General features: G+C 35.2%; 111 protein-coding genes, 1 tRNA gene, 1 pseudogene and 3 other annotated features. Of the genes and pseudogenes, 67 read left to right on the forward strand and 46 right to left on the reverse strand.

Annotated elements, in window-relative coordinates:
• Positions 1-21: 21 nt before the first annotated feature.
• From C794_RS02450 to C794_RS02460, 3 genes are read right to left on the reverse strand one after another with little or no spacing between them, the layout of a single operon-like run.
• Complete coding sequence (locus tag C794_RS02450; RefSeq protein WP_017795560.1) at positions 22-1,134, reverse strand: Ger(x)C family spore germination protein; 1,113 nt, start codon at positions 1,132-1,134, stop codon at positions 22-24.
• Positions 1,121-2,224: a GerAB/ArcD/ProY family transporter gene (locus C794_RS02455; protein WP_017795561.1), complete on the reverse strand. Its 1,104-nt coding sequence runs from the start codon at positions 2,222-2,224 to the stop codon at positions 1,121-1,123. The genes C794_RS02450 and C794_RS02455 overlap by 14 nt, the downstream gene beginning before the upstream one ends.
• On the reverse strand, positions 2,202-3,692 hold the full coding sequence (locus C794_RS02460; protein ID WP_017795562.1) for a spore germination protein: 1,491 nt from the start codon (positions 3,690-3,692) through the stop codon (positions 2,202-2,204). Before C794_RS02460 ends, C794_RS02455 begins: the two co-directional genes overlap by 23 nt.
• 1,084 nt (positions 3,693-4,776) lie before the next feature.
• Here C794_RS02460 and C794_RS02475 point away from each other — a divergent pair.
• The 3 genes and pseudogenes from C794_RS02475 (at position 4,777) to C794_RS02495 (ending at position 9,563) form a co-directional block, all read left to right on the forward strand.
• A complete protein-coding gene (locus tag C794_RS02475; RefSeq protein WP_017795564.1) occupies positions 4,777-6,249 on the forward strand; it encodes an aldehyde dehydrogenase family protein in 1,473 nt (490 codons plus the stop codon).
• 260 nt (positions 6,250-6,509) lie between these two features.
• A pseudogene (locus C794_RS20255) lies at positions 6,510-7,968 on the forward strand (Tn3 family transposase); the annotation flags it as partial.
• A gap of 182 nt (positions 7,969-8,150) precedes the next feature.
• Complete coding sequence (locus C794_RS02495) at positions 8,151-9,563, forward strand: DHA2 family efflux MFS transporter permease subunit (protein ID WP_017795568.1); 1,413 nt, start codon at positions 8,151-8,153, stop codon at positions 9,561-9,563.
• A 190-nt stretch (positions 9,564-9,753) separates the two neighbouring features.
• Here the strand turns inward: C794_RS02495 and C794_RS02500 are convergent, their stop codons facing one another.
• A complete protein-coding gene (locus C794_RS02500; RefSeq protein WP_017795569.1) occupies positions 9,754-11,163 on the reverse strand; it encodes an APC family permease in 1,410 nt (469 codons plus the stop codon).
• A gap of 49 nt (positions 11,164-11,212) precedes the next feature.
• Positions 11,213-12,559, reverse strand: a complete 1,347-nt coding sequence (locus tag C794_RS02505; RefSeq protein WP_017795570.1) for an aminotransferase family protein — start codon at positions 12,557-12,559, stop codon at positions 11,213-11,215.
• Between the two features lie 302 nt (positions 12,560-12,861).
• On the opposite strand from C794_RS02505, the gene C794_RS02510 reads away from it, so the two are divergent.
• On the forward strand, positions 12,862-13,788 hold the full coding sequence (locus tag C794_RS02510) for a phosphotransferase family protein (RefSeq protein ID WP_017795571.1): 927 nt from the start codon (positions 12,862-12,864) through the stop codon (positions 13,786-13,788).
• An 84-nt stretch (positions 13,789-13,872) separates the two neighbouring features.
• Here the strand turns inward: C794_RS02510 and aldA are convergent, their stop codons facing one another.
• Positions 13,873-15,327 carry an aldehyde dehydrogenase gene (gene aldA / locus C794_RS02515; RefSeq protein WP_017795572.1) on the reverse strand — a complete coding sequence of 485 codons (1,455 nt, stop codon included), beginning with the start codon at positions 15,325-15,327 and terminating at the stop codon, positions 13,873-13,875.
• A 333-nt stretch (positions 15,328-15,660) separates the two neighbouring features.
• On the opposite strand from aldA, the gene rhaM reads away from it, so the two are divergent.
• The 6 genes from rhaM (at position 15,661) to C794_RS02545 (ending at position 21,992) form a co-directional block, all read left to right on the forward strand.
• Positions 15,661-15,975: an L-rhamnose mutarotase gene (rhaM, locus tag C794_RS02520; RefSeq protein ID WP_017795573.1), complete on the forward strand. Its 315-nt coding sequence runs from the start codon at positions 15,661-15,663 to the stop codon at positions 15,973-15,975.
• A 15-nt stretch (positions 15,976-15,990) separates the two neighbouring features.
• On the forward strand, positions 15,991-17,292 hold the full coding sequence (locus C794_RS02525) for an MFS transporter (RefSeq protein WP_017795574.1): 1,302 nt from the start codon (positions 15,991-15,993) through the stop codon (positions 17,290-17,292).
• 220 nt (positions 17,293-17,512) lie between these two features.
• Positions 17,513-18,928 carry a rhamnulokinase gene (gene rhaB, locus C794_RS02530; RefSeq protein ID WP_017795575.1) on the forward strand — a complete coding sequence of 472 codons (1,416 nt, stop codon included), beginning with the start codon at positions 17,513-17,515 and terminating at the stop codon, positions 18,926-18,928.
• A gap of 2 nt (positions 18,929-18,930) precedes the next feature.
• Positions 18,931-20,184, forward strand: coding sequence for an L-rhamnose isomerase (gene rhaA, locus C794_RS02535; RefSeq protein ID WP_017795576.1), 1,254 nt, complete (start codon positions 18,931-18,933; stop codon positions 20,182-20,184).
• Positions 20,185-20,219: 35 nt separating this feature from the next.
• Positions 20,220-21,056, forward strand: coding sequence for a rhamnulose-1-phosphate aldolase (rhaD, locus tag C794_RS02540; protein WP_017795577.1), 837 nt, complete (start codon positions 20,220-20,222; stop codon positions 21,054-21,056).
• Between the two features lie 156 nt (positions 21,057-21,212).
• Positions 21,213-21,992, forward strand: coding sequence for a DeoR/GlpR family DNA-binding transcription regulator (locus tag C794_RS02545; RefSeq protein WP_017795578.1), 780 nt, complete (start codon positions 21,213-21,215; stop codon positions 21,990-21,992).
• A gap of 65 nt (positions 21,993-22,057) precedes the next feature.
• Here C794_RS02545 and C794_RS02550 read toward each other — a convergent pair.
• Positions 22,058-22,130 (reverse strand) — tRNA-Ala (locus C794_RS02550).
• A gap of 234 nt (positions 22,131-22,364) precedes the next feature.
• Between C794_RS02550 and C794_RS02555 the strand changes: the two genes are divergently transcribed.
• The 6 genes from C794_RS02555 to C794_RS02580 all read left to right on the forward strand — a co-directional run bounded on the left by C794_RS02555 (position 22,365) and on the right by C794_RS02580 (position 30,435).
• The gene (locus C794_RS02555) at positions 22,365-26,108 is read left to right on the forward strand and encodes a 5'-nucleotidase C-terminal domain-containing protein (protein ID WP_017795579.1); all 3,744 of its coding nucleotides are present in this window, start codon (positions 22,365-22,367) and stop codon (positions 26,106-26,108) included.
• Positions 26,109-26,233: 125 nt separating this feature from the next.
• Positions 26,234-26,518, forward strand: coding sequence for a YhdT family protein (locus C794_RS02560; protein WP_017795580.1), 285 nt, complete (start codon positions 26,234-26,236; stop codon positions 26,516-26,518).
• Between the two features lie 38 nt (positions 26,519-26,556).
• On the forward strand, positions 26,557-27,993 hold the full coding sequence (panF, locus tag C794_RS02565; protein WP_017795581.1) for a sodium/pantothenate symporter: 1,437 nt from the start codon (positions 26,557-26,559) through the stop codon (positions 27,991-27,993).
• 290 nt (positions 27,994-28,283) lie between these two features.
• Positions 28,284-29,135, forward strand: a complete 852-nt coding sequence (locus C794_RS02570) for a DUF4097 family beta strand repeat-containing protein (protein ID WP_017795582.1) — start codon at positions 28,284-28,286, stop codon at positions 29,133-29,135.
• A gap of 18 nt (positions 29,136-29,153) precedes the next feature.
• Positions 29,154-29,891: a DUF4097 family beta strand repeat-containing protein gene (locus C794_RS02575; RefSeq protein WP_017795583.1), complete on the forward strand. Its 738-nt coding sequence runs from the start codon at positions 29,154-29,156 to the stop codon at positions 29,889-29,891.
• A 19-nt stretch (positions 29,892-29,910) separates the two neighbouring features.
• The gene (locus C794_RS02580) at positions 29,911-30,435 is read left to right on the forward strand and encodes a GNAT family N-acetyltransferase (protein ID WP_017795584.1); all 525 of its coding nucleotides are present in this window, start codon (positions 29,911-29,913) and stop codon (positions 30,433-30,435) included.
• Between the two features lie 173 nt (positions 30,436-30,608).
• Here C794_RS02580 and C794_RS02585 read toward each other — a convergent pair whose 3' ends face one another.
• The 5 genes from C794_RS02585 to C794_RS02605 all read right to left on the reverse strand — a co-directional run bounded on the left by C794_RS02585 (position 30,609) and on the right by C794_RS02605 (position 35,726).
• Complete coding sequence (locus C794_RS02585; protein ID WP_017795585.1) at positions 30,609-32,588, reverse strand: acetoacetate--CoA ligase; 1,980 nt, start codon at positions 32,586-32,588, stop codon at positions 30,609-30,611.
• A 253-nt stretch (positions 32,589-32,841) separates the two neighbouring features.
• Positions 32,842-33,975, reverse strand: coding sequence for a conserved virulence factor C family protein (locus C794_RS02590; protein WP_017795586.1), 1,134 nt, complete (start codon positions 33,973-33,975; stop codon positions 32,842-32,844).
• 14 nt (positions 33,976-33,989) lie between these two features.
• Complete coding sequence (locus tag C794_RS02595) at positions 33,990-34,514, reverse strand: type 1 glutamine amidotransferase domain-containing protein (RefSeq protein WP_017795587.1); 525 nt, start codon at positions 34,512-34,514, stop codon at positions 33,990-33,992.
• A gap of 107 nt (positions 34,515-34,621) precedes the next feature.
• The gene (locus tag C794_RS02600; protein WP_011064911.1) at positions 34,622-34,867 is read right to left on the reverse strand and encodes a hypothetical protein; all 246 of its coding nucleotides are present in this window, start codon (positions 34,865-34,867) and stop codon (positions 34,622-34,624) included.
• Between the two features lie 403 nt (positions 34,868-35,270).
• Positions 35,271-35,726 (reverse strand): YueI family protein, encoded by a 456-nt coding sequence (locus C794_RS02605; RefSeq protein ID WP_017795588.1) that lies wholly within the window; start codon positions 35,724-35,726, stop codon positions 35,271-35,273.
• A 152-nt stretch (positions 35,727-35,878) separates the two neighbouring features.
• On the opposite strand from C794_RS02605, the gene C794_RS02610 reads away from it, so the two are divergent.
• Positions 35,879-36,832: an MBL fold metallo-hydrolase gene (locus C794_RS02610; protein ID WP_017795589.1), complete on the forward strand. Its 954-nt coding sequence runs from the start codon at positions 35,879-35,881 to the stop codon at positions 36,830-36,832.
• Positions 36,833-36,915: 83 nt separating this feature from the next.
• Here C794_RS02610 and C794_RS02615 read toward each other — a convergent pair whose 3' ends face one another.
• The 3 genes from C794_RS02615 to C794_RS02625 all read right to left on the reverse strand — a co-directional run bounded on the left by C794_RS02615 (position 36,916) and on the right by C794_RS02625 (position 38,691).
• Positions 36,916-37,326 (reverse strand): VOC family protein, encoded by a 411-nt coding sequence (locus C794_RS02615; protein ID WP_017795590.1) that lies wholly within the window; start codon positions 37,324-37,326, stop codon positions 36,916-36,918.
• Entirely contained in the window at positions 37,301-38,110 is an 810-nt protein-coding gene (locus tag C794_RS02620) for an exodeoxyribonuclease III (RefSeq protein WP_017795591.1), read from the reverse strand. The genes C794_RS02615 and C794_RS02620 overlap by 26 nt, the downstream gene beginning before the upstream one ends.
• 146 nt (positions 38,111-38,256) lie before the next feature.
• A complete protein-coding gene (locus C794_RS02625) occupies positions 38,257-38,691 on the reverse strand; it encodes a hypothetical protein (protein WP_017795592.1) in 435 nt (144 codons plus the stop codon).
• 227 nt (positions 38,692-38,918) lie between these two features.
• Between C794_RS02625 and C794_RS02630 the strand changes: the two genes are divergently transcribed.
• The 9 genes from C794_RS02630 to C794_RS21145 all read left to right on the forward strand — a co-directional run bounded on the left by C794_RS02630 (position 38,919) and on the right by C794_RS21145 (position 45,626).
• The gene (locus tag C794_RS02630; RefSeq protein WP_017795593.1) at positions 38,919-39,296 is read left to right on the forward strand and encodes a GntR family transcriptional regulator; all 378 of its coding nucleotides are present in this window, start codon (positions 38,919-38,921) and stop codon (positions 39,294-39,296) included.
• 1 nt (position 39,297) lies between these two features.
• Complete coding sequence (locus C794_RS02635; protein ID WP_017795594.1) at positions 39,298-39,987, forward strand: ATP-binding cassette domain-containing protein; 690 nt, start codon at positions 39,298-39,300, stop codon at positions 39,985-39,987.
• Positions 39,984-40,808 carry a hypothetical protein gene (locus tag C794_RS02640; RefSeq protein ID WP_017795595.1) on the forward strand — a complete coding sequence of 275 codons (825 nt, stop codon included), beginning with the start codon at positions 39,984-39,986 and terminating at the stop codon, positions 40,806-40,808. Before C794_RS02635 ends, C794_RS02640 begins: the two co-directional genes overlap by 4 nt.
• Before the next feature lie 6 nt (positions 40,809-40,814).
• A complete protein-coding gene (locus C794_RS02645) occupies positions 40,815-42,026 on the forward strand; it encodes a hypothetical protein (protein ID WP_017795596.1) in 1,212 nt (403 codons plus the stop codon).
• Positions 42,027-42,439: 413 nt separating this feature from the next.
• The gene (gene ectA, locus C794_RS02650) at positions 42,440-42,988 is read left to right on the forward strand and encodes a diaminobutyrate acetyltransferase (protein WP_026133697.1); all 549 of its coding nucleotides are present in this window, start codon (positions 42,440-42,442) and stop codon (positions 42,986-42,988) included.
• Positions 42,988-44,268, forward strand: coding sequence for a diaminobutyrate--2-oxoglutarate transaminase (gene ectB, locus C794_RS02655; protein WP_017795598.1), 1,281 nt, complete (start codon positions 42,988-42,990; stop codon positions 44,266-44,268). The genes ectA and ectB overlap by 1 nt, the downstream gene beginning before the upstream one ends.
• A 15-nt stretch (positions 44,269-44,283) precedes the next feature.
• Positions 44,284-44,670 (forward strand): ectoine synthase, encoded by a 387-nt coding sequence (locus C794_RS02660; RefSeq protein WP_017795599.1) that lies wholly within the window; start codon positions 44,284-44,286, stop codon positions 44,668-44,670.
• Between the two features lie 146 nt (positions 44,671-44,816).
• On the forward strand, positions 44,817-45,428 hold the full coding sequence (locus C794_RS02665) for a TetR/AcrR family transcriptional regulator (RefSeq protein ID WP_017795600.1): 612 nt from the start codon (positions 44,817-44,819) through the stop codon (positions 45,426-45,428).
• Between the two features lie 75 nt (positions 45,429-45,503).
• Positions 45,504-45,626, forward strand: coding sequence for a hypothetical protein (locus C794_RS21145; RefSeq protein ID WP_017795601.1), 123 nt, complete (start codon positions 45,504-45,506; stop codon positions 45,624-45,626).
• A gap of 222 nt (positions 45,627-45,848) precedes the next feature.
• Here C794_RS21145 and trpA read toward each other — a convergent pair whose 3' ends face one another.
• The 8 genes from trpA to C794_RS02710 form a co-directional block, all read right to left on the reverse strand.
• The gene (gene trpA, locus C794_RS02675) at positions 45,849-46,640 is read right to left on the reverse strand and encodes a tryptophan synthase subunit alpha (protein ID WP_017795602.1); all 792 of its coding nucleotides are present in this window, start codon (positions 46,638-46,640) and stop codon (positions 45,849-45,851) included.
• Complete coding sequence (trpB, locus tag C794_RS02680; protein WP_017795603.1) at positions 46,640-47,839, reverse strand: tryptophan synthase subunit beta; 1,200 nt, start codon at positions 47,837-47,839, stop codon at positions 46,640-46,642. The genes trpA and trpB overlap by 1 nt, the downstream gene beginning before the upstream one ends.
• Entirely contained in the window at positions 47,836-48,456 is a 621-nt protein-coding gene (locus tag C794_RS02685; protein ID WP_017795604.1) for a phosphoribosylanthranilate isomerase, read from the reverse strand. Before C794_RS02685 ends, trpB begins: the two co-directional genes overlap by 4 nt.
• Positions 48,457-49,239 carry an indole-3-glycerol phosphate synthase TrpC gene (gene trpC / locus C794_RS02690; RefSeq protein WP_017795605.1) on the reverse strand — a complete coding sequence of 261 codons (783 nt, stop codon included), beginning with the start codon at positions 49,237-49,239 and terminating at the stop codon, positions 48,457-48,459. It abuts the gene before it with no gap.
• The gene (gene trpD / locus C794_RS02695; RefSeq protein WP_017795606.1) at positions 49,240-50,262 is read right to left on the reverse strand and encodes an anthranilate phosphoribosyltransferase; all 1,023 of its coding nucleotides are present in this window, start codon (positions 50,260-50,262) and stop codon (positions 49,240-49,242) included. It abuts the gene before it with no gap.
• Positions 50,243-50,854 (reverse strand): anthranilate synthase component II, encoded by a 612-nt coding sequence (locus tag C794_RS02700; RefSeq protein ID WP_017795607.1) that lies wholly within the window; start codon positions 50,852-50,854, stop codon positions 50,243-50,245. Before C794_RS02700 ends, trpD begins: the two co-directional genes overlap by 20 nt.
• Positions 50,835-52,241, reverse strand: coding sequence for an anthranilate synthase component I (gene trpE, locus C794_RS02705; protein WP_017795608.1), 1,407 nt, complete (start codon positions 52,239-52,241; stop codon positions 50,835-50,837). The genes C794_RS02700 and trpE overlap by 20 nt, the downstream gene beginning before the upstream one ends.
• 66 nt (positions 52,242-52,307) lie before the next feature.
• Positions 52,308-52,560 (reverse strand) — a binding site (T-box leader).
• Positions 52,561-52,599: 39 nt separating this feature from the next.
• Positions 52,600-52,843 (reverse strand) — a binding site (T-box leader).
• A gap of 113 nt (positions 52,844-52,956) precedes the next feature.
• The gene (locus C794_RS02710; RefSeq protein WP_017795609.1) at positions 52,957-53,505 is read right to left on the reverse strand and encodes a nitroreductase family protein; all 549 of its coding nucleotides are present in this window, start codon (positions 53,503-53,505) and stop codon (positions 52,957-52,959) included.
• Positions 53,506-53,778: 273 nt separating this feature from the next.
• Between C794_RS02710 and C794_RS02715 the strand changes: the two genes are divergently transcribed.
• A complete protein-coding gene (locus C794_RS02715) occupies positions 53,779-54,318 on the forward strand; it encodes an HD domain-containing protein (RefSeq protein ID WP_017795610.1) in 540 nt (179 codons plus the stop codon).
• 101 nt (positions 54,319-54,419) lie between these two features.
• On the opposite strand, the gene C794_RS02720 is transcribed toward C794_RS02715, so the two are convergent.
• Together C794_RS02720 and pepT are read right to left on the reverse strand one after the other, a co-directional pair.
• Entirely contained in the window at positions 54,420-55,442 is a 1,023-nt protein-coding gene (locus C794_RS02720; protein WP_017795611.1) for a D-alanyl-D-alanine carboxypeptidase family protein, read from the reverse strand.
• A gap of 376 nt (positions 55,443-55,818) precedes the next feature.
• Positions 55,819-57,054 carry a peptidase T gene (pepT, locus tag C794_RS02725; protein ID WP_017795612.1) on the reverse strand — a complete coding sequence of 412 codons (1,236 nt, stop codon included), beginning with the start codon at positions 57,052-57,054 and terminating at the stop codon, positions 55,819-55,821.
• A gap of 115 nt (positions 57,055-57,169) precedes the next feature.
• On the opposite strand from pepT, the gene C794_RS02730 reads away from it, so the two are divergent.
• Positions 57,170-58,015, forward strand: a complete 846-nt coding sequence (locus tag C794_RS02730; protein WP_017795613.1) for a sulfurtransferase — start codon at positions 57,170-57,172, stop codon at positions 58,013-58,015.
• Positions 58,015-58,584: a DNA-3-methyladenine glycosylase I gene (locus C794_RS02735; RefSeq protein ID WP_017795614.1), complete on the forward strand. Its 570-nt coding sequence runs from the start codon at positions 58,015-58,017 to the stop codon at positions 58,582-58,584. The genes C794_RS02730 and C794_RS02735 overlap by 1 nt, the downstream gene beginning before the upstream one ends.
• Positions 58,585-58,726: 142 nt before the next feature.
• Here the strand turns inward: C794_RS02735 and C794_RS02740 are convergent, their stop codons facing one another.
• Entirely contained in the window at positions 58,727-60,556 is a 1,830-nt protein-coding gene (locus C794_RS02740) for a methyl-accepting chemotaxis protein (protein WP_017795615.1), read from the reverse strand.
• A 170-nt stretch (positions 60,557-60,726) separates the two neighbouring features.
• Between C794_RS02740 and C794_RS02745 the strand changes: the two genes are divergently transcribed.
• Positions 60,727-61,551, forward strand: coding sequence for an aldo/keto reductase (locus tag C794_RS02745; RefSeq protein ID WP_017795616.1), 825 nt, complete (start codon positions 60,727-60,729; stop codon positions 61,549-61,551).
• A 100-nt stretch (positions 61,552-61,651) separates the two neighbouring features.
• On the opposite strand, the gene C794_RS02750 is transcribed toward C794_RS02745, so the two are convergent.
• The gene (locus C794_RS02750; RefSeq protein ID WP_017795617.1) at positions 61,652-62,200 is read right to left on the reverse strand and encodes an HD domain-containing protein; all 549 of its coding nucleotides are present in this window, start codon (positions 62,198-62,200) and stop codon (positions 61,652-61,654) included.
• A 374-nt stretch (positions 62,201-62,574) separates the two neighbouring features.
• Between C794_RS02750 and fni the strand changes: the two genes are divergently transcribed.
• The 8 genes from fni (at position 62,575) to C794_RS02790 (ending at position 70,161) form a co-directional block, all read left to right on the forward strand.
• Positions 62,575-63,624 (forward strand): type 2 isopentenyl-diphosphate Delta-isomerase, encoded by a 1,050-nt coding sequence (fni, locus tag C794_RS02755; RefSeq protein ID WP_017795618.1) that lies wholly within the window; start codon positions 62,575-62,577, stop codon positions 63,622-63,624.
• Positions 63,625-63,744: 120 nt separating this feature from the next.
• Positions 63,745-64,203, forward strand: a complete 459-nt coding sequence (locus tag C794_RS02760; protein ID WP_017795619.1) for a DUF2188 domain-containing protein — start codon at positions 63,745-63,747, stop codon at positions 64,201-64,203.
• A gap of 243 nt (positions 64,204-64,446) precedes the next feature.
• The gene (locus tag C794_RS02765; RefSeq protein WP_017795620.1) at positions 64,447-65,403 is read left to right on the forward strand and encodes an ABC transporter permease; all 957 of its coding nucleotides are present in this window, start codon (positions 64,447-64,449) and stop codon (positions 65,401-65,403) included.
• The gene (locus C794_RS02770) at positions 65,390-66,346 is read left to right on the forward strand and encodes an iron chelate uptake ABC transporter family permease subunit (RefSeq protein ID WP_017795621.1); all 957 of its coding nucleotides are present in this window, start codon (positions 65,390-65,392) and stop codon (positions 66,344-66,346) included. Before C794_RS02765 ends, C794_RS02770 begins: the two co-directional genes overlap by 14 nt.
• A complete protein-coding gene (locus C794_RS02775) occupies positions 66,343-67,119 on the forward strand; it encodes an iron ABC transporter ATP-binding protein (RefSeq protein WP_017795622.1) in 777 nt (258 codons plus the stop codon). Before C794_RS02770 ends, C794_RS02775 begins: the two co-directional genes overlap by 4 nt.
• 234 nt (positions 67,120-67,353) lie before the next feature.
• The gene (locus tag C794_RS02780; protein ID WP_017795623.1) at positions 67,354-68,379 is read left to right on the forward strand and encodes a siderophore ABC transporter substrate-binding protein; all 1,026 of its coding nucleotides are present in this window, start codon (positions 67,354-67,356) and stop codon (positions 68,377-68,379) included.
• Positions 68,380-68,548: 169 nt separating this feature from the next.
• The gene (locus tag C794_RS02785; RefSeq protein ID WP_017795624.1) at positions 68,549-69,262 is read left to right on the forward strand and encodes a DsbA family oxidoreductase; all 714 of its coding nucleotides are present in this window, start codon (positions 68,549-68,551) and stop codon (positions 69,260-69,262) included.
• A 179-nt stretch (positions 69,263-69,441) separates the two neighbouring features.
• Positions 69,442-70,161, forward strand: a complete 720-nt coding sequence (locus C794_RS02790) for a SurA N-terminal domain-containing protein (protein ID WP_017795625.1) — start codon at positions 69,442-69,444, stop codon at positions 70,159-70,161.
• Between the two features lie 57 nt (positions 70,162-70,218).
• On the opposite strand, the gene hisC is transcribed toward C794_RS02790, so the two are convergent.
• From hisC to hisZ, 9 genes are read right to left on the reverse strand one after another with little or no spacing between them, the layout of a single operon-like run.
• Entirely contained in the window at positions 70,219-71,283 is a 1,065-nt protein-coding gene (gene hisC / locus C794_RS02795) for a histidinol-phosphate transaminase (protein ID WP_017795626.1), read from the reverse strand.
• On the reverse strand, positions 71,276-71,923 hold the full coding sequence (gene hisIE, locus C794_RS02800; protein WP_017795627.1) for a bifunctional phosphoribosyl-AMP cyclohydrolase/phosphoribosyl-ATP diphosphatase HisIE: 648 nt from the start codon (positions 71,921-71,923) through the stop codon (positions 71,276-71,278). Before hisIE ends, hisC begins: the two co-directional genes overlap by 8 nt.
• Positions 71,920-72,684 carry an imidazole glycerol phosphate synthase subunit HisF gene (hisF, locus tag C794_RS02805; protein ID WP_017795628.1) on the reverse strand — a complete coding sequence of 255 codons (765 nt, stop codon included), beginning with the start codon at positions 72,682-72,684 and terminating at the stop codon, positions 71,920-71,922. Before hisF ends, hisIE begins: the two co-directional genes overlap by 4 nt.
• Positions 72,674-73,396, reverse strand: coding sequence for a 1-(5-phosphoribosyl)-5-[(5-phosphoribosylamino)methylideneamino]imidazole-4-carboxamide isomerase (hisA, locus tag C794_RS02810; protein WP_017795629.1), 723 nt, complete (start codon positions 73,394-73,396; stop codon positions 72,674-72,676). Before hisA ends, hisF begins: the two co-directional genes overlap by 11 nt.
• Positions 73,393-73,998: an imidazole glycerol phosphate synthase subunit HisH gene (gene hisH, locus C794_RS02815; protein ID WP_017795630.1), complete on the reverse strand. Its 606-nt coding sequence runs from the start codon at positions 73,996-73,998 to the stop codon at positions 73,393-73,395. The genes hisA and hisH overlap by 4 nt, the downstream gene beginning before the upstream one ends.
• A 13-nt stretch (positions 73,999-74,011) precedes the next feature.
• On the reverse strand, positions 74,012-74,596 hold the full coding sequence (gene hisB, locus C794_RS02820; protein WP_017795631.1) for an imidazoleglycerol-phosphate dehydratase HisB: 585 nt from the start codon (positions 74,594-74,596) through the stop codon (positions 74,012-74,014).
• Complete coding sequence (gene hisD, locus C794_RS02825) at positions 74,562-75,872, reverse strand: histidinol dehydrogenase (protein ID WP_017795632.1); 1,311 nt, start codon at positions 75,870-75,872, stop codon at positions 74,562-74,564. Before hisD ends, hisB begins: the two co-directional genes overlap by 35 nt.
• A 5-nt stretch (positions 75,873-75,877) precedes the next feature.
• Positions 75,878-76,504 (reverse strand): ATP phosphoribosyltransferase, encoded by a 627-nt coding sequence (gene hisG, locus C794_RS02830; protein WP_017795633.1) that lies wholly within the window; start codon positions 76,502-76,504, stop codon positions 75,878-75,880.
• Between the two features lie 5 nt (positions 76,505-76,509).
• Positions 76,510-77,727 (reverse strand): ATP phosphoribosyltransferase regulatory subunit, encoded by a 1,218-nt coding sequence (hisZ, locus tag C794_RS02835; protein WP_017795634.1) that lies wholly within the window; start codon positions 77,725-77,727, stop codon positions 76,510-76,512.
• A gap of 116 nt (positions 77,728-77,843) precedes the next feature.
• Between hisZ and C794_RS02840 the strand changes: the two genes are divergently transcribed.
• From C794_RS02840 to murB, 3 genes are all read left to right on the forward strand, one after another.
• Positions 77,844-78,650, forward strand: a complete 807-nt coding sequence (locus tag C794_RS02840) for a histidinol-phosphatase HisJ family protein (protein WP_017795635.1) — start codon at positions 77,844-77,846, stop codon at positions 78,648-78,650.
• 111 nt (positions 78,651-78,761) lie between these two features.
• On the forward strand, positions 78,762-79,577 hold the full coding sequence (locus tag C794_RS02845; RefSeq protein WP_017795636.1) for an alpha/beta hydrolase: 816 nt from the start codon (positions 78,762-78,764) through the stop codon (positions 79,575-79,577).
• 70 nt (positions 79,578-79,647) lie between these two features.
• The gene (murB, locus tag C794_RS02850) at positions 79,648-80,571 is read left to right on the forward strand and encodes a UDP-N-acetylmuramate dehydrogenase (RefSeq protein WP_017795637.1); all 924 of its coding nucleotides are present in this window, start codon (positions 79,648-79,650) and stop codon (positions 80,569-80,571) included.
• Between the two features lie 82 nt (positions 80,572-80,653).
• Here the strand turns inward: murB and ehuA are convergent, their stop codons facing one another.
• From ehuA to ehuB, 4 genes are all read right to left on the reverse strand, one after another.
• On the reverse strand, positions 80,654-81,424 hold the full coding sequence (gene ehuA, locus C794_RS02855) for an ectoine/hydroxyectoine ABC transporter ATP-binding protein EhuA (RefSeq protein WP_017795638.1): 771 nt from the start codon (positions 81,422-81,424) through the stop codon (positions 80,654-80,656).
• Positions 81,424-82,125, reverse strand: coding sequence for an ectoine/hydroxyectoine ABC transporter permease subunit EhuD (gene ehuD / locus C794_RS02860; protein WP_017795639.1), 702 nt, complete (start codon positions 82,123-82,125; stop codon positions 81,424-81,426). The genes ehuA and ehuD overlap by 1 nt, the downstream gene beginning before the upstream one ends.
• A complete protein-coding gene (locus tag C794_RS02865; RefSeq protein WP_077596652.1) occupies positions 82,125-82,784 on the reverse strand; it encodes an amino acid ABC transporter permease in 660 nt (219 codons plus the stop codon). The genes ehuD and C794_RS02865 overlap by 1 nt, the downstream gene beginning before the upstream one ends.
• A 99-nt stretch (positions 82,785-82,883) precedes the next feature.
• Positions 82,884-83,753, reverse strand: a complete 870-nt coding sequence (gene ehuB, locus C794_RS02870) for an ectoine/hydroxyectoine ABC transporter substrate-binding protein EhuB (RefSeq protein ID WP_017795641.1) — start codon at positions 83,751-83,753, stop codon at positions 82,884-82,886.
• A 390-nt stretch (positions 83,754-84,143) separates the two neighbouring features.
• Here ehuB and ytzI point away from each other — a divergent pair, with 390 nt between their 5' ends.
• Positions 84,144-84,326 carry a YtzI protein gene (ytzI, locus tag C794_RS02875; RefSeq protein ID WP_017795642.1) on the forward strand — a complete coding sequence of 61 codons (183 nt, stop codon included), beginning with the start codon at positions 84,144-84,146 and terminating at the stop codon, positions 84,324-84,326.
• A gap of 58 nt (positions 84,327-84,384) precedes the next feature.
• Here the strand turns inward: ytzI and C794_RS02880 are convergent, their stop codons facing one another.
• Entirely contained in the window at positions 84,385-84,942 is a 558-nt protein-coding gene (locus tag C794_RS02880; protein ID WP_017795643.1) for a M15 family metallopeptidase, read from the reverse strand.
• 359 nt (positions 84,943-85,301) lie between these two features.
• Between C794_RS02880 and C794_RS02885 the strand changes: the two genes are divergently transcribed.
• From C794_RS02885 to C794_RS02925, 9 genes are all read left to right on the forward strand, one after another.
• The gene (locus C794_RS02885) at positions 85,302-85,925 is read left to right on the forward strand and encodes a glycerol-3-phosphate acyltransferase (protein WP_017795644.1); all 624 of its coding nucleotides are present in this window, start codon (positions 85,302-85,304) and stop codon (positions 85,923-85,925) included.
• A gap of 22 nt (positions 85,926-85,947) precedes the next feature.
• Positions 85,948-86,433 (forward strand): DUF456 domain-containing protein, encoded by a 486-nt coding sequence (locus C794_RS02890; RefSeq protein WP_026133699.1) that lies wholly within the window; start codon positions 85,948-85,950, stop codon positions 86,431-86,433.
• Positions 86,434-86,452: 19 nt separating this feature from the next.
• The gene (locus C794_RS02895) at positions 86,453-87,004 is read left to right on the forward strand and encodes a cysteine hydrolase family protein (protein ID WP_017795646.1); all 552 of its coding nucleotides are present in this window, start codon (positions 86,453-86,455) and stop codon (positions 87,002-87,004) included.
• A gap of 46 nt (positions 87,005-87,050) precedes the next feature.
• Positions 87,051-87,268: a binding site (T-box leader), on the forward strand.
• A gap of 343 nt (positions 87,269-87,611) precedes the next feature.
• Positions 87,612-89,048, forward strand: a complete 1,437-nt coding sequence (proS, locus tag C794_RS02900) for a proline--tRNA ligase (RefSeq protein ID WP_017795647.1) — start codon at positions 87,612-87,614, stop codon at positions 89,046-89,048.
• A 176-nt stretch (positions 89,049-89,224) separates the two neighbouring features.
• Complete coding sequence (locus C794_RS02905; protein WP_017795648.1) at positions 89,225-89,560, forward strand: PadR family transcriptional regulator; 336 nt, start codon at positions 89,225-89,227, stop codon at positions 89,558-89,560.
• On the forward strand, positions 89,557-90,333 hold the full coding sequence (locus C794_RS02910; RefSeq protein ID WP_017795649.1) for a DUF1129 domain-containing protein: 777 nt from the start codon (positions 89,557-89,559) through the stop codon (positions 90,331-90,333). The genes C794_RS02905 and C794_RS02910 overlap by 4 nt, the downstream gene beginning before the upstream one ends.
• Positions 90,334-90,371: 38 nt before the next feature.
• On the forward strand, positions 90,372-90,887 hold the full coding sequence (locus C794_RS02915; RefSeq protein ID WP_017795650.1) for a cysteine hydrolase family protein: 516 nt from the start codon (positions 90,372-90,374) through the stop codon (positions 90,885-90,887).
• 21 nt (positions 90,888-90,908) lie between these two features.
• Complete coding sequence (locus C794_RS02920) at positions 90,909-92,072, forward strand: M20 family metallopeptidase (RefSeq protein WP_017795651.1); 1,164 nt, start codon at positions 90,909-90,911, stop codon at positions 92,070-92,072.
• A 111-nt stretch (positions 92,073-92,183) separates the two neighbouring features.
• Complete coding sequence (locus C794_RS02925) at positions 92,184-92,861, forward strand: GNAT family N-acetyltransferase (protein ID WP_017795652.1); 678 nt, start codon at positions 92,184-92,186, stop codon at positions 92,859-92,861.
• 52 nt (positions 92,862-92,913) lie between these two features.
• Here C794_RS02925 and trhO read toward each other — a convergent pair whose 3' ends face one another.
• Positions 92,914-93,885, reverse strand: a complete 972-nt coding sequence (gene trhO / locus C794_RS02930; protein WP_017795653.1) for an oxygen-dependent tRNA uridine(34) hydroxylase TrhO — start codon at positions 93,883-93,885, stop codon at positions 92,914-92,916.
• Positions 93,886-94,684: 799 nt separating this feature from the next.
• Between trhO and C794_RS02935 the strand changes: the two genes are divergently transcribed.
• From C794_RS02935 to C794_RS02955, 5 genes are all read left to right on the forward strand, one after another.
• Positions 94,685-94,885, forward strand: a complete 201-nt coding sequence (locus tag C794_RS02935; protein ID WP_017795654.1) for a hypothetical protein — start codon at positions 94,685-94,687, stop codon at positions 94,883-94,885.
• Positions 94,886-95,365: 480 nt separating this feature from the next.
• Complete coding sequence (locus tag C794_RS02940) at positions 95,366-95,968, forward strand: spore coat protein (protein WP_017795655.1); 603 nt, start codon at positions 95,366-95,368, stop codon at positions 95,966-95,968.
• 24 nt (positions 95,969-95,992) lie between these two features.
• On the forward strand, positions 95,993-96,421 hold the full coding sequence (locus C794_RS02945) for a spore coat protein (RefSeq protein ID WP_017795656.1): 429 nt from the start codon (positions 95,993-95,995) through the stop codon (positions 96,419-96,421).
• Between the two features lie 102 nt (positions 96,422-96,523).
• Positions 96,524-96,892: a DUF2642 domain-containing protein gene (locus C794_RS02950; RefSeq protein ID WP_017795657.1), complete on the forward strand. Its 369-nt coding sequence runs from the start codon at positions 96,524-96,526 to the stop codon at positions 96,890-96,892.
• A gap of 16 nt (positions 96,893-96,908) precedes the next feature.
• Entirely contained in the window at positions 96,909-97,115 is a 207-nt protein-coding gene (locus C794_RS02955) for a hypothetical protein (RefSeq protein WP_017795658.1), read from the forward strand.
• A gap of 185 nt (positions 97,116-97,300) precedes the next feature.
• Here C794_RS02955 and C794_RS02960 read toward each other — a convergent pair whose 3' ends face one another.
• Positions 97,301-98,566: a glycosyltransferase family 2 protein gene (locus C794_RS02960; RefSeq protein ID WP_017795659.1), complete on the reverse strand. Its 1,266-nt coding sequence runs from the start codon at positions 98,564-98,566 to the stop codon at positions 97,301-97,303.
• Positions 98,567-98,844: 278 nt separating this feature from the next.
• On the opposite strand from C794_RS02960, the gene C794_RS02965 reads away from it, so the two are divergent.
• Positions 98,845-99,042 (forward strand): cold shock domain-containing protein, encoded by a 198-nt coding sequence (locus C794_RS02965; RefSeq protein WP_017795660.1) that lies wholly within the window; start codon positions 98,845-98,847, stop codon positions 99,040-99,042.
• A 79-nt stretch (positions 99,043-99,121) separates the two neighbouring features.
• Entirely contained in the window at positions 99,122-99,415 is a 294-nt protein-coding gene (locus tag C794_RS02970) for a hypothetical protein (protein WP_017795661.1), read from the forward strand.
• Between the two features lie 91 nt (positions 99,416-99,506).
• Here the strand turns inward: C794_RS02970 and C794_RS02975 are convergent, their stop codons facing one another.
• Positions 99,507-100,403: an NAD(P)-dependent oxidoreductase gene (locus C794_RS02975; RefSeq protein ID WP_017795662.1), complete on the reverse strand. Its 897-nt coding sequence runs from the start codon at positions 100,401-100,403 to the stop codon at positions 99,507-99,509.
• Between the two features lie 204 nt (positions 100,404-100,607).
• Between C794_RS02975 and C794_RS02980 the strand changes: the two genes are divergently transcribed.
• Positions 100,608-101,282, forward strand: a complete 675-nt coding sequence (locus C794_RS02980; RefSeq protein WP_017795663.1) for a yteA family sporulation protein — start codon at positions 100,608-100,610, stop codon at positions 101,280-101,282.
• A 291-nt stretch (positions 101,283-101,573) separates the two neighbouring features.
• Here C794_RS02980 and C794_RS02985 read toward each other — a convergent pair whose 3' ends face one another.
• Positions 101,574-102,947, reverse strand: a complete 1,374-nt coding sequence (locus tag C794_RS02985) for a S1C family serine protease (protein ID WP_017795664.1) — start codon at positions 102,945-102,947, stop codon at positions 101,574-101,576.
• Between the two features lie 162 nt (positions 102,948-103,109).
• Between C794_RS02985 and C794_RS02990 the strand changes: the two genes are divergently transcribed.
• The 8 genes from C794_RS02990 to treR all read left to right on the forward strand — a co-directional run bounded on the left by C794_RS02990 (position 103,110) and on the right by treR (position 114,036).
• The gene (locus C794_RS02990; protein WP_017795665.1) at positions 103,110-103,793 is read left to right on the forward strand and encodes a response regulator transcription factor; all 684 of its coding nucleotides are present in this window, start codon (positions 103,110-103,112) and stop codon (positions 103,791-103,793) included.
• Between the two features lie 2 nt (positions 103,794-103,795).
• Positions 103,796-105,166, forward strand: a complete 1,371-nt coding sequence (locus C794_RS02995; RefSeq protein WP_017795666.1) for a sensor histidine kinase — start codon at positions 103,796-103,798, stop codon at positions 105,164-105,166.
• A 248-nt stretch (positions 105,167-105,414) separates the two neighbouring features.
• Positions 105,415-107,238 carry a translational GTPase TypA gene (typA, locus tag C794_RS03000; RefSeq protein WP_017795667.1) on the forward strand — a complete coding sequence of 608 codons (1,824 nt, stop codon included), beginning with the start codon at positions 105,415-105,417 and terminating at the stop codon, positions 107,236-107,238.
• Between the two features lie 267 nt (positions 107,239-107,505).
• Complete coding sequence (locus C794_RS03005; protein ID WP_017795668.1) at positions 107,506-108,570, forward strand: PQQ-dependent sugar dehydrogenase; 1,065 nt, start codon at positions 107,506-107,508, stop codon at positions 108,568-108,570.
• Between the two features lie 76 nt (positions 108,571-108,646).
• Positions 108,647-109,441: a YtvA family blue-light photoreceptor gene (gene ytvA, locus C794_RS03010; RefSeq protein WP_017795669.1), complete on the forward strand. Its 795-nt coding sequence runs from the start codon at positions 108,647-108,649 to the stop codon at positions 109,439-109,441.
• Between the two features lie 184 nt (positions 109,442-109,625).
• Entirely contained in the window at positions 109,626-111,518 is a 1,893-nt protein-coding gene (treP, locus tag C794_RS03015) for a PTS system trehalose-specific EIIBC component (protein ID WP_051042492.1), read from the forward strand.
• Between the two features lie 130 nt (positions 111,519-111,648).
• Complete coding sequence (gene treC / locus C794_RS03020; RefSeq protein WP_017795671.1) at positions 111,649-113,310, forward strand: alpha,alpha-phosphotrehalase; 1,662 nt, start codon at positions 111,649-111,651, stop codon at positions 113,308-113,310.
• A gap of 12 nt (positions 113,311-113,322) precedes the next feature.
• A complete protein-coding gene (gene treR / locus C794_RS03025; protein ID WP_017795672.1) occupies positions 113,323-114,036 on the forward strand; it encodes a trehalose operon repressor in 714 nt (237 codons plus the stop codon).
• A gap of 112 nt (positions 114,037-114,148) precedes the next feature.
• On the opposite strand, the gene C794_RS03030 is transcribed toward treR, so the two are convergent.
• Positions 114,149-115,009, reverse strand: a complete 861-nt coding sequence (locus C794_RS03030) for a dimethylarginine dimethylaminohydrolase family protein (RefSeq protein ID WP_017795673.1) — start codon at positions 115,007-115,009, stop codon at positions 114,149-114,151.
• Positions 115,010-115,343: the final 334 nt, after the last annotated feature.

Consider the following 115,343-nt stretch of genomic DNA (forward strand, 5'->3'; position numbering starts at 1 on the left):
AAAGGTGATCAACTTCAGTGATCACAAAATGATTCCACTACTTCTAACATTGACTTTTACCTTTGGATTAACAAGGATATGCTCATAATAATTTTCTCCCTTTATTTCTTTCCATATAGATGGATGAAAGGCAATGAGTTCTCTGCCTAATCCAAGTACGTCACTTTGATTCGCTGCAAGTTTTTTGAACAGAGCATCCGCTTTTTCAGTGAGAATCTTTGATAATCGTTTTTCCAAAAAATTGATCATTTCCTGCTTATCTAAATGGTCTGGAGGATAGTCAACAATCTCCACGTCCAATTGCAGCATAATATCAGCATGTACCTTTTCTTCTTTTTCCAGCTTAAGTTTTCTTGATACACTTTTTACATTATAGCTGACGGATACATCATCTTTATTATCTAACTGTTCTGTTAAAATTGCTTTTTTGGATTTTGTCTCCATAAAAAATAATAGCAAAGTACTTTCATCAGGGGAAAGAAACTGTCCGGTAAAGCTGTGGTCATGAAAAAGAGCAGCCCCACTTATTTTAACTTCATCATCTTCCACGTCCTTGCTCAAATAAGGGAGCATGAAATCTTTTCCTTCATCAAATAAATAGGTGCGAATCGATCTTAATGTAATATCCTGGATCTCCGAATGTATTTCACTGCTGTGAATCAATTCGTACAGGTATTCCCCTTTTTCAACTTCATTTTCGGATAAATGGGTAATTATTTCATTTGCACTGTTATCTGTCACAGCAATTTTAGCGTTTATATCCACCCTTGGATCCCGGTAAAGAGAATCTAGCACATTGTAAATATCACCTTTGGCGACCTCGTTTCCTAAGATTAAAGTTCTTCCCTTTGCGGGATCGTATTTACCAGCTACGCTTCGATCAATTGCCATACTTGCCTCTTTTATCGAGTCTCCTTTTCCAGTTACCAGCTCATTCGATATGGATATTTCCCCCCTGCTTGCCTGACTTATATTCAAATCTCTGATAATTGAAGTTGTTTGATAATCACCATTCTCATCCAAGTCAAAACCTGATAAATACACGGTACGGGAATCCTTTAGAAGCCTTTCATCCCAGCACCCAGTTAGTAATGGAAGAATAAAGAAGATTAAAAAGAGCTCATTTTTTCTCATCGGTCGATGCCGCCTCTCTTTTAAAAATAATTGTTATCAAAAGCAGTAGGATAGGGATAATAATGCCGAAAATTAAACTTAAATGCTTTAACCATTTTTCAAGTAAGGTAATCTCCATATAATAAAATATCATCGAAATGATAAAGACGAATGCTCCAGATAGTATCACAGCAAATTTATGTTTGACACGGATTAATTTACTTATTCCCATACTTGCTGAAAAGGAGTAGCTGATAATAGTAGTAAAAACTATCAGACCCCAGATAGAAAGAAATAATAAATCTAATCGGCTTAAAATTCTTATTTCAATTGCACTTAGTATATATAGAACCGGTTCCGACGTGATTTTTATTTCTTCAGGACTAAGCATCACGGTACTTAGAATCACAATATACGTTAAAAAAATGGTTACAAATAATACTGCTAAAAAAGCTCCTTTCAGTGCTGAAATATTTTTAGACTGCTTTATAAAAGCAAAATAAATAAGTAATGTTTCAAACCCTATGAAGGATATCATTGAATCACTTGTACTTTTAATAATATTCCATCCACCACTGGAACCAATAGGGAAGAGATAGCGAACATCTATGGATGGATCACCATAAACAAAAAGCGTAATGACGAATAAAAATAGGATGAATATGAATAGGGAAGAAAATAAAGATATCACATTTTTTACCGTACAAATAGTTCCATAAATAAGTAGAACGAATCCTATCAAAAATAATACCCATCCTGGAGTTTCAGGGAGTATCCATCGTTTCAACGTATCCGCATATATAATGAAGATATAACAAATCATCGTCAGCAGGTAAATAATATATAAAAAATTTAATACAGTTCCAGAAGTTCTCCCCAAAATTACTTTAGAAAAATCAAATAAGGTAAGATTGGGGAACTTTCTGCAAAGTAACCAGATAAGCAGTACAATTAGTTGAATAAAAAATCCAGAAATCAAAATGGATATCCATCCGTCACTGCCTGCTGCGTGATGTGCTTGATGAGGTAATGATAACAAGCCTACACCAATCATCGTTTGCACCAGCACAAAAAATAAAACTACAGAACTAATACGGCTCTTCACTTTCATCTTGTTTCCACTTCCTTGATCGTTTTTCTTGCTTAAAATGAGGGGAATTTTTAGAGTGCTTATACATCATCCAAGAAGGAACACGAATGATAGTATCTTTAAAATCCTCCAAGTTCAATGGAACAAAAGGTGAAAAATATGGAAGACCGAATGAAGTAAGGCGTGACAAGTGAATTAACACAAATAACACTCCAATGATAATTCCAAAAAAGCCAAATGTAGCTGCCAATAGCATTAAAGGAAATCCTAAGACACGAATCGAGCTGCTCATTTCTATATTTGGCTGAACAAAAGAAGAGACTGATGTTAATGCAACAATAATAAGCCCACCATAGGAGACAATTCCTGCCTCAACCATTGCTGTTCCTACAACTAGCCCTCCGACGATCCCAAAAGTTGTGGCGATGGAAGGTGGCAGTCGAATGGACGCTTCTCTAAGCAACTCTAAGGAAAGCTGCATAATCATTAACTCTATAATTGGCCGAAATGGAACGTAGCTTAACGAAGATTGCAACGAATAAACAAGCTCCAAAGGAATTACCTCGTAATGAAATGAAACGAAAGCAATATATAATGCCGGTAGAATAAGTGCAATGATATAGCCGAATAAACGTATGAATCTAAAAAATGAACCTAACCACCAACGGGTAATATAGTCATCCGGCGTTTGGAAAAACGTCATAAATGTTGCTGGCACTATAATTACAGTAGGACTTCCATCGATAATTAAAGCAACCCTTCCGTCCTTTAAATTTGCAGAAGCGCGGTCTGGCCGTTCTGTAAGTAAAAGCTGAGGAAATGGTGTAAATGAATAATCTTCAATACAATCCTGAATATCTCCTGCTGATCGGATGGAATCAAGCGTAATACTTTTTATACGCTGTTCAACCTTTTTGATGATTTCTGGATCTACCAAATGATCCAAATAAATTAGTGATACATCCGTTGTTGTTGAGGAACCCAATGTATACTTTTTAACAGTGAAACCTGGTGATTTTGTTGTTTTACGGAGTAAGTAAATGTTTTTGTCTAAGCTTTCAACAAAACCTACTTTCGCTCCAAGGATTGTTTTTTCTGTGGTAGGTTCTGAAACCTCTCTATCGGTTGATGCGGCCGCTTTTAACAGGAATCCTTCACTATTCCTACCTTTTTTTATTAGCAGACAATAACCGTCTAATAATCCGTTGATGGCTATTTTATTACTTTTGGCAGTGCTGATCTCCTGGCTATATAGTTCATTTAAAATATTGTTGTTTTCCATTTTTATAAGCGGTTTAATTATTTTTGATTCAAGCTTTTCCTGATCAACTAATGAATTGATGTATAGGATAATATAGATTTGATTATTGCTATGTATTTCACGGTCTTTTAAATCGCTGGTATGATTTAATTGACTTTTGATATTCTCTATGGAGAGATTTGCCTGATTTATCAAAGACTTTTTGGATTTATTTCTTTTAAGTCTCATCCCTTCACACCCTTTTTACCGCCACTTCTTGTTAGTAGTATGTGGAATTTGAATACAATTATGCAAATAGAGGATGGAAGTTGTTTATGCAAGGACATCAGTGGGACAAATTACTTGAACATCAACGCTCAGCAGCCCCATAAGCCATATTCCACAAATTGGCCCAATAATGGAGTTTTGGAGGCTATACTTTATTCTGTTTTTGTCCCATATAGTTTAAGTGTATTTCACAATCTTCAAACTCACTTTTTATTGCCAATACCAGTATTAACATTAGAATTGTTATAAGACCGAATGTTGAAGTGAATATATCAATTACTCCAAAATTTAACTTAATATACTTATACTTAGTACAACAATCAATTAAATTAACCATAGAAATAAATCTTTAATCGGACTACCTTTTTTGGTAACCACCATGAAAAATAATGAGAATCCTATTACCAATGTTATTACTAACATCATTATTTCCGCATTCATATAATACACCTCCAGTTAATAAAGCCTTTCTTTGTTTACTTTATATCAGTAAAGAAGATTCACATTATAAGATTTTTCATTTCTTCATAATTGACACTTCCCTTAACTAAACTGCCCGTTAGTTTAAGTGAAAATATTCAAAATTTTATATTGCATCAGAATAATTACAATTATTGCGTAAATTAAATTTAAACTAAATGCCTTGATTGTCACTTTTGAATTTTAATTTGCACTTTTTTAAGTGTTATTTGCAATATTTGACATAAAAAAGCTTTCTTCAATTCAAAAGGCAGGTAGATTTTAATATTTACTTGATTCCGATTACTAAATCGTCTCGTGTAGCTTCAACTTCTGTTGTTATGGTTTCAAGATTATTAAGTTTAGGTATTCTTTAAATTTGGGTGAAGGGTCTATGTATTAGCCCAAAGTTCCCTCCAGTAATCTTAATGTAACAACGGTTTTTCGAGTATTGAAACAATCCTACGGAAGCACAGAGACAGGCGTTTTTTTACGAAATAAAGAAATCCTTGGATTGTGGAGGGATTAATAGGGAAGTTTATTTAATAAAGAATAAATCATGTATAAAGGAAAGGAGAAAAATTATATGAAACTTTATGAAAATCTTAACAAAAATTTTATCTCTGGCGAATGGCGTGATGGCCAAGGGGAAACCACTTATGAAGTGAAAAACCCCTATAATGATGAAGTTCTGCAAGAAATAAAAATGGCTAGTAAAGAAGATATAGATGAGGCTTATAAATCTGCTGAACAGGCTAAAAAGGAATGGGCAAAATTTAATCCATTCGAACGCTCTTCCATCATGGAAAAAGCAGTTCAGATTATCGATGCGAGAAGAGAAGAGTTTGTTAACCATTTAATTAGGGAAGGTGGCTCATCCCATCTGAAAGCTAACGTCGAAATTGACTTTGTTATTGCAATTACAAGGGAGGCAGCTTCTTTTCCACTTAGAATGAGTGGGGAAATTGTCCCTTCCCTGATCCCAGGAAAGGAAAATAGGATTTACCGTAGTCCTCTAGGGGTAGTCGGTGTAATAGGACCATTTAACTTTCCAATGTATCTTGCCATGCGTTCGGTTGCACCGGCACTTGCTGTCGGTAACGGGGTCGTACTGAAACCTGATGATCAGACAGCTGTAACTGGAGGAATATTGCTTGCGAAGGTATTTGAAGAAGCTGGATTGCCGAAAGGAGTCTTTAATGTTGTCGTTCCAAACATAGAGGATATCGGCGATGCATTTGTGGAACATCCAATTCCACGGTTAATTTCATTTACAGGGTCTACTCCGGTAGGACGGCATATCGGTGAAATTTGCGGAAGAAATATTAAAAAAGTTGCTCTTGAGTTAGGGGGGAACAACCCACTCGTAGTGCTGGAAGATGCGAAAGTGGAAAATGCGGTAAACTCGGCATTATTCGGTAAGTTTATGCATAATGGACAAATATGTATGGCCATAAATCGAATTATTGTTCATAAGGATATATATGAGGAGTTTGTTGAGAAATTTGTTGAAAAGGCGAAAAAGATTAAAGTGGGCAATCCAAGTGAGAAGGACAATCTAATCGGTCCTTTGATAAATCGGCAGGCAATTGATCGGATACTCGAACAAATCGAATCAGCTAAAGAGCAAGGGGCAGAAGTTGTGTTGGAAGGAAAAGTAGAAGGGAACGTCATGCACCCTTATATACTAACAGGTTCGAATGATGTTGCAACTGCTCAGAACGAAATGTTTGGGCCGGTGGCAACTATTATTTCTGCTGAAAGTGATGAAGAAGCAATTCGCATTGCAAATGACACCCCATTTGGTCTAAGCGGGGCGGTTCACGCAGGTTCCCCGGAAAGAGGTGTGGAGGTGGCCAAACAGATAACCTCTGGTATGGTTCATGTGAATGACCAAAGCGTTAATGATGAGCCATTGATTGCATTCGGAGGGGAGAAAGCATCTGGATTGGGCCGATTTGGAGGGAAATGGTCACTTGAAGAGTTTACAACTGTCCAATGGATTTCTGTCCAAACCGAAGAAAGGGAAAATCCTTTCCATACAGATTATTTGGAGTAAAAATCATTTATGATAAAAAAACGCCTTTTCGCATAAACAAAAGGGCAGACACAAAAAGAGATTATAAAATAATGGAGATAAAGGAACTGATTAAGCCAACCTCTTCTTGTTTTATGTATATATAAGTAGGCGTCAAATAATCCCTATCTGAAAACAGGTGGGGATTATTTGACGCTTATGTACAAAATTTCCTGAATTGTTGGCGGTACCCCTAATGCAAAACAACGATAAAAACAGGTGCAAGATAGCGTCTCAAGTGACACCAAGACAAAGATCATACACGATTATCAGTTAGCTTATCGTTCGAAGCATACATTCAAGAAAGGACCAATAGCCTTAATGAGAGACTAAAATGGTTATCTAACAATTGGAATAAACTAGAGGGAGTTTCGTTCGAGAAAGGAAAGCTTTCAATTGCACGGTTGGAGAAGGAGATTCCAGAGGAAGCCAAAAACTTTAGTGCTAGACTTTATCAGATGCTTCCTAGGATAAAATTAACCGATTTACTCATGGATGTTGCTCATATAACTGGATTTCATGAACAATTTACTCACGCCTCAAATAACCGTAAACCAGATAAAGAAGAAACGGTAATCATCATGGCAGCCCTATTAGGAATGGGATTGAATATTGGGCTAAGTAAGATGGCTGAAGCAACGCCGGATCTTACATATAAACAACTTGCAAATGTATCTCAATGGAGAATGCATGAAGATGCCATGAGCAAAGCGCAAGCTGTATTAGTAAATTTTCACCACAAGTTAGACTTATCTTCCTATTGGGGTGACGGTACAACATCTTCGTCAGATGGAATGAGAATGCAGGTAGCGTTTCATCTTTACATTCAGACGCAAATCCGCATTACGGAACCGGAAAAGGTACAACAATCTACCGATTTACCAGCGACCAGTTCTCATCGTATTATACAAAAATTATTCATACTAATTCAAGATATGCTATTCATGTCCTAGATGGATTATTGCATCACGAGACCGACTTAAATATAGAAGAGCATTTCACAGACACAGCTGGCTATACAGATCAAATTTTTGGATTAACTCACCTTTTAGGCTTTAAGTTTGCGCCAAGAATAAGAGATTTGTCAGATTCAAAGCTGTTTACATTAGAAAAGGCAAGCGAGTATCCAAAATTAGAGTCTATTTTTCGTGGCCAAATAAATACAAAAATTATTAAAGTTAATTATGATGATGTCTTACGATTAGCTAATTCAATAAGAGAAGGAACTGTCACGGCATCACTTCTTATGGGGAAGCTTGGTTCCTACTCTAGACAAAACAGTTTAGCTACAGCTTTGCGTGAAATGGGAAGAATCGAAAAACTATTTTTATTCTTAATTACCTTACTAGTGAATCTTTAAGAAGAAAAATTCAAAAAGGCTTAAACAAAGGAGAGGCCATGAATGGTCTCGCAAGAGTAATTTTCTTTGGGAAACAAGGGGAACTTCGGGAACGAACGATACAGCATCAACTACAAAGGGCCAGTGCTTTAAATATAATTATCAATGCCATTAGTGTTTGGACTACGCTACATCTGTCAAAAGCAGTGGAATACCAAAAGGGCTTAGGGGGTTTTAAAGAGGACTTGTTGCACCATATGTCTCCTTTAGGCTGGGAGCATATTAATTTACTGGGGGAATACCATTTTAGTCATGAGAAAATGGTTTCATTAGATTCTTTAAGACCATTAAAACTTTCTTGACGTTGGTAAAAACGGGGTAATCGTCAGGAAAATTCGCTTAACGTTGTAAATCCGCATTTTCCTGACGCTACCCCTATAATTTTAAAATAAACTTTAAAATATTTTTATAGATTCTTTACGGGTTTTCGTTTAATCTATAAGAAGTGTTTTAATTTTTATGTTTATTAAAGGGGGACATCATCGTGAATCAAATCCATCGACCAACCGTAGTAGCACTATTATTAGCTGGTTCTTTTATTGCAATTTTAAATCAAACGCTAATGATAACAGCCATTCCCCCAATAATTATAGAAATGGGTATTACGGCAAATAGTGCTCAATGGTTAACAACAGTTTTTATGCTTGTAAATGGAATCATGATTCCAGTAAGTGCGTTCTTGATTGAACGATTTACAACCAGACAATTATTTATGTCAGCAATGGGGATCTTTGCTATAGGAACATTAGTGGCAGGTGTAGCCCCTGTTTTTGAGATGTTATTAGTTGGAAGAGTTATTCAATCTATTGGAGCAGGGGTAATGCTGCCACTTATGACGACAGTATTCTTACTGATTTTTCCAATTAATCGCCGTGGCTCTGTAATGGGGTTAATTGGTTTAGTTATTTCTTTTGCTCCAGCTATCGGTCCAGCATTATCCGGATGGGTAACAGGACATTTTTCTTGGAGATATTTGTTCTTTATTATCTTCCCGATTGCAGTCATTGATATGATTATCGCTTACTTTGCTTTAAAAAATGTAACAGAGGTAAAAAAGACAAAGCTCGATATCCCATCGGTTATTCTATCTTCGTTTGGGTTTGGTGGAATTTTATATGGTGTGACCAATGCAGGGAATTATGGCTGGGGAGCATCAATTACACTAATAACACTGGCTATTGGCGTTATCTCATTAACATTATTTATTTTGAGACAGTTAAAACTAACACATCCAATGCTAGAATTTCGTGTGTTCAAATATGCCATTTTCCCGTTCAGTGTTTTTATTGGTTCGATAACATTTATGGGACTTATTGGTACAGAGACGTTAATTCCATTATTTATGCAGAATATGCGTGAATTCAGTGCATTTCAAGCGGGGATGGCAATGTTGCCAGGTGCATTAGTAACTGGATTTCTAGCACCTATAATTGGTAGAATGTTTGATCGATATGGTGGTAAGTGGATTGTCCTTCCAGGTGTAGTCATAATTACCTTGGCCACTGTTCCATTCATTTTTATAGATACAGAAACGACGTTTGCATTTATAACTACTTTGTATGCCGTTCGAATGTTAGGTTTAGCATTGATTATGATGCCGATACAGACTGCTGCACTGAATCAGCTGCCTAATAATTTAATACCTCATGGAGCAGCAATGGATGGTACGATGCGTATGACAGCAGCTTCTGTAGGAACTGCTGTCTTGGTTACTGTAATGACCTCAGTAGAATCCATGGCAGAAAATCAAGTGGCTCGCCCGGATATTTTAGGTGTGAATGTGTCATTTTCTGTAATTGCAGTGTTAGGACTATGTACGATTATTGCCTATTTCTTTATTAAGTTCGACCCATCACCGGCTAAAATAGCAAAGATGGAAGAAGACAAGTCAAATTAAAGTATCGACGTGTGTAAAACTGGTTGTTGTTGATTTATGTTCAAGGTGAACGATACCAGTTTTAAAAAATATACGTGGATTTTTGTAAAGATGACAGCCGGCGATCTCCCGATACACAAGACGGGGGGATCACCGGCTGTCATTTTTTAATAATAAAAAGAAGTTTGCTGAAATTGAGGCAGATACTCGTTTATGCGCTCTTATTCACTTCTTTTTTCATGTAATCATCTGTATTTTTCTTTCCATATTTCCTCATCGAGTAATTGTATAAAACAAATCCTAATATAATCCAAGTACCGATGATAAGCCATTCATAGGGCCAGATTAACGCAGATGGCATACCTGGAAGATAAAGAATCGTTACACCAATAGCCATAATGGTCGCTATCCAACCAATCGTAGTTCCACCAGGAAGGCGAAAGGGTCGTTGCATCTCTGGTGCTTTCTTTCGCAATATTATAAAGGATATAGTAACCATTAACCAAGCAACAACAAGTCCAAGACCACCTGCATTGACTAACCAAACAAGAGCTGGTCTTCCTAAAAGCGGAGCCGCCGTCGATAATACTGCAATTAACAAAATAGCTTTATGGGGAGTATTATATTTAGGATGTAATTGCCCGAGAGATTTAGGGAGCATTCCAGCCTTTGCTAAAGCATATATTGCCCTGCTACCTCCAACATAAAATCCGATCCAACTTGTCAATATCCCACCGATACCACCTAAGACAAGAAAATTACCCATCATTTCACTATTTCCAAAAGCCTTTGCCACCGCATCTGCTGTAACTAAATTGGATGCATTGATTTCTGACGGAGTTAACATTCTAGAAACACCAAAAATTATCGCTATATACCAAATTACAGCTACTACTACAGATAAGATTAGTAATTGCCCGATTTTTTTATTTGGTAGATTAATTTCTTCGGCAGCTTGTGGTATGACATCAAAACCAACAAACATAAAAGAAGTCATCATAAGAACTGTCATGATTCCTGTCATTCCTGTTTCAAAAAGCGGATTCATATTGCTCATATTACCGCTAAATGTACTTCCAGTAATAAGCATGATTCCTGCAATGAGAATTAGTATGGTTAAGATGAAATTTATTATAGATGATAGTTTAATTCCTCTATAATTAATCCATGCAACCAATACCGAACCAATAATCCCCACACCAGCCCAAGTTAATGTGACATCCCAACCGGCAATTGTATAGAGGTATCCTTGACTATAATTGGGGACAAGGTACTCGAAAACAGTTGGTAAGGCTACTGCTTCAAAAGCAATAACTGAAACATAACCAAGAATAATTGCCCAAGTGGCTATGAATGATGTTACTCTTCCCATTGCCTTGTATGTGTACACATGTTCTCCTCCGACAAATGGAAGTGCAGAGGACAGTTCTGCGTATGTTAAACCAACAAATACGACAAGTAGGCCGCCGAGTAAAAATGCGATAATTGCTCCGAGTGCTCCAGCTTCCGTTATCCATAAACCAGAAGTAACTACCCATCCCCAACCAATCATTGCTCCAAATGCAAGGGCAAAAACATCTTTTTTATCCAACGATTTTAATAGCTTTTCCGAGTTGTTCATCCAATTCCCCCTAGAAATAGTTGATTTATTATATCGTCTCGTGTCTTGATTAATCTTGGGCTACACCTAGTTTTTGTTGAACAAATAATATGGCGTCACTTATTCGAGAGATAAGTTCATTAACTTCTTGTTTTGTAATAATTAACGGTGGGGCAAAACATAAGATGTTCGAACCATCGTAAGTGACCCCTCTTGATATTACTCCTCGTTCATGTAGTGCATTAATAACAACATTGGTTATACCAACATCTGGAGAGAATGGTTGACTGGTGGAAGAATCTTGTACAAGTTCAATAGCTCCTATTAATCCGATTGCTCTAACTTCTCCAACAATAGACGATTTTTTTTGGATTTTTTGGAAGCCATTCAGTAATTCCAATCCTCTTTCTTTTGCGTTAGTGACAAGTGATTCTTGTTCAATGATTTCTATATTTTTTAATGCAACTGCAGCAGCTGTAGGATGACCACTATAGGTAAATCCATGGAAAAGAGTTCCTTTTGATTTTTCTTTTAAAACAGTGTGAATATGATCGGATACGACAACACCGCCCATGGGAATATATCCACTAGTAACACCTTTAGCAAAGGTCATTGCATCCGGTATAACATGCCAATTTTCCATACCAAACATGGTTCCTGTTCTCCCGAAACCGGTAATTACCTCATCAGCAATAAAAAGGATATTATAGAAGTCGCAAAGTTCTCTTACTGCCTCCAAATAATCTGTAGGCGGAATCAATACACCTCCAGCTCCTTGAACAGGCTCTACAATAATTGCTGCTATAGTCTCTTTAGTTTCTTGTTCTATCATGGATTGTAACGATGTGATTGCTTTTTCTGTAGTTGAACGATAAGGTGTTTCTACATGTAAAAAGTCATTCATCAAATGACCCGCCATATTCCAAAATTCAGGTATGCCAGTTATACTTGTAGAGGCGGCAGCCACTCCATGGTATCCTCTTTTTAAAGAAATGATTTTTCTTTTGGTGGGTTTGTTTTGTATTTTCCAGTAATGACGTGAAAGTTTTACAGCGGAGTCATTTGACTCTGATCCGCCTGAAGTGAAGAAGACAGCATTTAATCCTTGTGGAGTAAGTTCTGAAATTTTCTTTGCTAATCGTATAGCTGGCTCATGACTAAATGTTGAAAAAGCAGAACTGAAAGCTAGTTTTTTCATTTGTTCTGATGCTACTTCCGCTAATTCAGTTCTTCCATGTCCGATATTTACATTCCAAAGTGAAGAAACTGCATCGATATATTCTTTGTTATTGGTATCTGTAACATAGATACCATCACCCTTAGCCATAATTGACTTAGCTCCATCTGTTTGTTGCTGTATAATGGATGACGTAGGGTGAATAAAATGTTTTTTATCTAATTCAAATAAATCTTCCATTAAAAAACCTCCCTATTAAAATACAAAAACCAGTCATAAAGACAGAGTTGACCCGTCGATATAACTGGTTCTTGATCTAATTTCGTGCTTTACGGGTGAAGTAAAGTCAATTAGATTCAACAATTATTGGTTTATATTTTACAGAAAATTTAAACATCTATCAATAGTTAAATTTAATCATTTTATTAATGGAATTATTACTTGAGTTATCAAGCTCTATTTAAAAGCGAATAATTAGTGATACTTCATTTCAAACGTGTTTTACTAGATAATAACAGTAGAAAGCTGATGGGGGCGAGTGAATGTCAGATTTAACTGAATCGATGAAGGCGTGGGTATTAGATCATTTTCCAGAGGATTCATTTATTACGACAATTAATTGTTTGAAAGGGAGTACTACTGCTACTTTATTTGAACTAACAATAGGACATCCTGATAAGATGGAAAACCAAGTGGTATTAAGACAATATAATAAACTTGATACTGTGGGGAAAAATGAAGCAATTGCGTGGGTGGAAAACGAAGCGAAAAGTTTGGTCGTAGCTAATTCATTGCGGGTCAGTAGTCCAAAATTAATTGGAATAGATAAGTATGGTGAAGTAAGTGGATATTCACTGTTATTAATGAGCAAGTTACCTGGGAAAGTGGAATTAAACCCGTATTCCATGTCGGCATGGCTTGAAAAGCTTGCCATAACGTTAGTTAAGATACACAAAAACGATATAAATAATTTTTCAAGTAAACATTATCGCTATCAACAATCAGATGATCTAAACATTCCAGTTTGGTCTCAAAATCCAGAAATTTGGAAAGCGTTATTTGAAATTGCAAAGCAACCAGAACCAATGTATGATCCAATATTTATTCATCGTGATTTTCATCCTGTAAATGTGCTGTGGCAAGATGGGGAGGTGACTGGTGTAGTTGATTGGGCAAATGGTTGTATCGGACATGCAGGTATTGATCTTGGACATTGTCGTTGGAATTTAGCAATGATTTATGGTGTGTATGAAGCAGATCTTTTCTTAGAGTACTATTTAAACCATGCCGGAAGTAGATTTCGATATGATATGTATTGGGATAATGTTTCTCTGATGGATGTTTTTATGGATAGACCATCTGTTTATCCTGGATGGGCAGAGTTTGGACGGAAGGAAATAACAAAAGAGGTCTTAATTGAGAGAATGGATCAATATGCTCTATCTTTATTCAATAGAATAAAACAGTAAAATAAGGCGCTAGGAAGTTACAAATAACTCATAGGTAGATTCTTTAATTTGTATGACCTAGCGCTTTAATTTAATTTAAATTAATTATTTGTATTGAATGTAGACAACATGTGTTTGTAGAAATTCTTCTAACCCATGCTTACCGTCTGCTCCTCCAATTCCTGATTTTTTCCAACCAGCATGGAATCCTTGTATTGCTTCGAAACTTTCTCTATTAACATATGTTTCTCCGAATTCTAATTCATTACTAGCGCGCATCATGTAATTCACGTTATTTGTAAAGATAGCCGAAGTTAGTCCATATTGACAGTCATTTGCCAATTCAATCGCTTCATCCAATGAAGTAAAAGTAGCAATTGGTAATACAGGTCCAAACACTTCTTCTTTCATAATTTCAAAACTATTATCGACATTTGTAAGTACAGTAGGTTCATAATAGTATCCAGCATCAGTATTTACTCGGTTTCCACCTGTTAATACAGTTGCGCCATTTTCTACTGCACGATTAACCATGTCTTCTACATTTTTAAGACCTGCTTCATTTGATAGTGGTCCCATATCGACTTGTTCATCTCCAAGAGGATTGCCATAACTAACATTGGACATCGCTTTTGTAATTTTTTCAATAAATTCATCAGCCACATCTTCATGTACATAGACTCTTTCTGTACAGTTACAAACCTGTCCCGTATTGATGATTCGAGAGTCAAGAACGGATTTTACAGCCAAGTCAATATCTGCGTCCTCCATAACTATCGAAGGCGCTTTACCCCCCAATTCAAGAGACACTTTTGTGATATTTTTCGATGCTTTCTCCATTACTCTTGAACCAGCTTCTGTACTTCCTGTTAAGCTTATCATTCCGATTTTTTCGTTTTTAGACAATTCTTCACCAACAACGCTTCCTGAGCCAGTAACTATATTAATAACACCTTTTGGTAAACCGACTTTATCTAAAATCTTTGCAAAAGCTAAAGCATTATTAGGAGAAACACTACTTGGTTTAATTACAATCGTATTTCCAGATAATATTGCAGGTGCAGCTTTTCGTGCAATTAAGAAGAATGGGAAATTCCAAGGTAATATACCAGCTACAACACCAATTGGTTGTTTGAATACAAGGATGTTTTCATTCTCTCTATCACTTGGTACGATTTCACCTTCATACTTTCTCGCCCAACCAGCAATATATTCAAAGTACTCAGCAGTAACACTGACCTCTACAACAGCTTGATCAAGAGGTTTCCCCATTTCCTCAGAAATAATCTTTGCATATTCATCAATGTTTGATCTGATCTCCTTACTTATTGCAAATAAATAAGTTGCTCGTTCGCTTGATGGAAGCTTTGCCCACTCTTTTTGCGCTTGTACAGACCCATCGATTGCTCTTCTAGTATCTTCTAAGCTAGCTTTTGGAACTTTCGAAATTACTTCCTCTGTTGCAGGATTTGTAACGTCAAGTGTTTCATTACTACTAGCATGGACAAACTCTCCATTAATGTACATTTGATATGTTGTTATCGCTTTCAATTCTGACATATTTTCTCATCCTTTCTATTATTCAGAAGTTATTATAATACTAGACAGAAAAAAAGAGACTGTCAACAAAAAAACAAACATAAACAGAAATTAATAGCTTTGTTTATATTGATAAACATATGAATATATATATAAAATATGCTTTAAATTAGAGGTTAAAATGGAAGTGTGGTAATTGATTGAGATGAAATAAAAAATTTAAATATATAAACAAAACATTTCAAAAATAAAATTGTTTATTTGTGTTGACTTCGAAATGAAAGCGTATTACTATAAAAGCATCAAGTTAGTGTAATCGTTATCATTTTTACTGTTCAGAAAGAAGGGGATTTAATGAAGCGAAAAGGGTTCATTATGACGGTCTATCCGGATAAGCATGATGAATATGAAAAACGACATAATGAAATTTGGCCGGAAATGGTCGAGGAACTAAAGCAACATGGCGCCCGCAATTACTCGATCTTTTTAGATAAACAAACGAACCAATTATTTGGTTATATAGAAATAGAAAATGAAGAAAAATGGGACAAGATGGCGAAAACTTCAATCAATCAAAAGTGGTGGGAGTTTATGAAGCCAGTTATGAAAACGAATTCAGATAATAGTCCTGTATCAATAGATTTAAAAGAAGTTTTCCATATGGACTAGAGGAGGAAATAAAGAATGGGGAAGCAAAGATTTGCGGCTAAAAACGTGACTGGCTGGAAAGCGACTATTGCAATTGCGATGGCGAATTATATTGAAGCTGGATCAATTATTGCTGCAGCTAGTAGTCTTACATTATGGCAAGCCTACCTTGGGTTTGATAGTTTAGGAGTTGGGTTGCTTAGTGCACTTAGTGCGAACGCTTTAGGTGCAGCAATTGGTGCACTTATTGGAGGGCCCTTAACAGATAAATATGGAAGAAAAATAATTTTTAGTTATGATTTATTAGTTTATATGATTGGTGTTGCTTTGATTGCAGCATCTGTAAACTTCCCAATGTTGTTAATTGGTACGATCATTACTGGTATTGCGGTGGGGGCCGGAGTTCCGGTTTCTTGGACTTATATTGCTGAAGAGTCACCAAAGAAAAAAAGAGCCGCGCATGTTGGGGCCGCTCAGTTAGCCTGGTCGATTGGACCAATGATTACATTTGCTTTAGCAGTACTTGTAGCGCCGTTAGAGTTATTGGGATCTAGATTAATCTTTATTCACTTATTTATCGTTGCTGGTGTAGCTTTGTATATTCGTAGGGGTCTTCCAGAATCTAAGATTTGGGAAGAACAAAAAGCGAAAGACGATGCGGATAAAGCAAAAGGTATTGTTAAAAAAGGTACTTTAAAAGAGTTATTTACACTGAAACCAAATAGAGAAGCTTTATTCTTATTACTTGGTATTTACTTATTTTGGAACTTAACAGCGGGAGCGATGGGATATTTTATGCCATACATTTATGAAAATGTAGGTGGTTTAAGTAATATGCAAGCAAACTTATTACAATCGTTCCTATGGATGTTCACCGTGTTAACCACTTTCTTTATCTTCATGAAATTAGGGGATAAAATGAGTCGTAAAACATTGTTTACGATTGGTGCACTTATGGGTGTGGCTGCCTGGATAATCTTAACGTTTATGCCAATGACTTGGCCGACGCTGATTGCCTTTGTTATTTTGTGGGGATCTGCAGCTGGTATTGGTGCTCAAGCATTTTATGCACTTTGGACGAGCGAATTATTCCCAACAAGATATCGTGCAACCGCACAAGGATTTATGTACTTTATTGTACGAACAGGAATTGCGCTTTGGTCAGTCGCGTTACCAGTAATTATGGACACGTTAGGATTTGTAGTTGCAGGGATTGTAATGATTATATTCCTCGTTATCCATTTAGTTATTGGAGTTGTTTTAGCACCTGATACTAGAGGTAAAACATTAACAGAAATTGAAGAAGAGCGTTATGGCAAAGAGCGAATAGCAAATTAATAGGATACAACAAAAAAAGTAACGGAACTTACGTTGCTTTTTTGTTTTTATTTGGTAAAAAGGATAGGAAACAAAAATAATCTTTGTTTATTTTTGTTTTTGTTGACTAATCAAAAAGATAACGTTATCATAAACGTACAGAAGGTATGATTACTTAACTTGACGATTTTATAGATAGAAAGATGGCAGTATTCTATTGGTTTCAAGGATGGTGAATTAGATGCAACAACAATGCAACTTAGCGGTAGATATAGGAGCTTCCAGTGGGAGAGTTATCGCTGGGTACTTACGAAATGGAAAATTGCAATTAGAGGAAGTTCATCGTTTTGATAATAAATTAATCGAATTGAACAACTATTTTTGTTGGGATATCGATCGGATTTATCATGAAATATTAACGGGTATTAAATCTGCGGTTGATAAAGGGTACCAGCCTATAAGTCTAGGAATTGATACGTGGGCTGTTGATTTTGTTTTGTTAGATGAAAATGATAAACGATTAACAGATGCAGTTTCTTATCGAGACCCACGGACAGATGGAATGATGGAGGAAGTCTTCTCTCAAATAAGTAAAGAACGTCTCTATTTAGAAACAGGAATTCAGTTTCAAAAATTTAACACGATTTATCAATTACAAGCATTAAAGAATAGCAACCCTGAGTTGATAGAGAAATCAACAAGTTTTCTAATGATACCAGATTATTTAAATTTTTTACTTACAGGGAAAAAGGTTAACGAATATACCAATGCAACAACCACTCAATTAGTCAATGCATTCACAAAAAAATGGGATATCGATTTAATTGAAAAGTTAGGTTTTAATTCGAACATGTTTATGGATATCCAACCTCCAGAGTCAGTAATTGGTAATCTTCGCCCAGAACTTCAAGAAGAATTAGGTGTTGATTTTAACATTATCTTACCTGCGACACATGATACTGGTTCAGCTGTTGTAGCTGTCCCTGAACTAGAAGATACGCTTTATATTAGCTCAGGGACTTGGTCTTTGATCGGGGTGGAAAATCATTTTCCCATCTGTATAACAAAAGCACTAGATTATAATTTTACGAATGAAGGCGGAGCAGATTATCGGTTTCGTTTTTTGAAAAACATCATGGGGTTATGGATGATTCAAGAAGTGAAGAGAAATTTTAATGATGAATATGACTTTGCCGACTTTGCTGCTATGGCGAAAGAAGAGTCATTTAGTTCTATTGTTGATGTTGATGATAATCGATTCTTAAAACCTGAAAATATGATTAAAGAAATAAAAGCATATTGTGAGGAATCCAACCAAGCTATACCTCAATCGCCAAGTGAAGTGGCTAAATGTGTATTTAATAGTTTAGCAGTTAGTTATCAACAGGCAATCTCTCAAATTGAAGAAATTTATGAAATTGAATTTCCGACCATTCATATTATTGGTGGAGGTTCAAAGAATGAAATGTTAAATCAATTAATTGCAGATACAACAGGAAAAATAGTAATCGCTGGTTTATCTGAAGCTACAGCTATTGGAAACTTAATTGTTCAAATGATGGCAACTGATCAAATAGATGATATTGAGCAAGCTAGACAATTAATTAGAGCATCATTTGATTTAAATACCTATACGAAAGTAACAATGGAGGGGTAAATATGGACGTGAACCAAAATTATGAACAAGCGAAGAAACAATATGAAAAATGGGGAGTTAATGTTGAGGATGCATTAGAGAAGTTGAAACAAATTTCGATTTCAATTCATTGTTGGCAAGGAGATGACGTGACAGGATTTGAAGTCAATCAACAGGAATTATCCGGGGGTATCGATGTAACTGGAAATTACCCAGGTAAAGCAACTACACCAGAAGAATTAAGGAATGACCTTGATAAAGCTTTATCACTTATTCCCGGTAACCACCGAATCAATCTACATGCGATTTATGCAGAAACAAATGGAGAAGCGGTGGAACGTGATGAGATTGAGCCTAAGCATTTTGAGAACTGGGTTAAATGGGCAAAAGAAAACGGGTTAGGACTAGACTTTAACCCAACATTATTTTCTCATCCAAAAGCAGATGACGGCTTAACGTTAGCGCATCCAAATAAAGAAATTCGAGATTTTTGGATTCGTCATACGATTGCCAGCCGTAAAATCGCAGCTTACATGGGGAAAGAGTTAGGAACTTCTGCATTAACAAACATCTGGGTTCCAGATGGGTATAAAGATATACCAAGTGATCGTCTGACGCCGAGAAAACGTCTAGAAGATTCACTAAACCAAATCTTTGAAGAGGAAATAGATAAGGAATATAACGTTGATGCAGTAGAGAGCAAATTATTTGGAATAGGATCTGAAGCGTATGTAGTAGGATCACATGAGTTTTATATGGGCTATGCATTGAAGAACGATAAATTATGTCTACTAGATACAGGACATTATCATCCTACAGAAATGGTATCTAATAAAATTTCTTCGATGCTATTATATAGTGATGAATTAGCTTTACATGTATCTAGACCAGTTCGTTGGGATAGTGATCATGTTGTTATATTAGATGATGAGTTGCGTGAAATTGGCTTGGAAATTGTCCGAAATGATGCCTTAGATAAAGTAAGAATCGGCCTAGATTTCTTTGATGCAAGTATTAACCGAATTGCCGCTTGGACAATTGGTACTCGTAATATGATTAAATCGTTATTATACGCGTTATTAACCCCGAATGAGCACTTAAAACAATTACAAGAAGAAGGTAATTTCACCGATCGTTTAGCCATAATGGAAGAATTAAAAACTTATCCATTTGGGGCTATTTGGGATTACTACTGTGAATCTATGGATGTGCCAGTTGGAGAGTCATGGTTAAAAGATGTAAAAGAATATGAAAAAGAAGTTTTATCTAAGCGATAAGTTTAGGCAGATATAAAGTGGAAAGGAAGAGAATCATGACACAAGAAATTACACAACAAGATGTATTAGAAGCACCGTTTATGAAAGAAATGATGAATACAACATATGATATGTGGAAACTTGGATGGGATGAACTAAATGGAGGTAACATTAGTTATCTATTAAAGGAAGAAGAAGTAAAAAGTTATCTTGATTTGAACCAAGTAAAACGAACTATTTCATTAGATTTTCCAGTGAAAGAATTGGCAAACCAATATTTTCTTGTGACTGGATCGGGTAAATTCTTCAGAAAAATTATAGAGAATCCAGAAGAATGTTTAGCAGTAATACGCGTAACTAGTGGTGGAGAATCTGTGGAGCTGTTATGGGGATTAAGTGATGGAGGAAGACCGACAAGTGAATTAGCATCTCACTTTATGAGTCATATCATTCGATTAAAACATGATCCGGATCACCGAGTGATTATGCACACACATGCAACAAACTTAATTGCAATGACATTTACTCATGAATTAGATGAAGTTCCATTTACTCGTACATTATGGCAAATGTGTACGGAATGCTTAGTGGTATTTCCTGAAGGAGTAGGGATACTTCCTTGGATGGTTCCTGGAACTTCTGAAATTGGAAAGGCTACTGCTGAAAAAATGAATGAATTTCGTTTAGCAATTTGGCCACATCATGGAATTTTTGGTGCGGGAGAAACAATTGATCAGGTGTTTGGATTAATAGAAACGGTGGAGAAAGCTGCAAAAGTCTATAATCTTGTAAACGCACATCCAGATGGTGCTAAACAAGTAATTACTGATCAGCAACTGATCGATTTAGCAGAAGCTTTCCATGTAAATCCTCCTAAAAAATACTTTCCTTAAAAGGCTGATGCAATTATGAAAAAACGAAGCAGTAGTAATACAAATGTTTAGATCTTTCCATGTAAGTTAAACCTAGTATAAAATGGGTAACATATAATAAAAATATGGTATGCTATTTTAGAGAATATGTTAGAGGTAAGAGAAGGAAGTGGTTAGATGCTTGTAGCAGAAAGACATCACAAAATAGTTGAATTAGTGAATGAGAAGAAGAGCATTCGAGTTTCTGATATGAGTAAATTATTTGCTGTTACAGAAGAAACGATTCGAAGAGATTTAGAAAAGTTAGAGAAAGAAAATAAGTTAGCTCGTAGCCATGGTGGTGCAGTTAGCTTACATCCAAATGATTCTTTAGAAATCCCTTATTCACAAAGAGAAATTATGAATGTACGTGAAAAACAAAAAATTGCGATGGAAGCCATTAAACATGTTTTTGAAGGGGATAAAATCATTTTAGATGCAAGTACAACTGCCTGGTATATGGCAAAAGCATTACCTGACTTACCTTTAACCGTCATGACTAACTCCATTAAAGTTGCAATGGAACTGAGTAACAAACACCAAATTAATGTCATTTCAACTGGTGGAACACTGCTTTCTAAATCACTCTCTTACGCTGGACCTTTAGCAGAAGCTTCGTTTGATAGTTATCATCTTGATAAAGCATTTATTTCTTGTAAAGGTCTGCATCTAGAAAGAGGAATAAGTGAGTCAGATGAGCAACAATCTCGCATTAAAAAGAAAATGATTGATAGTGCTGATTCTATTTATTTAATGATAGATTATAGTAAATTTGGCAAAACTGCTTTTTCAAAAATTGATCAAATTGAAGTCGCACATCATTTGGTTACAGACAGCAAGGCAGATCAAACATTGATTCAGTTGCTAAAAGAAAAAGGAATCCGTGTAACGGTAACGGAAGTACAGCATGATAAATAACACAATAATATAGACCATATATTAACAGCCGTCACTAATGAAGTGCGGCTGTTATTTTTATTAGATGGAGCATAGCGGGCTCGAACCGCTGACCTCTTCACTGCCAGTGAAGCGCTCTCCCAGCTGAGCTAATGCCCCGTTAATGAAAGTATATCTACTCTATAAAACTATTTCAATATAACTATACTTCATAGAGGAAAACAAGTCTATACTACTGTTTTCCTCTTTTTATAGGATAAAAGTTCTGAATTTACACTATTTTTACAAAAAAGCAATGGAATAGAGAGAATTTTTGTGCAATATTTAAAGAGAAACGATTGTTTATGTCGAAATAAATACAATCGTATTAAAAAATGGTAACGGAGGGAAAATATGAGAAAGGTAAAGAGATCGTTTAGTATGTTAATGATCTTTGCACTAATTATGATGAATGTAACACCAGCGTTATCAGTATCTGCTGAAAGTGCTACAACTGTAGATACAGTTGCAGAAGATCTAATTCTTTCGGAATATGTGGAAGGATCTTCGTTCAATAAAGCGATTGAAATCTTTAATGGTACAGGAGAAGCTGTGGATTTATCGAATTATTCCTTAGAATTATATAGTAATGGAGCTTCTTCTGCTAGTCAGTCTTTATCACTATCAGGTACTTTGGCTAATGGTGATGTTCTTGTTCTAGCACATCCGAGTGCAGATCAGGAAATCTTAGATCAAGCTGATGTAACAAATGGTTCTGTGATTAATTTTAACGGTGATGATGCAATAGCTCTATTAAATAGTGGAGAGAAACTAGATGTTATCGGGGAAATTGGAGAACGGACCAATTTTGGTCAAGATGTTACGTTAGTTAGGAATGCGTCAATTATTTCCCCAAGTACGACGTTTAATGTAGAAGATTGGACGGAATACGGTCAAAATACGTTTGCATATATAGGTTCTCATACCATGGATGGAATACCAGAGGAGCCAGGTGAACCAGAAGAACCTGGAGAGCCGGGAGAACCAGACCCAGAGCAGTTACCTATCTCGGATGTTCGTGACCTCTCAGATGGAGAAGTGGTTACAGTAGAGGGAATTGTAACGGCAGATAATCAAGCGATTAGTAATGGCAGTCAATTTACTACATATATCCAAGACGAGACGGCTGGTATTAATCTATTTGCTTTTGAACAAGGTGAAATCTCTGATGTTACAAAGGGTGACAAAGTTGTCGTAACTGGTGAACTTGCTACTTATAATGGATTAAAAGAGATTGTACCGACTTCATTAGAAGTGATTGATTCTGGTTTAGATTTACCAGCAGCACAAACAATAAGTTTAGAGGAATTACAAGATGAAGAATTAGCCGAATCACTAGAAGGGCAACGAGTTCAAGTCAATGGTTATATTCGATCCATTCCAGATAGTCCTGCCGGTGGTGGATATAATATTACAGTTACCGATGCAGATTTTAATGGAATGACGCTTCGTGTCATGGAAAATGCGCTTGATATTTCTGAAGTAGAATCAAATACTTGGTATGATATTACCGCTATCGTAAGTCAATACAATACGTATCAATTAATTCCTACGGAGCAAGCAGATATCGAAGTTGCAGATGAACAACCAGAACCGCCTTCTTCTGAAGGGTATTATGAGACTACAGTAGAAAGTGTGACAGATGGTGATACCATACGTGTGGCTGAACCTGTTTTTGGTGAGAAGCGTGTTCGATTTGTAAATATGGATACTGCAGAAACGTATGCTGCTCATAATGATGATCCTGCACGTGAAGAAATTAATAACAACCAGAAGTATTACGGAGATTTAGCAACGGATTATATAGGGGAACTCATTCAACCAGGTGATGAGATTTATCTAAAGGTTGGAGATGAACCAACAGATGACTATGGACGTATATTGGCAGAAGTTATCCGTAAAGATGATGGTTTAAATGTAAATTTAGAAATGGTAGAAGCAGGATATGCATCTACGTACTTTATTGCACCGATTGATGAGGAAGCATACCCTGAATATCAACAAGCAGTGAAAGAAGCAAAAGATGCTCAGTTAGGAATTTGGAATCCGGAAGATCCACTTTTAGAATTGCCATTTGTCTTCCGTGCAAATGATGATCAAAAAGGATTCCAACGATATGTTGGAAACTCCGATACAATGCAATATGTAGTACCAGATAATTGGGCAGATGTACCTGTGGAACATCGTATCTTCTTCTCAAGTCCAGAAGAGGCTGAATCTTATGGATATACACCGGTTAGTAATGGGGAAGAGCCTTCCGAGGAAACGCTAGATTTACAGCTTATTAGTATGAATGATTTACATGGGAAGATAGATCAGGAATATATGCTAGATTTAGAGGGAACTGGCGAATCTGAATTGTATGGAAGAATGGATTATACAGCTTCTGCGATCAAAGAGCGTCAAGAAGGAAATGAACATTCGATGCTTGTTCATGCAGGAGATATGATAGGTGGAAGTTCTCCAGTCTCAGGTTTATTACAGGATGAACCAACAGTAGAAATTATGAATGCAATGGGGTTTGATGTTGGTACTGTCGGAAACCATGAATTTGATGAAGGTTTACCAGAGCTACTAAGAATGATTGAAGGTGGCGATCATCCGGAAGGAAAAGGGACAGAAGGATATGAAGGTATGGATTTTCCATCCCTTTGTGCGAATTGTGTATATGAAGATACTGGTGAAACTTTCCTCCCCCCGTATATTATTGAAGAAGTAGATGGTGAAGAAATTGGATTTATTGGAGTAAACACTCAAGAAACTGTCAATATGGTTATGCCTTCTTCATTAGAAAATGTGAAGTTTACGGATGAAACAGAAGCTGTAAATGATGCAGCGGAAGAATTAACGAGTAAAGGTGTAGAAGCGATTATCGTGTTAGCGCATATGCCAGCGTATCAAAATGGAGATGATGCAACAGGTGCTGCTGCTGATTTAGCACGAAATGTCAATGACTCGGTTGATGTGATCTTTGCTGGACATAATCATGTGGAAAATAACGTATTAGTGGATGATAAATTAATTATCCAAGCAAATGAATACGGAAAAGCATTTGCGGACGTGCAATTAGTTTTAGATCGTGAAACCGGTGATATTATTGAAAAAGAAGCTGAAATCGTTTATGTAAAACAAAGTGATTATACGCCAGATGAAGAAATCACTGCAATTTTAGATAAATATGCTGAAGAAATTGCTCCGATTATAAACGAAGTGATTGGTTATAATGCACAAGACTTAACGGGTGATTATACCAATGATGGCGATCACGGATTAGGGAACTTATTATCTGATGGAATGAAAGAAGCAATGGATAGTGATTTTGCCTTTATGAATGGCGGTGGGATACGAGATGACCTCTTAGCAGGTGATGTCACTTGGGGAGATCTATACAATGTCCAACCATTTGGAAATACATTAATGACAGTGGAAGTTACTGGTAATGATGTTTACGAGATATTAAATGAACAAATTCACCCGGAATATGGCCCTGATTATAGTGTGAGTGGTTTGCATTATAAGTGGAACCCAGAATTAGGAGAAGTGATTAACGTTACTTTCCCTGATGGTACACCAATTGATTTGGAAGAAACGTATATCTTAACGGTTAATAACTACATGGGAACTTCGGAAGGACCGATTAAAGATCTGGGAGAAAATCCGACTATGGGTCCTGAGGATATTGAAGCTACAGTCGAATTTATCCAAGCGATGAACAGCTCAGAAGATAATCCAATTGTATATGAGGCAGAAGGAAGAATTTCACAAACAGATGAAGAACCAGGTGAACCGGAAGAGCCGGGAGAACCAGAGGAACCTGAGGAGCCAGGAGAACCAGATTATATTATTGAAGCTATACCAGATAGAGGGTTATTAGCAGTTGTTCGAACTAGAGATCTTTTGTTTGTAGAAGAAGGATCAGATGTGTTGATCGATGTTTCGAATGAAAGTAGATTACGCATGCTTTTAATGACGCTTCCTCAAGTATATATATTAAAGAATAAGCAAGTAACACTTCATGTCACCAATGGCGAAGAAACAAAGACATTTAATATGGCAGAAGAGAAATTAAGAACAATGATAGTCTTATTAATGAAATAACTAGAAGTCGAATTTACCTGTAGAGAACGGTTTAGTTCTCTACAGGTTTTTCATGTTTACAAGTCGATATTAGTTACCTTATAGTTGTTATAGTAGTTTTCTATTTTAAGGTAGGAGATTAAAAAATGACAAAACAAAGACAAAAAATAGACGCAAGGTTTAAAGTAGCGAATAGAGAAGCTTTAATTGGAGTAGGTTTAGTTATATTTAATTTTATTTGGTGGTTCGGTTTTGCCTATGGATTGGGAGGTAAAGATCCAGAAGATTATTCGTATATATTGGGGTTTCCAGCTTGGTTTTTTTATAGTTGTATTCTTGGATTTATTGTAATGGTCATATTAACCGTAATAGCAGTTAAATTCTTTTTTAAAGATATACCACTTGATGATGAAGAAGAAAATCAATCTTAATACCGAGTCAATGGGTTTAAAGCGAGGAGACAAATGTAATGAATTGGGAAGCGGTTATACCATTATTCTTATTAATTTTTATCATATTTTTAGTTGGAATTTGGTCAAGTAAATTTGTGCGGAATACAGATTCTTTCGTACAAGAATATTTTCTTGGTGGTAGAAGTTTAGGTGGCTTCATATTAGCGATGACTCTTGTAACCACTTATGGAAGTGCAAGTAGTTTTCTCAGTGGGCCGGGAACTGCTTATAACGAAGGGTTAGGTTGGGTTCTTTTATCCATGACTCAATTAGCGACAGGTTATTTTGTGTTAATGGTATTGGGCAAACGATTTGCGATTGTTACACGAAAGTATAAAGCAGTAACTATTGTAGATTTTTTAAAAGAAAGATATGAATCCAAATGGGTCGTTTTATTATCTTCATTCAGTATATTAATATTCTTGTTTTCTGCAATGTCAGCTCAATGGATAGGGGGAGGTAGGTTAATTCAATCGCTTACTGGTATGTCTTATCTTTCTGCATTATTTATATTTTCTGCTGCAGTACTTATCTATGTCATTGTCGGGGGATTCCGAGCAGTAGCAATTACGGATGGAATTCAAGGAATTATTATGTTTATTGGTACATTAATATTATTAATTGCTGTAATTGTTGCCGGTGGTGGAGTTCCACAAATTATGGAAGATTTACGTGCAGAAAATGTGAATCTTATAACGCCTTATGGTGAAGATGGTGGGTTAACACCAGCGTTTGTATCTTCTTTTTGGATATTAGTGGGTGTCGGTGTCATTGCGCTCCCCCAAATTGCGGTACGAGCAATGTCATATAAAAACTCGCGCTCACTTCATAGAGGCATTATTATTAGTACGATTGTAGTTGGGTTTATTATGTTAAATATGCACTTAATCGGAGTTCTTGGTAGACCAGTAGTACCTGGAATTGGAGTAGGGGACACGGTAATGCCAATACTTGCACAAGAAGTACTTCCTGGATGGCTGGCTGGGATTGTACTGGCAGCACCGATGGCAGCAATCATGACAACAGTTAATTCATTATTGTTAATGGTTAGTTCCACGGTTATAAAGGATGTATATTTAAATTATATTGAGAAAGATGCTACAGATAGAAAAGTGCGTGGTTTGAGTATGGGAGTGACTGCCCTCATTGGGATGATCGTGATAATTATGTCACTACAACCTCCAGATTTAATTATATGGTTAAATCTATTTTCGATGGGTGGCTTGGAAGCAGCGTTTATTTGGCCAATTGTACTGGGATTATATTGGAGGCGAGGCAATAAATATGGTGCAATAGCTTCTATGATAACAGGTGTGTCAAGTTACATTATTTTTGAATCTTTCTTTCCACAACCATTTGGCCTGCACTCTGTTGTTACATCGATAACCATTGCATTAATAGCTTACATTATCGCAAGTTTATCAAAACAACACCCAGTATCACAAATGAGTTAAATGACTCAAATCTATTTATTATCCTACAAAAGTTTATATATTTGCTAAGTTTATTTTTAAGTATCGCTCATAAAACGAGCGATACTTTTTATTTTGTTAACGGGAAGTACTAAACTTAACCTATTTCAAGAAAATTTGGATCAGTCAAAAGGAGAAGTGAGGGGAGCGAAAAATCACCACTGGATCACTTTATGTAGTGCTGTCAGACTTAAGTCGTAGGATAAATCCACCTTTAGGGGTTCGTTATTTTTTTAAATATTCGTTATAATCAATATTAAGGAGGTATCAAAATGTTATTTTATAAACCATCAAACCAAATAAATGAACAGAAAAAGATTACTAACAATCGTATTAACTCAATTACTATTCAATCTGGATGGGCAGACGTGAATGTTTATACACATAAGGAAAATCATATCTCCTTATTTCTAACCTCCATTGAACATGGACCATATTGGATCGTAGAAGAAAACAAAGATCAATTACGCCTAGCTATAGAACCAGGAATTAAAAGATTACATTTTCGATTCACTCAAACCATTAAATTAGATATATATGTTCCAGAACAAAATAACATAGACTGGGACGTTGAAACGGGTTCTGGAAATGTTTATTTTAACGAACAAATTGTTCAAAATATTACACTAAGAGTTGGATCTGGAAACTTCAAAGGCAAGAGTCTTACAGTAAAAAATGCCTCAGTAGAAGTTGGATCAGGTGATGTGAATATCAATAATTTTAATGGGAAAAACCTTCAGCTAGTAGGTGGATCTGGAGACATTAAATTAGTAGATGTTACATGTAACACAATCATGTCCAAGATAGGTTCTGGTAGTATAACACATAATCATGTTCGATATAAGGAAATGATTTCAGAAGGCGGATCAGGTAATCTATTTTTGGAAAATTTCGAAGGTGAAACGAATATGAAAGTAGGAAGCGGAAGTATAGAAGTAATATTAGATAAACAACCAAATATAAAATGTGATTTACAAACTGGTAGTGGAAGTATTATAACGGGGGGAGAACGTGTATCTAGTAAAAAAATCCATAAAGTGTTTGGTAAATCAGAGTGTGCACTGTCATTAACCAGTGGATCCGGTGATGTAGTGTTGAAACAGTCCTATGATAATAAAAAATAAACCAAAGGAGCGTTATATATGATAGGAAGAAACGGAGCAATGGAACTAATTACAAAAGTAATAAAATGTAATGATGTAAAAAAGATACAGATGGACATCTCGGTATCAAATATCACAGTGGAGCCATATGAAGGAAACGATATTGAACTTACTTATACTCAAAAGATCGATAAACCATTGTGGGATATACATGTCCAAGAAGGGATACTATCTATTCATTTACAACATAAAACCACAATTATAAGACGAACCGAAGACTATAAATTAAAGATTAAATTACCTCGTGAATTTATTTTAGACGGGTCTATAAACAATGGTGTTGGTCATATTAGATTCACTGAACTTACAATCGGTGAATTTAGTATAGGGTCAGGTGGAATCCATTGTGAAAAGGTTGAAGCCAATGATTTGAGCATTAATGTTGGAGCGGGCCATTTACAACTTCAACATATACATGCGACAAATCTTGATGCTCAAACAGGAACCGGATCTATCTCTACGAAAGATCTAAAGGGAAATGCAGATTTAAATAGTGGAGTAGGTAATATAAATATAGCTTTAGAAAAAGATTCTAATATTAAATTAGATTTATCGACAGGTATTGGAAAAGTAATAAAAGATGGGTGGTCAGAGTCTAGTCCTTCAATTGGAAATACGAGTATATTACAAGGAGAAGAAGAATATTGTATATATGCTGTAACTGGTGTTGGGAACATAAAGGTGCATAAAGAGTCAGAAACAGTTGGTAATTCTTAATCATCTTGGGAGGGTTAGAATGATTATTCGTAAGTATAAATCGAGTGATACAGCTGGGTTAGTGGATTTGTTTTATGAAACCGTTCATGTTGTTAATAAACAAGATTATACAAAAGAACAATTGCATGCATGGGCACAGGTTTCAAATAAGCAGCAAAAAAAAGACAGTTGGTATCACTCCCTGAATAAAAATATTACTTATGTAGCTGTGATGGATAACATCATTGTTGGCTTTATTGATATGGAAAAGGATGGCTATCTTAATCGCTTATTTGTACATAAAGACTATCAGCGACAAGGAATAGCAAAGCGGTTATATAATAGTATTGAAGATGATGCGAAACAATATAATATAGAAAAGCTATATACGAATGCAAGTATTACTGCTAAACCTTTTTTTATACAATGTGGATTCACTATAATTCAAAAACAAGAAGTAAATATAAATGGAGTGATACTGGTAAATTATAAGATGAGTAAGATAATAAGGACACAAAAGAATGTAAAGCGACGCTGGAATAAAACAATTCAATCAAAAGAATAATTCAAACAAACGACGACTCTTCAACTATACTTTGTTGTGTACTGGTCGTCTTTCACTGCAATTCGTAGCTCTAATCTAACCTAGGGAGGTTCTTCCCGTTGGAGTTTACGTAAATTCATGTTCTTTCATTATTCATCTTGACGTTATATTTGTTTTTCCCAGCGTCTGGTAACTTATTTATTCCACTCTTTGGCTAAGTTAATAAAATATTCGATAGCACTTTCGTTGATGAGTGATCCTTTATTCATAACTTGCTCGATACTTGCGCCCATTAATATTTTCTTTATGGGAACTTCAATTTTTTTGCCATTTAATGTTTTAGGTAATTCTTTAACTTCAAACATATGAGTAGGCACATGTCTTGGTGAACAGTGCGTTCGTAGGTTGTTTTTAATAGATCTCTTTACTTCATCCGTAAAAGGCTTTCTATCTTTCATAACTACAAACAAAGGAGTAATCGAATCTCCGTTTGGTTGAGGCAAATCTATCATTAAACTATCTTCTACTTCTTCAATTTGATCAACAGCTCGATAGATTTCACTTGTACCAATACGAATACCTCCGCGATTTATGGTTGCGTCCGAACGACCATAGATAATAGAGGTGCCTTTTTCTGTAATTTTTATATAATCACCGTGACACCAAACCCCGCGATAAGTGTCAAAATAACTATGATACATTCGCATACCATCATCGTCATTCCAGAAGAAGATCGGCATACATGGAAATGGTTTTGTTAGCACTAACTCTCCAATTTCATTAACTAATGAATTTCCATTTGGATCATAACTTTCCACTTTCGCTCCTAGACCGCTACACTGCAGTTCTCCTGCATAAACTGGTAAAGTTGGAGAACCAAGCAAAAAGGCCGTACATACATCGGTTCCGCCACTCACAGAAGATACCCAAATATCTTTCTTCACATGAGTATAACACCATTGAAATCCTTCAGGAGGTAACGGAGATCCAGTTGAACTTATATTTTTTAAATTGGAAAGATCGAATTCTTCACCTGGATGGATATCCTTCTTCATCGATGAAGTTAAGAAGCTCGCACTGGTTCCAAATACAGTCATTTTTGTATCCTCAGCAAATTTCCATAAGTAACGTTCATCTGGATAGGTTGGGCTTCCATCGTATAAAATAATACAACTTCCAGTAAGGAGCCCTCCAACAAGAAAATTCCACATCATCCATCCTGTTGTAGTAAACCAGAAAAAACGAGAATCCTTATCTAAATCGAGATGTAAGTGAGTGGATTTTAGATGCTCGAGTAACATCCCACCTTGGCTATGAACGATTGCTTTAGGTTTTCCGGTTGTACCAGATGAATAGAGTACCCAAAGCGGGTCATTAAAGCCAACCGGTGTATAGGTTAGTTCTAAAGGTTTACTAGCGTGAACGGCATCTGTCCATATTATTGGTCGTTTTAAATTAGAAAAATCTGCATCGTCATACAAGTAAGGAATCGTAATCGTTGCTTCTAAAGAAGGTATTGTTGACTGAATCTCTTCGATAATAGCCATTCGATTAAAGCTTTTACCACCATATTGATAACCATCTATGGTAATCATAACTTTAGGTTCAATTTGCTGGAATCGTTCAATAACACTTTGTTTTCCAAAATCAGGAGATGCACTGGACCAGATTGCTCCGAGACTAGAAGTGGCCAGAAAGGCAACAATAGTTTCATAAATATTAGGAGCATAACTAGCTACTCGGTCGCCTTTTGTTACTCCGATATTCTTAAGTGTTTGTTGTAGTGCAGCTGTATCTTGATAAAGTTGTTTCCAGGAAATTTCTTGCATTTCTCGCGTTTCTGAAGCATGTATAATGGCAGGATTTGAATTATTTTTATGCTTAAACACATGTTCTGCATAGTTTACTTTTGCCTCTTTAAACCACCTAGTTCCAGGCATCGATGTACTGGATAATACATGTTGATAGGGGTGGTGAGAAATCACATTAAAGTATTCCCATATCGTTTCCCAAAAGGAAGTAATATCGTCTACTGACCATTTCCACAAAGAAGCATAATCGTTCAAATGAAGTTGTTTTTTTTCTGCTAACCATTGCTGATATGCATACATATTTGATTGTTTAATTTGTTGCTCGTTCGGTTCCCATAATAATGTACCTTCTTCTACTTTCACACTCTCTTCCCCCTTTGACTCTAAACTCTTTATATCTTATTATATGAAAACGTTTTCTTTGCGTAAAGGGTACTTTTATCCCGCGTGTAACGAGCCTACTTCAAGAATATAAGGATTAGTTAAAGAAAATAAGCGGGGGATAAATTGACCTTAATTTTCCAATTCAAGAGCCTTGCTCATACCTTTATTAGTGGAGAAGGAAAACACCCAAGTTTCATCTTTTTATCATGCTGAAAAAAGGCTGATCTCATAATCAGCCTTTTTTCGTAGCTTGTGTCATTTGATGCCATACTGATCCTTGGGCTTCCTTGCCACCTCGAATACGTTCAAGCGCCATATTTATTTGCATTCTTACCTCAAATTCGGGGTCATCTGCAGCATCCTCAAGCGGAGCAATAGCTGATTCATCTCCAACTTCATATAGGAACATAGCCGCACGCCAACGAACTAATCGGCTTTTGTCTTTCAATGTCGTAATCATTTTTGGTGTAGCTTCTACAAATCCAAGGTCAGATATACAATCACCAGCAGTACGTCTTACATTAACAGCTTTATCTTCTAAGGCTAAATAGAGCAATGGTAGCACTTTTTTATCTTCAATCATCCCAAGATATGCCGTTGCAAGTCGTCGAATCGATGACTTTTCATCGTGTAGTGCTTTTTCTAACAGATCTAAATCATCGATAGTAGGATCTAGTCGGTCTAAAGCAGCATAGCGATTTTTCCAATTAGGATCATCCAACTTTTCAATAGGCACAGATTGATAATAGCTGGAACTCTGCTCGGTTTTATCAGTTTGGAATGCTACGTTTACAAGTGTTCGAAGTCTTTCTTCGTCATAGCTAGCTTTTAGTTCTTCAACAACTTCTTCCCCAATTTCATCCATATCACCATATCTTGGGTGTTGTTCCACCCATTTACGATCCATAATTACATTTGTAGATGCTGGTGAAGCATCCATAACAGCATTTGTAAAAAGCTCAGGTAGTCCAAAGCGTTTCTCTTCATCGTCTTCTTCAAGTTTTACTTGCATCGGAATACCGAGGAACATCTGAATAAAAACACGGACTTCACCAAAACTATCTTGCTCAACAGAAGGTGTAACATTTTGGATTGATATTTCTTCTGTTGTACCAAGAACTTCACGTACTTGTGGCAATAATTCTTCCCATGATGTCTTTGGGTGTCTCGCTAATGCAATAAAATCTACCACACGATAAATATTTTTAACACCTGTTAATGAAAATAATTGCTGTACATAGTTAGGCGCTTTATTTAAATCGTCTTTTTCATTGTAATTATACGTTTCGTCTGGAGGTAGGGATTCATTCAAATTAATTTTCATTGAATGTGGGCTAGGTGTTGGTTCAATAGATACTATTTTCATAACCAATATACCTCCTATTTATTTGCTAATACATTAATAAATTCTCGTAAATAATCTGGTAAATCTGGTGGGCGACGACTTGATACTAAATTCTCATCCACAACGACAGGTTCATCAACCCAAGTCGCTCCAGCATTTGTCATATCATCTTTTATCCCAGGAGTACTTGTTACTGTTTTTCCATTAAGGATATTCGCAGATATAAGCACCCATCCAGCATGACAAATTTGACCGATTGGTTTTTTTGCTTGGTTCATATTACGAACCATATCAAGAACTTCTGGAAATCTACGTAATTTATCTGGTGCCCAGCCGCCAGGTACAAGAATCGCATCATAATCAGCATCGTTTACATCCTTATATGCAAAGTCAGATTCTGCAGGCACTCCATATTTGCCTATATATTTGTAATTTGCTTCTTTTCCAATAAGGTCAACCTGTGCACCTTCTTCGCGCAACCGGAGGACAGGGTACCATAATTCTAAATCTTCAAAGTCATGATCAACAAGTGCTAATACTTTTTTATTTTGTAATTGCATCGTTTTATTCCTCCATTCTATGTATAAGTTTAACAGACGTTGTACCTGTTGACGATTAGAATGATTAATAAGTAACCGTAAAAACATAAAAAAACGGTTGGAATGAATCAACCGTTATATTCTGCATATTTGATAAAGCTTTGTTCTTCTTCAATAAGTCCGCATGCAGCACATTGTACTTTTAATTTAGGACCTTTATATAACTGATGAAAAACTTCAACATTTTCATCGGTGTAAGCGTTAATTGTTTCACCAGTTTGTGGGTCCATCTTCACAGGAGTTGCATGCTGTTCAATTAAATTAAATCTTGATCGGTTTGTTTTACAATTGGGACATCGATATGCATGTGTCATAACATCACCTCCAACAATAGTATTCCTTTGATGGAGAATTTTATCACGCATGGAACGTGGATGAGATTTAACAAAAAGTTTTGTTCAAAAGACAAATGATAGATAGAACAAGCATAAGTAATATATGGAGACTCCTTGAAAATCAAAAATCGATTTTCTGCGGGCGATGCAATGCTGTCGAGGTCTTCCTTGTCCTATGGGAATTAGGCATAGGTAAGACCAGGAATGCGGAGCATCCGGAGGCTCACCAGCCGCCACTGGATAAGCACAGTATATTTCTAAAGCGGCTTTTTAGAGTCTATTCATTCGGGTTTATCTTTTGCGTAAATACTTTTGTCTCTCCCTCTACTTCTGTCACTATTAAAGTTTTACTTTACGAAATTTCTCTTTGCATAGTGATTAATTATTTAAACCAAGATTTGATCCGATCCACTATTCCTTTTTCTTTTTGACCATCATCTTCTACGCTGTCTGATTCTTCCTGATCGTTGTCATTTGAAAGATAGATATCTTCTTTATCAATCGCATGATTGTAAGTTAATACGGCTCCAATTTCTGTTTGGTGTTCTTGATTACTAATTGTTGTATGTGAAATCTTATATTTATCAGCTAAATCCCTTTCTTGCTTTAAGAATTTATAAGCTACGCTACCATTCATTAATAGTGTGGAATTAGGATGTTTTTTCATTTCTATTTCTAACTTTTCTAATCCACGATCGGACATCACTTCACCAATTGTTAAAGCGAGAATCACACGTTCACGTAAGGTACCTAAAAAGTGCTTCCGTTCAGCCTCTTTTGGTAAACGCGTACCATACATGCCTTCTTGTAAATAGTCATCAACATTTTTCTTTGTCATATGCTTTCATCCTTTATATTACTGTTATTGTTAATGTACACCATTATTGTATGTAAAAACAAAGAAAATCTATCAAAGAATTTTCTAATGGAAAAAGCATTTATGATACTATAAAAGTAATGAAATGCAAACTGATAGGAGGTCTAGTGAAAATGGAACGAAGTCATAAAAGACCAATTTCTTTAGGAAATGGTATCTCACTGATAGACGGATATGATTTAGATGTAGAGAGTAGGACAGGTGTTTATGTTTTGGAGGAAGAAGAACTAACCATTATTGAGACAGGCCCAAGCCCATCGGTTCCTTATATCAAAGAAGGTCTTGAAGCGTTAGGACATGATTTAACAGAAGTGAAATATATAATACTTACACATATTCACTTAGATCATGGTGGTGGTGCAGGTCGGCTACTACAACTATGTCCAAATGCAACAATAATTGTCCATCCTAAAGGAAAGCGACATTTGGTTGATCCGAAAAAGTTAGCTGCAGGAGCAAGAGCTATTTATGGAGAAAGTTTTTCTGATTTGTTCGAACCAATTATACCAGTGCCTGAAGATCGTATTGTCGTAAAATCAGAAGGGGACAACCTGACTATTGGTTCAGATCGTAAACTTGAATTTTGGGATACTCCGGGACATTCTCGACATCATATAGGAATTTATGATCCAGTGAGTAATGGGATGTTTACAGGAGATACTGCTGGAATACGTTATGAACAGCTAATACCACATGGCATTGATTATTTCCTGCCATCTACATCTCCTAATCATTTTGATCCTGTGGCAATGAAAGCTTCTATAGAGAGAATGCGTAAGAAAAACTTGGATTACATTTACTTTGGCCATTTTGGTGCAACAGATTTAGTTAATCAAACGTTTAATCAAGTTGAATATTGGCTCGATATTTTTATACAGCAAGGCGAAAGAGCCGTGGCAGAGGAAGAAGGTTATGACGCAATAGCCAAAGCTTTATTGAAAAAAGTTCAAGCAGATTTACAGGATAAGGGTATACCAGATGACCATAAAGTATATACAATTATTAATTTGGATTTACAAGTGAGTGCTTTAGGAATTATTGATTATTTACAAAAGCAATCGTCCTAATAAAGTAAGTCATATGATTAAGATACCCCCCCAACCTTACCTGAGCATGAAAGTTCAGGTGAAGTTGGGGGGTTACTTTAAGGTTATATGTTCAGTAGCTTTGAAGGAGCGACAATTTCTACTTTAATACGGTCAGGGTCTTCAAAATAAACAGCGTAGTGATTCGGTCCTCCAGCAAAAGGATGGCAATCTTTATACAGAATAGGGATTTGTTTTTCCTTCAATTGTTCTGTAAGTGTATCAACATGTTCTTTTGATTCAGCGTGGAAAGCTATATGATTTAAACCGACTCTACGACGGTGATAAGCAATATCTAAAAATTTATCTTCAGCTTGGACAAATACAATATATGATTGACCTAGCTTCCAACTTTGACCTTTCTCCCATTCTTGATAAGGCTTATAACCAAGATTTTCTAATAACCATCCCCAGAATTCTTGAGATCGTCGTAAATTGGAAACATAAAATTCAATATGATGTATAAGTCCTTTCATCTTCGCCAACTCCCATTTGCATTAATTGTTTTTCATCTATTACAAGTCCAATAGGGCAATGATCACTCCCTAATACAGAAGAATGTACTTCCGATTTTTTTAGAGCAGGAATAAGTTGTTCTGATACGATGAAATAATCGATTCGCCATCCTATATTTCGTTCACGAATAGTTTTCATATAAGACCACCATGTATAGATGTCGTCTTTATCGGGATGAAAATGACGAAGTGTATCGACAAATCCGGCATCTAGTAATCGCGTCATTTTACTTCTTTCTTCTTTTGTAAATCCAGAATTCCCATGATTTGTCTTATCATTTCTTAGATCAATTTCATGATGTGCGACATTCAAATCCCCGCAGTAAATAAGAGGTTTTTTCTTATTTAATTTCTGTAAATAATCAAATAATCGGTCTTCCCATTCAAGTCGATCTTCTAAACGGGTTAAATCACGCTTGGAATTTGGAGTATATACATTGATCACGTAAAAAGATTCGTATTCTAAGGTAATAATTCTTCCTTCTGGTTCAAAATTATTGGAATCTAAACCATAGAAAACATGAAGTGGTTCCCATTTGGTGAAGATTGCTGTTCCTGAATAACCTTTTCGCTCGGCGTAATTCCAATATTGATAATATCCATCTAAATCTAATTGAATTTGACCTTTTTGTAATTTTGATTCTTGAATACAAAAGAAATCTGCGTCCATCTCTTGGAAAAAGTCTAAAAAACCTTTTCTAACGCAAGCTCGTATCCCATTCACGTTCCATGATATAAAATGCATATCTGTTCTTCCTTCCTCAGTAATCTGATAGTCATTTTATCATAATTCGTTTCTTCCCTGTTGAAATCACGATTATTTTGTAAAATAACATTTCCCGGGAAATATGTTGTCGAAAGGCTTTAGACAAAAAAGGGAAGAGAAGGGGTTTATTTGCTATATCTATTTAGTAATAATACATGGATCTTGTTAAGGGCTAATAGAATATGTAAATAAATGTTAGCTGCTATAATTCCAAACAAAACAAATATCATGAATTCACGTATATCAAATGGTCCATCATCAAATACAAATAATACACTGATGATTATGCAAGCTGCTAATGAATATAAAATTAGTTGTAATAAATAGTGTGCAAAATTCGATGAAATATTTATTCTCTTAATAACCATATCAATTACCATAGATATAATAGCTCCTGCAATAAACGGAGGAATGCTAAACATGAATACGAAAATAAATGTTTCCCAAAAACCGAAGTAATATGTATTAGGTGCACGTTGGGAAACCGGTATATAAAAAGCCCATGAATAAAGTGTACTGAATAATATTATTGAGAGTATCGTCGTATGTAATCTCTTCAAACTATTTATCCCCCTAATTTTATGAATTTCATTACCAATTTTATCTTATTTAGATGATGAATCAACAAAAAGTAATGAAGAAATTTGATTATTGAAATTAATTTTGTGAAAAACAAAAAAATCACTTGTATCCATAGTGTATTAATCGTATAATACAGTGAGTGTATTATGCGATTAATACACTAAATGAATCCAATTCCTGGTTTCAAGATGAAGGAGAGAAAGCAATGAAATTGCAATTCAATAAGCGAGAACCTGTTTATATTCAGGTCAAGAGACACCTAAAAGAACAAATTGCAACTGGAAGATTAAAACCTGGAGAAGAAATCCCTTCACGAAGAGAGTTGGCTAGTCAGTTAGAAATCAATCCAAATACCGCTCAACGAGCGTATAAAGAAATGGAGGAAGAAGGATTGATATATACAGAAAAGAATCTTCCTAGTTGTGTTACTTCTGACACAAAGAAGATAGAAGATATTAGAGAGGAACTCATCAATGGTGCTATTGAACATTTTTTACAAGCAATAGAACCTATCCGTTTATCGAAAAAGGAGATTATTGATCGCATTAAGATCCAATATGATGTCACAAATAGGGAGGATTAGAATGATTGAATTAACTGATGTATATAAACGTTTTGGAAGAAAGTCTGTGCTAAACGGAGTTACGTTTCAAGCAGAAAAAAGTGCAATAACTTGCTTGATCGGTATTAATGGATCTGGAAAAACGACTATACTCCAATCAATTATGAATCTTACTCCAATTAGTAAAGGAAAGATCACTATCGATGGGAATCTGTTAAATAAGAATACGTATGAAAAGCTTACGTATATTCCAGATACCATCACGCTATTACCAAGAATGAAAATTAAGGAAGCATTTATTTTTATGGATGATTTTTATTCAAACTGGAATCAAAAGCGTGCGGATGAGATGTTAAGCTTCTTTAAACTTGATCGAGAAGAAAGAATCATGAATCTTTCTAAAGGAAATAAATCAAAGGTGAATATGCTAATGGGACTTGCGATGGACGCGGATTATATTCTTATGGATGAACCTTTTTCCGGAATCGATATCTTTAGCAGAGAACAAATTACTGATGTATTTACTAGTCATCTCGTTGAAGACAGGGGAGTTATCATTACAACTCATGAAATTAATGATATTGAACATTTAATTGACAAGGCAATTTTAATAGATAATGGAGTAGTTGTTAAAGAATTTAATACAGAGCAATTGCGAGAAGATGAAGGGAAATCTGTTGTTGACGTAATGAGAGAGGTGTATCGCACTTGAGTAATTTTGGGAAATTAGTGAACTTTGAATTTAGACGATTTTTACCGATATTCTTACCATTAGTAGGTATTTTAGTCTTGAGCCAAGTAATAGGGGCTATTGTTTTTTCAATGCGATATCTGAGTGATATGGAACGATATCTGATTCAAGGTCAGCGGACTACTGAAGATTTCATATTAGAGTTTGGAAAACTGTCAATGATGGAAGTGGTAAATTCAATTTACTTTATGGGACCAATTGGAGTAGCCGTAGTTTCATTGCTTATTTACCTTTTATTTATTTGGTATAGAGACTGGATAGGAAAAAATACTTTTGCGTATCGATTACTTACGCTTCCTACGAACAGATTAAATCTATTTTTCTCTAAAGCTAGTACAATATTCATTTTTATATTCGGTTTTATAACAATTCAATTAATTATGATGCCAATTCTTCAGTTTATATTAAAATTATTTGTTCCTGTTGATTATCGGCTGGATATGGCGTTAGGAGCTATGGTCCAAGCGAATTATTTTTTGTCTATACTATTACCACAGACAATTAGCGGTTTTTTTATTCATTATGGTTTAGGTATTGTCTTTACAATTGGAATTTTTACAATGGTTTTATTAGAAAGAAGTTATCGTCTCATAGGTATAGGGTTTGCTTTTCTTTATGCAATTATAGTGTGCACATTTATATTTACGCCGTATTATTTTCAATACTTTTTTCATTTGTATACACATGAAGCTTTTTGGTTAGAGACTTCTGTGATGATTATAATAAGTGTTCTGTCTATATGGTTAAGCAGCCATTTATTAAATAACAAAATAAGGGTGTGAATAATAATGAAGCATATAAAAAAATATTGGGGGTTATGGGCAATTATAATTACTTCTACAATAGCGATAGTTATCTATTATGTTCATATGGAAACTTCTAAAATCAATCTAGAATGGAAAACTGTATCTGGAGAAGAAAAGATTGTAGAGGATTTAAGTATTAAAGGACACTTATTCACTCCATATCAAGAAGATTATTTTTCTTCTACTCCAAATAATTTTGAAAGATCTAGTCAAGAAAATGTGTTATTAAGTAATGGTTTAAGTATTTATCAACATGAACGCTTAAATCGTTTTATCGACGAGTACCAATCATTTATGAGAGGGAAATCAATGGATGATAGTTTGTATCATGAAACAGATGAAAAAATAATATATACGAGTGTGGACGATGAGGAAGAAAATCTGTTGATTGAATTACTAGATAAACAAACAAAGGAAGTTTATAAATTTGAGTATCCTTTTGAAAATATAGAGGGTAGTTATATAAGTGTTAATTCTACTGAATATGTGGAAGATGAATTATATATTATTATAAGTTCTCTAGATATTAATGGGGAAGCTGGTGAAAATTATGAGTACTATTTGTATACAATCGATATGAAAAACAATCAATTAGTAGAAGAGCGTAAAATTATTGGTAAGGAAGATCAAGAGAAAACGGATATTATCCAATTGATTGATGATACATTTACGGAGAACCAAAAGGTAGTAATGTTTGAAAAGTATAATAGTCCTGAACTTATTAGTTACACTAATGAAAATGGAGAATATGTTTCTGAGCGGTCAATGGATGATAGTGATGTAGAAGATGTTAGACAATTATTTTTATTGGATTTGATTAATAATGAAAAAATTGAAATTCCTAACACTATTGCACTTGGGAGTAATCATATAATACGTAATCAATTTGTCTATTACCTAAGGGAAGAAGCTGAGGCTAGGTACATAGAACAGTATAATATTAATAAGCAAGAGATAGATACAATTGCAACTTTAAATGGAGAAGACACTGGATATGGAACGTTATTACAAGAAAAAAATGGTTATATGTATATTGCAAATCTTAATAGTAACTTAGAAATCAATTTAGAAGTTATTAATATAGAAAACGGAGACAGTTCTTATAAAGGACATATTGTAGTTAGTGAATTATCAGAACAATTACTTAAAGAACAAATTCAAATTATGCCTCAAGAATTGGAATTCCGATATTAAATGAAACTTATTATAAAAAATGTATGTTTGCATTGATACATGTGACGATACGTGTTTGCAAATTTTCACATATATTATATTGAATCTAGACAAGATTTGTCATAGATCAACTTCCAACAACCCATGAATAGGAGAAACCGCAAGACGGTTTCTCCATTTTTTTATGATTACATAAAATTCAACTATATAATAAGGAAGTTTCTATTTGGAAATTTTTAGGTTATCCAAATTTTTAACTATTTGGCACGATTTGGGACTATTTAATAAGCGATGGCATCTAAACGAAGCTCAGTCCATTTAATGGGCATTAATCGCTATTAATCACGATTAATCCGTTTTGACGAATTGGTAAATTATTTATATTCTAAAAGACGTGATTGTTCAAATAATTTGGAGGTGAAAGCATCACTACGATTTTAGATGTTGCTGAAAAGTTAAAGGTAGATACGGATGAGTATTACTTTAGAAGACCAACAAAAGAAGATGGGGGTCCCGTTTGGGAACTAGTTAGAGAGATAGGAAATTTAGATTTAAATTCATCGTATAGTTATGTACTATGGTGCGAAGTTTTCGCAGAATCTTCCATCGTCGTAGAGCATAAAGAAACACAACAAATTGTCGGATTTATTTCGGGATTTATGCATCCTGAAAAGGAAGATACCCTCTTTATATGGCAGGTTGCCGTTTCTTCAACGCAAAGAGGAAAAGGATTAGCAACCAAGATGTTACTTCAATTACTTGAGTGGAACGAGTCGGTTAATTTTATTGAGGCGACAGTTGCCCCTTCAAATAAACCATCCAATTACTTGTTCCTAGGATTAGCAAGAAAGATTCATACAAACTGGAAGATTAGCGATTATTTTAAAACAGAACATTTTCCGGCTAAAGATGAAGAACATGAAGAGGAACTACTTTTTAGAATAGGGCCAATGAGAAAAAATAAAAATAAAAGGATGATATAATGACAACGATTGTTGATAAAGCCCGGAATGATATGACTGCATTTGAAGAAATGGAATCAGCGGTAAGAAGCTATAGTCGTGGCTGGCCGGTAGTATTTGAAAAAGCGAAAGGCTATAAGCTTTGGGATAAAGATGGAAACGAATATATTGACTTCTTTGCTGGGGCAGGTGCACTAAATTATGGTCATAACCCAAGTGAAATGCAAAAAGTCATGATTGATTATATACAAAATGATGGTGTCATTCATAGCCTTGATATGGCTACCACACCACGAAAAAAATTCTTAGAGTCATTTAATGAGGTTATTCTAAAACCACGTAACATGGATTATAAAGTGATGTTCCCTGGCCCTACAGGCACGAATACGGTTGAAAGTGCTTTAAAAATTGCTCGTAAGGTAACAGGAAGAGATACGGTTATTGGTTTTACTAATGCGTTTCACGGAATGACAATCGGTTCCCTATCAGTTACAGGTAATTCCTTTAAACGTAATGGAGCTGGAATACCGTTAAATCATGCAATTTCTATGCCATTTGATCAATATGTAGATGGGCAAGATTCAATTGCATATATTGAACGTTTCCTAGAGGATTCTGGAAGTGGAGTAGCGCTACCAGCTGCATTTATTTTAGAAACAGTTCAAGGAGAAGGCGGGATTAATGCTGCTCGCCTTGAATGGGTGAAGAAAATCGAAGAAATTTGCAGAAAATGGGACATTCTATTAATCATTGATGATGTGCAGGCAGGATGTGGAAGAACGGGTACTTTCTTTAGCTTTGAAGAAGCAGGAATTAACCCAGATATTATTTGTCTGTCAAAATCAATTGGTGGAGTTGGGTTGCCGATGGCGATTACATTAATTAAGCCTGAATTTGATCAATGGGGACCAGGTGAACACAACGGTACATTCCGTGGGAATAACCTTGCATTTTTAGCAGCTACAGAAGCATTAAATAATTGGAAAACGGAATCATTCTCTCAAAATATTAAGAAGATGAGTTCTCTATTCCAAGAGAGAATGAAACGTACTGTAGAAAAGTTCCCTCAGTTAAATGCAGATTTAAGAGGTAGAGGATTAATGCTCGGTATCGGAGTTCATGTAGATGGACTTGCAGGCGAAATTTGCGCCGAAGCATTTTCTAGAGGGTTAATTCTAGAGACATCCGGAGCTAAGGATGAAGTTGTAAAATTCCTTCCACCATTAATTATTGATGAAGATGGTATTAAAAAAGGAATGGACATCTTAGAAGAAAGTATTCAAGCAGCACTAGAGAAATAAGGAGGAGTTTTAATAATGATCGTAAAATCATTAGAAGATATTCAAGGTACAGAGGATCATCAAAAAGGGGAAACGTGGGAAAGCAGACGTTTTGTTTTAAATAAAGATAATGTTGGATTTAGCCTTAACGATACGATTATTAAGGCAGGGACAGAAAGCTACTTCTGGTACAAAAACCATATTGAAGCAGTATACTGCATTGAAGGTGAAGGAGAAGTAGAGAAAAAGGATACTGGTGAGGTATGGCAGTTAAAACCAGGAACGATGTATCTTTTAAATGATAATGATAAGCATTATTTACGTGCAAAAACTCAAATGCGTATGGTATGTGTGTTCAACCCAGCGTTAGTAGGAACTGAAACACATGATAAAGATGGAGTATATCCATTATTAGCTGAATAATTAAAGATGTAAAGAACCTGACTTCTATAGGGAGGAGGGTTCTTTTTTGCTAGAAATTAAAGAAAAATCAAAAGGGTTGTAAATTGTTTCAAAAAAGACTACTATTTATATAAACTATCCAGTCAGTTTTATAAAGAGGTGCAATCATGGCTCCACGAATTTCTGAAGAAGAAAAAGAAGCACGTAGAGAACATTTATTGGAAGCAGCTTTAGAGTGTTTCTCTGCCAAGGGATACTATGCATCAACAGTTGACGATATTGTTCGATATTCGAATTTAAGTAAGGGATCAGTCTACAACTACTTCAAAAGCAAAGAAGAAATTTTTATTCATTTGCTGAAGAAAAAACGTCAGGAAATGGTAGAAGACCTTACTATTAAATTAGCAAAAATCAATAGTCCACTAGAAAAACTGAAATTTTGGATCCGAGAAGATATTCCATTTAGTCTTGAAAAGAAAAAATTTATGCGTGTACATGTTGAGTTTTGGTTATATTCTACAGACTCACCAGAAGTTCAACATATTTTAGTTGAGCGGTTTGACGACATGTTTGGATTAACGAAAGAGATTATTGAGCAAGGACAGAAAACAGGGGAAATCAAGCAAGACATTGATGCTGAAGCAGCTGCATCCATGTTTTGGTCGTTGCATGATGGAATTTGGTTACACGCTGTTATTGGTTATGATGAGTCAAAGCTAGAGGCACGTATTAAGGAAATGGAAAGAGTGCTTATCGCATATTTAACAGCTAATGCCTAAATTTGGAATCATTTTAGATGGTTCCTCATATATTAAGAAACTGACCGGTCATTTTAGAAAAGGAAGGTGATAGTAATGTTGAAGAAATTATTTAGATATCGAAATCAAAAACAAGATATTTATATGAAAAATGAAGAGCATTTATTACGCGAGAAATTATCCGTGCAATATGACTATATTCGTTCAATAACTAGATAAAAAGCAGGAGTCCACGAAGTTAAGGTGGGCTCTTTTTAATAAAAAATGTGTATCTTCCCAGAAAGAAGATACACAGACAAAAGAGGTAAGATAAATAGTATTTATCTTACTAAAATAGAAATACGTAACAAAATAAGGTAAGATAAACAAAATTTATCTTACCTTATTAAAAAGGTGTACTCTAATAGGGGCATAGAATCCATATACAATAAAATGAACAGATTACTTTATTACTTCTACTCCTATACTCTCTTGAATTAGAGAAGAAATTGCTTCTTCATCACCCTGTTCAAATAACTGAACAATTTTACTTCCTACGACTACGCCATCACAAGCAGCAGATAGTTCTCTTGCGCGTTCAGCAGTAGATATGCCAAATCCAGCTAAAACTGGTACATAGCTTACTTGCTTGAGTCTTTTTAAAAAGTGATACGCATCTTTCTCGTGTTGAGCACGTTCTCCTGTTGTACCAGTTACAGATACTGCATATAGAAATCCCTCTGATCGTTTTGCTATTCTTTCTAGTCGATCTTCTGTGCTCGTCATGGCAGCTAAGCGAATAAATGCAATCTCGTGCTGAGTTAACGAAAATGCTACATCGTCTTCTTCTTCCATTGGAATATCTGGAAAAATTATGCCATCAACACCTGCCTTCGAGCAATCTCTAGCAAATTGATCGAAGCCATATTTCCATACAGGATTAATGTAGGTCATAAGAACAATAGGGATATTTCTTTGCAATTTATATTTTTCTAATTCTTCTAATACAGAACTTATCGTAGTTTTATTTGCTAGCGCACGTTGTCCAGCATCTTGAATTACAGGTCCATCTGCTACTGGGTCAGAAAAAGGAAGACCGAGTTCGATGGCAGAAGCACCTGCTTCTTCTAAAAACTGAATACGATTGTTTAAATTATTCATGCCACCATCTCCGGCCATGATATAGGGTACAAATATAGGTTTATTTGCTTGCTTTTTTGCTTTCAATACACCATCTAGTTTACTTTTTCCCATTATTGTTCCCCCTCTAATCTTTCTTTGACTTGTTCTACGTCTTTGTCCCCTCTACCAGATAAACAAATAACTATAGACTGTTCAGGATTCATTTCCTTCGCTAATTTTGTAGCATAACTAACTGCATGGGCACTCTCTAATGCAGGGATAATGCCTTCTGTTTTGGATAAAAGTCGAAAAGCTTCAAGTGCTTCCTCATCAGTAATTGAGGAGTATGTCACTCTTTTAGTCTGGTGAAGGTGACTATGTTCTGGACCGATTCCTGGATAATCAAGACCTGCTGAAATAGAGAATGCTTCTTCAATTTGTCCGAAATCATTTTGAAGCAAATACGTAAATGTACCATGTAGCATACCTGGAGAACCACCAGTTAGGGTTGCTGCATGTTGATTGGTATCTAATCCTGCTCCTGCAGCTTCTACACCGAATAAGGTCACTTCCTTATCGTCGATAAATGGGTAGAACATGCCCATCGCATTGCTTCCACCACCAACGCATGCTACAACAGCATCAGGTAAGGATCCTATTTTCTTCATACTTTGCTCTTTGGTTTCTTTTCCAATCACAGATTGAAAGTCACGAACAATTTTGGGGAAAGGATGAGGGCCGACCACCGATCCAATGATATAATGAGTATCATTGACATTATTTACCCAATAGCGAAGAGCCTCGTTCACAGCGTCTTTTAAAGTTCCACTACCTTGGGAGACACTGACTACTTCTGCCCCCAGCAATTCCATACGAAAGACATTTAGCTTTTGACGTTTAATATCTTCTTCACCCATAAAAACAATACATTCTAATCCTAATAAAGAACATACTGTCGCAGTCGCAACACCATGTTGACCTGCACCAGTTTCAGCCACAACTTTTTTCTTACCCATTCTTAAAGTGAGTAGTGCTTGCCCAATGGTATTATTAATTTTATGAGCACCAGTATGATTTAGATCTTCACGTTTTAAATAGATTTGTGCACCGCCCGCATGTTCAGTTAACTTTTTAGCGTGATATAGAGGAGTTTCACGTCCGATGTATTCCGTTAAATATGTCTGAAGTTCCTCCGTGAATTTCTCATCTTTCAACGCATCTTCATAGGCTTTTTCTAATTCAAGTACTGCAGGCATTAATAATTCTGGTACAAATCTTCCACCGAATTCTCCGTATTTTCCTTTGATGTCTGGAAATGAATAAGTAGTCATTGCAATACATCCTTTCTTTCTTTTTGTACTTTAGTAATAAATTGATTGATCTTCTGGACATCTTTTTTTCCGTTTAGTTCTACTCCGCTTGAGACATCAACTCCAGCTGGTCTTACAGTTTGGATAGCTTCAAGTATATTGTCTGTATTTAAACCACCAGCTAATATTAATTTGTCAGTAAAAGGCTGATCTTTGAGCATATTCCAATTGAATGTTACACCGTTTCCTCCTCTTGATGATTGAACAGGGGGACTGTCTATTAAAATATATTTAGCCGATGATTGGTTTGCTTGTTGTAATCCCTCTGTAGTTGCTGGAAATGCTTTAATAATGGGAATTGGAATCTTTTTTTGATAGGCAATAGTTTCATCCCCATGTAACTGGACAATATCGAGATTTAGCTTTTCGATTATTGATAGAATATTCTCTAAAGGTTCATCTACAAATACCCCCACTTTTTGAATGGTGTGAGGAAGTTTTTTTGTTATTTCCTCAGCTTGAGGGATGGATAATTGTCGCTTACTTGGGGCAAATACAAATCCAATCATATCAGCGTTAGCATCCGCAACTGCTAGAGCAGTATCAATGGAAGAAATTCCACATATTTTTATAAACATTTATAAACTCCTTTCAACAAGGGGCACGCGTAGATTATTAAAATCTGTTTCTAATTGATTTGATTTCATAAACGTCTCTCCAACTAAAATAGCTTTCGCTCCAGCTTCGGCAGCTAGCGTTGCATCACCAGCTGTTCTCATGCCACTTTCGCTAATGATTATAGTATTATTATCAACTAGTTGAGCCAGTTGTTTCGTAGTTTGTAAATCAACTTCAAAGGATTTTAAATCACGGTTATTAATGCCAACAATAGCTGGTGATATCGTTAAGGCGTTTTTTAACTCTTCTGCAGTATGCACTTCACAAATGACCTCAAGTCCTTTATTTGAAGCATAATTATATAATTCCTGGAATCTTTCTAATGGTAAAGCTGCTAGAATTAACAGGATAATAGAAGCCCCTGCATCTTTTGCATCATCAATTTGAACCTCATCAATAATAAAATCTTTACAAAGAACTGGAACCGAAACTGCTTCACTTACTTTTTGTAAATCCTTTAATGAACCTTGAAAAAAATTTTGATCTGTTAATACAGATATGGCAGATGCACCTGCTTGCTCGTATTTTTTAGCTTGCTCGACGGGATCAAGGTCCATTTGAATTTCTCCTTTTGAAGGAGAAGCGCGTTTAATTTCAGCAATAATGGATAGTGAGTTTGCTTGGTTGATTTGACTTATCAACGAATAAACAGGTATACTTCGGGTCCCTAAATCGTTTTTCTCTTGTTTTCTAATCCTTACTTCAGTTTGTTTTTCTTCTAAGATTTTTGCTAGAAAAGTCATCTAAACCACCTCGCTAACTTTCTTACTGAAAGTGATTAGGTTATTGAGTTTGCTTAATGCTGAACCAGAATTAATACTTTCTCTAGCAAGTTTAACGCCATCATAAATGGAACCCACTCTTCTTGTAGTAAACAATGCAATGCCTGCATTGAAAAGTACGGTATCCAGATACGCGCTTTCTTCACCTCTTAATATAGACAGTAAGATATTTGCGTTATCTGTTGCATTTCCTCCTTGAATTTCATCATTCGGATATACAGATAAACCAACCTCTTCTGGATGAATTGTTCTTTCCTCTAATCGGTCATTTTCAACGAGTATATATTGATTTTCTCCTTGTAAAGAAGCCTCGTCTAAACCACCAGCACCATGGATCACAATTGCTCGTTCTCTTCCAAGTAGTTGTGCAGCTTTTGCCACCATTGGAATAGCTGCTGGATCATAGACTCCAATATATTGAGAATTTAAGTGAACAGGATTCGTTAATGGTCCGATGAAATTAAAAATAGTAGGTATTCGTAAATCTTTTCTTACTTTGCTCACCTGTTTTAGCGTCGGATGTACATGTTGTGCGAACAAGAAAGCAATTTGATTTTTTTCTAACATTTCATTTACTTGTTCTTTTGTAAAAGCTAAAGATACGCCTAGTTTTTCTAAGACATCCGCACTACCTGTTTGACTTGATACACTTCTATTTCCATGCTTTGCTACGGTTACACCAGCTCCAGCTAATACAAAAGCAGAACAAGTACTGATGTTAAAACTGTTTGAACGATCTCCACCAGTTCCGCAATTGTCCATTACTGGTTGGTGAAAGTTTAATAGGAAAGGAGAATGTTCTTGAATAACTTGAGACAATCCAACTACTTCTTCCGCGGTTTCTCCTTTCATTTTTAATGAGATAAGAATAGCTGCTAGTTCCGAATCAGATACTTCTTCTGAAAAACAATGTGTAAATACTTCTTTTATTTCTTCTGTGGATAAATCTTGTCGATCAATAATTTTATGAAGTGAGTGCTTCATTATTTTCATCCTCCTGTAACGCCTTGATTTGTAATAAAAAATTCCGAATGATTTGCTTTCCATCCTTTGTGCCAATGGATTCTGGATGAAATTGCATTCCAAAAAGTGGTAGTTGTTTATGTTCTATCGCCATAATCTCATTATCATCCAAGGATCGTGCAGTCACTTGGTAATTTGGAGATAGACTTTTAGAATCAACTATAAGTGAATGGTACCGCATGACCTGTATTGGATTCTTAAGTGAATGTAATAACTGTGATTCCTTTATTGATATAGTTGATGTTTTTCCATGTTTTATCACCTTGGCTTGCTTTATTTCTCCCCCTAAAGCTTCTGCTAGTACTTGATGGCCTAAACAAATACCGAGTATTGGGAATTCTCGGTATAATTTCCTGACAATCTTCAAACAATTTCCTGCTTTTTCTGGAGAACCTGGCCCAGGAGATATAACAATGGCTTCTGGTTGCAGTGCTCGAATCTCATCAGGAGTAATAGCATCGTTTCGAATAACATGGACTTCCTTATCAAATTCAGAAATATATTGATAGAGATTATACGTAAACGAGTCATAGTTATCGATTAATAAAATCATGATCGTCCACCTCCATAAAAGATTTGGCTTTATTTAATGTTTCAATATACTCATTTGTAGGTATGGAGTCATAGACTATTCCTGCTCCTGCTTGTAAGTATGCTTTATCATCTTTAACGATCACAGTTCGAATAGCTAGAGCCATGTGTACATCTTGTTGAAAATTGATAAAACCAATACCTCCACCGTAAGGACCTCTTTGGTTTTGTTCTAACTCGTTGATTATCTGCATTGCGCGTATTTTTGGTGCTCCAGATACCGTTCCTGCTGGTAAACAAGAGATTAATGCATCAATACTAGAGTAGTTTGATTTTAGAATGCCAGTGACTTCAGAGACCATGTGCATGACATGCTGATATTTTTCTATTTTCATATATATCGGAATATCAATACTTCCAATTTCACATACTCTTCCAAGGTCATTTCTACTTAAATCTACAAGCATTTGATGTTCTGCTCTTTCTTTTTCATCAGAGAGCAATTCCTCTGTCAGCATTTGATCAATCTCTTCAGTACTACCTCTTTTTCTTGTACCAGCTATAGGATTTGTGATGATTTTCTTTCCACTTGTTTCAATGAGACTTTCTGGTGAAGCTCCGAGAATGAGGTAATCATTAAAATCCATATAAAACATATAAGGTGAAGGATTCGATTGTCTCAGTTGTTCATAAAATGAGATGGAAAATGTTTCTGGATTTTCGACTTTTGCCTGCATTCGTTGAGATAATACAACTTGAAAAATATCTCCTTCTTCAATATATTTTTTTGCAATAGCTACATTACTTTCGAATGTTTCTTGGTCCATTTCTGGAGTGAATGAATATCTCGCAGGGAAGGGGAGCATTGTTACTCTTGCTTTCTTCATAATTTCTCTGAGTTGTTCTAGACGTTTCTGTAAAATATGTTCAGAAGCTGATGAATCCGTATCAATCACAAGTAGGTAGCATGTATCTTCTTCATGATCGAATATGATCGTATCTTCAAACAACATCAGATGTATGTCTGGCATGTTTCGTTTATCAGGTAATCTATCCCCGATGTGCTCAAAGGAACGTATCGTATCGTAGCCGATATATCCGATTGCTCCCCCATAAAATGGAAAGGAAATATCGATTTCTATTTTAGGTAGATGCTGTTTTATATAATGTAAGGCATGTTGTTCAACCCATTTATCTTCATGAGTTTTATAGTTACAAATCTTTGTACGATTATCGAAACCAAGGATTTCTTGATATGGACTCCTTCCAAGAAATGAAAAGCGTCCTTTTTCTTCATGTGGAAAACTGCTTTCCAATAAATATTTCTTTGGACTATCTAGTTGTGTTAGAACTTGAATAGGTAATAATTGATCGATTGGTTGCTTCTCAATTACATAACGGATACTCATGTCTTCGACTCCTCATTTAAATTTGGTTGAATAAAAAAAGTCCCCTATAAACACAGTAATGTGCTTATAGAGGACGATAGGAACCGCGGTGCCACCTCATTTGAGAAAATATTTTCCCAACTCATTTTCAGATACGGGAGCAACTATTCTCCGATATCCTATCCGTATAACGGCGGAAACCCGTTTTTCCCTACTAGTCTATGTTTCAAGAAAACTCTCGTAAGTCCATTCAATACTCTTCTACGTGCTAGAATTTCACCAACCTCTAGCTCTCTGTAACGCTTCCTGAATATCTACTCCTCTTACTCAATGATTTGCAATTATTTAGTTGTCTGAATACAAAAAAGCCCCTAATCCTAAAAAGGACGAGGGACCGTGGTACCACCTTTATTAGCTGAAGTTCAGCTCACTTTAAAAGTAGGATAATAAATTATCTACTTAGTCTCGATAACGAGAGACAAATTCGCCAAGGCCTACTTCAGTTAACGGTTCGGTTTGGAGCTCAGAAGTCCATTCCTTAATAAAATATCCCACTGATTCCCACCAACCATCAGCTCTCTTTAGGGTTTTTATTAAGTACTCTTCTTCGTCAGTGCCGGTTCATCAATTTGTTGAATTTATCTTACCGGAAAGGACAAGCAATTGTCAATAACCTTTTTGAATTTTTTTTCTATAGTCCAGTCACTTAACTCTATTAATCGACCGAAGTCTCCTGTTAGCCCAGAAAATTTTCAAATTTATCATCGACCGAGATCCGTTCTTTCTGTGGCGGTATTTCTTCAAAGTAACCTAAATGAAGAAAACCAACGATTTTTTCATTTTTTTGGATGTTTAATTTATCTTTAACGTTATCATCGTAAATATGCGGGTTTGTTTTCCATACAACTCCAAGTTTCTCTTGCCATGCAAGCAACCAGAAATTCTGAATCATGGAAGCAACAGCCCCGTAGTTTTCGTCCCATTGCTTTGGAATATCAGACTCTTCCATAACAACAACGAGTATTGCATTAGGTTCATTTAAATAATTTTCTCTGTTTTCTTGTCTTTCTTCAGGGTAAGTAGATGCAACTTTTTTTGCGAAAACAGGCAAGTGTTCTTGACTGACAAACAAAAAGCGCCAAGGCTGTCTCATTCCATGTGTGGGTGCCCATATTGCATCTTCTAATAATTCTTTTATTTTATCTTCAGTGACTTCTTTATTTGTGTAACCTTTTTTTATGGCACGTCGTTCTCTAATAAGTTTCGCTAATGCAGTTCTTTCCATACCCATACCCCTATACAATTTAATTGATAATTGTTATCAATTAAATTGTAACGGAAGCGCACATTCTTTGCAAATTTTGAGTAAACTACTTTACAACTGACTTGTAAAGAGGTAAAATAAACTAATATCTTTTTTGAAAGGTATTTGCGAAAATTAACTGAATAGAAAATATTGTTGCGCAGTAGCTATATAGTCTGTGCTTTTTTCATACATGTTTATATTCGGTGAAATTCGGTAATTAAATTAATATACACGAAAGAAAGGAGCATAAGTATGGAAAGAGTTACTTTGGAACAGATTTTTGTTCACCCAATCACAAAGAAGTATTTACAACGCTCTGGGGTTGCCCATGCAGTGGCAGTGGCGGAATACGCATATATTTTTTCTAAGCGATTTGCAGTAAATCCAGATCTTGCCACAAAAGCAGCACTCTTACACGATATTGGTCACTATACATGGTATCGTAATGGTGAATGGGATTATAATCTCTATAAAGAAAATGATATTCATGCGATTAAAGGTGCGAGTCGTGCGCATAAACTTTTAATTCGAAATGGTGAAGAGCGACAAGCAGCAAAAGAAATCGCTGTTGCTATTTTACTTCATACTGACTCTTATCTGCCAGAAGGCGAATTGCAACTAAATCCACTTCAACAAGTTGTGGCAATGGCAGATGAAGCTGATGAAGAGTATGGTGGCAATCATCACTATAAAGAAATCGACCCCGAACTAGCGCTAACAAGAATTCGAGCATTAGATAAACAAATTGATGATGCTTTAAATAAAGCAGATACCTCTTCTAAGCATGCATAAAAAGAAATGCATGAATTTAGAGGTTACATATTTTTTCTTACTCCTCTATATTAGCAAAATCTACAATGAAAACGCCCTCTAATTTAGAGGACGTTTACGAATTATTTCTCCAAATATTCTTCTAAAGTAATGTTTTGATTCATGATTTCTTCTGCTGCTTTTTGCCCTACATATCGTAAATGCCAAGGTTCAAATTGATATTTAGTAATTTCTTCTTTACCTTCTGGGAACCGAATTATAAAACCATAGTTCGTAGCATTTTCTTTTACCCATTTTCCTTCTTTTGTTTCACCAAATTCTGTTTCTAGACTAAAGTTAACTTCCGGACTTGTTACATCCATAGCCAGTCCCGTTTGATGTTCACTTTCTCCAGGACGAGCACTATACTTGTTTGCGTGCTTTTCACCATTTTCAGCGGCATTTGCTGCAAAAATAGTATCCTGGCGGTCGTATGATCGGTATCCAGATTGTGCATATAGCTCTAAGCCTTCTTCTTGTGCATCAGCAAACAATTCTTCTAATGCGTCAGCGGCAGCTTGGCGCATATATTTTTTTGGAATGTCCTCAATGAAAGGGAAAGGAACATTTGGTATAACTAAATCATCTGGAATATAGTCCGCAGGCAATGAAAAATCTTTATTAACAAGAACTAACTGATCATATGGGTTTGAAATAACTTCTGTACCTGCATCTGTAAACGCAGGTTCTGTCGGTGCTGGTAGCCCCTTACCTGGTTTATATGTCTTCTCGGATTGAATGACTTCCTCTATTTTTTGTTTGGTGTCTTCATCGTATATCCCAGAGACCAATAAATCTTCTTGTTGTATTTGAAAATCAGTTATAGCCCAAGTCACCTGTTCGTTATAGTTACCTTGATCAGAAAAGCTGTACCCTAACTGTTCGAGAAAATACTGAAGTGCAACTACCTGTTCTCCTTGATCTAGTTTTTGTAGAGGAGTTTTGGGTAACTTTTCATATTCTTGATTAGCTGTTACATCTTCTTCATCTGACGGATTCTCTGAATTATTTTGAGAAGATGAATTGGTATCATCATTAGATTGGCATGAGGTCATGAAAAATAGTAGTACACCGATCAATAGCAACAACCAAAGCAAACGTTGCATAATTAACGCTCCTAACTCTTACTATGTCATTTTCTGTTTCGAGGTGTGAAAGTGTGCGTAAAATTTATTCGACTAGCCTAAAATAGGATAAGGACATTCACACCCTGATAAGTCTTCATTATCATTATTACAGAAGTAAAAAACCAACGATTATGGAAGGCTCACTTTATATATATTTTGTTAATTTGTAAATAGAAATAATTAATTTTGCAGATTATATCTTCTCACATTTTTATGAGGTTGAGTAGCTAAAACTATAAGTAAGTAATTTCTGAATTTATAGCAAATTAAAGAGGGTTAGTTGATTTAGTGAAGGGTTTTGTTTTGAACCAGTGGCAAGTTAATTACCACTGATTCAAAACTAGAGGTAGCTTGATTAGTCTTTGAATTTCTCGGCAAATAGTTTAGCAATACCAATAATCGTTTTCGTGGATTTTTCCATATTTTGAACAGATATATATTCATATTTACCATGGAAATTCTCTCCACCGGTAAAGATATTTGGAGTTGGTAACCCCATATATGAGAGTTGGGATCCGTCCGTTCCCCCACGTACTGGTTGAATAATAGGATCGATATCTAATTGTTTCATAGCTTCACTAGCTATATCGACAATTTCTTTTACTGGCTCAATTTTCTCGCGCATATTATAATACTGATCTTCCATTTCCACTTGAATAGCATTCTCTCCATATTTACGTTGCAAGTCAGTAGCGAATTTTTGTAATGTCGCTTTTCGAGATTCGAACTTATTACGGTCATGATCACGTATAATGTAATAAACTTTGGTTTTCTCTACATCACCTTCGATAGATATTAAATGATAAAACCCTTCATATCCCTCTGTATGTTCGGGTGAATCCTGATCGGGAAATTTTGAGATAAATTCAGCAGCAATCTTCCCTGAATTGATCATTTTATTTTTTGCAGTTCCGGGGTGAACACTATTTCCGGTAAAAGTGATTCTTGCTGCTGCTGCATTAAAGCTTTCGTATTGAAGCTCTCCTAATGGCCCACCATCGATGGTATATGCGTATTTAGCGTTGAAACGAGTAACATCAAATTTGTGTGGACCACGTCCAATTTCTTCATCCGGTGTAAATGCAATACGAATGGTACCATGTTCTATTTCTGGATGTTGGATGAGGTACTGCATAGCTGTCATAATTTCAGCAATTCCTGCTTTATTGTCAGCTCCTAAAAGTGTTGTACCATCGGTAGTAATTAATGTATGCCCTTTATAGGTAAGAAGCTCTGGGAATTCCTTAGTAGAAAGTATAACTTGAAGTGTTTCATTTAAGACAATATCTCCGCCATTATAATCAATGATTTGCGGATTAACATTCTTACCAGTAAAATCCGTAGCAGTATCTACATGGGCAAGAAAACCTATTGTCGGGATATCATTGTTCGTATTTGCTGGTAATGTAGCCATGAGATATCCATATTCATCTACTTCGATCTCTTGCATTCCAATTTCTTTAAGTTCATTTTGGAGATAGTGAATTAAATCCCATTGGCCGGGAGTTGATGGCGTAGTACTAGATTGATCGTCAGATTGCGTGTCTATTTTCGCATATGTAATTAATCGATTGATAAGTTGTTTTTGCATATCGTATCTCCTCTTCGTTTTTTCTATTAGTTTACCATATATTGATTATTTAGATATCTGTAAATTATTTTATAAAATGATATGATAGTAAATAAATAGTTGCAGGAGGGATAGTATGAAAAATTTAATTAGTGTACAGCGGTTGATGCGTAGATTTTCGCAAAATCATATTGTAATTGTGGATGTACGATTTAATTTAAAAGATCCCGATGCTGGACGTAAAGCGTATTTGAAAGAGCATATACCTGGTGCAATTTATATGGACTTAAATAAGGATTTATCTGGAAAGGCAGGTAAACACGGAGGTAGCCACCCTCTACCAGATTGGGATTTATTTACAAATAAACTAGGGCAAATAGGGGTAACGAATGAAACAACGGTTGTAGTCTATGACCAAGGAAATGACATGTTTGCACCTCGATTCTGGTGGTTAATGGATTATGTAGGGCATGATAAAGTTTATATTCTAGAAGGTGGATTAGATCAATGGAAAGAAGAAGGAGGAGCGGTAACAACAGAAGTTCCCTCTTTAAATCCAGTCACTTACCAGCCTAAATTAAAACAAAATCGTACAGTCGATATGAAGGAAGTGCGCGATAAGATTTCTAATGGCAACACGATATTAATCGACTCACGTTCTTATTCAAGATATTTAGGAGATGAGGAACCATTGTACCGAAGAGCAGGACATATACCTGGAGCGGTTAATTATTTTTGGAAAGATGTTCTTACGAAAGATGGTAGAAGGTGGAAAGATAAAGAGCAGTTAGAAACCTTATTTGCTAATCTTTCAAAAGACGATGAAATTATTGTGTCTTGTGGCTCTGGAGTATCTGCTTGTCCAAACATACTTGCGTTAGAGACAGCAGGATTTCATAATGTGAAACTGTACCCTGGTAGTTTTAGTGATTGGATATCTTATGATGATAACGATGTGAAAGTAGGAGAGGAGGCCCCGTAATGTTAGGACGTTGTGGTTGGGTTACCGATGAACCTATCTATATTTCTTATCATGATGAAGAATGGGGAGTTCCTGTTTATGAGGATGACCGATATTTGTTTGAAATGTTGTCTTTAGAAGGAGCTCAAGCAGGGTTAAGTTGGATAACGATACTTAAAAGACGAGAAAATTATAGAGAAGCATTTGACCATTTTTATCCGGAAATAGTAGCAACTTATTCAGACGAAAAAGTCGAGTCATTACTGTTAAACGAAGGTATTATTCGAAATAAGCGAAAGATAAGCTCAGTGATTAATAATGCGCATAAATGTATTGAAGTGGCCAAGGAATTTGGCTCTTTTCATAAATATATTTGGAGTTTTGTAGATGGGCAACCAATTTTAAACACGTGGGAAGATGATAAAGAAATTCCTGCTTATACTGATCTTTCTGAAAAAATGAGTAAAGATATGAAAAAGAGAGGGTTTCGCTTTGTAGGCCCAACCATTTGTTATTCATTTATGCAAGCTATTGGAATGGTTAATGATCATACAAAACAATGCTTTTTATACCATGGCAAAAATCAATAAAATAGCAAGGAAAACTTGTAAAGGTGAATTCTTCATGTTTACAATATAAAACCGAACTACAATCCAGGCATGATATACTCCTTCTTGAATTTTTACTTTAGCGAAGTAGATTAGAGACTGGAAAATAGTTCGGTTATTTATTTTATTTGAGTTTAAATACTTGTAATTGATTATTTAAATCAATTGCAAGTTCTGCTAGACTGTTGGCACTGCCTGCCACTTCTTCCATTGAGCTAGAAGTCTGTTGAGCAGCAGCAGATGCTTGTTCCACACCAGCAGCAGACTCTTCTGAAGTCGAGGCGATTTCTTCAATAAGTTGATTCATATTGGTACTATTTTCAACGATATTTAATAAATCTGATGTAATATGTTCAATTTTACTTACCATATCATTAACGCCATGTTGAATTGTTTTAAAGTTATCTCCAGTTGATTCGATTTGGGTTGTTCCTTCTTGAACTTCTTTGTAACCATTATTAAGGGAACTAACAACTTCTTTCGTTCCATCTTGGATATTGGAAACAATAGTGGTGATTTCACCAACAGAATTAGATACTTGTTCAGATAGTTTTCGAACTTCATCTGCTACAACTGCAAATCCACGTCCATGTTCACCGGCTCTTGCAGCTTCTATGGCAGCATTTAAAGCTAGCAAGTTCGTTTGTTCAGAGATATCTTTAATAACGGATATCAGATTCGATATATCTCTTGATTGTTGATCTAGACCTTTTACTTTGTCTACAGAAACTTTAACAATTTCATCGATTCGATGCATTTGCTTCATAGAATTTCGCATTAAAGCAGTTCCTTGATTCGTTTGTTCTAACATCTTTTCTGTTGTACTTGTAATTTCATCTCCATTTTCACGAGACTTGTTTACTACCTCTACAAAGCCTGACATTTTTTCGGATAAGTCTGAAGCACCATTGGCTTGTGTTTCTGCACCGGCTGATAATTCTTCCATTGTAGCTGCTACTTGTGAATTACCTTCTTTTACTTCCGTTGCAGCTTGGGTAAGATGATCGCTTCGTTCTAATACGGAACTACTTGCTGAAGATACCTTCGTTAGAATAGCTTTCATATTATCTTTCATTTGATTCACAGAAGCACTTAATTGGCCAATTTCATCTTTACCGTTATATTTCATATGGGTTGCGGTTAAATCCCCAGCTGCAACTTTAGATGTGATTTGTACAACTTGTTTCAGATTTCTGGAAATTTGAACACTAACTATACTAAAGATAGTTACTCCTATAGCGATGGTGATTAAGTTTGCCATTGTTAGTGTTGATGAAATTCGATCCATACTATTTTCTGCAGCTTCTGAAGCCTTAGTTTGAGCTTGTTCTTTTTCTGATATCAATTCATTAATTATATCAACATTGCTTGTACGGAAACGATAAGTTGTTTCTCTTAGTGTATTTGCCATTATATTATCATTGTTCTCTATTGATGGAATTACCTTTTCTTCAAATGTACTGTTGATTGTATCATCAGACCGTTTTAACTGACTTATTTTAAAATATTCATCTTCCGTTTTTAAAAACTCTTCGACTTCAATTATTAGTTGATCTACTTGACTCTTATATTCATTAAATCTATCAACATATAAATTATTGCTCGTTAGTAGGTAGTCTGCAATTTGTATATCTTTACCTTGAATTGCTAGTGATAGTTGATTGAGTGTACTTACCTGTTCGCTATATGTATACACTGCTTCAGTGTCTTCTTTAGATTGTTTAACTTCTTGATTCACAAAAAACCAAGCACTGAAAGTGAAAAAGATAACAACTAAAAATGATAATAAATATTTGTTTCCTATACTTAAATTATTAAAGGCTTTTATATTAATGGAAAACTTCCGCTTTGATGTTTCTTTATTATTTTTCCATTTTATGAATGAAAATGGAGATGATTTTTTCTTTTTTATATTATCTTTAGGTTTAATCTTTTTGTTCTTAAAAAATTTCATATTTTCCCCCGCCCGTTTATATGTTTTCTTTAATATCGGTAAATAGGTAGAAAGTATGAAGGGAATTGTTAAAAATTTATGAAAGATTTGATATTATAAGCCTAATTAATCGTATGTAACTATGGAATAAAGTATAATAATAGACACTTTATATGAAAGGGATGAAAAGTATGGAGTATGTAACTTTAAATAATGGTTTAAAAATGCCACAACTAGGTTTTGGGGTTTGGAAAGTACCCAATGAAGAAGTTGTTTCACCAGTAGAACACGCTTTAAAAGTCGGATATCGATCACTTGATACAGCAAAAGTATATGGAAATGAAGTTGGAGTAGGAGAAGCCATATCTAATAGTGGGATACCACGTGAAGAAATGTTTATAACTACAAAAGTGTGGAATAGTGATCATGGCTATGAAAATACATTAAAAGCGTTTGATGCTAGTTTAGAAAAATTAGGTTTAGACTATGTCGATCTATACTTGATCCATTGGCCAACTCCAAACTTTGACCAATATGTAGAAACATATAAAGCTTTAGAAACGTTATATAAAGATGGAAAAGTTAAAGCAATTGGTGTATGCAATTTTGATATTGAGCACTTAGAAAGAATTCTTAATGAATGCGAAGTAGTGCCGGTACTTAATCAAGTAGAATGTCACCCGTATTTACAACAAAAAGAGCTCCGAGGTTTTTGTGAGAAACACAATATCTATGTAGAGTCATATAGTCCATTAATGAATGGGAAAGATGTGCTTCAAAGTGAAGAACTACAAAATTTAGCAGGAAGAAAAGGAAAAACGGTTGCCCAAACGATTCTCCGTTGGCACTTGCAATCTGGAATGATTGTTATTCCTAAATCCGTTACACCTAATCGCATTGAAGAAAATCTAGATGTATTTGATTTTGAACTAACGGATGCTGAAATGCAGGAGATTAATGAATTGGATAGGAATGTAAGAAGTGGTGCACTACCAAGTGAAATGAATGTGAGATAAGTAATGAGACTCAGCAACAGTCTAAAATGTATAGACATTATTTGAAATAATAAAAACACCTCCGAAATGTTACAAAGAAATATGTACAAAATCGGGGGTGTTATTTTTGAGGAAATACACGGTCGACAGCATTTTCATACTCTGAAAAATAACCTGGTACTTCTGATTTATCCAATCCAGCATACATATATTTAACAATCGATTGATTATACCATTTTTGTTGTTCATACCCTGCATTAAAATTTGCCCAAATGGCTTCTCCTAGAATTTGATATTCTTTTTCAAGTTCAAGTAAATTGTCTAATTTATCAGCGATAATCAAATATTTTACTTCTTTAGGGGCGTTTTGAATGCTATATATTGTGTGTTGTTTTCTTTCTTTCCAAGTCTTAGATTTATCTTCTGTATGAGCAGCTACAAGTTGTGCGATTTCATTACCGAACTCATGTTGAATGTCATCGATTGTTACAGGAGTATCTTCAACAACATCATGTAGATAGGCTGCACAAACGAGTGAGTCCGAACTGCCTTCTAGCTCAAGCCTTTGGGCAACACGGATTGGATGTGTGATATAAGCTTCATCAGAATTCTTTCTAGTTTGTCCTTGATGCGCCTTTGTAGCAAAATTTTTTGCCTTCTCTTTTAACATAGCTTCCTCCGAATATAGATGTTTAGTATTAATAGAATATGAAACAGAATAAGTTTGTGTTCAATTATAATTATCAATTAATTCAGTTAAATTAATTTATTCTATATTTAATAGTATCTTAATTGCCGAAAGGATACAATCAAATTTTAAAAGAAGAGGTAAGTTATCAAATTGAGATTCAGTGGTATTAATAATTCAATTTTATATTACCGGTAGTGAATACATATCTTTAAATCGAATTAGTTTATATACGAATATATTTCATTTACGTTGAAATAGGAGAGTTGTTTTTCTTAGGAAAGCTCTTTCTTTATTTTCAGTACATAAACCATTACACTAGAGGTAATGATATAACATTAGCGGAGGTCACATCAATGGAAAAAGGAATTAACCAACGTAAGACAGAGCATATACGCCTTTGCCTTACTGGAGATGTAGAAGGAGTAAATAAATCTACAGGATTAGAGGGCATTAACTTTATACATAACGCATTACCAGAGATTGATTTTGCAGACATTTCTTTGGATTCAAATTTCTTAGGGAAACAATTAAAAGCGCCGTTCTTGGTAAGTTCGATGACTGGTGGATCGGAACTAGCGACAACTATTAATCAGAATCTTGCTATTGCTGCAGAAGAGAAAGGATGGGCATTAGCAATTGGTTCAACAAGGGCTTTCTTAGAAAGTGATCAACATAAAGATTCATTTCTAATCAGAAATCAAGCGCCTACTGCACCATTAATTGTTAATATTGGAGCTGTTCAATTAAATTACGGCTATGGTCCAGAAGAGTGTCAAAGAATTATTGATAAAACCAATGCAGATTCTATTGTTCTTCATCTAAATAGTCTACAAGAAGCGGTTCAAGATGGAGGGGACCTTAATTTTAAAGATTTACTACCAAAAATAGAGCAAGTCTGTAAACAAGTAAATGCTCCAGTGGGAGTTAAAGAAGTAGGTTTTGGTATTGACGGTGAAGTAGCAAGACGCTTGTATGATGCAGGTATTTCCTACATTGATGTAGCAGGTGCTGGAGGTACATCTTGGAGTCAGGTGGAAAAATTACGTTCCAAAGATCCATTAAATAAAGCAGCTGCAGAAGCATTCAATAGCTGGGGAAATCCAACAAAGGATTGTCTTGTTTCTGTTCGTGGAGAATTACCTGAAGTACCATTAATCGCAAGTGGAGGAATGAAAACAGGTTTGGATGCAGCGAAAGCAATTACGATTGGAGCTGATATCGTAGGCTTTGCAAGACATTTATTGAAAGCTGCAATGGAAACACCAGAAGATGTTATCCAAACAATGGAACAGCTAGAGTTAGAACTGAAAATGACGATGTTTGGAATTGGGTCTGTTAATTTAGAAGAATTAAAAAATACTTCACGAGTAACTATTATGGGACAATCATTAATGGATAAGTAATATGGCGAGTTATGAAAGGGAATCCCCCTTTTATGGCTCTTTTTTATATCTTAATTTATGATGAAATTGATTTAAATACATAAGAATAGGGAAGTCAATATAAAAAAGGAGTGAAGATGTATGGTGTGGACAATGCAAGATTATCCAAGTTCAATGAAGAATCTTGATAAAGTTACAAGAAAAAAAGCGATTGATATTGCAAATTCCATGATTGATGATGGTTACAAAGAAGGGCAAGCAATTCCAATAGCAATTGAACAAGCAAAAAATTGGAAGCAAAATGCATCACAAAGCGAAATAGATACGTATCATGATCAAGGTAGTCCGACTAAACGATCGGAAGAAGGAAAACAATCGACAAGTAATCCAGAGCGATTAGAAGAAGGCGAAGAAGTTTATAAGCATGAAGATGGTTGGGCAGTTGCATCCGTTGGTTCTGATATAGCAAGTGAAGTATTATCGACAAAAGAAGAAGCCGTAGCAAGAGCAGTAGAAATTGCACGTAAGAAAGCAACTTCACTAACCATCTATAAAGAAGATGGCTCTAAAGAAGAACAGCGTTCATACGCTGACCAATGATATAAGCATTATACAGAACAAAAAATAGCAGTATAAGGGATAAATATCCTTTTACTGCTATTTTAATTTTCTTGATTATTATCCATATATGTATAATTGGTTCTCTATAACACTAATTTTCTAATGTTGTTTTGAGTAAAGTAGGTTGATTTTACACCAAGCCTTATATATAATTAAAACCGTACTTAGTAATGATAATCATTTTCAATTAAGTCGAAATATACTAGGATATGAGGATTACTTATGAAGTTATGGATATTAATTATTTTTACTGTAATCTTATCATTTGTCTCTCTTTTCATAGGAGCAATTGATATTAAGGTAACGGATTTACTAGATTGGGAGTCTGATAAGATCCAAACATTTCTCATCAGTCGAGTACCTCGTTTAATGGCAATTATATTGGCAGGAGCTGGAATGAGTATTGCCGGTTTAATTATGCAATCACTTAGCAGAAATAAATTTGTTTCACCAACTACTGCTGGTACATTAGATGCAGCTAAGCTCGGAATTTTGATATCCATGTTGTTTTTTACAAATGTTACATATACACAACAAGTGGTCTTTAGTTTCGCGTTTGCATTAATTGGAACTTTCGTCTTTATGCAAATTTTAGATCGTATTAAATTTAAAGACGCAATATTTGTTCCGTTAATTGGTATCATGTATGGGAATATTTTATCTTCTATAACAACGTTTTTTGCATATGAGGCAGACCTTCTCCAAAATATATCATCTTGGTTAATGGGGAGCTTTACATTAGTAATTGCTGGTCGATATGAATTGTTATATGTGAGCGTTCCAGCTGTCATATTAGCATATATATACGCTAATAAATTTACAGTAGCAGGTATGGGTGAAGAATTCGCAAAAAATCTAGGATTGAGTTATAAAGTTGTACTGAATATCGGGCTTGTACTTGTAGCTATTATCTCAACAACTGTTGTACTTACTGTTGGAGTTATACCGTTTTTAGGGTTAATTGTTCCAAATATTGTTTCTCTATATTTAGGAGATAACTTACGTAAAACGATTCCACATACAGCGGTAATGGGAATTGCGTTCTTACTAGTATGCGATATTATTGGGCGTATTGTGGTACATCCGTTTGAGATCCCTGTGAACGTAACTGTAGCAGTTATTGGTAGTGCGATCTTCTTAATTATGTTGTTTAGGGGGAGAGCATATGCGAAAAAATAGTACGAAGTTGGTATTTTTAGCCGTAATAGGATTACTCTGTATTTTGTTTTATGCTTTTTATGATATTAAGGGTGGTTTTGACTATGCCTTCCCTAGAAGAATGAACCGAGTTCTTGCAATGGTAATAACAGGTATTGCTATTTCTTATGCGACAGTTATCTTTCAAACTGTTACTCGAAATCGAATTTTAACACCATCGGTAATGGGAATAGATTCCATGTATGAAGTAGTTCAAACACTGATTTATTTCTTTGCAGGTTCTATGTCGATGTGGGTCTTGAATAAGTACTTAAACTTTGGAGCAGCATTATTGGCAATGGTTCTTTTTGCATTCCTTTTATATCGCTTCTTATTCAGAGCGGATAAGCATCCAATTTATTTATTATTATTAATAGGAATGATTATAGGTACATTTTTAGGAAGTTTTGTAACGTTCCTACAAGTGCTAATTGATCCAGTCGAGTATTTAGGATTGCAATCACTATTATTTGCTAATTTTTCTAGAGTAAATGTTGAAATTTTATATATTGCTGTAGGGATCCTGCTAATTTCATTTATATTAGGCTATTTTATGTTAAATAAACTAGATGTAATGTCGCTAGGTCGAGAAAATTCAATTAATCTAGGTATTAAATATGATCGAATGGTAATGCAAGTACTAATTTTATCATCTATACTAATTGCTACTTCTACTGCTTTAGTAGGACCAATTACATTTTTAGGGTTAATTGTAGCGAATTTAGCTTATCAATTTTTAGCCTCCTACAAACACTCTGTTTTAATTTTGGGATCTAGTTTAATTAGTATAATTGCACTGGTAGGTGGTCAATTTCTTGTTGAGCATATTTTTGAATTGCGAACGACGTTAAGTGTAATTATTAACTTTGTTGGTGGGATTTACTTTATTTACTTATTATTAAAAGAAAGTAGGTCGTCAAAATGATAGAAATGAAAGCTTTGACTAAGAAATTCGCAAAAAAGAAAGTTGTTGATGATGTATCGGTAACGATAAAACCAGGGACAATTACATCTTTCATAGGACCGAATGGAGCTGGTAAATCTACATTATTGTCCATGGTTAGTAGATTACTGGACTCTGATTCAGGGGAAGTGTTATTGGATAAAAATGAAGTCAACAAATGGAAGTCCAATGAATTTGCGAAAAGAGTAGCTATATTACGGCAAGCAAATTTTATTAATGTAAAGCTTACTGTACGTGAGTTAGTATCATTTGGACGTTATCCATACTCGAAAGGCCGTTTAACGAATGAAGATCAACAATATGTTGATCAAGCGATTCAATATATGAATCTGGCAGAGATGGAAGATCAGTTTTTAGACGAATTATCTGGCGGACAAAAACAAAGAGCTTTTATTGCCATGGTTATAGCACAAGACACGGACTATATTCTTCTTGATGAACCATTAAATAATTTAGATATGAAGCATTCTGTACAAATTATGAAGATCTTACGTAAACTTGTTGATGAATTGGGTAGAACGGTAGTCATCGTTTTACATGATATTAACTTTGCATCTGTATACTCTGATCAAATTGTTGCGTTGAAGGATGGAAAGCTTGTAAAAAATGGACCAACCAATGAAATAATTAACTCTACTGCCTTAAGAGAAATTTATGATATGGATATACCTATTCAAGAACAAAATGGATGTCGTATTTGTGTTTACTTTAATTCACATACAGAAGTAAATTAGGATATCTATTTAAAAATTGTACCTAGAGAGAAGTATTTAATTTTGATCTTTTCTCTAGGTTTTTTATAAGACAATAAATAAATATGTGACAAAAATTTAAAATAATATTACAAAGGAGTAATATTTATGTTGACGGGAGTCTAAAAGGTAATTATAATAAGAAATATATTAATTGATAATGATTATCATTATTAATTAAATACATAGTACATACACAGAAGAGGAGAGAAGTACATGAAGAAATGGCAATTAGCTATAGCACTTATAGTTTTAGCTTTAGTATTAGCAGCATGTGGATCAGATGAGGAAAATGCTTCTGAAGAATCTACTGATAGTAATGCATCAGAGGAAACTACAGAAGAGGATGAGAACGCTGCATATCCGATGACGGTTTCTCCAACTGTATCTTCATCAGAAAGTAGAGATGGTGGTAGCTATACTTTTGAAGATGTTGAATTTGAGTCTATGCCAGAAAACATTGTCGTGTTTGATTATGGTATGTTAGATACATTAGATACACTAGGTGTAGAAGGAATTGTTGGGGTACCAAAAGATTCTACACTTCCAGAAAATCTTTCGGATTATGAATCAGATGAGTACGCAAACATTGGTACATTAAAAGAACCACGTCTTGAAGAAATCGCTTCATTAGAACCAGATGTGATTTTCATTTCTGGACGTCAATCAGCTTTCTATGATCAATTAAAAGAAATCACTCCGAACGTTATTTTTATCGGAACACAACAAGATGACTATTGGAATACGTTCTTAAAATCGGTAGATATTGCTGCGAAGATGTTTAATAAAGAAGAAGAAGCTCAAGAATATCTTGATAAATATGATGCAGCTCTAGCAGAATTAGAGGAAAAAGCAGGCAATTATGAAACAAGTCTTGTAACGATGTACAATGAAGGAAATCTATCAGGATTTGCAACAAATTCAAGATTTGGATACATTTATGACCTATATGGATTTGAGCCTGTAACGGAAGATATTGAATCTTCTTCTCACGGTTCTAACTTTGGTTTTGAAGCAATTCTTGATCTCGATCCACAAGTACTATTCGTCATTGATCGTACTGCAGCAGTTGATGGAGATTCCAACATTGAATCTGACCTAGAAAACGATATTATTAAACAAACGGCAGCTTATGAGAATGAAAACATTATTTACCTAGATGGACCTCTTTGGTATCTAGGTGGTGGCGGATTACAATCTGAACTGGATAAGATTGATGAAGTCCTTAATGAATTAAAGTAAATAGTTTATAAGGGAATCCGAACTTATTTCACATTATTTGTGAAGCAAGTTCGGATTTTTTGCGTTTTGATAATATTAGGGTATAGCTATCAAAAAATCTGATGAAACAAGTAATTTTTCCTTTTACATACGGTTGTGCTACAATTACGTCTAGAAAAGGGGGCTTTTGATGAAAATAGAAGTTTGGTCTGATTTTGTATGTCCATTTTGCTATATTGGAAAAAGAAGACTAGAGAAAGCATTAAATAAATTTGAACAAATTGATAAAGTTACAATAGAGTATAAAAGTTATCAATTAGATCCAAGTGCAAAACATATCCCAGGTAAAAATTTTTATGATACATTTTCTGAATTAAAGGGAGTTCCGCTTGATCAAGTAAAAAACATGAATCGTCAGGTAAAGGAACAAGCATCTGAGGTTGGTTTAGATTATAACTTTGATGATATGAAATATTCGAATACATTCGATGCTCATCGTGTTGCCAAGCTTGCAACAATGCGAGGCAAAGGGAAAGAAATAACGGAACGACTCCTGTATGCTTATTTTACAGAATCAGAATTACTAAGTGATCATCAGACTTTAATCAGATTAGCAGAAGAAGTAGGATTAAAAACCTCCGAAGTGCAAGAAGTGATGAACACTGAAAAATTTAGTAATCGGGTTAATGAAGATATTGATACAGCACGTCAAATTGGAGTCCAGGGAGTGCCTTTCTTCGTATTTAACGAAAAGTATGCAGTGTCCGGAGCACAGCCTGAAGAAGTATTTCATGAAGTGCTAACCAAAGTATGGCAAGAGGAGAAAGAAAATCCTAAATTGAAGACAATTCATACTGGAAATAGTGAAACTTCATATTGTACAGATGAAGACTGCGGTTGTTAATAACGTATTTAATTTTTATCGTAAAAGTAAGTAAAATTTGTTATCAAACTGTAACCAAATGCTTGTTTTTCCCGTTATAAGGCGATTTGTATTTATTACAGATAATTCTGACATTTGATAATGGAAATGATGTATGATTGAATGAAACCAGACTTACTTAAGAAATGAGGGATGTAGCGATGAAAAAATGGACGCTATTGATAATATTAAGTTTAACCATGTTCCTTGTAGCATGTAGTGATGATGAAGCAGAAAGTGATGAACAAGCTAATCAAGCTGAAAATCAAGAGGATCAAGCGCAACAACAAGAGCCCTTAGAAATCTCAGATGAAGAAGTTGTTAATGAGGGTGAATCTGTTGTAGTCGTAAATGGTTCAGAAGTTAATGGAACTACGTACAACGCTGCATATTCTCTTGTGAAATCAATGATGCATCAGTCTGGACAAGATACAAGTGATTTAGATGCATTAAAGGATCAAACAGTAGATTTTCTTGTTGAACAAGAATTAATGCTTCAAGAAGCGAATAATGTAGGAATTGAAGTAACAGATGAAGAATTAGAAGAAGAATTGAAAGCATATAAAGAGAGTGCAGATGAAGGACAATTCAATACGATGCTAGAGCAATTAAACATGACGGAAGAAAACTTTAAGAATCAACTAAGATATGATTTGACAACGATGGAATATGTAGAACAAGAATTTGAAGTAGAAGTGACAGACAAAGAAGTAGAAGAACTCTACAATCAAATGACAGAACAAAGTGAAGGAGAAGCTCAAGAACTTTCTGAAGTAGAAGATCAACTAAGAGCTTCTATAGAACAACAAAAACAACAGCAACAATATGCTCAAAAGGTAGAAGAACTTAAAGAATCTGCGGAGATTGATAAAAAGATTTAAGAATAAAGACAGAAGCACCCATCTAACACTTTTTTACTAATAAAACCATCGCTAACATTACGGCGATGGTTTTATTATGTGGTCAATTTTCTTTAGAAGCTTATCTATTTGTTCAGGTGTACCAATTGAAATACGCAAGAAATTTTCCAGACCGGGTTTTTGAAAATACCGTACAAGGATCCCTTGTTTCTTTAATTTTTGATATAATATTTCAGCGTTTACCTCTTTATGAGATACAAGCAAGAAATTAGCTTGTGACGGGAGAATGTCGAAATGTCTTGCTTCTAATTGCTTTTTTAAATAAGATCTAGATTCAATAATCTTACTAGTAGTTTGCTGAAAATACTTATTATCTTTTATTGCTTCGATGGCACCTGCAATAGCTAATCGATCAACAGTATAGGAATTAAATGAATTTTTTATTCTTTCTAATCCATTTATTAGTTCAGGATTACCGATGGCAAATCCAATACGCAATCCTGCAAGTGAACGAGACTTTGACATGGTTTGGATAACAAGTAAATTCGGAAAGGTATCAATTAATGATACTGCACTCTCCTTTGCAAAATCGATATATGCTTCATCAATAATCACCACATGGTTAGGGTTATTTTCAATTATTCGCTTAATTTCTTCTAATTCTAAGTAAATTCCAGTTGGAGCATTAGGGTTAGGAAATATCAACCCACCGTCGGAATCATAAAAATGCTCCACAGGTATCGTATAGTCGTCATTTAACTGGATTTGCTCAAAAGATATATTAAATAACTTTGCATAGACTGGATAGAAACTATAAGTGATTTCTGGATATTTGATCCTTTTTCCTGGCTCAAAGAATGCCATGAAACTAAAAGCAAGTACCTCATCAGATCCATTTCCAATAAATATATGATCTTGACTTAGCCCATACATATTTCCAATTTCGCTTCTTAATTCATCAATTGTTGGGGAGGGGTACAACCTCAAGTTTTTAGACTCTTTATCTATAGCTTGGATTACTTGGTTAGACGGTGGGTATGGATTTTCATTTGTATTTAATTTGATAATCGTCTCATCATTTAACTGTTCTCCGGGAATGTATGGATTCACTTGTCTAGCTAAAGAGCTCCAAAATTTACTCACGTTGTTGGCCTTCTTTCTCGACATGACGTTTATATAGCTCTTTTTTAATATCTTCTAAAGTGACTCCTTGTTGTTCCATAAGTACTAGTGAGTGATATAAAAGATCTGACAACTCGCTTGTTAATTCTTGCTTATCCTCGTTTTTAGCAGCTATAACAACTTCCGCAGCTTCCTCCCCAATTTTTTTTAAGATTTTATCTACCCCTTTTTCAAATAGATAAGAGGTGTATGCACCTTCTACCGGATGTTCATGCCGTTCCTTAATTTTAGAGGTCACTTGAGGGATAATTTGAAACAACGCAACATTATTTATATACAAATCTTCATAAAAACAGCTTTCTTCGCCTGTGTGACATGCTGGACCTTGTGCTTCTACAAGTACAAGAAGTGCATCTGCGTCACAATCAGAGTAAATTTGTTTTACTGTTTGTTTATTTCCTGAGGTAGCCCCTTTATTCCAAAGCTCTTGTCTTTTTCTAGAATAAAACCACGTTTCGTTTGTTTCGATTGTTTTGGTGATAGAATCGCTATTCATATAAGCTAAAGTTAATACCTGTCCAGATCGATATTCTTGGACAATTGCGGGTATTAATCCATTCTCGTCAAATTGTAATTTCTCGATGGAGATCGTTTTGGTCATTTCGTATTCCTCCTTACTGGAATTTCCTGTTCATTTAAATATGTTTTCAGTGCTGGTATTTTAATTTCACCATAGTGAAAAACAGAAGCTGCTAGAGCGGCATCTATTCCTTGTGAAAGCACTTCTGAGAAATGTTCGATGTTTCCAGCTCCGCCACTTGCAATTACTGGTATATTTACTGCTGTTGCTATTGCTGTCGTTAAGGGAAGGTTGTAACCATTTTTTTCTCCATCTGCATCCATAGCATTCACAACTATTTCACCAACACCATAAGCTTCACCTTTCTTAGCCCATTCAATAGCATCCATTCCGGTATCTTTTCTACCTCCATTGATAAAAACATTCCATTTTCCAGATGCCACCTCTTTTGCATCAATAGATAGGACTGTACATTGACTACCGAATTTTTGTGCTGATTCGAAAATAAGATCAGGACGTTGAACAGCTGCACTATTTATCGATACTTTATCAGCTCCAGAACGGAGTACTTGATGAATATCTTTGGTAGTACGAATACCCCCACCTACCATAAAAGGGATGGCGATTTCTTTTGCAACTTTTTCAACAACGTCTAAAAATATTCCCCGTTGTTCGTTAGATGCTGTAATATCATAGAAGACAAGTTCATCAGCACCTTCATTGTTATAGCGTTTTGCTAATTCAACCGGATCAGCAACATCTTGTATATTTTGAAATTTCTTCCCCTTTACTACCCGTCCATTATCAACATCAAGGCAAGGAATAATTCGTTTAGCGAGCATCCATTTCACCTTCCAATATGTCTTGTAATTTTATGGAACCGTCATAAAGTGCTTTTCCGATAATTGCACCGTAGAGATTCATACTTTCAAGTTGTTGAATATTTTCTTTTGTAGTAACTCCTCCAGAAGCAATAATGTTCATGGTAGTAGCTTGTTGTACAGCTTCTAGTTCTTGGAAGTTAGGACCGCTCATCATTCCGTCTTTTAAGATATCCGTGTAGATAATTGTTTTTACTCCAATGGTTTCTAATTGCTGGATAAAAGGAATTGCTTCAATCGTACTGTTTTTTGTCCAACCATCCGTAGCAATAAAGCCTTTTCTGGCATCAATCGATACTGCAATTTGCTCAGTGTATCTTTCAACGGCAGTTTGTAAAAAAGCAGAATCTGTTATCGCTGCTGTTCCAAGAATCACTCGACTCACACCTGCTTGAATATATTTGTCAATGACTTCGAGCGATCGAATGCCTCCTCCTACTTGAATTGGAATAGAGAGCGTTTGGGCCACATCTTGGATAATTTTGACGTTAATTGATTCCCCTGACTTTGCCCCATCTAAGTCTACAGCGTGTAAATATTCAGCACCGGATGCTTCCCATTCTTTCGCCATTTTAACAGGTGAGTTGCTATAGATTGTTTCTTGATTATAGTCGCCTTGCCTTAATCGAACACATTTACCATTTCGAACATCAATTGCTGGAAAGATAATCATACAATCATCTCCTCATATCTTTTTAGTAATTCAATTCCAAATTCTCCGCTTTTCTCCGGATGAAATTGCATACCAGTTATATTTCCTTTTTGAACGATAGCTGGAATGAGCTGTCCATATTGAGAACTAGCAAGTAATGTACTTTCCTCGTAAGAAGAAACGGCATAGGAGTGGACGAAATATACATAGGGATTTTCTAGCTTTGATTCAAATAATGGGGAAGCTTGTTGAATGTCTAATGTATTCCAACCCATGTGTGGTACTTTAACTTCACTTGAGATTCGTGTAATGGAACCTTTTAACAACCCTAGGCCTTCCCAATCACCATTTTCAAGGCTTTGTTCATAAAATAGTTGCATACCTAGACAAATTCCTAATATTGGTTTTCCTTTTTGCGCTTCTTCTTGTAGAACTGTATCTAAATGAAGCTGACGTATTGCTTCCATTGCATCTTTGAATGCTCCGACCCCGGGTAAAATAATCGAGTCTGCTTGTTTGATTTCCGCTACATCTGTTGTAACAATGGAACGTTTATTTAATTTATCTAATGCAAATTGAAGACTTTTTATATTTCCTGCTCCATAATCAATAATTGCAATCAATGTTATAGCCTCCCTATAAACTTCCTTTAGTTGAAGGTATTCCTTTTTGATTTGGATCGATGGAACAACCTTGGCGGATAACGCGCCCAAATCCTTTAAAAATCGATTCAATAATATGATGAGAGTTAACTCCGTATAATAGATTAATATGGAGTGTTACTTGAGCGTTGCTTGCAAAAGCTTGAAAAAATTCTAATACTAACTCTGTATCAAAGGTACCTACTTTTTCTTTTAATCCTTCCACGTTGTACACGAGGTAAGAACGTCCACTTATATCTAATGCAATCGAAGACAATGCTTCATCCATCGGGCTCATGACATTGGCATAGCGGGTGATTCCTTCTTTATTACCTAAAGCTTCACGTAATGTGTGACCGAGCACAATCCCAATATCCTCCACAGTGTGGTGTTGATCTACTTCTAAATCTCCGTTACATGATATATCTAAATTTATACCGCCGTGTTTTGCGAATAGTGTTAGCATATGATCTAAGAAACCAATGCCTGTTTGGATAGTAGAAGTTCCTTCGCCATCTAGTTGTAGAGATAAGTTAACGGATGTCTCATTGGTTTTTCTGCTTAAAGATGCTTTGCGCATGGTTATTCTCCTTTCGAATACGAATTGCATTTGCATGAGCTGTTAATCCTTCAGCTTCGGCTAGTGTAATTATTGTATCTGCAGCTTCTTCTAACTTGTTTTTAGAGTATTGGATTAGACTCGTTTTTTTAATAAAATCGTAGACCCCAAGAGGAGAAGAAAATTTAGCTGTGCCGTTGGTTGGTAATGTATGACTAGGACCAGCTAAATAATCGCCTAATGGCTCACTTGAATAATTACCAATAAATATTGCACCAGCATGTTTAATTTTTGTGCTGATTTGTTCTGGGTCAGTAGTCATTAATTGTAAATGTTCTGGTGCCAGTTGGTTAATAGTGTCGATTGCTTCTTTATTGTTCTCACAAATGATGATCTTTCCATTTTGAGATATAGAAGCATCAATGATTTCTTTTCGTTCTAATAAAGGGATTTGTCGATTTACTTCCTCCTGCAATAATTTTGCATAGGAACGATCATTTGTAATGCAAATAGAAGTTGCTTCTTCATCGTGTTCGGCTTGTGAGAGTAAATCTGCTGCAACATAGGAAACGGGAGCATTGGAATCTGCAAAAATACAAATCTCACTTGGACCGGCTATCATATCAATCGCTACATCTCCATATACCCATTTCTTCGCCCGGGTAACATATATATTTCCTGGACCTACAATTTTATCGACACTAGGAATAGTTTCGGTTCCGTAAGTAAGTGCTGCAATTGCTTGAGCTCCTCCAACTTTATAAACCTTGGTAACTCCCGCAATTTTTGCTGCTGCCAAGACTACTGGATCTATTTCGCCATTTTTATTAGGTGGAGAGGTAATGATAATTTCCTTAACACCGGCGACTTTTGCTGGAATTGCATCCATTAGTACCGTAGAAGGGTAGCTTGCTTTTCCACCAGGAATATAGATACCAACACGATCAAGGGGAGTTACTTGTTGACCTAGTTTTACTCCTGTCTCTGGAGTAATTGACCAGTCGAATTCTATCATTTCAGATTGATAGCGTTGGATATTTTGAGCTGCGATTTCTAAAGCATCTAATAATGTTGAATTTACTTTTTTGATCGCTTTTTCCCATTCATCACTCGTCACCTCGAATGAATTTAGATTTACTTGATCAAATTGAAGTGTATATTGCTTTAATGCTTCATCTCCCTGTATTTGTACTTGTTCAATAATGCGGAGGACATCTTGATCGACTTGTTTGTTTCGACTACTAGACGTTTTTTTAGCCTGTTGCTGCTTCCATTGATGTAAAGAAAGTATTTTCATATTTTTCACCCCACTACTGTACTTAATCGATTAATAATGTTTTGAATTTCAGTAGAACGTGTTGCAAAACTAGCTTTATTAACGATAGCTTTTGTACTTATTGTCTCGATATCTTCAAGAATTTCTAAACCATTTTCTCTTAATGTATTTCCTGTTTCGACAATATCTACAATATAATCTGCCAATCCAATAAGGGGAGCAAGTTCAACAGATCCATTTAATTTAACGATATCTATCGATTGATTTTTTCTACCAAAGTATCGTTTAGCAACAATTGGATATTTTGTTGCAATAGTGATTTCATTATCGGAAGAAAGAGAAACACCCTGCTTAGCTGCAATAGAGAATTTACATTTACCAATGCCTAGGTCTAGTAACTCGTAAACTTCTGCTTGGGATTCGATGATATTATCTTTACCGACAATACCAATATCAGCAGCACCTTTTTCCACATAAATAGGTACATCCATTCCTTTTAGAAAAATGACCCGTACAGATTGATCTTCATTGTAAAATACAAGTTTTCTTGATGAAGCATCAAGTTCTTCGAATATTAAACCAGCATTTTGGAGTAACTTAATGGTTTGTTTCGCTGGTCTTCCTTTTGCAAGAGCTATAGTAACTGGTTGCATCATATTCACCCCTTTTTTAATACATGTTGTAGTATTTGATCAATGGATAAAAATGTTGTTTGTTGTTTTGAGTTCTTAAATTGGTAACTACCAGAGTCTACTTGTATGATGTTAAATGCTTTTAATTCGGACGATACTTCTGTGGGTTGTATAATGACTTTTTTATTTGCTTGACGAATTTTTCTTGCTAGTAAGAATGCATCTTGTCGACAATTAGTTCGATACTTAATAAGGAAATCTGCTTGTTTAATTAATGGGTCATCGCCTTGAGTAATTACAGTTAATAACTTATCGACTTCAAAAGCAAAACCTACTGCTGGTATTTCATTTTCAAACTGTAAACTGAGATGATCATAACGCCCCCCCATTAAAATAGGCTGACCGATGTGTTCTGTAAAACCTTGAAAAATAATACCAGAGTAATAATTCATATTATTAATTAAGCCAAGATTAAACGAAATATATTCTTTCATTTGATAGTCTTTTAATAATGAAAAGACTTTGAATAATGTGTCGACAACTTGTTGCATTTTTTTATTGGTTACTAACGCTTGAGCCCTTTCAATTACTATCGATGGATCTCCATATAACATTGGAATCAGTTCTATTTTTTGTTTTAAGTCTTGATCGATGGATAAATGATCCAGAAAGCTTGATGTTTCAGACATGTTTTTGGATTGAATTAACGCATGCAAAGTTTGTTGTTCATGAGAATTCAGATTTGCCTGTGCAAGTAATTCTTTATAGATACCAGAATGGCCAATTTCTAATTTAAAAGGAGCAATCTTTAAATCTTTTAAACTATCAATTGCAAGAGCGATAACTTCAGCATCGGCTTCTGGGCTTTCATCTCCAAAGAATTCAACGCCTGCTTGTGTGCGATATGCTTGTTGAGTTTCGTTATACCGAAATATATCGAGAACATATGAAAAACGGTGATAGTGATTATTCATATCTGCTTCTACATATTGTCGGGTTATGGGTATGGTTACATCCGGTCTTAATACAAGTACTTTACCCGATGGATGAATCACTTTTACCATATCATCTTGATGAACGGTTCCTTGTACATTGCTATACATATCATAATCTTCAAAAAGAGGTGTTTCGATTTGGTCATATCCATACGTATAAAAACGATTTTGTATTTGTTTAATTACATTCGATTTTTCTAGAAAACCTTCAGGAAAGGATGTTCGATTACGGAAATTGTAATTTCTCATCATATACCCCTTTAATAATTATTTCTTTAATAATTTATCGCTTTATCGCTTTATCTAATTAAAGTTATATAGTATTATATAAATAATCAGAAAAAATGTCAATGGAGGGTTTAAAAATGTTCGATTTTCATATGCATAGTAATTTTTCCGCGGACGGCGATTTTGAAATGGAAGCAATGGTGCAATCTGCTATAAAAAAAGGGCTTAAAGAAATTTGCTTCACAGATCATTTAGATATAGATTATCCAGATAAAGATTGGGATTTTACATTTGATCCGAATAGATATACAAAGGAAATTGAACAATTACAAAGCAAATATCAAAGCCAAATAACCATCTTAAAGGGTGTAGAAGTTGGGGTGCAACCGCATGTATTAAATGAGACTGCGAATTTTGTAAACATTTTGCAGCCTGACTTTGTTATTTGTTCTATGCACGCAACTATGGAAGCAGACTTGCATTCTGGTGATTTTTTTCAGAATAAAACAGTAGAGACTGCTTACCGCCAATATTATGAAGAGTTATATGAATGTATTAAGAAGTTTGATTCATATCAAGTGTTGGGACATGTTGATTTAGTGAGGCGATATACGAAACAGTCAAGTAAAGATGAATGCTTCGACGTTCTTGAATCTATATTGGAACTTGTAATTAATCAGGGTAAAGGCATTGAATTAAACACTTCAGGATTTAAATATGGTTTAGAGGCAGGACTTCCAAGTAAAGAAATATTAGAACTGTATCGTCAATTGGGAGGGGAGATATTAACAATTGGTTCGGATGCTCACCGCCCAAACGAAATTTCACAAAGTTTCCACGATTCATTGGAACTACTGCAATTAGTTGGCTTTACCCATATTACTTCATATGAGAATCAGAAACCAAAGTTCACTTCTATTGAAGATGTAAAAAAGATTTATTGAAAATAATCGAATTGGTGTTTGTGTTTGTGAAGGAATGGTATAATAACGTGAAGAAATTAAACCTATTACATTCGAAGTGAATGTTGGTACAGTTATAAAGGAAGATAAATCGTGGGTAAAAAGTCAATCATCAGCTTAGTAGTCGGCATAGTTATATTAATAGGTGCGGCAATATTTATGTTCTTATATCCAGGTAATACTCGTTCTGAAATTTACGAGGGAGAGCCAACTGTATTTATTCATGGATACAAAGGTACAGAGCACTCCTTTGGGTTCATGTTGGATCGGTTCGAAAATAAATATGGTTGGGGAAATAAGGGATTTGTCTATTATGTGACGAAAGATGGTCAAGTACTGGATTATAATTTAAATAAAGGAAGATATGCTCCTACATTTGTACAAATAGTATTAGAGGATAATCGGGCTAGTTTTGCTGATAGTGCGCAATGGATTTCTTCAGTACTACTGCATATGCAGTCAACGTATAATATAGATCGGGTTAATTTAGTGGGGCATTCAATGGGTGGAATTATTGCTTTAAAGTATACGATGGAGTTTGCATCACAAGGATATCCGGAAGTGGATAAGCTTATAACCATTGGTAGTCCTTTTGATGGTATATATAGTGAGGAGTATTTCCAAATTCATAATGACGAGGCCGCAGAAGACTTAAAACCAGGATCAAATGCGCTTCAGCTCTTACAGACAATGACATTTCCAAGCGATGTAAAAGTATTAAATATTGCAAGTACGGGGGATTCTGTAGCCGTGCCACAAAGTGTAGGAACTTTACGAAGTATTATACCACCGGAGAATTTTAAAGAAGTGATTATTGAAAATCAAGAACTAGGGCATAGCGGTTTGCATGAGAGTGTGAAAGTCGACAAATTGATTCATTCTTTTTTGTGGCAGGAATCAGATGAATAACTTACAATAGAATAAGATTTAAAATGGACACATGTTAAACCGTAATTGAATGATTAAAGGAATGATAAATATGAAAGTCAGCCATCATTTATATGATCAACTATCACGTATTACTTCTGAAGAAAATGTGATGGTCGATGAATTAATCAGAAATCATACTTATACGAAATTAGGTGGGAAAGCAGATGTCTATATTACACCTGAAACGTATAGTGAAGTACAAGATATTATTAAGTTAGCTAATAAAGAAAAAGTTTCTTTTACAATGTTAGGTAATGGATCGAATCTGATTGTAAAAGACGGTGGAATACGTGGTATTGTAATGAACTTACAAAAACTCTCCTCTATTTGGAGGGAAGAAGATAAGATAGTGGCCCAGAGTGGAGCGCGTATTATTGATGCATCTAGGACAGCATTAGCAGAGAGCCTTGCGGGGTTAGAGTTTGCTTGTGGAATTCCCGGTTCTGTAGGTGGAGCACTCTATATGAATGCTGGTGCCTATGGTGGGGAGATAAAGGATGTCTTAGAAAGTACGATCGTAGTGACAAAAGAAGGGGATATTCGCACATTGACTGCAGCGGAGCTAGACCTTGATTATCGTACTAGTAATATTCCGGATAATGGATATATTGTATTGGAAGCAACCTTTGCATTAAATAAAGCTAATTCAACTGATATTAGAGAAGTCATGGATGATTTAACGTTTAAAAGAGAATCAAAACAACCACTTGAATATCCATCTTGTGGAAGTGTTTTTAAGCGGCCACCGGGTTATTTTGCAGGAAAACTTATTCAAGATAGTGAGCTACAAGGAACACAAATTGGTGGAGCAGAAGTATCAAAAAAACATGCTGGATTTATTGTTAATAAAAACAATGCCAGTGCTACAGAATATATTAATTTAATTCGTCACGTGCAAAAAACCGTCAAAGAAAAGTTTGATGTTCAGCTTGAACGTGAAGTAAGGATTATTGGAGAAGATCCAGTAGAATAATTAAAGTGCTACCCGTTTATTTTAACGGTTAGCACTTTTTTGTAGTAAAGTCTTGTCTTATGTCTAAATTTTAACGACCTATCTAGCCTCTAAAACGATGTAAGAATTCTTGAAGTCTGTCATTTTCAGAGTGCTCAATCACTTCACTGGCTGTACCTTGTTCGGCAATTATCCCTTCATCTAAGAATAGAACTTTATCGGCTATATCTAGAGCAAAGTCCATTTCATGTGTTACAAGAATCATCGCCATATCATCGTTTTTTGCAATGTCACGTATAACATTCAGTACTTCTCCAACTAACTCTGGATCAAGTGCAGAAGTAACCTCATCAAACAACATAATTTTCGGGCGCATAACCAGTGCGCGGGCCATTGCAACACGCTGCTTTTGCCCACCAGATAATTGGCTAGGGTAGTTATCTACTTTATCTCCTAGACCAACACGTTCTAACATTTCTATAGAACGTTTTTTAACTTCTTCTTTCGGTTCTTTTTTTACATTTATAGGAGCAGTCATGCAATTCTCTAAAATTGTCATGTGTGGAAACAAATTAAAATGTTGAAATACCATTCCGATATCTCCACGTATTTCACGCAAGTGATTCTCATTAGCAGGCACTGTTTTCCCTTTTTTCTCCATTTTCCAGAGATTCCTTCCTGCTACGATAATGTCACCGTCGGTTGGCTCTTCTAATGTCATAAGCATTCGAATAATAGTCGTTTTACCAGAACCACTCGGACCAATTACAGCAACCTTTTCAGCTGGATGAATATCTAAATTAATTCCCTTTAATACCTCTACATCACCAAAGGACTTATGGATATTTTGAAATTTTACTATCGGTTCTGTCATTACGTTAAGGCTCCTTTTTTCTTAATTTGGTTTTTATCGAAGCGTCTATTAAATTTTAACTCTAATCGCTTAATCAGCATAGCAGAAGGTAGACTCAATACTAAGAAAATGATACCTACAATGGTCAATGGTTCTACATAAGACCAGTGCTCTGAACCATATGATCTTGCCATAGACATAATTCCTGCTACGGTTATGGTGGAAGCTAGTGGCACTTCTTTAAACATAATTATAAAATAATTACCCAACATGGGAATGGTGGGTGGTATTGCCTGTGGTAAAACAATTTTCTTCCATTTATCCCAAGTAGAGAAATTTAAAGCTTTTGAAGCTTCCCATTGGCCTTTATCAACACTTTCAATACCAGAACGATAGATTTCTCCGATATACGTACTGAAATGAACTCCTAATCCAATTACACCACATAAAAATGGTGGAAGTGATACACCGATTACAGGAAGTGTAGGTAGAGCATAGAATATAAAGAACAGCTGTACAATCGGAGGGGTGGAACGTATAAATTCCATTATCCAAGTGACAATGAAGTTAAATGGTCTATTTGGTACACGTCTTAGGAATGTCCACACAAACCCAAAGACGAGTGCAAAGGCGAAACTAGCAAATGTTAAACCAATTGTTACCCAAATTCCATCAAGAACATAGGGTAGGGCATCTATAAAAGTTTCAAAACTAAATCCCATTAACTAGCAACTCCTTTCTTCGATATGTTTTCTGCTTTTCTTGTAAACCAAATTAAAGGCAATGCAAGTAAGAAATAGAAAACTAGTACTAATATATAGATAATCGGAGAAAGGTCTAGATTCGTATTGCGCATCATATTTCCATAATAAAGAATATCTGTTAATCCAATTAAGTATACAAGTGATGTACCTTTTAGCATTTGGATCGTATAGTTTCCAAACTCTGGTAACATCATCCGTATTGCTTGTGGAAGGATAATGAGACGCATACGTTGTTTTTTCGACATATTCAATGCAACCGCAGCTTCTGTTTGTCCTTTATCTACAGAAACGATTGATCCGCGTACTACTTCAGATAGATATGCCCCGTAGTTTAAACCAATGGCAATCACACCTATTACCCAGTTATTTCCTAATTGAATTCCGAAAATGATTGGAATGGCATAATATAGCCAAAATAATTGAACGATCAGTGATGTTCCACGGAATATTTCAATATAAAATCCAGTAGCAACACGTACAATTTTCGAGCTAGAAAGACGACAAAGCCCAGCGAAAAAAGCCATGAAGTATGCTAAAATAGCTGAAGCAATTAGTATGGAAACAGTTATTCCCAACCCCCGGGAGAGTTGACTGATAATATCAATTGTATCACTAATGGTGATTCACTCCTTATCTCATTTTAGTATTCACAACAAAAAAATAAGGTACGCTCCCTCGGGCAGGGAAACGGACCCTATGGAGTCTATCAAATTAAATTAAACTTCCCCATTACAAAGCTGTTCGGTCGTTACAGAACCATCTTCTACAAAGTTGTTTTCAGGGTGAAAGCCATTCTTTTCAAGCAATTCAGCCACAGTTCCATCTTCTTTTAGTTCTTTTAATTTTTCATTATAAGCATCACGTAATTCTTCGTTATCAGGATGGAATGCTGCTCCACCATAGCTTGGAACACCAGGAATATCTGGTTGCTCAAATGTTTCTACAAGTTCTAGGTCCTCTGTATTAGCAGAAGCAAAATTTTCTCGAACAGTCATCTCTGTTCCGGTTGTTGCATCAGCACGTCCTGATTGAACCGCAGAGAATGTTGCAGGAATATCACCTGCAGTAGTGATCTGATCAGGGTTCACTCCAACTTCTTCTAAGTAACCAATCTCAGTTGCACCCTCCATTACGATAACTGTTACATCGGGATTATCAGCAATGTCTTGATAGCTTTCTAAACCGTGAGGGTTTCCGGCAGCTACAACAAGTCCTTCCCCATACTGCATGGTAGGTTCACTGAACAATGCATTTTCACAACGAGCTGGTTGAATTGCCATTCCAGCGGTAATTACATCAAATTGGCCAGCTTGAACACCTGGGATTAATTCTCCCCATTCGGAAAGCTTTCCTTCTACATTATCGATACCAAGTTCTGCAAAGACTGCTTTTGCAATATCAACTGATGCCCCTGATAATTCACCATTATCATTTTCATAAGCATAAGGAGATTCGTTTGCGAAACCAACTTCCACAGTTCCTTCATCTTGTAAGTCTTCTAAACTACCGCTGTCAGAACCGCAGGCAGCTAAGAAGAACACTAGTATTGCACTAAGTATGACTACCGTTATTAACTTTTTTTTCAACTTTATTGACCTCCTAGTAATTTTATAAATTCTATGAAAAAATAACTATGAATACGGACTGAATTCTATCATCTCTAGTAAAATATCACCGCATCATAGTTTCAAAAAAAGAATGTGGTGTTTGCCCAACATTCGTTACTAAACATGTTACAGAGATATGAAAAACTTCTCAAATGCTGTGTATTCTGATAATTTACAATTAACCTTTATATTTTTATATTTCAAGAATATAAGCAGGCGTATGCAAAGATATACTTTTATATAATTATATATGCTTGGGTATACATGGAATTTGCTGTAAAAGAGTGGTTAGAATCAAAATATTGTGATTGAAAGAAATTTGGATATTCGATACTCTAAAAGAAGCAAGTATGTAAAGCGAGGGATAGTATGTCTGGTTCCATGATAACTGTCATAATTGTTTCTGTAGTTGTTGTTGCAATGGTAGTCGGGTTATCGTTGTTAACGCTGTCTAAAGGGTATGGGTATAACCATACGATTGATCCGCTTCCAGATGAGGAAAAAAATAAGGAAGAAAATGAAAAAGACGGAGAAAAAAAGAATAACCAATAAAAAACAAAACCATTCATGATACCGACTAAAAAACGTTCAGTTATACATGAATGGTTCTTTATTTATCTGGAGGCCTATAGCCTTTTTGAAGCTCATTTATACTTAAGCCGAATGTCATTTGAAGGTGAGGATAATCCTTAAAGTGCTGCCAATCGCCTCCCCATTCAAAACCGATATCTTTAGCAATCTCAGCGACTTCAAACCAATCGGATTCACCATTATCATTGCCGTCGTAATGAATATCCCAAATCACATTGCCATTATTGTCTTTAATAGCATAATCAATTGCTAATCCATAATTATGATAGCTTTCTCCACCTTGTGCATGTGTTACAATGGTTCCTTCTTTGGATCGTCCTCTTGCATAAAGTTCATCCTGTCTCTCTTTGGAGCGGACATCATCAGTTATCATGACATCAATATCTATCTTCGAAGCTTGATCAATTAAATCATTTTTAGCTTTTTCCACTACGGGGTGTAATTCAGAAGCCTCAGTTGCTTCTTCACCAACATAAACAGTTTCCGGCTGATTTGCTTCTTGATAAATCATAAAAACAATAGCTACAAAAAGGATAATGAGCATCCAAGTAGTTATAAAATGTGTTAAGCCTCTCATTAAGCTTTTTGCTCCTTTTTTGACAAGATAAATGTCTTTAAAAGAATAACATGGATAGTCATATAGGGAAATTTAATTATACGTATTGAAGAAAAATTGTCATGATTTATCTATTTGATGGAAATCATTCCAATTTACATTTTAACTTCCCTCTCACCTATAAATAAAGGTGATTGATTATATGAAAGCGTAAACATATAATGAAGTAAAACTTCATTCTTTTGAAGGGGTTTTAAAATCGTAAGGGGAAGTGAGACTTATCTAAGTTGTTCGTTTCTGCTATAGAGAGCATATATTTCATTAGATGGTGACTTGCGAAAAATTGCATAATGCGGCGACGATTAAAAGGGGGGAGAAGAATGTATTATGTAGTTGCTTGTTTACTAGGATATATATTTGGTTGTATACATGGTTCCCAGATCGTAGGTAAGTTAAAAGGTGTTAATATTAAAGAAGCAGGTGTAAAAAATGCAGGCGCTTCGAATACAACCATTTTATTAGGTTGGAAATATGGAATTATTGTAGCATTTATTGATATATTTAAAGCAACAGCCGCCATATTATTGCTGTTAATATTACTTCAGGAAAATGCAGTACCCACTCAAGAACAACATATTTATATCTATTTAACGGCACTATTTGTTATTATAGGACATAACTATCCGATAACGATGCATTTTAGCGGTGGGAAAGGAACTGCATCTCTTGTTGGAGCTTTAATAGCGATTGATTGGCGGATAGCATTAATTGGGATAGGAATACTGATAATATTTACTATCGCTACGGATTATTTAGCAATCGGAGTTTTGTGTATGTATATCTCATTTCTCATAACAACCTATTACTTCTTTGGTTTAGCTCCATTTCTTATCGTAATTGGGTTATCTGTTTTGGGTATTTATAAACATATTGAAAATTATAAGCGGATAAAAGGGAAAGAAGAAACAAAACTATCCAGTATGTTTGGAAAAAAAGCAAGTTAAAGATGTGATTGGAGGTATTTCTTTGTTTGACATTATCATATGGATTATTATCGCACTATTATTTATCGCTAGTTTTATAGGTATTATTTTTCCGATTATACCTTCAGTTCTAGTAATCTGGATTGGTTTTATACTTTATCAATTTGTTCTGAGTGGAGATCAATTAAATACGTTATTTTGGATAGCAATGATAGTTATTACTGTTTTACTATTTAGTGCCGATATTATCGCCAATAGTTATTTTGTACGACGTTTTGGAGGCAGTAAAACAGGGGAACGTGCAGCTGCGGTTGCGGTCATAATTGGATCATTTATAACCCCTCCATTTGGAATTATTTATATACCGTTCTTAGTAGTATTGATTGTTGAGAAAATACAAAACCGAACGTTTAAAGAAGCATTTCGATCAGCAATTGGTTCTCTTATTGGTTTCCTGGGAGGTTCAGTTGCAAAGATTGTCTTACAGCTAATTATGATTATTTGGTTCTTAATTTTAATCTTGTTTTAAGAAAGGGAGTTTAGAGTAAATGACAAAAAAAGCATTAATAAATATTGATTACACTATTGATTTTGTAGCAGAAGATGGTGCACTTACTACTGGAAAACCTGGACAAGCCATTGAAAGTAAAATTGTACAAATAACAAAGTCATTTGCTGAACAAGGTGATTATGTAGTGTTTGCTATTGATGCACATCAACCCGATGATGAACATCATCCCGAACAAAAACTTTTTCCTCCACATAATATAGTTGGTACAAAAGGTAGGCAATTGTTTGGAGAGTTAGAAACTCTATATCAACGTATAAAAGAACAGGAAAATGTCTATTACTTTGATAAGACGAGATATAGTGCTTTTGCTGGTACAGACTTAGAGTTGAAGCTAAGAGAACGTGGAATTGAAGAAATCCATCTTGTTGGTGTTTGCACAGACATATGTGTTTTGCATACAGCTGTAGATGCATATAATAAGGGCTTTCGAATTGTAATTCATAAAGACGCAGTGGCTAGTTTTAATCAAGTGGGGCATGAATGGGCGCTTGGGCATTTTGAACAGTCGATTGGTGCAGAGGTAAGATAGTCGCACACTTGACTTTCATAGCGTCTGACTATATATTTAAAACATAAATGAAACGTGGACGGAGACTAGTACTTTTGTTTATCTAACACAGAGAGGGAGAGAATGCTGAGAATCTTCCATAGATAATTTTAGGAACCTACCTCCTGAGTTCGCCATCGAAAGGCTTTGCTATAAGATGTGCGCGGTGAAATCCGTTATCTACATAAAGTGTGTATCCAATCTGGATGCAAACAAGGGTGGTACCACCAGACCTCGGTCCCTTTTACGGATGGAGGATTTTTTGTGTTTTCAAATACATTTTAAATGAGTCAATTTCATAATTGCAAATTTACATTTAATAAAGGAATAATTAATGATATCTATATATTAAAGTTCGCATTATAGAAAATATTTGGCTTTGATTAGAATGTAAGACGGCGACTCATGCAGGAACAGCGCGGGCTGAAGATACACTCATAAATTGTGTTTTTCTTTTTAAGTTAGTTAAAACCAGTCCCTGCTAAAAAACAACTGTCTGCAACGGAAGTCAAACAGTATAACATTCAGATTTCATGCAAAATAACTTTTTATGAAATTGATTTAAATAGATGAAAATGAGGTGTAAGAAGTGGGAAAGAAAAATAAACAGTTCGTGGAAAAAATTACTGCGATGGAAGATGATTTTGCACAATGGTATACCGATGTTGTGAAGCAAGCAGACTTGGTAGACTATGGTCAAGTTAGAGGAACAATGATTATTAAACCTTATGGGTATGCTATTTGGGAAAATATTAAAAATGAATTGGATCGTATGTTTAAAGAAACTGGACATACAAATGTAGCCTTTCCTTTATTTATACCAGAGAGTTTGCTTCAAAAGGAGAAAGATCACGTAGAAGGATTTGCTCCGGAAGTTGCATGGGTAACTCATGGTGGAGAAGAAGAATTAGCAGAACGTATTGCGGTCCGTCCAACATCAGAAGTGCTTTTCTGTGACTACTATTCTAATAACATTCATTCCTATCGTGACCTTCCAAAACTTTATAATCAATGGGGAAATGTTGTTCGTTGGGAGAAGACAACACGTCCGTTTCTACGTTCTTCAGAATTCCATTGGCAAGAAGGTCATACTGCACATGCTACAGATGAAGAAGCAACAGAAGAAACAAATCGCATGTTAGAAACCTATGCAAAACTTGTGGAAGAGTATCTAGCTGTCCCAGTACTAAAAGGACGAAAAACAGATAAAGAAAAATTCGCAGGTGCAAAATTCACGTTAACGATTGAAGCATTGATGCATGATGGTAAAGCTTTACAATCAGGAACTTCTCATCATTTTGGAACTGGATTTGCAGAAGCATTTGATATTAATTATCTTGATAAAGATGGCAGGAGCCAATTTGTTCATCAAACATCTTGGGGATTATCGACGCGTATCATGGGCGCATTGATTATGGTACATGGAGATAATCGTGGACTTGTTGTTCCTCCGAAAATTGCACCAACGCAGGCGATGATTGTTCCGATTGCTCAACATAAAGAAGGCGTACTTGATAAAGCTTATGAACTACGGGATAAATTAGCGAAAGTTGCTCGAGTAGATATTGACGGTAGTGATAAGATGCCAGGTTGGAAGTTCAATGAATATGAAATGAAAGGGATACCTGTTCGTGTAGAAATGGGTCCAAAAGACATTGAAAAAGAACAAGTTGTCCTCGTGCGACGTGATACTGGAGAGAAAGAATTTGTTCCAGTAACTGATGTGGAGACTCGTTTAGTTGAATTGCTCGATGAAGTTCAATCGAATCTATATCAACGTGCGTTAGATCATCGAGATGAGATGACTACTGTTGCAAAAGATATGGATGAATTTAAAGAGAAAATCGAAAAAGGCGGATTTATTAAAGCGATGTGGTGTGGAGATGTGAGTTGTGAGGAATCCATCAAAGAAGAAACAACTGCAACATCTCGCTGTATACCTTTTGAAGAAGAAAAAGTAGCAGACACTTGTGTATGTTGTGGTAAAGAAGCAAAAGAACTAGTATATTGGGCTAGAGCATACTAAAATATGTGAATGATGAGCGGTAATTCAGAGTGATATCTGATTTACCGCTTCGTTTTGTTAACTCAATACCTTGCAATACAAGGTATTGAGTTATATACTGATTACATATCTTGTATTACAAGGTATAAGCATTTAATAATATTATGCATTACAAGATCATAAGTGGAGGCTATGTAATGTCACAAACTCAAATGTTGAAAGGGATCCTAGACGGCTGTCTGCTCGCAATTATTCATGGTGAAGAATGCTATGGATACGAAATGGCTCAGAAATTAAGCGATTATGGATTTCATCATGTCAGTGAAGGAACAATCTATCCGTTACTCATGAGAATGCAACGAGAAAATCTAGTTCAATCTGTAAAAAAAGCATCAATTGCTGGACCGCAAAGAAAATATTATTCATTGACGGAAGAAGGAAAGAGAGAATTAACAGAATTTATAACAAAATGGAATCAACTTCAATCGAGTGTGAATGACATTTTACAAAAAGAAAGTGAGGATAAACAATGAGTATGGAATCGTCGTTAAGTAAAGAAAGTGTTCGTTTTATAGAGAACCTGCGATTATATCTATTTGCAAGTGGTAAGAAAACAGAAGAAATCAATGAAATTGTTGAAGAATTACAAGGTCACTTATTGGAGGCGGAAGAGTCAGGAAAAAATATTCATCAGGTAGTAGGGGATTCCCCAGAAGAGTATATGCAAATGATCTCAAAAGAAATGAAAGTAGATGTAAAATCTTGGATGATGTACATACCATTAATTTTAATTGGTGGCATATCTTTTAGTATATTTGGAAATTTATTAGAAGGAAGCAATTTTACACTAAACTATAGTTTGCTACAAATCATAGGTATTGTGTTGCACGGTATTTTCTTTTTAACAGGAACAGTCATTGCTTTTCGGTATGTTTCAAGAAAGCAAACGTTAGGATTAAAACAGTATGTGATTATTGCTGTACCAGTTATTTTAAGTATGTTGTTTTATTTGGCAGTGCTGTTTATCAATCATTTATATCCATCACCGATGTATCATTTTAGCCTATTAACAAGTTTAATTGTTGCATCACTTGCGGCTATACTAGTGATTGGTCTATCTGTATGGGCAAAAACTGCTGTTCTACCGTTTGTATTAATTGCATTACATCTACCAAGTTATCTGCTAATGTATACGAATGTTAGCGAAGATAATCGATTAATTATCGGTATGTTAATTAGTTATGTACTTATTGGAGCCTATTTCTTTTTTGAATTAAGACGACTGAAAGGTGATACAGAAGAATGATAGTATGAAAATATAATTATTTGATTGGGGTGTATGGGGTGAGTAAATCTGCATTAGTAATTATTGATGTGCAAAATGCGATGTTTGATGAAGGAGTTTACAATGGGGAACAGTTATTGGAAGAGTTACAGATGCTCATAGTAACAGCAAGAGAATCATCCGTACCAATTTTTTATGTGCAACATAATGAAGCGCCAGGGGAGTCATTAGAGAATGGATCTGTTGGATGGGAGATTCGACAAGAGATAACACCTAAGGGCCAAGATGTCGTTATTCAGAAAACAACTCCAGATGCATTTTATCGTACCAATTTTCTAGATGAACTAATGAGATATGAAGTGGAACATCTCTTGGTAACGGGTATACAAACAGAAGTATGTGTCGATACGACGATGCGAAGTGCATTTAACCACGGATATAAAGTTTCCTTAGTATCGGATGCACATAGTACATTTGATAATGAAATATTAACCGCAGATAAAATTATTGCGCATCATAATCAAACGCTACGCTTTTTTGGAAAAGTAATTAAACGTAATGAATGTACGTTTTAATAAAGTTGATGGAGGATTAGAATGAAGCAGCTTTTAAATCATAAAATGGAAGAAATTATACCAGCTCTAATAGATATTAGTGATTATTTGTACTACCATCCAGAGCTAGGAGATCAAGAATTTGAATCAATGAAACTCCTTACCAATCTTCTAGAAAAGCATGGTTTTCAAGTGCAGACAAATATTGTAGAAAGACAGACTGCATTTCATGCAACCTTTTCTGGAGCACAACCTGGTCCTAATATTGCTTATTTAGCGGAATACGATGCACTGCCAGGTGTTGGACATGGATGTGGCCATAATTTAATCGGAACAATGAGTGTTGGAGCTGCCATTGCTCTAAGTAAGCTAATATCTGAAATTGGAGGAACGGTGCATGTATTCGGAACACCTGCCGAAGAAACGAATGGAGCCAAGGTTCCGATGAGTGAACAAGGGATTTTTGATAAATTAGATGCCGCAATGATTCTTCATCCTGGAAATATATCTCATGAAAGTGGCGATGCTTTGGCGATGGATGCGATACAGTTTAGCTATACGGGTAAACCTGCACATGCAGCGGCTGCGCCTGAACAGGGAATCAATGCCTTAGACAGTGTGATTCAGTTGTTTAATGGTATTAATGCTCTACGTCAACATGTAACAAGTGACGTTCGGATGCATGGAATTATTACAGAGGGTGGTGTAGCAGCGAATGTTGTGCCAGAAAAGGCAACCGCTCAATTCTATATTCGTGCAAAGGATCGTAGTTACTTAAATCGCTTGGTCCTTCAAGTAAAAGATATTGCAAGTGGTGCTGCAGCTATGACGGGTGCAGCATTAGAAATAACAAACTATGAGTTGAGCTATGATAATATGATTACCAATCAACAATTATCAGAGGTATTCACAAAAAACTTAAAAGAAACAAGTGAACTTCCAGTACATCCTGCGAAAGAATCTTATGGCTCTATTGATATGGGAAATGTGAGTCAAGTTGTACCTGCGATTCATCCATATATTGGGATGAACAAATCGGATATTATTGCACATACAACAGAGTTTGCTAAGCAGACAATAACGGAAGATGGGCATAAAACTTTATGTGATGGAGCATTGTCGCTTGCTAAAACAGGTTATGATTTATTAACCGATGAAGCTTTAATTCATGCAATTCGACAAGAGTTTAATCAATCGAAGAAATAATGAAGAATGGTTGTTGCCGTAAAATCATGTAAACTCATAGAAAATCTCTCCTTTGTAAAAATTATATCAATGGCCATGGAGTGGTCAAAATAGAAAGGTAAGGTTATTATTATGCAGCATGTATTACGAGATGGTACGAATGTTGACGTAAGATACTTAACTAGAGAAGATTTACCTGTAATTATGCAACTACAGGATATAGTAATTGAAGAATTAATTGATAAAGATAGCTTAGAACCTTTGTCAAGAGAGGAATTTCTTACTATCCTATCCGATGATAAGTTAATGATAGGAGTATTTGATCAACAGATATTAATTGGTTTTCGAGCATTTCTAAACCCTATAAATGATGAGGAAGGGTTAGGAAAGGATATCGGATTACTAGAAAGCGATTACCCTCGTATTGTGTATTCGGAGATATCAAATGTTCACCCCGATTATCGGGGAAATGGTTTACAGACATTTATGGGGAAAACTTGGATGGATTCATTGGATAGACGAGATTTTCGGTACATTTTAGCGACAGTAGCTCCTTTTAATATAGCAAGTTTAAAGGATAAATTTGCTTTAGGGATGAAGATTTATCGATTAAAGAATAAATATGGCGATAAACTCCGCTATATTTTTTGTAAGGACCTACAAGCTAACAATAATCAAATAAAAGAAATAACAAAAATTGAAATGGGAGATATCCAAAAGCAACAGCAATACTTAAATGATGGATATGTAGGATTGAAGATGATGCAGGTGAAAGATACTTGGCATGTAGAGTATGTTAAATATGAATAAGAAAAAAAAGATCTGACAGGGTAGAGTTTGTCAGATCTTTTTTTATCTAAAGCTATACTTCTTGTGTTAAAGATTCGCCAATCGCTTGTAATCTTTCTTCGACTTGAGTTCCAGTGAGTTCATGTTCTTTCACATATAAGTTGCGAGGAGTAACACGACATTCATGTGTACAACCCCGTAAATATTTATGCTCATTTTCCTCTGAAGCAAGTATTTGTTTATTACACTCTGGGTTTGCGCAATTTACATATCTCTCACAAGGTTCACCGTCAAAGTAATCTTTCCCAATGATAACATGTTCTTTACGGTTTACTGGTACACTAATACGCTCATCAAATACGTATAGCTGACCATCCCAAAGTTCACCTTGTACTTCAGGGTCTTTTCCATAAGATACAATTCCACCGTGTAATTGAGCGACGTCTTCAAAACCTTCTTTTACCAGCCATCCTGAAAACTTCTCACAACGAATTCCGCCTGTACAATAGGTAACGACTTTTTTACCTTCTAACATATCCTTATTCTCTTGAACCCAATCAGGAAGGTCGCGGAAAGTTTTGATATCAGGTCGGATTGCACCTCGGAAGTGCCCTAAGTCATATTCATAATCATTACGTGCATCCAATACAACTGTATTTTCATCTTGTAATGCTTGATAAAAATCTTTTGGTTCTAAATATTCTCCTGTTGTTTCTAATGGATTCACATCATCTTCAAGACGTAAAGTCACTAGTTCAGGGCGTGGGCGAACGTGCATTTTTTTAAATGCATGACCCTCATGAGAATCCACTTTAAATGTCATATCATGGAAGCGTGCATCGTTGTGCATGTGGTCCATATATGCATTGGTTTGTTCAATAGTTCCTGACACAGTACCATTTATTCCTTCATTTGCAACTAAGATGCGTCCCTTTAAACCAATCTCCTTGCAATAGCGTAAATGCTCTGCAGCAAAGGTTTCTGGATCATCAATGGTTACATATTGGTAATACAACAATACTTGATATTCTTGCTTTTTTTCCATTTTCTTTACCACCTATTCATTCATATTTGCAAGATATAAATGTTGGTAGGTATCTATACTATTTTTTATCTTGCAAATAAACATTGTAGCATGGCTTCATTGCTTTTTCAATTCCCTATAATTTATCAAGGTGCAAATGGCTTTCGACTTGTATTCCTAAAAAAGAACAAGAAAAAGAACCTTGAATAACCAATCGTTTTGTTGCTCATTTCCACTTGTTTTCTGTTCAGAAAGATAAAAACTTAAAGGATTTTTTGACATTCTCTTTTTTCTTTGTTAAGCCATCCGTCAACCTTAACCAATGATCTGTATGATGGCACTGCTTATAATGATTTTGGGGTTTAGTCTGATTTGTACTTATTTTAGCATGTCTTTTTTCTTAATTACCTTTGCCTTTCTCAAAGCCAATTCTAACTATGATAGCAGGATAAACAAGACCGCGTAAACCCATTATTATAGTTATTACCCATATGTGAATACACCCCCTTTTTTAATCAGAGGTCTGTATTATATACAAAAAAGGTAACAGCATTACCTTAGTAAACGGGTAAAACTGAATAGTTGATTCCGCCCTATTTAGGTTTATTAGAAAGACTCTTTAGCCTTGTAACATAATTAAGCTTTCATGTATATAAAGTTATTAGCACCAAAAAATTATCATATTATGCCTCATCTTAATCCCCTTGTTTTAAAAAAAAGTGCCATACGGAAGTAAAAATAAAATAGTCAACCGCATAGTCAATTTAGGTTTTTAAACCATAGAATATTAATATAATAAAATGGAAGTGGGTGAATATTTATGGCAAATTCAGATAATTCATTGCCTAATAAAGTTGTAGAAGTAATGGTGGATAGCATCTTTAGAAAAAATGGTCTGAAATCAGAAGACTTGAAAGAGAAACTATCCGACGATCAGAAAAAAATGTTGAAAGAAATGGTAGAAGATTTAAAGGAGCAGGTAGAACAATTTAATAACAAAGAAAAAGACGAAAAAAAATAAAAAACGAGTCAATAAGTAATATTTTTTATAGCTTGTAAAGAAAACAGATGTTTTTTCTTTATAAGCTTTTTATTTTATAAAAATAATAAACATATATCTTTTTAGACAAACAGTCCGTTTAGATCTGAGTGTAGAGCAACTAGTGTAACTTTCTCATATCTGTTCTTATACCTTTGTGGTGAAAGCCACCTTCGATTCATACAACTCCCTAAAGAACCCGAGCGCAGTTCGCACATTGCTGCGACGCTTTAGAAGGGCTAGTAAAGGCGTTGGGACAGGATGGCAACTCTTGGGCTGCAAGGGCACTGTACCATTGTAAGATCAGTTTTATCATATTTGTGATGAACCCCCTAAAAACTTTTGTGTTCTTAACCTAGAACTAGGTGTTTTCATTAATTTTTATAATATTAGGGAAAGTGTGCAACCATCTAGTTGAAAAATCCATAGATTATTTTATAACCACTAGAAAGGAGTGTTAATATGACAACTTATCGAAGTTCAAATGCTGGGGACCGTTACCAAGAAAATCGATACTTTTATTATGATCATGAACAAAAACATCTTGAGCCTGTAGCGGAAAAACGGCATGAATGTGGATGTGATCATCACTGTGATTGTCATTGTGATCACGATTGCAAAGATACTTGCGACTACGATTACAAGAGTAATTCACATTTCGATAAAAATTATTTTAACGATAGTAACGATGATGCAACAGTTGTACAGGATGCTAACCAATACTCATTTATGGATCAGGAATCTGCTGAACTGATTTGGGTAAGGGAATCCTGTGATATCGAAGTGAACACGACAGATACTCAAGTTGGAGTAACTTTGCAGGCAGCATTACAGTTGGCAATCGCCTTAGTTATTAGAGTCACAATTGGAGATTCAGAACGAGGGGATGCTGTAGCCCAAGAATTAATACAGTTTTCTGATATTGACCAAGTAAACAAACAAAAAATTTATATCTATAATACCAAAGATGCTAGAGTAACCACTACAGATACAGATTTGGCTATTAATATTCAACTTTTGCTTCAAGTGTTAGTAGCGATAATCCTGTTAGTTGATATTTTATAAATTTAATGAATTGAGGTGAGAAGGATGACATACGCTAAAGAATGGCGTGCATTGGATCATTGTGATGACGACAAAAATAATGCTGATATAGAGCAAGAGGCGGATCAGGTTAAATCGGAAAAGCAGTTCTCAGATGAATGGATTATCATTAAAGACTCTGAAGGTGTAGAAGTTACCAGTACAGATACGCAGGCGGCAATTTCTCTTCAGATCGGTATTCAGGTCGCAATCGCAGTTGTTCTTAGTATAACTATTGCAGACTCCGAACGATCCGATGATGTATTACAAGACTTTAAACAGGTAATTAAAGTAAAGCAAAGTAATCGTCAAAAAACGATTGTGGAAAAATCGAAAAATGTAAGCATTACAACAACTGATACCGATATTGCTATTAATATTCAATTGCTTATCCAAGTGCTTGTTGCTATAGTAGTTAGCCTGGATATTCTATAATCACAATTTTTAAAGAAAACAGATAGTAGGTTTATTTCTACAAGTTTCTATTCATGGGTTCCTGTTATGTTGGAAAATTTAAAACAGGAAGGATGAAAGAAATTGGCTAATTTGACAGAGCGCCAGGCAAGGTTGTTATCTCTTCTTCAAAACTTGCAAAACTTAAATACAAACTCATTAACGAATACTGATTTTTCAATTGATTTTCCGAGCATTGATTTAGGTATAGACTTGGGAGGAATTAGTATTGGTAGTGGTGGAAATGGAGAGAACGGAAACGGAGGTAGTTTACCAAGTAATATACGACAAGTATTACTTGGCCTATTAAATGAAAATGTGGATGTCTCTACTCCGTTTGGTATCGTATCAGGACTTCTTATTTCTGTGCTAAATGACTATATTGTTCTGATTGATAATGGAGAACAAGTGCTAGTTTTAATTGATAAAATCGAAACAGTAAACGAATCTTAAAAAGGAGAGATAATTAATGAATAATACGTTTGCAGCTGAATTAGCTTCCCGTATAGGAACAACAATTGAGATTGCTACAGACAATAACCTGATTGAAGGCGTATTATCCAGTGTTTCACTTGGAGTGGTTCTAGTGATTGAAACTGGTGGTTATAGTGGTAGTAATAGACGATATATTGCTTTGAGTGCAATTAATTTTGTCCGCTTTTCTAGTGCGGCATAAGTTAAGATCCTAGTCAAAGATATATTACGGTAACACTTGGTTGGCTGGCGAGTCTATGAGTAGTTTTAAATTTAAGAAGGCTCGCCTGTGCCATCCTCTCACTAGATTATTCATTTTTTTCAATTAAGGTATTTTATAAAGCGTTATATTACTAATTGTTATGTCACATCCCTTATGCACTTAGTTTAATCTGTCTTGAAATTTTGTTCCATATACTTTACATAATCTCGCCATTTGAAATGGTTATTTTTAGTAATGCTTTGATCATGTTCTCTTACATTGTAAATAGTAAAATCATAATAACAAAAATTTCCGCGATCCAATAAGGAATGCAGTACTGTCACATCTTCATATAATCTACCTTCTTCAAAAGGAATTGTTGGAAATCCATGAATTGATTTTAAACTAGATGTACGATAGATTCTTGGACCCAGAGGTAAGGAGTATTTAAATAATTGTTGTTTATGATGAATTTGTTTTCCTTTTGCATGCGTAGTATATATTACTTCATCGTTAGGGAGTTGCTTCCATTTTCTGAAATTACCATAAAGAAGAACATACTTTTTTTCTAAATAGTGGAGATAATTTTTAATGGTTGATATAGCGTCGTAGTCTAACCAATCATCCGCATCTAATTCAAGAATGAAATCGCTATTTACGTAAGAGAGCAATTTATTTAATGCCTTCGCTTTTCCTTTATTCTTTTGATAGTAGGTACGTATTGGTTGAAACTTGGTCCATTGATTAATACGGGAAGCAGTGAGATCAGTTGATCCATCATCCATAATAAGAATTTCATCCGCTGGTTCATTTTGTAAATATGCAGATTGGATGGCAGTGTCAACATAAGATTCTGCATTATAAGCACAAATTAAGACAGCGATTGAAGGAGCTTGTTTGTAGTTAAGTTTAGAACTATAAGAATGGATTACTTGTTGTTTTTCCACTTCAGATCTAGAATTATTAACCTTTGTTGGTTTGATATTTAATATCTTTGATGTACTAAAATTTTCTTTACTTAACCATAAGGGAAAGATTGCCTCTTGAAATACAAGGTGTTTACTTGAATGAAATGGATACTTTATTAATGTTGATATTGGAACTAAGGCAGGGTAGTTAATCGTTACATTTCTATATTCTTTTTCTATATGATATATTGTGTCTTTTGCTATCGAAAAATTACTTTGTAAATAGTCGGTATTATAAAAAAATAATACCGCTGTTGCTTTTGATTTTTCGATTATACGATTAAGCGTTAAACCTAAATCATTGTCTATAAGAGAAATTTGTTCTAGTAGAGGATTGTTAATATCTTTCGTCAAACTGTTATTTTTTAAATTAATACATCGAATCTCCGAAACAGATGATTTTAGTGGTTTAAGGGATTGTAATGTATTCATAAATGTCTGTTTATTCAGGCTATTAATAATACAAACTAGAAAATTGTTCAATTTATATTCCTCCATTCACGGTTAAAATTTATGTATTGAAAAAGAAAATCATGCTTAATAAGTGGTGATTTTTTTATGGGAAGTTGAGCGGGTGAATAGCGAATAATGTCAGATTTTGCGCTAAGATAAACGCTTGCAATTTACTGACAAAAAGAGTAAAATAAAGTTGCAAAAGGAAATTGGAGTTTCAGAAATACTTTACGGTCTCTTTTTCAAGATGATGTAAAAGTATTTAGGATTCAATTTACTTGCAGATCTTGTTAAAGGAGGTCATTTTAATGACTGGTAAAGTAAAATGGTTTAATGCAGAAAAAGGCTTTGGTTTCATCGAGCGTGAAGATGGAGACGATGTATTCGTACATTTCTCAGCTATCCAAGCTGAAGGTTTCAAAACTCTTGAAGAAGGTCAAGATGTAGAATTTGAAATCGTTGAAGGTAACCGTGGCCCACAAGCTGCAAACGTTGTTCGTTTATAATTAATCATTAAAATAAACAAGGACTACCAAATCGGTAGTCCTTTTCTTCTTTTTACTGCGTTAGAAGGGAAGTGTTCATATGGGAAAAAATGAAGAAGTAATTCGTCAATATCAAGAAGATGAAAAAAGAATGGTACTTATATTTGCGCAATGGTGCATCAACCATCAACTAGACCCATTTGCTGTTTATGGAGAAGCTTATCCAACACAAATGAATAATTCCATTCTTAAAGAAGTTATTGATTGGACAGTTGATGCTTCAGAGTCAGATCCGATTGATACGGAAATGATTATTCAGATCCTTCAAGCGTATGGCAATGATGATTTAGCAATGATAGTATTTGAAAAAAGCCAAGAGATGAAACAGAAATAGCTGAATCATTTCTTGGCTATTATATTACTATAAAAGGCATTCGGCTTAGATTTTGTAATTGTTACTTCCACTTATCAAAATCCAAATATATCTATACTGTCATTTCTGATCTGTAGGCAAGAGTTTTAATTAACGCTTGGGTTCCACTATCCTGTTCACCCATATTTGCAAGTTCTTCATATAATTTTATAGCTAGCTTTAATCCTGGAGTATCCAATCCGAAATCTTGAGAAGATTCAAGAGCAATTTTCATGTCTTTAATAAAATGTTTTACATAGAAGCCTGGAGCAAAGTCATTTTCAAGCATCCTAGCTCCCAATTTTGAAAGTGAGAAACTAGCTGCAGCACCAGTAGAAATGGTAGCCAATACTTTTTTCGCGTCTAGTCCAGCTTTTTTTGCATATAGTAAGGACTCACAAACTCCAATCATGTTGGAAGCAATCGTTATTTGATTTGACATTTTAGTATGCTGACCAGCTCCTGCAGGTCCTTGGTAAGATATATTTTCTCCAAGAACTTGAAAAACAGGAAGAACGTAATCATATACACTTCTTTCCCCACCTGTCATAATAGCTAAGGTGCCACTTTCTGCTCCGATATCTCCTCCTGATACAGGGGCATCTAATACGTACAAACCATGTTTTTTTCCGACCGAAAAAATTTCTTCAGCTAATGATGGTTTAGAAGTAGTCATATCAATGAGATAGGAACCTTCTTTGCAATTTTTTATTAAACCTTGATCACCTAAATATACTTCTTCCACATCAGAAGGATAACCTACCATGGTTATAATTACATCACATTGTTTTGCCAATGTTGGTATATCCTCATCCCATTTTGCACCTATATTTAATAAATCATCAGCCTTGGATTTTGTTCTTGTGAATATTCGTAAATAATAACCAGCATTGATTAAATTTTTTGCCATGCTTTTCCCCATTACTCCAGTACCTATGAAACCTATCGTAGTTGTGTTAGCTGACAACATTTTACATTCTCCTTATTTTAAGACCTATACAACAATTCTACAAAATTCCAGTGAATCCTTCTTTTACTTAATAGAAAAATTATTCAAATGTCTTGTCAGTAACTGGAATGATTGAATAGGAATCATTCATCTAAAATCACACATAGTATAACTAGCCATTATTTTATTGTATCAACGTAGCATGTACCAAAAGGGGGAGAAAAAATGATATCCAAACAACAGCAACTTGAATGTAAGGAAGCATTGCTGCAAAGGCAATCGACGTTAATTGAACAAGTGCAAAAGCATACTTTTGGATTGGATGTAGAGTTTGCACGTGAGGATGTCGGAGAACTATCCAATTATGATAATCATCCTGGAGACACTGGGACGGAATTATTTGAAAGAGAAAAAGATATTTCTTTGCAAGAGCACACGGAAAAAGAATTAGAGGACATTAATAAGGCATTACATTCATTAGAAGAGGGGAGTTATGGTATATGTACGGTATGTGGAGAAGATATACCGTATGAAAGGTTAGAGGCAATACCAACCACTGATCGTTGTATCGAGCATGCAAATGAAGGTGGTAGAGAAAGATACCGGCCAACTGAGGAGCAATCGTATAGTCCTAACCTCAATCCAGATGAAGAATATGAAGACGAACAAAATGTGTATGATAAAGAAGACACATGGCAAGATGTTAGTCGGTATGGAACATCAGAAACCCCTTCCGATTTATATGGAGACCATGAAAACTATGATGATATGTATGCTAATAGTGAGGAGCTAACAGAAGATATTAGTGATTTTGCTGCAGCTAATATTTACGGGGAATTTGAAAAAGTAATGCCAAATCATGAGAAGTATGAAGCTGATTTAGATGAAGAATGGAATTAACGAAGATTGGATTTAAAGTATGTAATATTAATTGAAATTGCGTAGGATTAATAAGAGTGGGACAAAAGTTAATTTGGAATAAATAGGTTTTGAAACCCGCTTCAGTAATATACACCGCTTTCCGTGGGCGGCAGGTGAGCCTTCGTTTGCTATATGCAATCCGGAGTCTCATCTATGCCTTCTCCCCACAAGGGGCCAGGTATATTTCTTACGCTTGTTTTATCCTAACATCCGCTTCTTTTGCCCCAATTTTTTAATGTCCCAACCTCTTTGAAATAAACCTCTAAAATATTATTCTGTCTGAAATTCATCTAATTTTAATGTGATGGAATGTACTTCACCATCACGAACATATTCGATTTTAACATGTTCACCAGCTTCTCCATTCTCATAGAGATGTTTACGTAATTCTATAATAGAAGTTACTTCATTATCATTGACTTTAGTGATTACATCAAATTGTTCCAGTCCAGCGTTATCTGCTGGAGAATTAGCTTGAACATCTGCAATAACCATACCGCCTTTCACATCATCTGGAATTTCTATCTCAGCATGATATTGTGCAGGCACTTGATTTAGTGGAGCTGTACTAATTCCGATAAGTGGACGAGACACTTCACCTGCTGTTTCTAACTGTTCAATGATAGGTAATGCTTCATCAACTGGGATAGCAAATCCAATTCCTTCTACACTGCTTTGTGCAATTTTCATGGAATTGATGCCAATAACATCTCCATTTTCATTAACTAATGCTCCACCACTGTTTCCGGGATTAATAGCAGCATCAGTTTGCAATACTTCAGTAATCCAATCTGCTCTACCATCACTATTGGTATCTACTTCCACAGAACGGTTTAACCCACTAATAATTCCTTTTGTAACTGTATTTACAAATTCCATACCAAGTGGATTTCCGATAGCAAGTACGGTCTCTCCAACTTGTGTATCTGCACTAGAACCGAAGTTAGCGATTGTATCTACATTTTCGCCATCTATTTCAAGTACTGCCAGGTCACTTAAAGAGTCTACGCCAAGTACTTCAGCAGAAACACGGTGCTCTTCATCTATAACGACTTCTACTTCTTGTGCTCCATCAACAACATGTTGATTGGTTACAACATAAGCAGTGCCGTCTTCTTTTTTATAGATAATACCAGAACCAGTGCCTGCCTCTTGACTACCCTCCCACACACTTTGCTGTTGCTTATTAATTACACCAACAACAGCTTTAGATACTTCATCGATATTTGTGGATTTTTCCGCATCATCAGAAGCTAAAGTCTGAACAATATTAGACGTTTCATTATCACCTTCTGAATTATCTTGATTACTTTCTACTGAATTATTAGAAACAGGGAGTATATTGTTACCTAACAGCATCAAGATAATAAGTGAGGAAATTATCCCGCCAATAGCTCCTCCAGAAAAACTTCGTAACCATCCCCGACGTTGTTTGTTTTTTGCAGCTTTTGAAGTTGAGGAATTGCTATCAATATCGTTTTCTGATGTAGAAGCAGTTTCATTATATGGAGATGAATGGTCATCATAATAAGTCTCATCACTACTCTCTCTATCTTGTCGCTCTTGTTCAATATTTGAAGGACTTTCTCGATTCTCCTCTTCTGGAAAATTTCTTTCATCGTTATTATTGTCTCTATAATTCATGCAAAGCACCTCCAATGGATGTTGATATCCTTATTATAGGTGGTTTGAAAGGTAATCATTTGGTACAAATGTGGAAAAAATGTGTAATGACACCTTCTATTGTAATTATTAAATGAATTATGTAAAAATGTATATAACTATAAAAAGAAAAGGTGAAGGTCAATGACAGTTCATATTGGTCTAGTTGAAGACGATACAAACATTCAAAATATTGTTTCTGCGTATTTAAAAAAAGAAGGATATCAAACTACAATTTTGGATAATGCAGAGGATGGCTGGAAGCTTTGGGAAAACAACCCACCTGATATGTGGATATTAGATATTATGTTACCAGGAATGGATGGATATGAATTCTGCAAAAAAATCCGTAATGAAAGTGATGTTCCCATTATCATTATTTCTGCAAAAGATGAAGAAATTGATAAAATACTTGGACTGGAATTAGGTGGGGATGATTATTTAACTAAGCCGTTTAGTCCTAGAGAGTTAATAGCTAGAGTGAAGAGATTATTTAAACGTTCAACTTCACAACGCCAAGATGATGTGGAAGAAGACCGCGTAAAAGTAGATCAGCTGCTGGTATACAAAAATGAACGACGGGTATTTTTTGAAGGAGAAGAATTTGAAACAACGACGAAAGAGTACGATATGCTTCTTTTACTTGCAGAAAATCCAAACAGAGCATTTTCAAGAGAAGAGTTGCTTATGAAAATTTGGGGAAATGATTATTTTGGTAGTGATCGTGCAGTTGATGATTTGATTAAACGAATACGTAAAAAAATGGGCAATATTCCATTAGAGACCGTATGGGGATTTGGATATCGCTTAAGAAAAGATGAGGAATAACAATGAAGCTTCAGTCTCAATTAAACGCTGCCTTTACGGCATTACTTCTAGTTATAATGACAACGGCGGGCTACATTATTTATTCTTTGATATTGGATCTACTCATTCAAGACGAAAAAAGACAACTAGCTGAAACTGGGGAGCTGTTGGTTAGTTTTCTTAATGAACAATATAATGATGATGTCAATAATTATCAAAATATAAATGATTTCTTACAAGATCAGGATTTACAGTTATTCTTATATGATCGAAATTTAGACACAGTATTATTTTCAACTATGAATATTACGGTCGTAAATGAATTTTTCCAACAAAACAATTTTGAGAATAATGAAGAGTTTCTATGGGAATATGGAAATGATAATTTTGTTACGTCACGTATTATTTTCTCCCCGGAGCAAACTGGATTGGAACTTATCCTATTAACTCCGATGCATGATTTGCAAGTGGTACAGCAAAATTTCTTTGTTCGTCTTCTTTTAGTATTTCTTGTTGGGGCGGTAGCTGCTGTTATACTTAGTTATTTCATGACGAATAAGCTTGTGACGCCATTGTCGCAATTGAAAACCGAGTTAAAAAAGGTAGAAAACCGTCAGTTTGATCGAATGAGAAGGGTGAAAGCAACTGGAGAAATAAAAGAAGTAGAGCAAAGTGTATATGATATGGCTCAAACGTTGGAGCAATATATGAAATCCCAACAAACATTTTTCCAAAATGCGAGTCATGAATTAAAAACACCATTAATGACGATTCAGGGATATGCTGAAGGTATAAGAGATGGAATTTTTGATGAAAAAGATACAGAAAAAGGATTAGAAGTAATGGTTACAGAGGTGAATCGACTGAAAGGAATCATTAATGAAATGATTTTACTTGCAAAATTAGATACGGAGCCTGCTGAATATACTCCTTTTCCACTTAAGGCGGATCAATTTGTACGCCAAGTAGTCGACCGAGCACATCCAATAGTAAGTGAAGAAGGTATAGAATTAAACCATCAAGTAGAGAGCGGGATTATCATTTTTGCAGATGAAGAGAAATTACTTCGTGCTTTACTTAATGTTGTATTCAATGGAATTCGTCATTCGAAATCAACTGTAAATATACAAGTATATGAAAAAGAGCAAAAGGTAATGATTGATGTAGAAGATGACGGGAGCGGTATAACAGAAGAAGATGCAGAGCATATTTTCCATCGATTTGTAAAAGGGAAAGATGGCGAGACTGGTCTTGGACTAGCAATAGCTCGTGCAATCATTGAACAAGCAGGTGGTGCTATTTCTGCATCGAATTCTGAAATTGGTGGAGCCAAATTCACTATTCAATTGCCTAGATACCAGTCGACAGATGACAATAAACAAAAGTCAAAATAACTTTCTATTTGTTACGCATGTAACTGATAGTAATACTTTTTAGACTGTGCGACTTATTGAAAAGTTGACTAGGGGATAAACTGTCGGTAATAATTCGTTTCTGTTGGTCATTTGAGACATAGCCTTATAGCATTAATATACATTGCGAGAAGAACGAAATTCCTACTGTATATATTTTCACTTTGTTTGGTTATATGATATAATTAATTGGTTATTCATTTTGAAGATGATAGAGGAGCGTAAAATTTATGCAATTAAGAAATGATATTCGCAATATCGCAATTATTGCGCACGTTGACCACGGTAAAACAACGCTTGTGGATCAACTATTAAAATATTCTGGAACTTTCCGAGACAATGAGCATGTCGATGAACGTGCAATGGACTCTGGAGATATAGAACGTGAACGTGGAATTACAATTTTAGCTAAAAATACAGCTGTTAAATATAAAGATACAACGATAAATATTTTAGATACACCTGGGCACGCTGACTTTGGTGGAGAAGTAGAACGTATCATGAAAATGGTAGATGGTGTTGCCTTAGTAGTAGATGCATATGAAGGTACAATGCCACAAACACGTTTTGTTTTAAAGAAAGCATTGGAGCAAAAATTAACGCCGATGGTAGTGCTCAATAAAATTGACCGTCCAAATGCACGCCCAGAAGAAGTAGTTGATGAAGTACTTGATCTATTTATTGAATTAGGTGCCGATGATGAACAATTGGAATTTCCAGTTGTATATGCATCAGCTATTAACGGAACTTCAGGATTAGAGCCGGAAGAACAAGAAGAAACAATGGATCCGGTTTTCCAAACGATTTTAGAACATATTCCAGCGCCGGTTGATACGAAAGAGGAGCCTTTACAGTTTCAAGTAACCTTACTAGATTACAATGATTATGTAGGGAGAATAGGTGTAGGAAGAGTTGTTAGAGGAAGTATAAAAGTTGGCCAACAAGTGGTTGTATTAAAACAAGACGGATCTCAGAAATCATTCCGAGTTTCTAAGCTGTTTGGATTTATTGGATTAAAACGTATTGAAATCCAAGAAGCTATAGCTGGTGATATCGTTGCACTTTCTGGTATGGAAGATTTAAACGTAGGAGAAACAGTATGTCCTGTGGAACATCCAGAGGCACTGCCTTGGTTACGTATTGATGAACCAACGTTACAAATGACATTCTTAGTCAATAATAGTCCTTTTGCCGGTAAAGAAGGAAAATTCATTACTTCTCGCAAAATTGAAGAACGTTTAATGAAACAGTTGGAGACAGATGTAAGCCTACGTGTAGACCCAACGGAATCACCAGATGTATGGACGGTATCTGGTCGTGGAGAGTTGCATCTATCTATTTTGATAGAAAACATGCGTCGTGAAGGTTATGAATTACAATTATCCAAGCCAGAAGTTATCATTCGTGAAATTGATGGTGTGAAATGTGAACCAGTAGAACGCGTACAAGTAGATGTACCAGAAGAGTACACGGGTGCAATTATGGAATCGCTAGGTGAACGTAAGGGTGAAATGATTGATATGGTCAATCAAGGAAATGGTCAAGTCCGTATTGAATTTAAAGTTCCTTCTCGTGGATTATTAGGTTATACTACTGAATTTATGTCGCAAACTCGTGGATACGGTATTTTAAATCATACATTTGATGCTTATGAGCCACTTATTAAAGGTCAAGTTGGTGGACGTCGTGAAGGTGTGTTAGTTGCACTGGAAAACGGAAAGGCATCTACTTACGGTATTATGAATTTAGAAGATCGTGGTGTGATTTTTGTATCACCAGGAACAGAAGTATATGCCGGTATGATCGTCGGAGAACATAATCGTGATAATGACTTAACGGTTAATATAACACGTGAAAAACATTTAACTAATGTTCGTTCAGCTACGAAAGATCAAACAACAACAATCCGTAAGTCTAGAACTTTATCTTTAGAGGAAGCACTGCAATATTTAAGTGATGATGAGTTTTGTGAAGTAACTCCTGAATCCATTCGATTAAGGAAGAAAATCTTAAATAAAAATGAGAGAGAAAAAGCTGCAAAGCGTAAAGCATAATAAAAAATATTAAGCTGTCGAATTAGTTTCTATACTAGTTCGACAGCTTTTTTTTACAAGACAAGAAACAGTCATGGTCCATGTGAACCGCTTCAGAGATATACTCCGCCATTCTCACGGGCGCTTACACTTTTGCTCATAATTTAAAGAAATAAAATTGTAATAAGGGGTTTTTTTCTAGAGTAAAATGGGTAAACAATTTAGTAGTAGTTTTTTCAGTCACCATGAACCTTACTGTTGGAAATCTTATTTTATAAGGAGGATATAATGCGTATTATATACGGTCTCTTATTCTGCATCTTATTTATAACTGGATGTGCCGAACAATCCAATCCATCACCGGAAGAATCTTCAGATGCCACAACTTCGAGTAATGAGCAACAAGTCGTTGCATCTCAATTACAAACCCCTTGGGCTATTGAGCAAGTAGACGAAACGATTTATTTAACTGAACGTCCTGGTAATATAGTCGAGATCTCAGATAATGGCGAGTTAACAAGAAAGCCGGTAGAATTTATGGATGATTTAGCAGGAGAACCGGAATCTGGACTTTTAGGTATCGCATTCCCAAATGATTTTACAACTTCTAATAGAGCCTATATTTATTACTCCTATCGTAACAATAACGGTAATTTTCAACGAATTACGACTATCTCAGAACAAGGAGAATCATGGGTAGAAGAAGAAATATTGCTAGATGAAATTCCAGGTGGTACATATCATCATGGTGGAAGAATTCAGTTTGGACCAGATAATCTTTTATATATTACCGTTGGTGATGCTTCAGAACCAGAATTAGCACAAAATCTAGACAGCTTAGCAGGTAAAATTTTACGGATGAATCCGGACGGTTCCATACCAGAAAATAATCCATTTGATAATTCCTATGTGTATAGCTATGGACATCGAAATCCGCAAGGCCTGGCTTGGGATGAAAAAGGAGAATTATATGCTACAGAACATGGTAATAGTGCGTTAGATGAAATTAATTTAATAGAACCTGGAAGCAATTTTGGATGGCCTGTTATTGAAGGAGATGAAACAGGGGAAAATATGGTAAGTCCCATTATTCATTCTGGCGAAGATACATGGGCTCCATCAGGAATGGAATTTGCTAATGATGTACTCTATTTTTCTACATTAAGGGGCGAAAGTGTCAAGTCGTATAATCCTGGTGATAATGAAGTAGAAACAATATTAGAAGATGAAGGAAGAATTCGAGATGTTAAATATGGAAATAATGGATTATATATAATCACAAATAACACAGATGGCAGAAGCGATCCATCAGATAATGATGATCGGTTATTATGGATTCCATTGGAAGAGTAGTTTAGAATTCAATGATTCGTATCTTATAATTAAATAACCTATAGTATAATAAGGAATTTTAAAGGGGGAAGAAAAATTGGAACTTGATAGTAGAAAAAGAATGCATTTGCTAGAGCAAGCTTTAAATTATACACGTGTAGGAATAATCGTTACTGATCCTTCTATCGAGGATAATCCAATAATCATTGCTAATAAGGGGTTTTTAGAGCTAACTGGTTATGAAGAAAACGAAATAATTGGAAAGAATTGCAGATTCTTACAAGGTAAAGATACAGATGAACGTAGTATTCAATTGCTTCGAAAAGCAATACACAATAAAGAGTCGATCACCATTCAACTATATAATTATAAGAAAGATGGAACGGGTTTTTGGAATGAATTATCTATTGATCATATGTGGAATGAGCAAGAAAAGAAGTACTTCTTTGTAGGTGTTCAAAAAGATATTACTAATGAAAAGCAAAATGAGTTACTGTATGAGAAGAGTTTAAAAGAGATTGAAAAAATATCTACACCAATTGTTCCGATTATGAAGGATGTGTCTATTCTTCCGCTAATTGGAACCATGAATGACACGAGAATAGAAGCTCTAATAACTTCTCTCTCGGATTACTTAGAGAGTTCCGATCAACAATATTTAATTATTGATTTATCTGGTTTGTTTGAAATGGATACATATACGGTTTCTCGATTCTTGAAAATTCATCAATTTGTATCGATGATGGGAAAAGACTTACTTGTAGCAGGAATTCGACCAGATATGGCGATGAAGACTCTATCGATTCAAGATACTTGGAGTGGCATGCAAACATTTAAAGATGTAAAAATGGCAGTCGAATTCATAAAACAAAAAGAATTAAATGCTAAATAATAGAGGAATCACCGAATGGAATTGTAATTTCATTCGGTTTTTCAATTAAATGAAAGCATTTGCAAAATATGTATATACAAGTTATACTGTTAACAAACAATATACTTGTATATACAAGTTTGCGATATGAAAAAAGGAGGGGAATTCCTTGGAGGAAGCAATTAGACAAGTAGTTTTAGCGCCAATGAATGGAAAGCAAATCTCGATAGATAAAGTACCTGATCCTACATTTTCACAGAAAATGATGGGGGAAGGAGTTGCTATTGAACCGATAGAAGGTGAAGTTGTAGCCCCAGCTGATGGAAAGGTAACACTTACATTTCCTACCAAACATGCAATCGGTATAACAACAAATAATGGTTTAGAAATATTAATTCATATTGGATTGGAAACAGTAAATTTAGATGGACAAGGATTTGAAGTTCATGTGTCAAAAGGAGATCAAGTACAAGCTGGAGATAGACTAGTTAGTTTTGATCTACCGTTTATAAAGGAAAATGCAGCAAGTATCATTACACCTATAATTATTACGAATAGTAATCGTGTACATGAATGGAGTTTCTCGGAAGACCAAGAGGTAGAGAAGGGAAAATCCACTCTATTTGAAGTGAAAATGAAAACAATAAACAATGGATCTTCTTCAAAAAAAGCACAAAATCAAAAAGATGATTATGCTGAAGAAGCTAAAGCAATCGTGGAAGCGGTAGGTGGTCTTGACAATATTTATGCAGCAACTCATTGTGTTACAAGACTGCGTTTTGCATTAAAAGATGATGAAGAAGTAGATCAGAAGAAGTTAGATGAGATGGATATTGTCCAAGGAACATTTGTGACAGGCGGGCAGTATCAAGTTATCATTGGCCAAGGAACTGTAGATAAAATATATAAGTCCATGGTTAATAATGTTGGAATAAAAGAATCCTCTAAAGAAGAAGTAAAAGCAGCAGGAGGAAAAAAACAAAATGCATTACAGCGTGGTGTAAAAACATTAGCCGATATATTTATCCCGATATTACCTGCGATTGTAACAGCAGGTCTGTTAATGGGAATAAATAATTTACTTGCAAACGAAGGTGTCTTCTTTGATGCGTCAGTGGTGCAAGTATATCCTTCTTGGGCTGGAATAGCCGATATGATTAATATCATTGCTAATACGGCTTTTACCTTTTTACCAGCATTAATTGGATGGTCAGCGGTGAAGCGGTTTGGCGGTAATCCGCTTTTAGGAATTGTTCTTGGTTTAATATTAGTACATCCAGATTTATTAAATGCACATTCCTATAGTAATGCAGTGAGTAATGGAGATACTATTCCGACTTGGAATTTATTTGGATTAGAAATTGAAAAAATCGGTTATCAAGGTCAGGTCTTACCGGTTTTAGTAGCTGCTTGGGTATTAGCTAAAATTGAAATATGGTTAAGACGTAAAGTAATTGATTCATTACAACTACTTGTTGTTGCACCAGTTGCATTATTAATTACTGGGTTTCTTGCATTTACATTAATTGGACCAGTTACGTTTACAATTGGTGGATGGATAACAGATGGTATCGTAACTATATTTGAAGCAGCTCCAATTATTGGTGGAATGATTTATGGAGCAATTTATGCACCATTGGTAATCACAGGAATGCATCACACATTTCTTGCAGTAGATTTACAATTAATAGGTTCAACAGGAACGACATTCTTATGGCCAATATTGGCATTATCTAATATTGCCCAAGGTGCTGCAGTATTCGCGATGATGTTTGCATTAAAAGATGAAAAATTAAAAGGCCTGGCTGGCACGTCAGGGATTTCTGCTTGGTTAGGAATAACAGAACCAGCTATGTTTGGGGTCAACTTGCGCTTTAAGTATCCATTCATTGCAGCAGTATTAGGAACTTCTATAGCAGGGGCTTTTATTACGTTGCAAAATGTTCTTGCTACAGGAATAGGAATTGGTGGAATGCCGGCATTTTTATCTATCGTTAATCATACTTGGGGAGCTTTCTTTATCGGGATAGCAATAGTAGTCATTATTCCATTCTTATTAACGTATTTCATCGCAATAAGAAAAACAACGTACAAGTAATAAATAAGTCAGTGCCTGCAAAAAAGCAATTCCGTCTGCAATGGAAATCAAACAGCGCAGCATTCGGAATTTCATACCAAATTCCTTAATTGTGGAAATTGATTCAAATAAGTTTAGGAGTGAATTCAACATGGCAGAGTCAGCATGGTGGCAAAAAGCAGTAGTATATCAAATTTATCCAAAGAGTTTTCAAGATACAACAGGAAATGGTATGGGAGATATACAGGGGATAATTTCCAGACTTGATTATATAGAGAAACTTGGAGTAGATGTCATCTGGTTAACACCTATCTATCAATCCCCACAAAATGATAATGGATATGATATTAGTGATTATTACACGATTGACCCAGCGTACGGAACGATGAAGGATTTTGAACAACTATTAAAGGAAACACATACACGTGGTATGAAATTAATTATGGATTTAGTCATTAATCATACTTCCACCTCCCATAAGTGGTTTCAACAAGCAAAATCTTCTAAAGAAAACCCATTTCGAGATTTCTATATTTGGAAAGATCCTGTAGGGGATGCAAAGCCGTCAAATTGGAAGTCAAAATTTGGTGGATCTGCGTGGGAATTGGATGAAAATACTGGACAATATTATTTGCACTTATTTGATACTTCTCAAGCAGACCTTAATTGGGAAAATGAAGAGATGAAAACTAAACTAGTTGATATGATGGGATATTGGGCGGAAAAAGGTATTGATGGATTTCGTTTAGATGTCATTAATCTTATTTCTAAAGATCAATCCTTTCCCGATGATGATATAGGAGATGGAAGGCGTTTTTATACAGATGGACCAAAAGTTCATAAGTATTTACATGAAATGAATCAGCGCGTATTTTCTAAATACAATATGCTTACTGTAGGGGAAATGTCTTCTACTTCATTAGAGGAGTGCATCCGTTATACGAGACCGGAAAGGCAGGAATTAACAATGACATTCCAATTCCATCATTTGAAAGTAGATTACCCAGGTGGGCAAAAGTGGACGAAAGCTCCTTTTGATTTCTTAGAATTAAAACGAATCTTATCTGAATGGCAAGTTGGTATGCATGAAGGAAATGGATGGAATGCTCTATTCTGGTGCAACCATGATCAACCAAGGGTAGTATCGCGTTTTGGGGATGACAAGACGTATTGGAAAGAATCTGCAAAAATGCTTGCATCTACGTTGCATATGATGCAGGGTACTCCTTATATTTATCAAGGAGAAGAAATAGGAATAACGAATCCATATTTTGAAAATATAGATGAATATAGGGATGTTGAAAGTTTAAATGCGTTTCAAGAAATGAAAGAAGACGGCAAATCATTGTCTGACATTATGGAGATTTTACAACAAAAATCTCGGGATAACGGCAGAACTCCTATGCAATGGTCTGCAGATAAACATGCTGATTTTACAACAGGGGAACCATGGATAAAACCAGTATCAAATTATAGTACCATTAATGTAAACAGTGCATTAAAAGATAGTGAATCGATTTTTTATCATTATCAAAAACTCATTAAATTACGTAAAAAGTATGATATTATTACTTATGGTGATTATCAGCTATTATTAAAAGACCATCCATCTGTATTTGCTTATGAACGAAAATGGATGAATGAAAAAATAGTAGTTGTGAGTAATTTCTATGAAGAATCGGTTACGGTCCGTCTCCCTATCGACGAAGGAGATAAAGTCAAAGTCTTGATTTCAAATTATAAAGACGTTAAAGATTCTTTATCTGAATTGCACTTACGTCCTTATGAATCCATTGTTTATTTTATTAACTAAAGAGGTTTGAACATGCAGAATAAGTATATATCAATTTATGATGATCTTGTAAAGAAAATAAAGCAAAATATATGGCCGATTGGTAGTCTCTTACCTTCTGAGAATGAACTAACAACACACTATGAGACATCCAGAGAGACCATTCGCAAAGCGTTAAATTTGCTCTCTCAAAATGGTTATATTCAGAAAGTAAGAGGAAAAGGATCTGTTGTATTAGATTATGATAAATTTACTTTTCCGGTGTCTGGAATTGAGAGCTTTACGGAGCTTATGGATAAATTACAACAAGATAGCTATACCTATGTTCATGAAATAGGGTTTACTCCAACACAGAATAAAATTTACCGTACGCTTAGTCCAGATAATCAGGATGCTGTATGGTATGTGCATCGGGTTCGTGAGATAGCAGGAGAGAAAATTATCTTAGATAAAGATTATTTTAATGAAGCTATTATTCCAAAGCTTTCAGAGAAAATATGCAGTCAATCCATTTATCAGCATATTGAAGAAACGTTGGGATTAAAAATAGGGTTCGCACATAAAGAAGTAACTGTAGAAGAGCCAACGGAAGAAGATAAGGCTTTATTAGACTTAAAAGGATTTTATAATGTAGTTGTTATTCGAAGTCAAGTGTATTTAAATGATACTACTTTATTTCAATACACGGAGTCTCGACATCGCCCAGATAAATTCCGTTTTGTTGACTTTGCTAGACGTACAAAATGATGCATTACTGACTGTATACTCACGCCATTTAACATAAAAACGAACAATATTTTTGGATTTCTGTTGCCCACTTGCCATCCATTTTATTGTTCGTTTTTTATATAACTATCCATTATCCTCGAGAAATAGGCAATGTACAACATCGGAATGAACCACCGGACTTAATAATTTCAGAGAAGTCTACTTCGATGACATCAAATCCTGCTTTAGCAAGTTCATTATTTACACGTTTATTTTCAGGAAGACTAATTATTTTACTATTTCCTATAGAAAGTACATTTGGTGCCATATGAAATTGTTCTTTCTCTGTTACCTCAATCAACTTATACTTTTGCTGAATTATTTGGTAGGATTGACTATCCATCCCGTCTTTGTAAATCAATGCATATCCATTTTCCAATACATTAAATATACAATCCAAATGTAAAATGTCCTCACGCAATGGTATGGTATGCACCTTATTATTCGGTAAGTAAGAGATAAGCTCTGCAATGGCTGTTTCCGAGGTTCTTTCACTTTGACCTATCCAAATATCCTCATTGTCAACAATGACGTCTCCACCTTCTATTGAAGCGGATTTAACGGAAGTAAAGGGAATTCCTTCTTCATGTAGCCACTCCTTGAGAACAATACTTTCTTTTTTTCTAATTTCACGTTGCATATGTGAAACAAACAAATGATCTCCAACTACAAATCCTATATCTCTAGTAAAAACCTGCTCATTTAACTTAGGGTCTACCTCAAGTTGAATAACTTCAGATCCAACTTTCTTCAACGCATTTATAAATGCATGATGTTGTGTGGTTGCTTTTTGGATATCGATATTATCGTCTGCATAATGTGATTGAGTTTCATTGATGATTTCTTTTATTTTCATATATTTTGGGGAAACGGTGATTACTTTGTGTAAAGAATCATATTCATTTTTGCAATATACGTTGGATATTGGTTCCATTGCTGTTGTGTTCCTCATTCTTCATCCTCCAGTACTTAAGCATCTAAACATCAAAAGTATTATAATTCCAATTATAAACATTATTGCTTAATTATTGAAAAAAATCTATTTTTCATGTAGTTTTTTCTACTCTGATATATGTCAAAAGCATCAGTTATCAGTTAACACTATAATCAGAATAGTAATTTAAAGTAATACTGAACTCTAAAATACCTTGTACAACATTCATTTCGAATGTGAGAACCTCATTTTCATACCTTCCCAATTTGCTCCAGTACAAAACATTCCACTTTACTACGAATATTATCCTCATAATCCTTTATATAATTGAATGATTTATTATAAATACGAT

The sequence above is a fragment of the Oceanobacillus kimchii X50 genome (assembly GCF_000340475.1).
Lineage (GTDB): Bacteria > Bacillota > Bacilli > Bacillales > Amphibacillaceae > Oceanobacillus > Oceanobacillus kimchii.

Excerpts from the sequence above, each read along its gene's own strand:
- C794_RS02700 (WP_017795607.1), bottom strand. The coding sequence starts at position 50,854 with ATGATTTTATTAATCGATAACTATGACTCGTTTACGTATAATCTCTAT.
- C794_RS02730 (WP_017795613.1), top strand. The coding sequence starts at position 57,170 with ATGAAAAATTTAATTAGTGTACAGCGGTTGATGCGTAGATTTTCGCAA.
- C794_RS02525 (WP_017795574.1), top strand. The coding sequence starts at position 15,991 with ATGGGGAAGCAAAGATTTGCGGCTAAAAACGTGACTGGCTGGAAAGCG.
- trpC (WP_017795605.1), bottom strand. The coding sequence starts at position 49,239 with ATGACTTTTCTAGCAAAAATCTTAGAAGAAAAACAAACTGAAGTAAGG.
- C794_RS02780 (WP_017795623.1), top strand. The coding sequence starts at position 67,354 with ATGAAGAAATGGCAATTAGCTATAGCACTTATAGTTTTAGCTTTAGTA.
- trpE (WP_017795608.1), bottom strand. The coding sequence starts at position 52,241 with ATGAGTATCCGTTATGTAATTGAGAAGCAACCAATCGATCAATTATTA.
- hisB (WP_017795631.1), bottom strand. The coding sequence starts at position 74,596 with ATGCGCAAAGCATCTTTAAGCAGAAAAACCAATGAGACATCCGTTAAC.
- ehuA (WP_017795638.1), bottom strand. The coding sequence starts at position 81,424 with ATGACAGAACCGATAGTAAAATTTCAAAATATCCATAAGTCCTTTGGT.
- trpD (WP_017795606.1), bottom strand. The coding sequence starts at position 50,262 with ATGAAGCACTCACTTCATAAAATTATTGATCGACAAGATTTATCCACA.
- hisIE (WP_017795627.1), bottom strand. The coding sequence starts at position 71,923 with ATGACCAAAACGATCTCCATCGAGAAATTACAATTTGACGAGAATGGA.
- hisD (WP_017795632.1), bottom strand. The coding sequence starts at position 75,872 with ATGAAAATACTTTCTTTACATCAATGGAAGCAGCAACAGGCTAAAAAA.
- C794_RS02505 (WP_017795570.1), bottom strand. The coding sequence starts at position 12,559 with ATGGAAGATTTATTTGAATTAGATAAAAAACATTTTATTCACCCTACG.
- hisA (WP_017795629.1), bottom strand. The coding sequence starts at position 73,396 with ATGATTATCTTTCCAGCAATTGATGTTCGAAATGGTAAATGTGTTCGA.
- C794_RS02450 (WP_017795560.1), bottom strand. The coding sequence starts at position 1,134 with ATGAGAAAAAATGAGCTCTTTTTAATCTTCTTTATTCTTCCATTACTA.
- C794_RS02885 (WP_017795644.1), top strand. The coding sequence starts at position 85,302 with ATGTATTATGTAGTTGCTTGTTTACTAGGATATATATTTGGTTGTATA.
- trhO (WP_017795653.1), bottom strand. The coding sequence starts at position 93,885 with ATGGAAAAAAAGCAAGAATATCAAGTATTGTTGTATTACCAATATGTA.
- C794_RS02630 (WP_017795593.1), top strand. The coding sequence starts at position 38,919 with ATGAAATTGCAATTCAATAAGCGAGAACCTGTTTATATTCAGGTCAAG.
- C794_RS03030 (WP_017795673.1), bottom strand. The coding sequence starts at position 115,009 with ATGAGGAACACAACAGCAATGGAACCAATATCCAACGTATATTGCAAA.
- C794_RS02970 (WP_017795661.1), top strand. The coding sequence starts at position 99,122 with ATGGGAAAAAATGAAGAAGTAATTCGTCAATATCAAGAAGATGAAAAA.
- treR (WP_017795672.1), top strand. The coding sequence starts at position 113,323 with ATGCAGAATAAGTATATATCAATTTATGATGATCTTGTAAAGAAAATA.
- C794_RS02720 (WP_017795611.1), bottom strand. The coding sequence starts at position 55,442 with ATGCAACGTTTGCTTTGGTTGTTGCTATTGATCGGTGTACTACTATTT.
- C794_RS02965 (WP_017795660.1), top strand. The coding sequence starts at position 98,845 with ATGACTGGTAAAGTAAAATGGTTTAATGCAGAAAAAGGCTTTGGTTTC.
- C794_RS02580 (WP_017795584.1), top strand. The coding sequence starts at position 29,911 with ATGATTATTCGTAAGTATAAATCGAGTGATACAGCTGGGTTAGTGGAT.
- C794_RS02660 (WP_017795599.1), top strand. The coding sequence starts at position 44,284 with ATGATCGTAAAATCATTAGAAGATATTCAAGGTACAGAGGATCATCAA.
- C794_RS02840 (WP_017795635.1), top strand. The coding sequence starts at position 77,844 with ATGTTCGATTTTCATATGCATAGTAATTTTTCCGCGGACGGCGATTTT.
- panF (WP_017795581.1), top strand. The coding sequence starts at position 26,557 with ATGAATTGGGAAGCGGTTATACCATTATTCTTATTAATTTTTATCATA.
- hisF (WP_017795628.1), bottom strand. The coding sequence starts at position 72,684 with ATGCTCGCTAAACGAATTATTCCTTGCCTTGATGTTGATAATGGACGG.
- C794_RS02770 (WP_017795621.1), top strand. The coding sequence starts at position 65,390 with ATGCGAAAAAATAGTACGAAGTTGGTATTTTTAGCCGTAATAGGATTA.
- C794_RS02475 (WP_017795564.1), top strand. The coding sequence starts at position 4,777 with ATGAAACTTTATGAAAATCTTAACAAAAATTTTATCTCTGGCGAATGG.
- C794_RS02910 (WP_017795649.1), top strand. The coding sequence starts at position 89,557 with ATGAGTATGGAATCGTCGTTAAGTAAAGAAAGTGTTCGTTTTATAGAG.
- C794_RS02740 (WP_017795615.1), bottom strand. The coding sequence starts at position 60,556 with ATGAAATTTTTTAAGAACAAAAAGATTAAACCTAAAGATAATATAAAA.
- C794_RS02785 (WP_017795624.1), top strand. The coding sequence starts at position 68,549 with ATGAAAATAGAAGTTTGGTCTGATTTTGTATGTCCATTTTGCTATATT.
- C794_RS02745 (WP_017795616.1), top strand. The coding sequence starts at position 60,727 with ATGGAGTATGTAACTTTAAATAATGGTTTAAAAATGCCACAACTAGGT.
- C794_RS02620 (WP_017795591.1), bottom strand. The coding sequence starts at position 38,110 with ATGCATTTTATATCATGGAACGTGAATGGGATACGAGCTTGCGTTAGA.
- C794_RS02940 (WP_017795655.1), top strand. The coding sequence starts at position 95,366 with ATGACAACTTATCGAAGTTCAAATGCTGGGGACCGTTACCAAGAAAAT.
- C794_RS02880 (WP_017795643.1), bottom strand. The coding sequence starts at position 84,942 with ATGAGAGGCTTAACACATTTTATAACTACTTGGATGCTCATTATCCTT.
- C794_RS02710 (WP_017795609.1), bottom strand. The coding sequence starts at position 53,505 with ATGGAAAGAACTGCATTAGCGAAACTTATTAGAGAACGACGTGCCATA.
- C794_RS02985 (WP_017795664.1), bottom strand. The coding sequence starts at position 102,947 with ATGAATTATAGAGACAATAATAACGATGAAAGAAATTTTCCAGAAGAG.
- C794_RS21145 (WP_017795601.1), top strand. The coding sequence starts at position 45,504 with ATGTTGAAGAAATTATTTAGATATCGAAATCAAAAACAAGATATTTAT.
- C794_RS02455 (WP_017795561.1), bottom strand. The coding sequence starts at position 2,224 with ATGAAAGTGAAGAGCCGTATTAGTTCTGTAGTTTTATTTTTTGTGCTG.
- C794_RS02610 (WP_017795589.1), top strand. The coding sequence starts at position 35,879 with ATGGAACGAAGTCATAAAAGACCAATTTCTTTAGGAAATGGTATCTCA.
- C794_RS02665 (WP_017795600.1), top strand. The coding sequence starts at position 44,817 with ATGGCTCCACGAATTTCTGAAGAAGAAAAAGAAGCACGTAGAGAACAT.
- C794_RS02605 (WP_017795588.1), bottom strand. The coding sequence starts at position 35,726 with ATGACAAAGAAAAATGTTGATGACTATTTACAAGAAGGCATGTATGGT.
- ytzI (WP_017795642.1), top strand. The coding sequence starts at position 84,144 with ATGTCTGGTTCCATGATAACTGTCATAATTGTTTCTGTAGTTGTTGTT.
- fni (WP_017795618.1), top strand. The coding sequence starts at position 62,575 with ATGGAAAAAGGAATTAACCAACGTAAGACAGAGCATATACGCCTTTGC.
- C794_RS02645 (WP_017795596.1), top strand. The coding sequence starts at position 40,815 with ATGAAGCATATAAAAAAATATTGGGGGTTATGGGCAATTATAATTACT.
- C794_RS02545 (WP_017795578.1), top strand. The coding sequence starts at position 21,213 with ATGCTTGTAGCAGAAAGACATCACAAAATAGTTGAATTAGTGAATGAG.
- C794_RS02590 (WP_017795586.1), bottom strand. The coding sequence starts at position 33,975 with ATGAAAATAGTATCTATTGAACCAACACCTAGCCCACATTCAATGAAA.
- C794_RS02925 (WP_017795652.1), top strand. The coding sequence starts at position 92,184 with ATGCAGCATGTATTACGAGATGGTACGAATGTTGACGTAAGATACTTA.
- C794_RS02765 (WP_017795620.1), top strand. The coding sequence starts at position 64,447 with ATGAAGTTATGGATATTAATTATTTTTACTGTAATCTTATCATTTGTC.
- rhaB (WP_017795575.1), top strand. The coding sequence starts at position 17,513 with ATGCAACAACAATGCAACTTAGCGGTAGATATAGGAGCTTCCAGTGGG.
- C794_RS02995 (WP_017795666.1), top strand. The coding sequence starts at position 103,796 with ATGAAGCTTCAGTCTCAATTAAACGCTGCCTTTACGGCATTACTTCTA.
- C794_RS02570 (WP_017795582.1), top strand. The coding sequence starts at position 28,284 with ATGTTATTTTATAAACCATCAAACCAAATAAATGAACAGAAAAAGATT.
- C794_RS02775 (WP_017795622.1), top strand. The coding sequence starts at position 66,343 with ATGATAGAAATGAAAGCTTTGACTAAGAAATTCGCAAAAAAGAAAGTT.
- C794_RS02990 (WP_017795665.1), top strand. The coding sequence starts at position 103,110 with ATGACAGTTCATATTGGTCTAGTTGAAGACGATACAAACATTCAAAAT.
- C794_RS02735 (WP_017795614.1), top strand. The coding sequence starts at position 58,015 with ATGTTAGGACGTTGTGGTTGGGTTACCGATGAACCTATCTATATTTCT.
- C794_RS02615 (WP_017795590.1), bottom strand. The coding sequence starts at position 37,326 with ATGAAAGGACTTATACATCATATTGAATTTTATGTTTCCAATTTACGA.
- murB (WP_017795637.1), top strand. The coding sequence starts at position 79,648 with ATGAAAGTCAGCCATCATTTATATGATCAACTATCACGTATTACTTCT.
- pepT (WP_017795612.1), bottom strand. The coding sequence starts at position 57,054 with ATGCAAAAACAACTTATCAATCGATTAATTACATATGCGAAAATAGAC.
- trpA (WP_017795602.1), bottom strand. The coding sequence starts at position 46,640 with ATGGGAAAAAGTAAACTAGATGGTGTATTGAAAGCAAAAAAGCAAGCA.
- C794_RS02560 (WP_017795580.1), top strand. The coding sequence starts at position 26,234 with ATGACAAAACAAAGACAAAAAATAGACGCAAGGTTTAAAGTAGCGAAT.
- ehuD (WP_017795639.1), bottom strand. The coding sequence starts at position 82,125 with ATGGGATTTAGTTTTGAAACTTTTATAGATGCCCTACCCTATGTTCTT.
- rhaA (WP_017795576.1), top strand. The coding sequence starts at position 18,931 with ATGGACGTGAACCAAAATTATGAACAAGCGAAGAAACAATATGAAAAA.
- C794_RS02975 (WP_017795662.1), bottom strand. The coding sequence starts at position 100,403 with ATGTTGTCAGCTAACACAACTACGATAGGTTTCATAGGTACTGGAGTA.
- C794_RS02555 (WP_017795579.1), top strand. The coding sequence starts at position 22,365 with ATGAGAAAGGTAAAGAGATCGTTTAGTATGTTAATGATCTTTGCACTA.
- C794_RS02905 (WP_017795648.1), top strand. The coding sequence starts at position 89,225 with ATGTCACAAACTCAAATGTTGAAAGGGATCCTAGACGGCTGTCTGCTC.
- C794_RS02575 (WP_017795583.1), top strand. The coding sequence starts at position 29,154 with ATGATAGGAAGAAACGGAGCAATGGAACTAATTACAAAAGTAATAAAA.
- C794_RS02460 (WP_017795562.1), bottom strand. The coding sequence starts at position 3,692 with ATGAGACTTAAAAGAAATAAATCCAAAAAGTCTTTGATAAATCAGGCA.
- aldA (WP_017795572.1), bottom strand. The coding sequence starts at position 15,327 with ATGTCAGAATTGAAAGCGATAACAACATATCAAATGTACATTAATGGA.
- C794_RS02685 (WP_017795604.1), bottom strand. The coding sequence starts at position 48,456 with ATGTTTATAAAAATATGTGGAATTTCTTCCATTGATACTGCTCTAGCA.
- C794_RS02895 (WP_017795646.1), top strand. The coding sequence starts at position 86,453 with ATGACAAAAAAAGCATTAATAAATATTGATTACACTATTGATTTTGTA.
- C794_RS02500 (WP_017795569.1), bottom strand. The coding sequence starts at position 11,163 with ATGAACAACTCGGAAAAGCTATTAAAATCGTTGGATAAAAAAGATGTT.
- trpB (WP_017795603.1), bottom strand. The coding sequence starts at position 47,839 with ATGACTACTTATTCATTTCCAGACATCAAAGGAAAATACGGAGAATTC.
- hisZ (WP_017795634.1), bottom strand. The coding sequence starts at position 77,727 with ATGAGAAATTACAATTTCCGTAATCGAACATCCTTTCCTGAAGGTTTT.
- C794_RS02945 (WP_017795656.1), top strand. The coding sequence starts at position 95,993 with ATGACATACGCTAAAGAATGGCGTGCATTGGATCATTGTGATGACGAC.
- C794_RS02935 (WP_017795654.1), top strand. The coding sequence starts at position 94,685 with ATGGCAAATTCAGATAATTCATTGCCTAATAAAGTTGTAGAAGTAATG.
- rhaM (WP_017795573.1), top strand. The coding sequence starts at position 15,661 with ATGAAGCGAAAAGGGTTCATTATGACGGTCTATCCGGATAAGCATGAT.
- ectB (WP_017795598.1), top strand. The coding sequence starts at position 42,988 with ATGACAACGATTGTTGATAAAGCCCGGAATGATATGACTGCATTTGAA.
- hisG (WP_017795633.1), bottom strand. The coding sequence starts at position 76,504 with ATGCAACCAGTTACTATAGCTCTTGCAAAAGGAAGACCAGCGAAACAA.
- C794_RS02920 (WP_017795651.1), top strand. The coding sequence starts at position 90,909 with ATGAAGCAGCTTTTAAATCATAAAATGGAAGAAATTATACCAGCTCTA.
- C794_RS02595 (WP_017795587.1), bottom strand. The coding sequence starts at position 34,514 with ATGCAATTACAAAATAAAAAAGTATTAGCACTTGTTGATCATGACTTT.
- C794_RS02635 (WP_017795594.1), top strand. The coding sequence starts at position 39,298 with ATGATTGAATTAACTGATGTATATAAACGTTTTGGAAGAAAGTCTGTG.
- C794_RS02750 (WP_017795617.1), bottom strand. The coding sequence starts at position 62,200 with ATGTTAAAAGAGAAGGCAAAAAATTTTGCTACAAAGGCGCATCAAGGA.
- C794_RS02790 (WP_017795625.1), top strand. The coding sequence starts at position 69,442 with ATGAAAAAATGGACGCTATTGATAATATTAAGTTTAACCATGTTCCTT.
- rhaD (WP_017795577.1), top strand. The coding sequence starts at position 20,220 with ATGACACAAGAAATTACACAACAAGATGTATTAGAAGCACCGTTTATG.
- C794_RS02715 (WP_017795610.1), top strand. The coding sequence starts at position 53,779 with ATGGAAAGAGTTACTTTGGAACAGATTTTTGTTCACCCAATCACAAAG.
- C794_RS02510 (WP_017795571.1), top strand. The coding sequence starts at position 12,862 with ATGTCAGATTTAACTGAATCGATGAAGGCGTGGGTATTAGATCATTTT.
- treP (WP_051042492.1), top strand. The coding sequence starts at position 109,626 with ATGAATGGAAAGCAAATCTCGATAGATAAAGTACCTGATCCTACATTT.
- C794_RS02600 (WP_011064911.1), bottom strand. The coding sequence starts at position 34,867 with ATGACACATGCATATCGATGTCCCAATTGTAAAACAAACCGATCAAGA.
- treC (WP_017795671.1), top strand. The coding sequence starts at position 111,649 with ATGGCAGAGTCAGCATGGTGGCAAAAAGCAGTAGTATATCAAATTTAT.
- C794_RS02955 (WP_017795658.1), top strand. The coding sequence starts at position 96,909 with ATGAATAATACGTTTGCAGCTGAATTAGCTTCCCGTATAGGAACAACA.
- C794_RS03005 (WP_017795668.1), top strand. The coding sequence starts at position 107,506 with ATGCGTATTATATACGGTCTCTTATTCTGCATCTTATTTATAACTGGA.
- C794_RS02980 (WP_017795663.1), top strand. The coding sequence starts at position 100,608 with ATGATATCCAAACAACAGCAACTTGAATGTAAGGAAGCATTGCTGCAA.
- typA (WP_017795667.1), top strand. The coding sequence starts at position 105,415 with ATGCAATTAAGAAATGATATTCGCAATATCGCAATTATTGCGCACGTT.
- C794_RS02760 (WP_017795619.1), top strand. The coding sequence starts at position 63,745 with ATGGTGTGGACAATGCAAGATTATCCAAGTTCAATGAAGAATCTTGAT.